At 65.4% G+C, this 115,343-nt stretch carries 97 protein-coding genes, 1 tRNA gene and 3 rRNA genes (2 of these 101 cut by a window edge); 72 read left to right on the forward strand and 29 right to left on the reverse strand.

From position 1 onward, the window contains the following. On the reverse strand, positions 1–336 hold the 5' portion of the coding sequence (locus ACSQ1X_RS07550) for a DUF1844 domain-containing protein (RefSeq protein ID WP_055798310.1). 63 nt of this gene lie to the left of the window's left edge; only the first 336 of its 399 coding nucleotides appear in the window; it begins with the start codon at positions 334–336; its stop codon lies beyond the left edge, outside the window. 288 nt (positions 337–624) lie between these two features. Between ACSQ1X_RS07550 and infC the strand changes: the two genes are divergently transcribed. The 4 genes from infC (at position 625) to ACSQ1X_RS07570 (ending at position 3,650) form a co-directional block, all read left to right on the forward strand. Next, on the forward strand, positions 625–1,818 hold the full coding sequence (infC, locus tag ACSQ1X_RS07555; RefSeq protein WP_436059290.1) for a translation initiation factor IF-3: 1,194 nt from the start codon (positions 625–627) through the stop codon (positions 1,816–1,818). A 116-nt stretch (positions 1,819–1,934) separates the two neighbouring features. After that, entirely contained in the window at positions 1,935–2,129 is a 195-nt protein-coding gene (gene rpmI, locus ACSQ1X_RS07560) for a 50S ribosomal protein L35 (protein WP_009358635.1), read from the forward strand. Between the two features lie 118 nt (positions 2,130–2,247). After that, a complete protein-coding gene (gene rplT, locus ACSQ1X_RS07565) occupies positions 2,248–2,706 on the forward strand; it encodes a 50S ribosomal protein L20 (RefSeq protein ID WP_028271928.1) in 459 nt (152 codons plus the stop codon). Between the two features lie 47 nt (positions 2,707–2,753). Next, positions 2,754–3,650: a TrmH family RNA methyltransferase gene (locus ACSQ1X_RS07570; protein WP_055798305.1), complete on the forward strand. Its 897-nt coding sequence runs from the start codon at positions 2,754–2,756 to the stop codon at positions 3,648–3,650. Between the two features lie 90 nt (positions 3,651–3,740). On the opposite strand, the gene ACSQ1X_RS07575 is transcribed toward ACSQ1X_RS07570, so the two are convergent. After that, entirely contained in the window at positions 3,741–4,007 is a 267-nt protein-coding gene (locus ACSQ1X_RS07575) for a GlsB/YeaQ/YmgE family stress response membrane protein (protein ID WP_043480193.1), read from the reverse strand. A gap of 230 nt (positions 4,008–4,237) precedes the next feature. Between ACSQ1X_RS07575 and ACSQ1X_RS07580 the strand changes: the two genes are divergently transcribed. Beyond that, positions 4,238–5,155: a cation diffusion facilitator family transporter gene (locus ACSQ1X_RS07580; protein ID WP_436057219.1), complete on the forward strand. Its 918-nt coding sequence runs from the start codon at positions 4,238–4,240 to the stop codon at positions 5,153–5,155. A 62-nt stretch (positions 5,156–5,217) separates the two neighbouring features. Here ACSQ1X_RS07580 and ACSQ1X_RS07585 read toward each other — a convergent pair whose 3' ends face one another. Next, complete coding sequence (locus tag ACSQ1X_RS07585; protein WP_436057220.1) at positions 5,218–6,429, reverse strand: MFS transporter; 1,212 nt, start codon at positions 6,427–6,429, stop codon at positions 5,218–5,220. A gap of 179 nt (positions 6,430–6,608) precedes the next feature. On the opposite strand from ACSQ1X_RS07585, the gene ACSQ1X_RS07590 reads away from it, so the two are divergent. From ACSQ1X_RS07590 to ACSQ1X_RS07605, 4 genes are all read left to right on the forward strand, one after another. Next, positions 6,609–7,061: a (deoxy)nucleoside triphosphate pyrophosphohydrolase gene (locus tag ACSQ1X_RS07590; RefSeq protein WP_055798293.1), complete on the forward strand. Its 453-nt coding sequence runs from the start codon at positions 6,609–6,611 to the stop codon at positions 7,059–7,061. Between the two features lie 159 nt (positions 7,062–7,220). Next, the gene (locus tag ACSQ1X_RS07595; protein ID WP_436057221.1) at positions 7,221–8,201 is read left to right on the forward strand and encodes a methionine ABC transporter ATP-binding protein; all 981 of its coding nucleotides are present in this window, start codon (positions 7,221–7,223) and stop codon (positions 8,199–8,201) included. After that, on the forward strand, positions 8,198–8,899 hold the full coding sequence (locus ACSQ1X_RS07600; RefSeq protein ID WP_436057222.1) for a methionine ABC transporter permease: 702 nt from the start codon (positions 8,198–8,200) through the stop codon (positions 8,897–8,899). Before ACSQ1X_RS07595 ends, ACSQ1X_RS07600 begins: the two co-directional genes overlap by 4 nt. Positions 8,900–8,985: 86 nt before the next feature. After that, positions 8,986–9,789, forward strand: coding sequence for a MetQ/NlpA family ABC transporter substrate-binding protein (locus tag ACSQ1X_RS07605; RefSeq protein WP_055798284.1), 804 nt, complete (start codon positions 8,986–8,988; stop codon positions 9,787–9,789). A 120-nt stretch (positions 9,790–9,909) separates the two neighbouring features. Here the strand turns inward: ACSQ1X_RS07605 and ACSQ1X_RS07610 are convergent, their stop codons facing one another. Further along, a complete protein-coding gene (locus ACSQ1X_RS07610) occupies positions 9,910–11,043 on the reverse strand; it encodes an Rv2578c family radical SAM protein (protein ID WP_436057223.1) in 1,134 nt (377 codons plus the stop codon). A 78-nt stretch (positions 11,044–11,121) separates the two neighbouring features. Here ACSQ1X_RS07610 and pcp point away from each other — a divergent pair, with 78 nt between their 5' ends. Then, positions 11,122–11,772, forward strand: coding sequence for a pyroglutamyl-peptidase I (gene pcp / locus ACSQ1X_RS07615; protein WP_436057224.1), 651 nt, complete (start codon positions 11,122–11,124; stop codon positions 11,770–11,772). Between the two features lie 63 nt (positions 11,773–11,835). Here pcp and ACSQ1X_RS07620 read toward each other — a convergent pair whose 3' ends face one another. Continuing rightward, positions 11,836–12,480 (reverse strand): SIMPL domain-containing protein, encoded by a 645-nt coding sequence (locus ACSQ1X_RS07620; RefSeq protein ID WP_436057225.1) that lies wholly within the window; start codon positions 12,478–12,480, stop codon positions 11,836–11,838. Between the two features lies 1 nt (position 12,481). Next, positions 12,482–13,042 carry an eCIS core domain-containing protein gene (locus tag ACSQ1X_RS07625; protein WP_436057226.1) on the reverse strand — a complete coding sequence of 187 codons (561 nt, stop codon included), beginning with the start codon at positions 13,040–13,042 and terminating at the stop codon, positions 12,482–12,484. 277 nt (positions 13,043–13,319) lie between these two features. Between ACSQ1X_RS07625 and pheS the strand changes: the two genes are divergently transcribed. Genes pheS through ACSQ1X_RS07640 form a run of 3 tightly spaced genes read left to right on the forward strand, consistent with a single transcriptional unit; the run spans position 13,320 to position 17,648 of the window. After that, entirely contained in the window at positions 13,320–14,381 is a 1,062-nt protein-coding gene (gene pheS / locus ACSQ1X_RS07630; protein WP_028271917.1) for a phenylalanine--tRNA ligase subunit alpha, read from the forward strand. Positions 14,382–14,383: 2 nt separating this feature from the next. Further along, on the forward strand, positions 14,384–16,927 hold the full coding sequence (pheT, locus tag ACSQ1X_RS07635; RefSeq protein WP_436057227.1) for a phenylalanine--tRNA ligase subunit beta: 2,544 nt from the start codon (positions 14,384–14,386) through the stop codon (positions 16,925–16,927). 40 nt (positions 16,928–16,967) lie between these two features. After that, on the forward strand, positions 16,968–17,648 hold the full coding sequence (locus ACSQ1X_RS07640; protein ID WP_436057228.1) for a 4'-phosphopantetheinyl transferase family protein: 681 nt from the start codon (positions 16,968–16,970) through the stop codon (positions 17,646–17,648). A gap of 10 nt (positions 17,649–17,658) precedes the next feature. Here ACSQ1X_RS07640 and ACSQ1X_RS07645 read toward each other — a convergent pair whose 3' ends face one another. From ACSQ1X_RS07645 to ACSQ1X_RS07660, 4 genes are all read right to left on the reverse strand, one after another. Continuing rightward, the gene (locus tag ACSQ1X_RS07645; protein WP_436057229.1) at positions 17,659–19,026 is read right to left on the reverse strand and encodes a M1 family metallopeptidase; all 1,368 of its coding nucleotides are present in this window, start codon (positions 19,024–19,026) and stop codon (positions 17,659–17,661) included. A gap of 51 nt (positions 19,027–19,077) precedes the next feature. Beyond that, positions 19,078–23,016 (reverse strand): Pls/PosA family non-ribosomal peptide synthetase, encoded by a 3,939-nt coding sequence (locus ACSQ1X_RS07650; RefSeq protein ID WP_436059291.1) that lies wholly within the window; start codon positions 23,014–23,016, stop codon positions 19,078–19,080. Positions 23,017–23,160: 144 nt separating this feature from the next. Beyond that, positions 23,161–24,126 (reverse strand): quinone oxidoreductase family protein, encoded by a 966-nt coding sequence (locus ACSQ1X_RS07655; protein ID WP_055798267.1) that lies wholly within the window; start codon positions 24,124–24,126, stop codon positions 23,161–23,163. Positions 24,127–24,274: 148 nt separating this feature from the next. Further along, a complete protein-coding gene (locus ACSQ1X_RS07660) occupies positions 24,275–25,363 on the reverse strand; it encodes a fatty acid desaturase family protein (protein WP_028271911.1) in 1,089 nt (362 codons plus the stop codon). 202 nt (positions 25,364–25,565) lie between these two features. Here ACSQ1X_RS07660 and argC point away from each other — a divergent pair, with 202 nt between their 5' ends. The 10 genes from argC to ACSQ1X_RS07710 all read left to right on the forward strand — a co-directional run bounded on the left by argC (position 25,566) and on the right by ACSQ1X_RS07710 (position 35,699). Then, complete coding sequence (argC, locus tag ACSQ1X_RS07665) at positions 25,566–26,597, forward strand: N-acetyl-gamma-glutamyl-phosphate reductase (protein WP_436057230.1); 1,032 nt, start codon at positions 25,566–25,568, stop codon at positions 26,595–26,597. After that, positions 26,594–27,760 (forward strand): bifunctional glutamate N-acetyltransferase/amino-acid acetyltransferase ArgJ, encoded by a 1,167-nt coding sequence (gene argJ, locus ACSQ1X_RS07670; RefSeq protein ID WP_436057231.1) that lies wholly within the window; start codon positions 26,594–26,596, stop codon positions 27,758–27,760. Before argC ends, argJ begins: the two co-directional genes overlap by 4 nt. 35 nt (positions 27,761–27,795) lie before the next feature. Then, complete coding sequence (gene argB / locus ACSQ1X_RS07675) at positions 27,796–28,728, forward strand: acetylglutamate kinase (RefSeq protein WP_055798258.1); 933 nt, start codon at positions 27,796–27,798, stop codon at positions 28,726–28,728. Continuing rightward, the gene (locus ACSQ1X_RS07680; RefSeq protein WP_436057232.1) at positions 28,725–30,005 is read left to right on the forward strand and encodes an acetylornithine transaminase; all 1,281 of its coding nucleotides are present in this window, start codon (positions 28,725–28,727) and stop codon (positions 30,003–30,005) included. The genes argB and ACSQ1X_RS07680 overlap by 4 nt, the downstream gene beginning before the upstream one ends. After that, complete coding sequence (argF, locus tag ACSQ1X_RS07685) at positions 30,002–31,009, forward strand: ornithine carbamoyltransferase (protein ID WP_055798252.1); 1,008 nt, start codon at positions 30,002–30,004, stop codon at positions 31,007–31,009. The genes ACSQ1X_RS07680 and argF overlap by 4 nt, the downstream gene beginning before the upstream one ends. Then, a complete protein-coding gene (locus tag ACSQ1X_RS07690) occupies positions 31,009–31,569 on the forward strand; it encodes an arginine repressor (RefSeq protein WP_055798249.1) in 561 nt (186 codons plus the stop codon). Before argF ends, ACSQ1X_RS07690 begins: the two co-directional genes overlap by 1 nt. Positions 31,570–31,581: 12 nt before the next feature. Continuing rightward, positions 31,582–32,787, forward strand: coding sequence for an argininosuccinate synthase (locus ACSQ1X_RS07695; RefSeq protein ID WP_028271904.1), 1,206 nt, complete (start codon positions 31,582–31,584; stop codon positions 32,785–32,787). Positions 32,788–32,792: 5 nt separating this feature from the next. Further along, positions 32,793–34,232, forward strand: coding sequence for an argininosuccinate lyase (gene argH / locus ACSQ1X_RS07700; protein WP_436057233.1), 1,440 nt, complete (start codon positions 32,793–32,795; stop codon positions 34,230–34,232). A 128-nt stretch (positions 34,233–34,360) separates the two neighbouring features. Next, a complete protein-coding gene (locus tag ACSQ1X_RS07705) occupies positions 34,361–34,930 on the forward strand; it encodes a pyridoxamine 5'-phosphate oxidase family protein (RefSeq protein WP_436057234.1) in 570 nt (189 codons plus the stop codon). 31 nt (positions 34,931–34,961) lie between these two features. After that, positions 34,962–35,699 (forward strand): maleylpyruvate isomerase family mycothiol-dependent enzyme, encoded by a 738-nt coding sequence (locus tag ACSQ1X_RS07710; protein WP_436057235.1) that lies wholly within the window; start codon positions 34,962–34,964, stop codon positions 35,697–35,699. A 79-nt stretch (positions 35,700–35,778) separates the two neighbouring features. Here ACSQ1X_RS07710 and ACSQ1X_RS07715 read toward each other — a convergent pair whose 3' ends face one another. Together ACSQ1X_RS07715 and ACSQ1X_RS07720 are read right to left on the reverse strand one after the other, a co-directional pair. Further along, a complete protein-coding gene (locus ACSQ1X_RS07715) occupies positions 35,779–36,273 on the reverse strand; it encodes a methylated-DNA--[protein]-cysteine S-methyltransferase (RefSeq protein WP_436057236.1) in 495 nt (164 codons plus the stop codon). Positions 36,274–36,335: 62 nt separating this feature from the next. Beyond that, the gene (locus ACSQ1X_RS07720) at positions 36,336–37,922 is read right to left on the reverse strand and encodes a DNA-3-methyladenine glycosylase 2 family protein (RefSeq protein ID WP_436057237.1); all 1,587 of its coding nucleotides are present in this window, start codon (positions 37,920–37,922) and stop codon (positions 36,336–36,338) included. A 95-nt stretch (positions 37,923–38,017) separates the two neighbouring features. On the opposite strand from ACSQ1X_RS07720, the gene ACSQ1X_RS07725 reads away from it, so the two are divergent. The 7 genes from ACSQ1X_RS07725 to rrf all read left to right on the forward strand — a co-directional run bounded on the left by ACSQ1X_RS07725 (position 38,018) and on the right by rrf (position 49,173). Beyond that, positions 38,018–38,695, forward strand: coding sequence for a DNA-3-methyladenine glycosylase (locus ACSQ1X_RS07725; RefSeq protein ID WP_436057238.1), 678 nt, complete (start codon positions 38,018–38,020; stop codon positions 38,693–38,695). A gap of 31 nt (positions 38,696–38,726) precedes the next feature. After that, entirely contained in the window at positions 38,727–39,284 is a 558-nt protein-coding gene (locus tag ACSQ1X_RS07730) for an adenine phosphoribosyltransferase (RefSeq protein WP_436057239.1), read from the forward strand. Between the two features lie 152 nt (positions 39,285–39,436). After that, a complete protein-coding gene (locus ACSQ1X_RS07735) occupies positions 39,437–41,665 on the forward strand; it encodes a HelD family protein (RefSeq protein WP_436057240.1) in 2,229 nt (742 codons plus the stop codon). A 154-nt stretch (positions 41,666–41,819) separates the two neighbouring features. After that, positions 41,820–43,133 carry a tyrosine--tRNA ligase gene (tyrS, locus tag ACSQ1X_RS07740; protein ID WP_436057241.1) on the forward strand — a complete coding sequence of 438 codons (1,314 nt, stop codon included), beginning with the start codon at positions 41,820–41,822 and terminating at the stop codon, positions 43,131–43,133. A gap of 513 nt (positions 43,134–43,646) precedes the next feature. Further along, positions 43,647–45,172, forward strand: a 16S ribosomal RNA gene (locus ACSQ1X_RS07745). A 537-nt stretch (positions 45,173–45,709) separates the two neighbouring features. Then, positions 45,710–48,835 (forward strand): 23S ribosomal RNA (locus ACSQ1X_RS07750). 221 nt (positions 48,836–49,056) lie between these two features. Next, positions 49,057–49,173, forward strand: a 5S ribosomal RNA gene (rrf, locus tag ACSQ1X_RS07755). The 16S, 23S and 5S rRNA genes sit together here, the layout of an rRNA operon. Positions 49,174–49,802: 629 nt before the next feature. Here rrf and ACSQ1X_RS07760 read toward each other — a convergent pair. Next, entirely contained in the window at positions 49,803–50,828 is a 1,026-nt protein-coding gene (locus ACSQ1X_RS07760; protein ID WP_436057242.1) for a hypothetical protein, read from the reverse strand. Between the two features lie 39 nt (positions 50,829–50,867). Here ACSQ1X_RS07760 and ACSQ1X_RS07765 point away from each other — a divergent pair, with 39 nt between their 5' ends. The 10 genes from ACSQ1X_RS07765 (at position 50,868) to ACSQ1X_RS07810 (ending at position 60,679) form a co-directional block, all read left to right on the forward strand. Then, positions 50,868–51,674, forward strand: coding sequence for a hypothetical protein (locus ACSQ1X_RS07765; RefSeq protein WP_436057243.1), 807 nt, complete (start codon positions 50,868–50,870; stop codon positions 51,672–51,674). Between the two features lie 6 nt (positions 51,675–51,680). After that, positions 51,681–52,673: an HAD-IIA family hydrolase gene (locus ACSQ1X_RS07770; RefSeq protein WP_436057244.1), complete on the forward strand. Its 993-nt coding sequence runs from the start codon at positions 51,681–51,683 to the stop codon at positions 52,671–52,673. Positions 52,674–52,695: 22 nt separating this feature from the next. After that, positions 52,696–52,896: a hypothetical protein gene (locus ACSQ1X_RS07775; RefSeq protein ID WP_055800251.1), complete on the forward strand. Its 201-nt coding sequence runs from the start codon at positions 52,696–52,698 to the stop codon at positions 52,894–52,896. Positions 52,897–52,898: 2 nt separating this feature from the next. Continuing rightward, entirely contained in the window at positions 52,899–53,711 is an 813-nt protein-coding gene (locus tag ACSQ1X_RS07780; RefSeq protein ID WP_436057245.1) for a TlyA family RNA methyltransferase, read from the forward strand. Positions 53,712–53,724: 13 nt separating this feature from the next. Continuing rightward, a complete protein-coding gene (locus tag ACSQ1X_RS07785) occupies positions 53,725–54,747 on the forward strand; it encodes an NAD kinase (protein WP_055800244.1) in 1,023 nt (340 codons plus the stop codon). Between the two features lie 3 nt (positions 54,748–54,750). After that, positions 54,751–56,490: a DNA repair protein RecN gene (recN, locus tag ACSQ1X_RS07790; RefSeq protein WP_436057246.1), complete on the forward strand. Its 1,740-nt coding sequence runs from the start codon at positions 54,751–54,753 to the stop codon at positions 56,488–56,490. Between the two features lie 145 nt (positions 56,491–56,635). Then, a complete protein-coding gene (locus ACSQ1X_RS07795; RefSeq protein WP_055800237.1) occupies positions 56,636–58,444 on the forward strand; it encodes a CTP synthase in 1,809 nt (602 codons plus the stop codon). Positions 58,445–58,471: 27 nt separating this feature from the next. Beyond that, positions 58,472–59,134: an NUDIX domain-containing protein gene (locus ACSQ1X_RS07800; protein ID WP_055800232.1), complete on the forward strand. Its 663-nt coding sequence runs from the start codon at positions 58,472–58,474 to the stop codon at positions 59,132–59,134. Continuing rightward, positions 59,134–60,156, forward strand: coding sequence for a site-specific tyrosine recombinase XerD (xerD, locus tag ACSQ1X_RS07805; protein ID WP_055800230.1), 1,023 nt, complete (start codon positions 59,134–59,136; stop codon positions 60,154–60,156). Before ACSQ1X_RS07800 ends, xerD begins: the two co-directional genes overlap by 1 nt. Positions 60,157–60,187: 31 nt before the next feature. Beyond that, complete coding sequence (locus tag ACSQ1X_RS07810; protein WP_055800227.1) at positions 60,188–60,679, forward strand: 8-oxo-dGTP diphosphatase; 492 nt, start codon at positions 60,188–60,190, stop codon at positions 60,677–60,679. A gap of 88 nt (positions 60,680–60,767) precedes the next feature. Here the strand turns inward: ACSQ1X_RS07810 and ACSQ1X_RS07815 are convergent, their stop codons facing one another. From ACSQ1X_RS07815 to ACSQ1X_RS07830, 4 genes are all read right to left on the reverse strand, one after another. After that, positions 60,768–61,907 (reverse strand): bifunctional 2-methylcitrate synthase/citrate synthase, encoded by a 1,140-nt coding sequence (locus ACSQ1X_RS07815; RefSeq protein ID WP_055800224.1) that lies wholly within the window; start codon positions 61,905–61,907, stop codon positions 60,768–60,770. A 65-nt stretch (positions 61,908–61,972) separates the two neighbouring features. Further along, positions 61,973–62,878 carry a methylisocitrate lyase gene (prpB, locus tag ACSQ1X_RS07820; RefSeq protein ID WP_436057247.1) on the reverse strand — a complete coding sequence of 302 codons (906 nt, stop codon included), beginning with the start codon at positions 62,876–62,878 and terminating at the stop codon, positions 61,973–61,975. Continuing rightward, entirely contained in the window at positions 62,878–64,398 is a 1,521-nt protein-coding gene (locus ACSQ1X_RS07825) for an MmgE/PrpD family protein (RefSeq protein WP_436057248.1), read from the reverse strand. The genes prpB and ACSQ1X_RS07825 overlap by 1 nt, the downstream gene beginning before the upstream one ends. Before the next feature lie 10 nt (positions 64,399–64,408). After that, positions 64,409–65,050 carry a GntR family transcriptional regulator gene (locus ACSQ1X_RS07830; RefSeq protein ID WP_055800214.1) on the reverse strand — a complete coding sequence of 214 codons (642 nt, stop codon included), beginning with the start codon at positions 65,048–65,050 and terminating at the stop codon, positions 64,409–64,411. A 175-nt stretch (positions 65,051–65,225) separates the two neighbouring features. Between ACSQ1X_RS07830 and ACSQ1X_RS07835 the strand changes: the two genes are divergently transcribed. Next, positions 65,226–67,124 (forward strand): AMP-binding protein, encoded by a 1,899-nt coding sequence (locus ACSQ1X_RS07835; protein WP_436057249.1) that lies wholly within the window; start codon positions 65,226–65,228, stop codon positions 67,122–67,124. A 3-nt stretch (positions 67,125–67,127) separates the two neighbouring features. Here the strand turns inward: ACSQ1X_RS07835 and ACSQ1X_RS07840 are convergent, their stop codons facing one another. Together ACSQ1X_RS07840 and ACSQ1X_RS07845 are read right to left on the reverse strand one after the other, a co-directional pair. Beyond that, a complete protein-coding gene (locus ACSQ1X_RS07840) occupies positions 67,128–67,838 on the reverse strand; it encodes a response regulator (RefSeq protein ID WP_055800212.1) in 711 nt (236 codons plus the stop codon). After that, a complete protein-coding gene (locus tag ACSQ1X_RS07845) occupies positions 67,835–69,466 on the reverse strand; it encodes a sensor histidine kinase (protein ID WP_436057250.1) in 1,632 nt (543 codons plus the stop codon). Before ACSQ1X_RS07845 ends, ACSQ1X_RS07840 begins: the two co-directional genes overlap by 4 nt. Positions 69,467–69,606: 140 nt before the next feature. Here ACSQ1X_RS07845 and ACSQ1X_RS07850 point away from each other — a divergent pair, with 140 nt between their 5' ends. The 10 genes from ACSQ1X_RS07850 (at position 69,607) to ACSQ1X_RS07895 (ending at position 79,301) form a co-directional block, all read left to right on the forward strand. After that, on the forward strand, positions 69,607–70,944 hold the full coding sequence (locus ACSQ1X_RS07850) for a cation:dicarboxylate symporter family transporter (RefSeq protein WP_436057251.1): 1,338 nt from the start codon (positions 69,607–69,609) through the stop codon (positions 70,942–70,944). A gap of 246 nt (positions 70,945–71,190) precedes the next feature. Next, positions 71,191–72,090, forward strand: coding sequence for a ParA family protein (locus ACSQ1X_RS07855; protein ID WP_043480364.1), 900 nt, complete (start codon positions 71,191–71,193; stop codon positions 72,088–72,090). Positions 72,091–72,098: 8 nt separating this feature from the next. Next, a complete protein-coding gene (locus tag ACSQ1X_RS07860; RefSeq protein ID WP_436057252.1) occupies positions 72,099–72,950 on the forward strand; it encodes a segregation and condensation protein A in 852 nt (283 codons plus the stop codon). Positions 72,951–72,997: 47 nt separating this feature from the next. Next, positions 72,998–73,630: an SMC-Scp complex subunit ScpB gene (gene scpB, locus ACSQ1X_RS07865; protein WP_436059292.1), complete on the forward strand. Its 633-nt coding sequence runs from the start codon at positions 72,998–73,000 to the stop codon at positions 73,628–73,630. A 109-nt stretch (positions 73,631–73,739) separates the two neighbouring features. Then, the gene (locus tag ACSQ1X_RS07870) at positions 73,740–74,939 is read left to right on the forward strand and encodes a pseudouridine synthase (RefSeq protein ID WP_055800197.1); all 1,200 of its coding nucleotides are present in this window, start codon (positions 73,740–73,742) and stop codon (positions 74,937–74,939) included. A 3-nt stretch (positions 74,940–74,942) separates the two neighbouring features. Then, positions 74,943–76,052, forward strand: a complete 1,110-nt coding sequence (locus ACSQ1X_RS07875) for a prephenate dehydrogenase (protein WP_436057253.1) — start codon at positions 74,943–74,945, stop codon at positions 76,050–76,052. Continuing rightward, positions 76,052–76,765 (forward strand): (d)CMP kinase, encoded by a 714-nt coding sequence (cmk, locus tag ACSQ1X_RS07880; RefSeq protein WP_028271702.1) that lies wholly within the window; start codon positions 76,052–76,054, stop codon positions 76,763–76,765. The genes ACSQ1X_RS07875 and cmk overlap by 1 nt, the downstream gene beginning before the upstream one ends. Before the next feature lie 64 nt (positions 76,766–76,829). After that, positions 76,830–77,513: a lysophospholipid acyltransferase family protein gene (locus ACSQ1X_RS07885; protein ID WP_436059293.1), complete on the forward strand. Its 684-nt coding sequence runs from the start codon at positions 76,830–76,832 to the stop codon at positions 77,511–77,513. A gap of 10 nt (positions 77,514–77,523) precedes the next feature. After that, positions 77,524–79,074, forward strand: a complete 1,551-nt coding sequence (der, locus tag ACSQ1X_RS07890) for a ribosome biogenesis GTPase Der (protein WP_305940480.1) — start codon at positions 77,524–77,526, stop codon at positions 79,072–79,074. Positions 79,075–79,224: 150 nt separating this feature from the next. Next, positions 79,225–79,301, forward strand: a tRNA-Pro gene (locus ACSQ1X_RS07895). Positions 79,302–79,400: 99 nt separating this feature from the next. On the opposite strand, the gene ACSQ1X_RS07900 is transcribed toward ACSQ1X_RS07895, so the two are convergent. Continuing rightward, positions 79,401–80,285, reverse strand: coding sequence for an Fpg/Nei family DNA glycosylase (locus ACSQ1X_RS07900; RefSeq protein WP_436057254.1), 885 nt, complete (start codon positions 80,283–80,285; stop codon positions 79,401–79,403). Between the two features lie 147 nt (positions 80,286–80,432). Between ACSQ1X_RS07900 and gcvH the strand changes: the two genes are divergently transcribed. The 5 genes from gcvH to ACSQ1X_RS07925 all read left to right on the forward strand — a co-directional run bounded on the left by gcvH (position 80,433) and on the right by ACSQ1X_RS07925 (position 83,511). Beyond that, complete coding sequence (gcvH, locus tag ACSQ1X_RS07905) at positions 80,433–80,819, forward strand: glycine cleavage system protein GcvH (RefSeq protein ID WP_436057255.1); 387 nt, start codon at positions 80,433–80,435, stop codon at positions 80,817–80,819. A gap of 135 nt (positions 80,820–80,954) precedes the next feature. Further along, on the forward strand, positions 80,955–81,431 hold the full coding sequence (locus ACSQ1X_RS07910) for an FHA domain-containing protein (RefSeq protein ID WP_055800185.1): 477 nt from the start codon (positions 80,955–80,957) through the stop codon (positions 81,429–81,431). Positions 81,432–81,454: 23 nt separating this feature from the next. Continuing rightward, entirely contained in the window at positions 81,455–82,171 is a 717-nt protein-coding gene (gene ftsR, locus ACSQ1X_RS07915; protein ID WP_055800262.1) for a transcriptional regulator FtsR, read from the forward strand. Next, a complete protein-coding gene (locus ACSQ1X_RS07920; RefSeq protein ID WP_043480385.1) occupies positions 82,171–82,674 on the forward strand; it encodes a bifunctional nuclease family protein in 504 nt (167 codons plus the stop codon). The genes ftsR and ACSQ1X_RS07920 overlap by 1 nt, the downstream gene beginning before the upstream one ends. 240 nt (positions 82,675–82,914) lie before the next feature. Continuing rightward, a complete protein-coding gene (locus ACSQ1X_RS07925) occupies positions 82,915–83,511 on the forward strand; it encodes a MerR family transcriptional regulator (RefSeq protein WP_028271710.1) in 597 nt (198 codons plus the stop codon). Between the two features lie 130 nt (positions 83,512–83,641). Here the strand turns inward: ACSQ1X_RS07925 and ACSQ1X_RS07930 are convergent, their stop codons facing one another. Beyond that, positions 83,642–84,478 (reverse strand): ParA family protein, encoded by an 837-nt coding sequence (locus tag ACSQ1X_RS07930; protein ID WP_436057256.1) that lies wholly within the window; start codon positions 84,476–84,478, stop codon positions 83,642–83,644. A gap of 307 nt (positions 84,479–84,785) precedes the next feature. Between ACSQ1X_RS07930 and ACSQ1X_RS07935 the strand changes: the two genes are divergently transcribed. Then, positions 84,786–88,181, forward strand: coding sequence for a pyruvate carboxylase (locus ACSQ1X_RS07935; RefSeq protein ID WP_436057257.1), 3,396 nt, complete (start codon positions 84,786–84,788; stop codon positions 88,179–88,181). Between the two features lie 73 nt (positions 88,182–88,254). Here ACSQ1X_RS07935 and ACSQ1X_RS07940 read toward each other — a convergent pair whose 3' ends face one another. Then, positions 88,255–90,093, reverse strand: coding sequence for an AMP-dependent synthetase/ligase (locus ACSQ1X_RS07940; RefSeq protein ID WP_436057258.1), 1,839 nt, complete (start codon positions 90,091–90,093; stop codon positions 88,255–88,257). Between the two features lie 213 nt (positions 90,094–90,306). On the opposite strand from ACSQ1X_RS07940, the gene ACSQ1X_RS07945 reads away from it, so the two are divergent. Continuing rightward, a complete protein-coding gene (locus ACSQ1X_RS07945) occupies positions 90,307–91,398 on the forward strand; it encodes an ROK family glucokinase (RefSeq protein WP_436057259.1) in 1,092 nt (363 codons plus the stop codon). 30 nt (positions 91,399–91,428) lie between these two features. Here the strand turns inward: ACSQ1X_RS07945 and ACSQ1X_RS07950 are convergent, their stop codons facing one another. Genes ACSQ1X_RS07950 through ACSQ1X_RS07960 form a run of 3 tightly spaced genes read right to left on the reverse strand, consistent with a single transcriptional unit; the run spans position 91,429 to position 93,562 of the window. Then, positions 91,429–91,983, reverse strand: coding sequence for a hypothetical protein (locus ACSQ1X_RS07950; RefSeq protein WP_436057260.1), 555 nt, complete (start codon positions 91,981–91,983; stop codon positions 91,429–91,431). Then, positions 91,980–92,777: an alpha/beta hydrolase gene (locus ACSQ1X_RS07955; RefSeq protein ID WP_436057261.1), complete on the reverse strand. Its 798-nt coding sequence runs from the start codon at positions 92,775–92,777 to the stop codon at positions 91,980–91,982. Before ACSQ1X_RS07955 ends, ACSQ1X_RS07950 begins: the two co-directional genes overlap by 4 nt. Beyond that, positions 92,774–93,562 (reverse strand): alpha/beta hydrolase, encoded by a 789-nt coding sequence (locus tag ACSQ1X_RS07960; protein ID WP_436057262.1) that lies wholly within the window; start codon positions 93,560–93,562, stop codon positions 92,774–92,776. The genes ACSQ1X_RS07955 and ACSQ1X_RS07960 overlap by 4 nt, the downstream gene beginning before the upstream one ends. 111 nt (positions 93,563–93,673) lie before the next feature. Between ACSQ1X_RS07960 and ACSQ1X_RS07965 the strand changes: the two genes are divergently transcribed. Next, a complete protein-coding gene (locus ACSQ1X_RS07965) occupies positions 93,674–94,453 on the forward strand; it encodes a lysophospholipid acyltransferase family protein (RefSeq protein ID WP_436057263.1) in 780 nt (259 codons plus the stop codon). Positions 94,454–94,531: 78 nt separating this feature from the next. Next, positions 94,532–95,926 (forward strand): class II 3-deoxy-7-phosphoheptulonate synthase, encoded by a 1,395-nt coding sequence (locus tag ACSQ1X_RS07970; protein ID WP_436057264.1) that lies wholly within the window; start codon positions 94,532–94,534, stop codon positions 95,924–95,926. Positions 95,927–96,021: 95 nt separating this feature from the next. On the opposite strand, the gene ACSQ1X_RS07975 is transcribed toward ACSQ1X_RS07970, so the two are convergent. Together ACSQ1X_RS07975 and ACSQ1X_RS07980 are read right to left on the reverse strand one after the other, a co-directional pair. Next, positions 96,022–98,157, reverse strand: a complete 2,136-nt coding sequence (locus ACSQ1X_RS07975; protein ID WP_436057265.1) for a protein kinase domain-containing protein — start codon at positions 98,155–98,157, stop codon at positions 96,022–96,024. Between the two features lie 103 nt (positions 98,158–98,260). Beyond that, complete coding sequence (locus tag ACSQ1X_RS07980; RefSeq protein WP_436057266.1) at positions 98,261–99,607, reverse strand: LysM peptidoglycan-binding domain-containing protein; 1,347 nt, start codon at positions 99,605–99,607, stop codon at positions 98,261–98,263. A gap of 243 nt (positions 99,608–99,850) precedes the next feature. Here ACSQ1X_RS07980 and ACSQ1X_RS07985 point away from each other — a divergent pair, with 243 nt between their 5' ends. Next, complete coding sequence (locus ACSQ1X_RS07985; RefSeq protein WP_055800152.1) at positions 99,851–100,204, forward strand: Rv2175c family DNA-binding protein; 354 nt, start codon at positions 99,851–99,853, stop codon at positions 100,202–100,204. Positions 100,205–100,259: 55 nt separating this feature from the next. Here ACSQ1X_RS07985 and ACSQ1X_RS07990 read toward each other — a convergent pair whose 3' ends face one another. Then, positions 100,260–101,354 carry a polyprenyl synthetase family protein gene (locus ACSQ1X_RS07990; RefSeq protein WP_436057267.1) on the reverse strand — a complete coding sequence of 365 codons (1,095 nt, stop codon included), beginning with the start codon at positions 101,352–101,354 and terminating at the stop codon, positions 100,260–100,262. Beyond that, positions 101,351–101,881: a hypothetical protein gene (locus ACSQ1X_RS07995; protein ID WP_436057268.1), complete on the reverse strand. Its 531-nt coding sequence runs from the start codon at positions 101,879–101,881 to the stop codon at positions 101,351–101,353. The genes ACSQ1X_RS07990 and ACSQ1X_RS07995 overlap by 4 nt, the downstream gene beginning before the upstream one ends. Before the next feature lie 140 nt (positions 101,882–102,021). Here ACSQ1X_RS07995 and dinB point away from each other — a divergent pair, with 140 nt between their 5' ends. The 11 genes from dinB to ftsW form a co-directional block, all read left to right on the forward strand. Continuing rightward, positions 102,022–103,182, forward strand: a complete 1,161-nt coding sequence (gene dinB, locus ACSQ1X_RS08000; protein ID WP_156372340.1) for a DNA polymerase IV — start codon at positions 102,022–102,024, stop codon at positions 103,180–103,182. Positions 103,183–103,441: 259 nt separating this feature from the next. Then, positions 103,442–103,816, forward strand: coding sequence for a DUF3040 domain-containing protein (locus ACSQ1X_RS08005; RefSeq protein WP_436057269.1), 375 nt, complete (start codon positions 103,442–103,444; stop codon positions 103,814–103,816). 359 nt (positions 103,817–104,175) lie between these two features. Beyond that, a complete protein-coding gene (mraZ, locus tag ACSQ1X_RS08010; protein WP_028271726.1) occupies positions 104,176–104,604 on the forward strand; it encodes a division/cell wall cluster transcriptional repressor MraZ in 429 nt (142 codons plus the stop codon). Between the two features lie 188 nt (positions 104,605–104,792). After that, complete coding sequence (gene rsmH / locus ACSQ1X_RS08015) at positions 104,793–105,791, forward strand: 16S rRNA (cytosine(1402)-N(4))-methyltransferase RsmH (RefSeq protein WP_436057270.1); 999 nt, start codon at positions 104,793–104,795, stop codon at positions 105,789–105,791. Further along, the gene (locus ACSQ1X_RS08020; protein ID WP_436057271.1) at positions 105,788–106,474 is read left to right on the forward strand and encodes a hypothetical protein; all 687 of its coding nucleotides are present in this window, start codon (positions 105,788–105,790) and stop codon (positions 106,472–106,474) included. The genes rsmH and ACSQ1X_RS08020 overlap by 4 nt, the downstream gene beginning before the upstream one ends. A gap of 39 nt (positions 106,475–106,513) precedes the next feature. Beyond that, positions 106,514–108,316, forward strand: a complete 1,803-nt coding sequence (locus ACSQ1X_RS08025; protein ID WP_055800124.1) for a peptidoglycan D,D-transpeptidase FtsI family protein — start codon at positions 106,514–106,516, stop codon at positions 108,314–108,316. A 77-nt stretch (positions 108,317–108,393) separates the two neighbouring features. Further along, positions 108,394–110,046, forward strand: coding sequence for a UDP-N-acetylmuramoyl-L-alanyl-D-glutamate--2,6-diaminopimelate ligase (locus tag ACSQ1X_RS08030; RefSeq protein WP_436057272.1), 1,653 nt, complete (start codon positions 108,394–108,396; stop codon positions 110,044–110,046). A 6-nt stretch (positions 110,047–110,052) separates the two neighbouring features. Next, a complete protein-coding gene (locus tag ACSQ1X_RS08035; protein ID WP_436057273.1) occupies positions 110,053–111,528 on the forward strand; it encodes a UDP-N-acetylmuramoyl-tripeptide--D-alanyl-D-alanine ligase in 1,476 nt (491 codons plus the stop codon). Further along, on the forward strand, positions 111,525–112,634 hold the full coding sequence (gene mraY, locus ACSQ1X_RS08040) for a phospho-N-acetylmuramoyl-pentapeptide-transferase (RefSeq protein ID WP_055800114.1): 1,110 nt from the start codon (positions 111,525–111,527) through the stop codon (positions 112,632–112,634). Before ACSQ1X_RS08035 ends, mraY begins: the two co-directional genes overlap by 4 nt. Further along, positions 112,616–114,217 (forward strand): UDP-N-acetylmuramoyl-L-alanine--D-glutamate ligase, encoded by a 1,602-nt coding sequence (gene murD, locus ACSQ1X_RS08045; RefSeq protein ID WP_436057274.1) that lies wholly within the window; start codon positions 112,616–112,618, stop codon positions 114,215–114,217. The genes mraY and murD overlap by 19 nt, the downstream gene beginning before the upstream one ends. A gap of 2 nt (positions 114,218–114,219) precedes the next feature. Then, on the forward strand, positions 114,220–115,343 hold the 5' portion of the coding sequence (ftsW, locus tag ACSQ1X_RS08050) for a putative lipid II flippase FtsW (protein WP_436057275.1). 259 nt of this gene lie beyond the right edge of the window; 1,124 of the gene's 1,383 nt are visible here — the first part of the coding sequence; it begins with the start codon at positions 114,220–114,222; the stop codon falls past the right edge of the window.

Raw genomic sequence — 115,343 nt, forward strand, 5'->3', positions numbered from 1 at the left:
CTCTTCGCGGAAGGCCAGCTGCAGGGAGCGCAGTCCGTCGCGCAACGGACCGGCGTGCTGGGAACCAATTTCCGGCGCGGCAGCAGTCACGAGTCCGGCCAGCGCGGTGATCAGCTTGCGGGCCTCGTCCAGGTCCTTGAGCTCCTCGGCATTGTCCTCGGCGGCAAGGCCGAGCTTGACGGCCGACGCGCTCATCAGGTGCACAGCGGCGGTGGTGATGACCTCGATGGCGGGAACCTCGGAGATGTCCCGGATCTGCTGCGAGACCTGCTCCTGGCCGTCCCGCTGACCGGAGGCGGGCTCGAAAACGTGTGAATTACTGTCTGAAGTGCTCATACTGGTAAGCTTGTCACAGACCGACTGAATGTCGTTATTTTGCTATGTGAAACTCGTAACTGCCAATGTGCAGTTTTTGGGGTTCCTTCGGTAGGATTGACTTTCAGTTTGCAAGCGGAGTTCTCTCCCACCCGCGTCAGCCGTTTTCCCGGAAGCAATTTCCCGCGGAAGCAAGGTTGCCGGGTACCTGGTCGGGCGGTCCACAGCAGCGTCAGTTGCGTGGAACGCGTACAGCCTCCCCGGAGGCGGTGTACATCCGATCTTCGAGGCCTTCGATTGCTCCGGCAATTGGGGGCCTTCTCTATTTGCCGGTGGAGTACTCATCTCAACCACAGGAGTTCTAACATTAGCGAGCCAAGAATCAATGAGCGTATCCGCGTCCCCGAGGTGCGGCTGGTCGGCCCTGCAGGTGAACAGGTAGGAATCGTCCGTATTGAGGATGCCCTGCGTTTGGCTGCCGAGTCCGACCTTGATCTCGTTGAAGTTGCACCGCAGGCCAAGCCTCCGGTGTGCAAGCTGATGGACTTCGGCAAGTACAAGTACGAAGCCGCCGTCAAGGCACGCGAGGCCCGGAAGAACCAGACCAACACGGTTCTGAAGGAAATCCGTTTCCGGCTGAAGATCGACACCCACGACTACGAGACCAAGCGCGGCCACGCCCTCCGCTTCCTCGGCGCCGGGGACAAGGTCAAGGCCATGATCCAGTTCCGCGGCCGCGAGCAGCAGCGTCCGGAAATGGGCATCCGCCTGCTCCAGCGCTTCGCCGACGATGTCGCCGAAGTTGGCGTTGTCGAGTCCAGCCCCCGCATCGACGGCCGCAACATGGTCATGGTTGTTGGTCCGCTGAAGAACAAGGCTGAGGCCAAGGCTGAGGCTCGCCGTGCGACGCAGCGCGCAGAGGCCAAGGCCCAGAACGAAGCCAAGGCCACCGGCCGGGTGGACGTCAGCCGCGACCAGCCCGCCATGACGCAGTCCCTTGCGGACCTGCTTCCTGAGGGTTTTGCCGTAACGACTGAAGAAGCAGCACCCGAGGCGAGCACTGAGGCTGCGGCTTCAACCAGCGCCGAGGCACCTGCAGAAACGGTTGCGGCCCCGGAAGCCGAAGCGCCGGTCAAGGAAGAGCCGAAGCAGGAAGTTCCGGCTGAGGAAGCTCCGAAGCAGGCAGCGCCCGTCAAGGAAGCACCCAAGCAGGAAGCTCCGAAGCAGGCGGCGCCCGTCAAGGAAGCCCCGAAGCAGGAAGCACCGAAGCAGGAAGCACCGAAGCGCGAAGCCCCCAGGGCAGCGGCAGCACCGCGTCCTGCGGTAAGCAGGCCCGCTGTGGCCAAGGCACCGGTTGCACCGAAGCCCGCAGAGGCTGCCCCTGTGGCGCCGAAGCCGGCCGGCGTACCTGCGCCGCCGCCCAAGCCGGTAGCACGGCCTGCGGCACCCAAGCCTGCAGCACGGCCTGCTGCTCCCAAACCGGGCAGCAAGAAGACTAACTAGTTCAAAGCTGTGCGAAGCATCGCCCGAGCACAGCAAGCAACCAGCACGCCGCCCGCAGGGGTGGCTGCACGAAAGACTGCAGACTTGTCTGCGGATACGTAAGGAGATCGGTTCCCATGCCGAAGATGAAGACCCACAGTGGTGCTAAGAAGCGCTTCAAGCTGACCGGCAGCGGCAAGCTGCGCCGCCAGCAGGCCAACCGCCGCCACTACCTCGAGCACAAATCCTCCAGGCTGACCCGTCGCCTCGCCGGCGACAAGATCGTCTTCAAGGGCGACGCCAAGGTCATCCGGAAGATGCTCGGCATCTAAGTTCCAAGTTCTCTGACTGTTGCCACCTGGCAGCGGTCAACTACCAAAAAGGCTTCTCAGGCCAGCCGGTTGTTCCGGCAGTAGATGCTTGGGATCAGATTTTCGAAGGAGTACGCACGTGGCACGTGTGAAGAGGGCGGTCAACGCCCACAAGAAGCGCCGGGTTATCCTTGAGCGCGCAAAGGGCTACCGTGGACAGCGTTCACGCCTGTACCGCAAGGCCAAAGAGCAGCTGCTGCACTCGTTTGTGTACAGCTACGGCGACCGCAAAAAGAAGAAGGGCGACTTCCGCCGCCTGTGGATCCAGCGTATCAACGCTGCATCCCGCGCCAACGGCCTGACCTACAACCGTCTGATCCAGGGCCTGAAGGCCGCTGAGGTCGAGGTTGACCGCCGTATGCTGGCCGAACTTGCTGTTTCTGACGCCAACGCCTTTGCTGCGCTGGTACAGATCGCCAAGGACTCGCTGCCTGCTGACACTTCCGCGCCGGCCGTCTCGGACGATGCCGCCCCGAAGGCAAAGGCACCCAAGGCGAAGGCTGCAAAGAAGCCGGCCGCCGAAAAGGCTGCCAAGTAGCATTCCTCCGTTCAAGGACCGGTGGCAATAGCCACTAAAGTTCTTATATGAACGAAACCGGGCGCCCGCAAGACTTTCCACTCTCCAACCCCCGAGCTGATCGGGTGCGGGATGTGGCAAAGCTTGCAGGGCGCCCGGCCCGTTTAAAGCGCGGGCAGTTCCTGGCCGAGGGCCCGCAGGCTGTCCGGGAGGCCCTGGTGCTCCACCAGAAGAGGACTGCCGCGGGGGAGCCTGGTGTGGTCCAGGAAGTGTTCGCGAGCGAGAGCTGCCTGGACCGCTATCCCGAGTTTGATGAACTTGCCGAGGGCGTCAACGCACGGCTCGCTACCGACGAGGTACTTGCCGCGATGGCGGATACCGTCAATCCCCAGGGCATCATCGCCGTCTGCGCCTTTGTGGATGTGGACCTTAACGCAGTGCTCGACGCCGGTCCCCGGCTGATCGCCGTTCTGTGCCAGGTGCGGGACCCCGGAAATGCGGGCACAGTACTGCGGGCAGCCGATGCCGCCGGCGCCGACGCCGTAGTCCTGACAGCCTCCAGCGTGGACATTTACAACCCCAAGGCTGTCCGCTCCACCGCTGGCTCACTGTTCCACCTCCCCGTGGTGCTGGGAACGGACCTCGCCGACCTGGCCACCGCCTGCCGCGAACGCGGCATCGGCATCCTGGCCGCCGACGGATACGGCCAGCTGGACCTTGACCAGCTCCAGGACGAAAACGCGGCCCGACGGCTGGGCGCCTCCGGCACCGCCTCCGCGTACGAGCTCGAACGTCCCACCGCCTGGTTGTTCGGCAACGAAGCCCAGGGACTGTCCGAGGCTGAACTCGCGCTGGCGGACCACCGTGTGGCCGTCCCGGTCTACGGGGCCGCGGAAAGCCTCAACGTCGGCACCGCGGCCACGGTGTGCCTTTACGCAAGTGCGCGTTCGCAGAAGCGGGCCTGAACGAAAAAGCGGGGCCCGCCTTCCGGTGGGCCCCGCCGTCGTAATCTTCACTTTCAGGCACCTGCGTGCCCTCAGCGGTGGTGGGTGAAATTATGTGGTCTTGCTGCGGCCGGTGATGAATCCGTAGATGCCGGCTACTACGAGGCCGCCGACGATGGCGAGAAGCCAGGAACCGAGGTTCCAGAATTCCATTTTGCCGCCGCCGAACAACAGGTCGCCGATCCAGCCGCCGACAATGGCGCCGACAACACCAAGCACGAGGCTGGTGACCCAGCCGCCGCCGACCTTACCAGGCATGATTGCCTTGACGATTGCTCCTACAATGAGTCCGAGAATGATCCAGCCAAGAAAGCCCATGTCTCCTCCTACATAATCGTCGGAACTCACTACGGGTCCCGATTATGTTCAAGCTAACACAGGTGTGTTTCCTTGTCAGCAGGCTTAGTTTCAATGTTTTTGGTGTCATCCGCTGTGACCCGTGGTGTGTCCGGGAGCGGCGGGCAGGTAGCGTATTCCTTGCGGGCATCAGCATTGCGCGGTGATCGCACCTGCAATTTTCCGGCAATTCCTGAAGAGGTGAAGCTCACTTGGCTGCAAATGGCGGTACCAAGGCGATCGTCGCGGCTCTGGCTGCAAACCTGACCATCGCTGTACTGAAGTTCGTCGCTTTCATCCTGACGCTGTCGTCGTCCATGCTGGCCGAAGCCATCCACTCCGTCGCCGACTCCGGCAACCAGATCCTCCTGCTGGTGGGCGGCAAGCGCGCCAAGCGTGCCGCAAGCCCCGAGCACCCCTTTGGCTACGGACGCGAGCGCTACATCTATGCGTTCATCGTGTCGATTGTGCTGTTCAGTGTGGGCGGCCTGTTTGCACTGTACGAGGCGTGGGGGAAGATTCAGCACCCGCATGCCATCGAGGGCGACTTCTGGTGGGTTCCGCTGGCCGTGCTGATCGGGGCGATCATCGCCGAGTCCTTCTCGTTCCGGACGGCAATCATTGAGTCAAACCACATCCGCGGCAAGCAGAGCTGGGTGCACTTCGTCCGCAACGCCAAACAGCCGGAGCTCCCCGTCATCCTGTTGGAGGACCTGGGTGCGCTGCTGGGCCTGGTGTTCGCGCTGTTCGGTGTGGGCCTGACGCTGATTACCGGCGACGGCATCTGGGACGCCCTGGGAACCGCGATGATCGGTTTCCTGCTGGTTGCCATCGCCATCGTTCTTGCCCTGGAAACCAAGTCGCTGCTGCTCGGGGAATCGGCCACCAAGGCGGACGTCGCCAGGATCAGCACCGCGCTGGAGGCCGACGGAACCAGGATCATCCACCTGAAGACCCTTCACCTGGGTCCGGAAGAACTGTTGGTGGCGGCCAAGATCAGCGTCGGCGCCGCCGCCACCGGCGCGGAGATCGCCACGGTGATCGACGACGCCGAAAGCCGGATCCGCGAAGCCGTGCCCATCGCGCGGGTCATCTACCTTGAACCCGACGTGGAGCGTGTTCACGTCTGATACGCGCTGCGGGGTTTGAACGCCCGCACGGGGCCGCTGGACCGAAACCTGCCTGGGGCAGGCTAGGAGACCAGCGGCCTTTTGCGTTCCAGCAGGCCGCTGATTACGGCAACGCCAAGTCCCAGAACCGCCAGCACGGCGCCGACGAGTGCCGGTGCGACATAGCCCCAGCCCCAGGCGATGACCAGGCCGCCGAGGAAGGCGCCGAGCGCGTTGGCAACGTTCAGGGCTGCGTGGTTCAGCGAGGATGCCAGCGACGGGGCGTCGGGGGAGGCATCGAGCAGCCGGGTCTGCAGGGCGGGCACCAGCAGTGAGCCGGCACCGCCCACCACAAACACCATCACAAAAGCGGACCACGGCCAGTGGACGGCCACGGCATACACCACCAGGGCGACGGCGATTCCGGGCAGGACCCAATAGATGGTGCCCATCACTGACTTGTCCGCGATGCGGCCGCCCACGATGTTGCCGGCGACCATGCCCAGTCCGTAGAGGGCCACCACCAGGGGGAGGAACGACGCCGGGATTCCCGCCACGGACGTCATGGTGTGCGCGATGTAGGTGTACGTGGCGAAGAACCCGCCGAAACCCACAATGCCGATGAGGATGGCGAGCCACACCTGGAGCCGCTTCAGGGCGCCAAGTTCCCGCCGGATGCTGGCGTCCGGGTGCGCTTCCTGGAACGGGACGAACTTCCAGAGCATGGCAAGGGTAACCAGCCCGATCACACCGACGAGCACAAACAGCAGGCGCCAGCCGAACGCCTGGCCGAGCCAGGTGGCGAATGGAACCCCGACGACGTTTGAGATGGTCAATCCGGCCATCACCATGGAAATCGCCCATCCCCGCTTCGTCGGCGCAACCAGTGAAGCGGCAATGACGGCCGCCACGCCGAAGAAAGCTCCGTGAGGCAGGCCGGCCGCGAACCGGGACACGAGCATGGTGCCGTAGTCCGGAGCGATAAACGAGGTGAGATTGGCGAGGCTGAAGAACAGCATGAGGCCCAGTGCGAGGTGTTTGCGGGGAAGCTTGGCACCGACGGCTGCCAGGAGCGGCGCTCCGATCACGACGCCGAGCGCGTAGGCCGAGATGAGGTGGCCGGCCTCGGGAGTGCCGATGTTCAGGCCCTGTTCCACCTCCTTGAGCAGCCCCATCATGGTGAATTCAGTGACGCCGATACCGAAACCACCCATCGCGAGGGACACGATGGCCAAGGCGAGGTGGCGGGTTCCGGCCTTCGGCTTGGCGGGGCTGAGGGTGGGCGTGGAGGTCATTGGCCTGCTTTTCGAAAGGTCTGGTTCATGGGGGATTTAGTCAGCACGAAGCATAAAATCTGATTACTGCAACGATGGGGGAGGGGGCCGTATTCCGGGTCGCCGTATTTGGGTGACTGCCGTTCGGGGACGACGCCGGCGGAACCTGCCACCACCATTGTCCCCCATAGACTGTTGCGGTGACTGGACTGATCAATGTTGTTGGCGGAGCTGTTGTGGATTCCCTGAGCGCCCCGGCCCGGCTCCTGGTGGCACGCCGGACGGCGCCTCCCCAGTTCGCCGGGATGTGGGAGTTCCCGGGCGGCAAGGTGGAGCCGCTCGAAGCTGCCGAAGACGCCCTGCACCGCGAGCTCCGGGAAGAACTGGGCATCGGCGTCCGGCTGGGCGCTGAGCTGCTGGCGGAATCCGCTGCGGGCTGGCCGCTCAACTCCAAAGCCGCCATGCGCGTCTGGTTTGCCGAGATCGCGGACGGCGAGCCCCGCCCGCTTGAAGACCACGACGAACTGCGCTGGATCAGCCTGGCGGAAAGTGACGAAGCTCTCACCCTCCCTTGGATCCCGGCGGATTTCCCGATTGTCCGGGCCCTGCTGGCCGCGGTTGCCGGTTCAGAGCGGCTTCCGCTGGATTCGTGAAATTATCCGAGTGCTGAAACCCGTTTCGGCGGAATAAATTCGGATTGGGCGCGTTCTATGGCTTCTTGGCAGAATTCTTAGGTTGGGTGCGGACGTTGTCCGCACCCGCTTTTGCGGACAATCGTTCCGCGAGGATTTTGAGCCATCACAGGGAGCCCCATGATTTCCGTAGAACGGGTGTCGAAGAGCTACGGCTCCGGTGAGACGGCGGTCCGTGCGCTCGACGACGTTTCGCTGACAGTCGGGCGCGGTGAGATCTTCGGCGTCGTCGGCCAAAGCGGTGCCGGCAAGAGCACCCTGATCCGCACCATCAATTCGCTGGAGCGCCCGGATTCCGGATCTGTCGTGGTGGACGGCCGCGACGTCACCTGCCTGACCGGTGCCGGGCTGCGCACCGCGCGGCACAACATCGGCATGATCTTCCAGCATTTCAACTTGCTCAGCAGCCGGACCGTGCAGGCCAACGTGGAGCTGTCCCTCGAAATTACCGGAGTGGGGCGCGCCGCGCGGCGGTCACAGGCTTTGGAAATACTCGAGCGGGTGGGACTCCACGGCAAAGCGGCCGCGTATCCGGCACAGCTGTCCGGCGGCCAAAAGCAGCGGGTCGGGATTGCCCGCGCGCTGGCATCCAAGCCATCCGTTCTGCTCAGCGACGAGGCAACTTCCGCGCTGGACCCCGAAACCACCACCCAGATCCTGGACCTCATCCGGCAGCTCAGCAAGGACATGGGCCTCACGGTCCTGCTCATCACGCACGAAATGGACGTGGTCAAGCGCATCTGCGACGCGGCCGCCGTCATGAGCGAGGGCAGGGTCCTGGAACAGGGGCCCGTGGAGCAGTTGCTGACCACCGAGAAGTCCTTGCTGGGTCACGCGCTCTTCCCGCTCGGCGACATACCGGAAACGGACAACACCATCATCGAAATCACCTTCACCGGAGCCACCTCCGACAGTCCGGTCATTGCGCGGCTCGCCCGCCGGCACGGCATCGACGTCGGGATCCTCGGCGCGGCCGTGGAAACCATCCATGGCCGGCAGACCGGCCGCACCCGGCTGGAACTTCCGGGCGAAGCATCGGCGGTTGCCGCTGCAGTGGCCGACCTTCGCACCCAGGGACTCTTTGTGGAGGTCATTAAATGATCGACCGCGACGACCCGTACTTCTGGCGGGACCTGTTCGAGACGATACTCAAGGGCACAGGCGAGACGTTCTACACGGTTGGCTTCAGCCTGCTGTTCACGGTGGTGTTCGGCCTGGCCGCCGGTGTCCTCCTCGTGACCACCGAGCCCGGAGGGCTCCTCGCCAAGCCGTTCGGCAGCAGGACCCTCGGCACGGTCATCAACCGCCTGCTGGACGTGGCAGTAAACATTGGCCGGTCCGTCCCGTTCATCATCCTGATGATCCTACTGATTCCCTTCACCCGACTGCTGGTGGGCTCCTTCATCGGCGCAACAGCCGCCATCGTGCCGCTGACCATCGCCGGCATCCCCTTCTTCGCTCGCCTCGTGGAGATCGGCATCCGCGAAGTTCCCCGGGGGCTGATCGAAGCCGCCGAATCGTTGGGTGCCACCCGGTGGACCATCCTGACCAGGGTGATGGTGGCCGAGGCCGTTCCTGCCCTGGCGCTCGGGCTGTCCACCACTGTCGTCGGACTGATCGGATACTCCGCCATGGTGGGCGCCGTCGGCGGCGGCGGACTGGGCGACGTTGCCTTCCGCTACGGCTATCAGCGTTACAGCCCCGAGTACATGTTCGGTGTAGTGATCCTGCTGATCCTGCTGGTACAGGTCTTCCAGTCCCTCGGCAACTTCGCCGCACGCCGCCTGTCGCACCGATAGCGGCTCTTCACCCGGCGGTAAGAACCGCGCCGGTGCTCCCTCATGCTTCATTTCCCCCACATGATCCATTCCGCGAAAGAGTTCCAATGTTCCGATCACACGTCCTGAAAGCCGCCGCAACCGGAGTAGCCGCAATCCTCGCTCTGTCTGCCTGCGGCGCCGGCAGCTCTGCCGGATCCGCCGAAACCATCAAAGTGGGTGCCCTGGCGGTGCCGGCCGGCGACATGCTCAAGCACGTCCAGCGTGAACTCGCCCCCAAGGAAGGCCTCACGGTGGAGTACAAGGAGTTCAGCGACTACAACACGCCGAACCCCGCTGTAAGCGACGGCGACATTGACGCCAACCTGTTCCAGAATTCGACCTTCCTGGAAACCTACAACAAGGCTTCCGGCAAGAACCTCGTGAGTGTCGGCAAGGTCTATCTGCCCCCGATGGCCCTTTACTCCAACGACATCGCCAGCCTGGATGCCCTTCCCGACGGCGCTTCGGTGGCGATCCCCAACGACCCCACCAACGAGTCCCGCGCCCTCAAACTGCTGGCGTCGAAGGGGCTCATTGAAGTCACCGAAAACCCGATCACGCTCAAGGACGTCAAGGCGAACCCGAAAAACCTGGAGTTCACGGAGATCGAGAACGCCAGCCTTCCGCAGGCTCTCAATGACAAGGACGCCGCGATCGTTACGCTGGCCTTCGCCTTGCCCGCCGGGCTGAGCGCCGACAAGCAGTTGCTCGTGGAGGGCAAGGACAGTGCGTACTACAACGTCCTGGCGGTCAAGGCTGAAATGAAGGACGACCCGCGCGTGCAGAAGCTGTTCAAGATCCTGACCTCGCAGGAGATGAAGGACTTCATCAACACGAAGTTCAAGGGCCTGGTCATCCCGGCAAGCTAACCGCCAGCCATTCCGGCCACGCAACCCGTCCTGGACACTCAGGAAAGCACTCCGGCTCCGGCCCTGCCCATGGCAGGACCGGAGCCGGAAGCGTTTAGCCCGCAGGGTTGGAGTGCACGGTCAGAACAGCGTGGGCTGCGCGGATCCCACAACGGAATTCGCGCCCGGGCCGGTACGGGCTTCGGGCATGCTGCCGGCCGGATACTGTGCTTCTTCGTCCCTGGCGTCCTGGGCCAGGTCGCGGTGGCTGAAGCCGTGCGAACCGGAAAAGCCGTGCCGGGCCTTGAAGTAGCGGATCCGTCCTGCGAGCCATTCGCGGTATTCCTTGGATGCATAGGACCCTGTGCCGTACAGCCTGCGGTAGCGGCCCGCCAGTTCGGGGTGTCGGGCCGCGATCCATTGCATGAACCACTCACGCGTACCCGGCTTCAGGTAAAGGGCGCCGGCCGTAACACCGGTAGCGCCTGCCGCGGCGAGTGAACCAAAGAGTGAGTCCAGGGCGTCGTCGCTGTCGGAAAGCCACGGCAGGATGGGCATCGCCATGACGCCGCACGGCAAGCCGGCTTCACGCAGCCTCGAGACCAGCTTGAGCCGCGCCCTGGGTCCCGGCGTGCCGGGCTCGACTGCCTCGGACAGCTGCTCGTCCGTCATGGCCAGCGAAATCCCGATCCCGACCGGCACCTGTGCGGCGGCGTGCTTCAGCAGCGGGATGTCCCTGGCCAGCAGGGTCCCCTTGGTGAGGATGGACAGCGGCGTTCCTGAATCGGCAAGCGCGCGGATGATTCCGGGCATCAGCTGATAGCGGCCCTCGGCGCGCTGGTATGGATCCGTGTTGGTGCCCAGGGCCACGTGGTGATGACCCCAGGAAGGCTTGGCAAGTTCCTTCCGCAGGACGTCGGCAGCGTTGATCTTAACCACCACCTGGCTGTCAAAATCCAGGCCGGCATCAAAGTCCAGATAGGTGTGGCTCTTGCGGGCAAAACAATAGACGCAGGCATGGCTGCAGCCGCGATAGGGATTAACGGTCCATTCAAAGGGCATGCGGGAACCGGCCGCCACTTTGTTGAGCACCGATTTAGCGGTGACCTCATGGAATGTGACCCCGGCAAATTCGGGGGTTGAGACGGAACGCACGAGCCCGGCCAGCGGCAGCAACGCGTCAACGGCTGGGGCGGCTGCTGTCGCGTTGCTTGCGCTGTTGTCTGCGTTGTTGCCCGCAGGCGCCGGCCGGAGTGCTTGTGCGTCCCATCTCATGGTTACTATTCGAAGGTATGTTCGAATATAAGTCAAGGCCCGGGCCACCCGTGCGGGTGGTCTTGCTACGCTGGGCCCATGATTCTCCTGACCGGGTTCGAACCGTTCGGCGGCGAAACCACCAACCCGTCCTGGACCGCCGCAGCGGCCGCTTCGGAAATCCTGAAGGCGGAGGGCCACGCCGTCGCTGCCCTGGAACTCCCGTGCGTGTTCGGGCAATCCGTCACGGTGCTGGAGGATGCCCTGCGGCGCCATAGCCCTGATCTTGTTGTCTGCGTCGGCCAGGCCGGCGGACGGCCTCGGATCTCCCTGGAGCGCGTCGCCATCAACTGCGACGACGCCCGCATCCCGGACAATGCCGGAAACCGCCCCGTGGACGAGGAAGTGGTCCCCGGCGGCCCGGCAGCCTATTTCAGCTCACTGCCCGTGAAGGCTGCGCTGGGGGCACTTCGAACCGCCGGGATCCCGGCCGAGGTTTCCCAAAGCGCCGGCACCTACGTCTGCAACCATATTTTTTACGCCCTGATGCACTCGCTGAACGCCGGAACCGGTGCCTCCGCAACGCGGGGCGGCTTCGTTCATGTCCCGTATGAGACCGGGCAGGTTCCCAAAGGCAGCGGTACTCCGTCGCTGCCCTCAGCCGTGATGGCGGAGGCGCTCGCCGTCGTCGTCCGTACCGCCCTGGCCACGACGGCGGACCTCAAGCTGTCCGCAGGCACAGTCCACTAACCGGCACAGTCCACTAACCCGGCACAGTCCGCTAACCTGCAGCTGCGCTCGCCGGCCGCGGCGCTAGCTGCGGTCGCGAAGCTCCCAGACGACGCCCACTGTCGCCGACACGCTCGACTGCCCGGCCTCGATCCCTACGGAGTCTGTGGCCATGGCGCGCTGCATCTTCGCCACCGGAATCGGAGCCGACGCCGCGGGCTGCTGGGTGACGGAAACAACCGGTCCGAGTTCGGTTCCGGCCAGCGAGGCAAACTGTGTGGCGGTGGCGAGGGCATCCTGCCAGGCGGCTTCGCGGGCATGCGCCGTGACTGCGGCCGGATCTGCGAACCCGAGCTCCAGTCCGTTCAGCCGGACATCGTTGCCGCCCGCGGCCACGGCCGCTGAGATGACGTCCGAGGAACCGGGAACATCGCGGAGCCGCACCGCCAGGACGCTTGATGCAACGTACCCCGTCACCGTCTGGCCCTGGCCCTCTTTCCACACCACGTCCGCCCGGACGTTGAGGCCCGAGGTGCTGATGTCCGCGTCCGGGACGCCGTGCTCACGCAGGACCGCCGAAATCGCGGCCGAGGCCCTGCCTGCTGCCGCATACGCAGCGCCCACGTCCTCCTGGCGGCACTCCACGCCGATGGAGACGGTCAGTAGGTCCGGCACAGCTTCGGCAGTTCCGGAGCCGGTTACTGTGACGGTCCTGGCGATGTCGGTCATCTCAAGCCTCAATTCCATCGGGAGCGGCGTTGCCCTTGCGGCGTTTGCCTGGTCTGCCTTTGCCTAACGAGCGGTTGCCCAACGTACGGTTGCCCAACGGGCGGTGAACCGCCCGGCGGCCGTCCGTTTTGGTGTCCGCTGCATTGCCCGCTTCGCGGACGTGCCGGTCCATGTAACCGCCGGCCTCCAGCCCGGCGAGGCGTTCAAAGACGTTGGCGGACCCCGGGTTGCCCGTCCGCAGCTGCGACCACCCGGCCGCGATGAAATACAGCGGCAGGAACGGCAGGCCCAGGCACCAGGCGTACTGGCTGCTGTGCCGCTCCTCGTGGCCCAGCAGAAGCTTGTTGGACAGCGCCTCCGGCGCCTCCGCCCGGAACAGCACCACGTTGCCCACCGTGAACGCCTGGGCGAAGGGGAGCCGCCACCGGTAGCCCGTGGCGATCAGCAGGCCGCCCGGACCGGGGCGCACAGCCGTCCCGGCGCACCTGGCCAGCAACAGGCCCAGGAGAGTCGTTGCATTCAGCACGTTGGCGATCTGCCGAAGCCGCTGTCCGGAGGTCATGAGGCCATGGTAGCGGGAGGCGGTAATCCCCGTCCCTCCTACCACCCGCCTGCGGGGGCGTCACGTCCGTGCTCTGGCGCGTTCAGGGTTGCGCCTTCAACTAGACTGGGGGAGAGTGCCCGCCGGACGAATACCGGCGAGCCCTGCCCTTTGTCACTTCACGCGGCCCCTGAAGGGCCGTGCGGAACGACAAGCCAGTGACGGACACGCTGCCGGTGGACCCGAATGCAGCTGGACAGCTCGCTGGCGAGACCCGACTCGTAGCTAAGAACAGTAGATGACTGAAACTTTGCCGGGCGCCGCCATCCCGAACCCTCTGGATGAAGCCGCCATTACTGCCGCCGTAGACCACGCCGTTGCCGCCATTGCCGCTGCCTCCACCCTTGACGAGCTCAAGGCCGTGAGGCTGGCGCACACGGGCGAGAAGGCACCGCTGAGCCTTGCCAACCGCGAAATCGGCGGCCTGGCAAAGGACCAGAAGGCCGCCGCCGGAAAGCTCATGGGTGCCTCCCGCGGACGCGTCAACAAGGCGCTCGCGGACCGTACAGCCGAGCTCGAAGCTGAAAACGACGCACGGATCCTCGTCGAAGAGACCGTCGACGTCACGGCCGCTCCGCGCCGCCGCCGAGCCGGTGCGCGCCACCCGCTCTCCACGCTGCAGGACCGTGTGGCGGACATCTTCGTGGGCATGGGCTGGGAGATTGCCGAAGGCCCCGAGGTCGAATCCGAGTGGTTCAACTTTGATGCCTTGAACTTCAAGCCGGACCACCCTGCCCGCGAAATGCAGGACACCTTCTTTGTGGAGCCCCCCGAGGCCCACCTGCTGATGCGCACGCACACCTCGCCGGTGCAGGTCCGCTCCATGCTGGAGCGCGAAGTGCCCATCTACGTGCTGTGCCCGGGCAAGGTGTTCCGCACCGATGAACTCGACGCCACACACACACCCGTGTTCCACCAGTTCGAGGGCCTGGCCATCGACAAGAAGCTGAGCATGGCGGATCTCCGCGGCACGCTGGAGCACTTTGCCCGGCAGATGTTCGGCGACGAGGCCCAGATCCGCCTCCGCCCCAACTACTTCCCGTTCACCGAGCCGTCCGCGGAACTGGACATCTGGCACCCGGGCGCCAAGGGCGGTCCGCGCTGGATCGAGTGGGGCGGCTGCGGCATGGTCAACCCCAACGTCCTCCGGGCCGCCGGAATCGATCCGGACGTCTATTCAGGTTTTGCCTTCGGCATGGGCATCGAGCGCACCCTCATGTTCCGCAACGAGGTGGGCGACATGCGCGACATGATCGAAGGCGATGTACGTTTCAGCGAGCACTTCGGGATGGAGATCTAACAGTGCGTATCCCACTTTCCTGGCTGCGTGAGTTCGCGCAGGTACCGGCCGGAGCAACGGCCGAAGACGTCATGGCAGAACTGGTCAAGGTCGGTTTTGAAGAAGAAGCGGTCCACCGCCCCACGGACGCGCTCCGCGGTCCCGTGGTGGTGGGCCAGGTCCTGAGCCTGGTCAAGGAACCGCAGACCAACGGCAAAACCATCAACTGGTGCCAGGTCCGCGTGGTCCCCGAGGGCCAGGAGCAGACCCTCACCGGCCAGGGCATCGACCCCTCCGGTGTCCAGGGCATCATCTGCGGCGCCCACAACTTCGTGGAAGGTGACAAGGTCGTCGTCACCCTTCCCGGCGCCGTGCTGCCCGGAGACTTCCACATCTCAGCGCGGAAGACCTACGGCCACCTGTCCGCCGGCATGATCGCCTCCGTCCGCGAGCTGGGCATCGGCGAGGACCACGACGGCATCCTGGTGCTGTCCCGCATCGGCCTGGACCCGGAAATCGGGACCGACGCCATGGAACTCCTGGGCCTCTACGACCAGGCCGCCGAGATCAACGTGACCCCGGACCGCGGCTACGCGTTCTCCATCCGCGGCGTCGCCCGCGAATACGCCCACGCCACCGGCACCTCCTTCACGGACCCGGCGTCAAAGGTGCAGGCACCGGCTGAACTGGCCGGCGGCTACGGCGTCAAGCTCAACGACGACGCTCCCATCTACGGCAAGCCGGGCTGCGACCGCTTCGTGGCCCGCACCGTCCGCGGCGTCGATGCCACCAGGCCGACGCCCCCGTGGATGGTCTCGCGCCTGAGGCTGGCGGGCATCCGCTCCATCTCGCTGCCGGTGGACATCTCCAACTACGTCATGCTGGAACTCGGCCAGCCCACGCACTGCTATGACCTGGACAAGCTGTCCGGCGACATCGTGGTCCGGCGCGCCGTGGCGGGGGAGAAGATCACCACCCTGGACGACAAGGAGCGCAAGCTCGACGTCGAGGACCTCCTCATCACCGACAGTTCCGGAGCGATCGGCATCGCCGGCGTTATGGGCGGCGCTGCCACCGAGGTCAGCGATTCGACGTCGAACGTCCTGGTTGAGGCGGCGCACTTTGACGAGGTGTCCATTGGCCGTTCCCGCCGCCGGCACAAGCTGCCCTCCGAAGCGTCCAAGCGTTTCGAACGCGGCGTCGACTGGCAGGTTGCCGGCATCGCCGCGCAGCGCGTGGTTGACCTCCTGGTGGAGCTGGCCGGCGGCACTGCCGACGACGCCGGCACCGATGTCGGCACGGCGCCTGACGCCGTCACCATTGAACTGCCGGCGGCTTTCGCGGCAGCGCGGATCGGCATCGATTTCACCGAAGAGCAGATCGTCACCTCGCTCGAGGACCTCGGCGCTGCCGTGGTGAAGAACGACGCCGGCTGGACGGTCACTGCCCCGAGCTGGCGGAACGACCTCGAAACCAAAGAGGACCTCTCCGAGGAAATCGCCCGGCTGGTGGGCTACGACCAGATCCCCGCGACGCTCCCCGTGGCACCCCCGGGACGCGGCCTGACGCGCGTACAGCAGCAGCGCCGCCGCCTGGTCCAGGCCCTGGCCGATGCCGGCCTCACCGAGGTGCTGGCCTACCCGTTCGTGTCCAAGGCCGCCAATGACACCTTTGGCGTGGCCGAGCAGGGTGCAGAGCGCAAGGCCGTGAAGCTGGCCAACCCGATCAGCGAGGAACAGGGCTACCTGCGGACGTCCATCCTTCCCGGCCTGATCGAGGTGGCCAAGCGCAACCACTCGCGCGGCTTCCGCGACCTGGCCGTCTTCGAAGCCGGATTGGTGTTCCTGCCGGGTGACACGGTGGGCACGCCGTCCATCCCGCCGCTCGGCGTCAAGCCCTCCGATGAGGTGCTGGATGCCCTGTACGACGGCGTCCCGGACCAGCCGCTGCATATCGCAGCGGTCCTGACGGGCCACGACTCGCCCGCTGCCGCCGCCCACACGCCGCGGGCCTGGGACTGGGCCGACGCCGTGGACATTGCCCGCCTCGCCGGAGATGTCCTCGGCGTCGAAATCGTGGTCAGCCAGGGTCACCACCAGGCCTACCACCCGGGACGCACAGCCCAACTCTCGCTGCGCTCCGGTGACGTTGTGGGCTACGCCGGCGAACTGCACCCCAAGCTGCTGGCCGCGCACGACATGCCGGCACGTTCGGTTGCGCTCGAGTTCAACGCCGACGCATTGTTCGAAGCGGCAGCCGACGTCATCGTCGCGAAGCACATTTCCGGCTTCCCGGTGGCCACCCAGGACGTTGCCCTGGTGGTTCCGAAAGAGATCCCGGCTGACGACGTCCTGGCCGCCCTCCGCGAGGGTGCCGGCGAGCTGCTGGAAGACGTGGCACTCTTTGACGTGTACGCAGGAAAGGGCATCGAGGACGGCAAGAAGTCGCTGGCCTTCGGCCTCCGCTTCCGTGCCGCGGACCGGACGCTCACGGCGGACGAAGCATCAGCCGCCCGGGAAAGCGCCGTTGCCGTGGCAGCCGAGCGCTTCGGGGCCGTTCAGCGCTAGAACCGCTCAGCGTTCAAGGCTAAGACCGGAAGGGCGGGCCATGGCATCACACCTCGTTGTGCGTGCCTGCCCGCCCTTTCGCGTCCCCGGGCAGCACACAGCACCGCCGGCAGCCGAGCTGGAACGCGATGCCCTGCGGTTCCTGGACCCGCCCGAGCTGGAGCGTGCCCGCGCCATGATGCCCGTGCCACGGCAGGACTTCCTCGCGGCCCGGGTGGCCCAGCGACGGTTCGCCGCGGAACTGCTGGGCGTGCGTGCCCAGGATCTGACCGTCCGTTACAGTTGCCCGCGGTGCGGCAGCGGTCCCGGCGTCACCCACGGGAGGCCCGGCTACGAACTGGACGGAGCGCCGGCGCCCCTGCTGCTGAGCCTGTCCCGGGCTGCCGGCTGGACCCTGCTGGCGGCCGTGGCGGAGCCCGGGCCGGGGCAGCGGCTGGGCGTTGACGCCGAGGATCCGCGGCGGTTGGACTTTGACGGCTTCGATGCCGTGGCGCTGACCCCGGCGGAGCACCGGTCCCTGGCCCCGCTGCAAGGGAGCGCCCTGCTGAGTGAGCGGGCCCGGCTGTGGGCGCGCAAGGAGGCTTTCCTGAAGATGACCGGGGAGGGCCTGGGACGGCCGCCGGAGACTCTTGACGTGCTCGACCGGGCAGATGTCCGGGACCTGGCCTCCGCCGAGTCGGGGCTGCCGGACGGGCTGGCGGCCGCCGTCGCCCTCGGATGAAGTGGCGGCCCTACCGCACAGGCAGGGCAGGCAGCGGCTCTTCGAACAGCCAGGGGTGGAGCAGGGTTTCTGAATCGATTCCGGCCACACGGTCCGCGGTCTGGATGAACCCGGCGGTGGAGACGGATCCGTGGCGGTTGCTTGCTGCCCAGTCATGCAGCAGCGCAAAGAAGGCGAGGTCGCCGCACCGGATCCGGAGCGCGTGCAGTGCGAGGGCGCCGCGCTTGTACACCCGGTCATCGAACATCAGCTCGGGTCCGGGGTCACCGACCGTGAGGTCCTGGCTCCCGGCGTCGAGCTTCCGCCAGGCGGCCGCGGCGCGGTCCGCAACGCTCATGACTCCGGCCGCCTCGGACCAGATCCACTCCGCGTAGCATGCGAACCCTTCGTGCAGCCAGATGTCCCGCCAGGACGCGACGGTCAGGGAATTGCCGAACCACTGGTGGGACAGTTCGTGGGCGATCAGCCGCTGCGCGTTCCAGTCCGGGGTGAGATGGTTGGGGCCCACGATGGACAGTGTCTGGGCTTCGAGCGGAATTTCGAGCTCGTCCTCTGCCACCACCACCGTGTACTCCTGGAAGGGGTAGGGGCCGAAGCTGTTGACGAAGGTGCGCATCATCTCCGGCTGGCGTGCCAGTCCCCGGCGGGCGGCGTCGGCCAGGGCGGCGGGCACTGCCACATGCTGGGGGACGCTGCCCGGAACCGACGTCGTATCCAGGGTCAGGAGGTCATACCGGCCGATCTGCACAGTGGCGAGGTATGTGGCCATCGGTTCGGCCTGCTCGTAGGTCCAGGTTTCACGGCTGGAGCCTGATTTTCGGGAAATCAGCAGGCCGTTGCAGACTGCCCGGTAATTGGCGTCCGTGGTGACGGCGACCCTGTAGCTGGCCTTGTGCTGCGGATGGTCGTTGCAGGGAAACCAGGAGGCGGCGCCGTTGGGCTGGCCCGCCACCAGCACTCCGTCGGTGAGTTCCTCCCAGCCCACTTCACCCCAGAGTCCGCGCCGTGGAGAAGGATTTCCTTCATACCGGATGTCGAGGGTGAAGCGGTCGCCCGGGAGCAGGGCCGCGTCGGGAACGATCACCAGTTGCTCGGCCCGCTGGCTGAACCTGCGCACGCGTTTGCCGTTCAGCGACACCTTGACGGCGCGCAGCCCTGCGAGGTCCAGGACAACGGCCGACGCCGCCCGGTCCGCCTCCGCGTGCAGGACGGCGCGGCCGCTCAGCCGGTTGCTGGCCAGCTTGTAGTCCAGGTCCAGCTCGTACCGCGTGACCCGGTAGGCGTTCGTGCCGTGCCCGGGGATGTAGGGATCAGGGGAGCCGGAGGGCTCGTCCGGCCGGCGTGTGCCGCCGTGGCCGGCTGGTGCTGCAAAACTCATGAACTGGCCTTCGTATTGCGGATGATCGGAGCCGGGTTGGCCGTGCTGGAGCTACTTGAGCCGCCGTGCCGGCACTGCCGGGCCCGCCCAGGGGCTGACCGGATTGCCCATCCAATACGTCGCTGCCGGAACTGTTTCCCCGCGCATGACCAAGGATGCCGGGCCCACCGTGCCGCCCTTCGCGATGCGTGCCCGCGGGAGGATGACGCCATGTGGTCCCATGGTGGCTCCGTCTTCGAGCGTAACAGTGTCAATGCTCATGATCCGGTCGTGGAAAAGGTGGGTCTGGACGACGCACCCGCGGTTGACCGTTGAACTTTCGCCCAGCGTGACAAGGTCCGCTTCCGGCAGCCAGTAGCTTTCGCACCACGTGCCGCGGCCGATCTTCGCGCCGAGTCCGCGCAGCCACCACACGAGGGCCGGAGTACCCGAGGCCGAGCGGGCGAACCACGGTGCGCTCACCATTTCGATGAAGGTGTCCACCACTTCGTTCCGCCAAATGAAGGAACTCCACAAGGCATGCTCGCCGGGCTTGATCCTGCCCACCAGCAGCCACTTGGCGGCCACCGCGCTGGCAGCGGCTGTGGCACCTGCGATGAGGACCACGATGCCGCCCAGAAGCGCCGCGATACCGTAGCCCCACGCCGAAGCGAGCCCGTCGAACGCGAGCATGACACCGGCGGCCAGGCCGACGGTGAGCACGACGGGAATGAACCGGCAGAGCTCCCATAGGGCGCGTGCCAGCTTCAGCCGCAGCGGCGGCTGGAAAGTCAGGGTGTTGTCGGTGGCGATGGCCGTGCGGCGCAGCCGGACCGGGGGGCTGCCCAGCCAGGAGGTGCCTGATTTGGCTTTGGCAGGAGTGGCGGACAGGACGGCCACCAGCGAGTTCTTGGGCACGCTTCGTCCCGCACCCGTCATCCCGGAGTTGCCCAGGAAGGAGCGTTTTCCGATCTTGGCGGGGGCAATCCTCATCCAGCCGCCGCCCAGTTCGTAGGAGGCCACCATGGTGTCGTCCGCGAGGAAGGCGCCTTCGCCGACGGTTGTCATTTTGGGGAGCAGGAGGACGGTGGAGGCCTCCACGTTCTTGCCCACCTTGGCTCCCAGCAGGCGGAGCCAGACCGGGGTGAAAAGGCTGGCGTAGATGGGAAACAGGACATCCCGGGCAAGGTCCAGGACGCGTTCAGTAGCCCAGACCTGCCAGCCGATCCGGCTCCGCACCCTGTAGTAGCCTTCCTTGAGTCCGACGCCCAGCAGGCGGGTGGTGGCAAGGATCAGCAGGAGGTTGGTGGCGAACCAGATGAGCGCCGCCAGTGGCAGCGAGGCAAGGACCAGGGGGAGGGCGGCCACCAGCGATTCGCTGCCGCGGATGAACAGGAACACCACGAATGCCCCGGCGGCAGCGGACAGGTAGGGGATAGTGGCCAGCACGGCTGAGGCTGCAGCGAACGCCGCGAACCATAGCCGTCCGATCAGCGCATGCGACGGGGGCGTGTCCGGCCATGCCTGTTTGGCCTTGCCGATCCGTTCGGCGGGGGATCCGGACACCAGTTGCCCGGCCTTGACCTTTCCGAGGACCGCCGATCCCGGCTCGACCTGCGCCCCGGCGCCGATACTGGCTCCGGGCATGAGCGTGCTGCGGGCGCCCACAGTCGCGCCCGCTCCAACGTGCACCTGGCCGATGTGGACTGTATCACCGTCGATCCACCAGCCGGAGAGGTCCACTTCCGGCTCGATGTTGCTGCCGCGCCCCAGCGACAGCATGCCGGTGACCGGCGGCAGCGAGTGCAGCTGGACATCATTGCCGATCTTCGCTCCGAGGGCCTTCGCATAGTAGGGCACCCAGGGGGCACTTGCCAGGCTGATGGCGCCGGACAGATCCTGGATCTGCTCCGCCAGCCACAGCCGCAGGTGTACCTTGCCGGACCTGGGGTAGGTCCCCGGAACCACGCGCCGGAGCAGGGTCCTGGCGGCCAGGACCGAGAGGGCCATCCGCCCGGCCGGGCTCACGAACACCAGCCACGACGCTGCCACCCACCACCAGGAAACAACCGGGGCCGCCGTGAAGCCGGCAAAGGCCGCCAGGAGGTTGTTGGCCACCATCACGTAAGTCAGCCAGCGCATGCCCACCAGGATGTGCAACGGGACACCCAACAGCGTCTGGAAGACCTGCGATTTCAGTGCCGTGGGGCGGACGTTCCGTTCCGGCGCCGGCCCGGCGGCCCCCTCGGGCAAGGACTGCCGGGCGGCATCGATGAGCGCGCCCACCCGGGGTGTTGCGTAAATGTCGGCCACCGTGACGGTGGGGTAGCGGACGCGGAGGGCGGACACGAGCTGTGCAGCGGCCAGGGATCCTCCGCCGTGGGCAAAGAAGTCCGCATCCAGGCTCGACGCCGGGGTTCCCAGCACGCTGCCCCACTGCTCCACGATCCAGCGGGCGTCGTCCGGCAGGTTCAGCGGGGCGTTGTCCGCGTCGGCCGCCCCGGCTCCTGCCAACGGCCAGGGAAGGGAGTGGCGGTCAACTTTTCCGCTTGTCTTGGTGGGCAGGGACTCAACCACGGTCAGGAGGGGGATGAGCGCCGCCGGAAGGCTGGTCCCAAGCCGTTCACGGGCGGCGGCGAGGTCGATTTCCGCGGTGCCGGCAGGCGCAAGGTAACCGACGAGGATCTGGTTCCCGGCCGCCGTCGTGCGGACCGCCGCCGCTGCGCCGGCAACGTCAGGCAGTGCCTGCAGCGCGGCGTCGATCTCGCCGAGTTCGATGCGCCGGCCGCCGAGTTTCACCTGTTCATCCGCGCGCCCCATGAACACCAGGCCGGCCGCTTCATAGCGGACGAGGTCTCCGGACCGGTACGCCCGGGCCCAGCCGAGGGACGGCATCGGCGCGTACTTTTCCGCGTCCTTGGCGGCGTCGAGGTACCGGGCCAGCCCCACGCCGCCGATGATGAGCTCGCCCACTTCGCCCTCTGCCACCGGAACGCCGCCGGAATCAACCACGGCAAGGTCCCAGCCGTCCAGCGGCAGGCCGATCCGGACGGGCCCCGTGCCCAGCGGCGCCGCGCAGGCCACCACGGTGGCTTCGGTCGGTCCGTAGGTGTTCCACACTTCCCGGCCGTCGACGGCGAGCCGCTCAGCGAGTTCAGGAGGGCAGGCCTCGCCGCCGAAAATCAGCAGCCGCACGTTCTCCAGAGCTTCGGCCGGCCACAGTGCGGCGAGGGTGGGCACCGTGGACACCACGGTGATGCCGTGGCTGATCAGCCACGGGCCGAGGTCCATTCCGGTCCGGACCAGCGACCGGGGGGCGGGGACGAGGCAGGCTCCGTAGCGCCAGGCCAGCCACATCTCTTCGCAGGAAGCGTCGAACGCCACGGATAGTCCGGCCAGGACCCGGTCGTGGGGGCCGATGGGTTCGTCCTGCAGGAAGATCCGGGCCTCAGCGTCCACGAACGCAGCCGAAGACCTGTGCTGAACCGCGACACCCTTGGGCGTACCTGTGGAGCCGGACGTGAAGATCACCCATGAGTCGTCGTCGGCCTGCGGCTTCCGCGGATCCGGGAACGGCCGGGGACGCTTGGTGTCCGCGACGATCTCGCCGTCCGCCCGGAGGATGGCGGCGACCCGGGCCTCGCTGAACACCAGCTTGGCGCGCTCATCGGGGTCGTCGGCATCCACGGGAACGTACGCCGCCCCGATCAGCAGGATGGCCAGGATCGACACGTAGAGCCGGTTGGTGCCGGAGGGAATCCGGACGCCGATCTTGTCACCGGCGCCGAGGCCCGCGAGATGGAGCTCACGCGCAGTGGCCCTGACTTCCGCCATCAGCTGGACGTAACTCAGGCGCCGGCGGCCGTCGTCCAGGGCCGAGGCCTCCGGATACGTGCGGGCGGTGGCCTCGAGGATGTCGATCAGCGTCCGCTCGGGCGGCGCCGCGGCGCCGCCCGGCAACTGCGGCAGATACACGTTCCGGACGCCGGGACGTGCTGCGCGTCCTTCCAGGGGGCCGGTCTCTGGCGCCGGCGCTGTTCCGGGAACTTGCGGTAGGTCAGTCACAGGGTGATTCTTGCCGCACAAGATGAACAGAAGGTGTCGCAGTTCGCCGGAGGTTCACGTCCTGTTTACCGGGCCAGGAGACTGGCCGGATCAAGGGACGAGGATGATCTTGCCGGTGGTCCGGCGCTGTTCCAGGTCGTCGTGTGCCCGGGCAGCGTGGGCCAGGTCATAGCGGCCGCCGATCCGGACCTTGAGGCTCCCGTCTGCGGCCGCCGCGAAGATCTCGTCGGAGCGCCAGCGGCGTTCCTGGGCGTTGCGGAGGAAGTGGTTGATGGTGGGCCGGGTCAGGTACAGGGAGCCGCCGGCGTTAAGCCGCTGCGGATCGAACGGCGGAACGGGGCCAGAGGCGGCACCGAAAAGAACCAGGGTGCCGCGGACGCGCAGCGCGGAGAGGGAGCCGTCGAACGTGTCCTTTCCGACGCCGTCGTACACCGCATCCGCTCCGGTGCCGTCGGTCAGCTCCCGGACTTTGGCGGAGAAGCCGTCGTAGGGGATGACATGATCGGCACCGGCTTCCCGGGTGAGCTTCGCCTTGTCGTCGGTGGAGACGGTGGTGATGACGCGGGCACCCTTCGCCTTGAGCAGTTGAATGGCCAGCAGGCCCACGCCGCCGGCTCCGGCATGGAGCAGGATGGTGTGGCCGGGTTCCACCCGGAACGAGGAATTGACCAGGTAGTGCGCGGTAATCCCCTGGAGCGGAAGGGCGGCAGCGGTGAAATCGTCCACGCCGCGGGGGACCGGCAGCGCCTTGTCCTCGTCCACCAGGATGTAGCCGGCGTAGCAGTTGGCGCCTTCGGCGGTGGCCACGCGGTCGCCGGGGGAGAACACGGTGACGCCGTCGCCGATTTCCTCCACGGTGCCGGCTGCCTCGGAACCCGGGGTAAACGGATAGGCCACTTTGTACGTGCCGCTGCGCTTGTAGGTGTCAATGAAGTTCACGCCGGTGGCGGACACCTTGACCAGCAGCTGGCGGGGACCCGGTACCGGACGCTCCACCTCGGCCAGTTCCAGGACGTCGGGCCCGCCCGCCTGGCGGGCCACAATTGCGTGCATCATGTGTCTCCTTCCCTGGGCTGGGATTTCCAGGCCCGGATACAGGAACCATCCTAGGGACACGGCCGCCAACGACGAAGTGACGGCCGGTAACCGGCCGTCACTTCGGGTCAAACGTGGATCAGGGGCTTGCCCGGTAGGGGAGGCGCCCCTAGTAGCGGCGGGTGACCGTGGCCATGGGGCACTCGAAGTGCCGCCCGGCGGAGAGGCCCACGTCGTTGAGGTAGCGGACGATGATGCCGTAGGACTGCAGCAGGGTGGTCTCCGTGTAGGGGACCTGGTGCTTGGCGCAGAACTCGCGGACGATCACGGCGGCCTTGTCCAGCTGCGGGCGGGCCATGTCCGGGAAGAGGTGGTGTTCTGCCTGGCGGTTGAGTCCGCCCATCAGGATGTCCATGAAGCGGCCGCCGGAGATGTTCCTGGAGGTCAGGACCTGGCGGCTGAAGAAGTCCACGCGGCTGTCCGCCGGCAGGACCGGCATGCCCTTGTGGTTCGGGGCGAAGGAAGCGCCCATGTAAAAACCGAAGACGGCGAGCTGGACGCCGATGAAGGCCAAAGCCATGCCCCAGGGCAGGAACGTGAACGTGAGGACCGGCAGCAGGCTCAGCCGCGCCAGGAGGATCGGGAGTTCAACCCAGCGGTGCGTGACCTTTGCTCGGCGGAAGACGAACTTGACCGAATCGATCTGCAGGCCGAGGCCCACCAGGAACAGCAGCGGGAAGAAGAACCAGCCCTGCTTCCGCGTAAGAAAAGCGAACCGTCCCTTGCGGTCGGCAACCGCTTCGGTGTGGAACGCGATGGGCCCGGGCGCGATGTCGGGATCCTTGGAAATGACGTTCGGGTGGTTGTGGTGGGCGCCGTGCTTCTGCTCCCACCAGGAGTAGCTCATGCCGGCGACGGACGTGGCCAGCAGCCTGGCAGCCCAGTCGTTGGCGCGGCGGGAGGCGAATATCTGGCGGTGTCCGGCCTCGTGGGCCAGGAAGCTCAGCTGGGTGCAGAGGATGCCGATGGCGGCAGCGATGAGGAGCTGGAACCAGCTGTCACCGATGAGTGCGAAGCCGAACCAGGCGGCCGTCATCAGGAGCACCAGGACGGAGAACACCGTGATGTAGAAGCCGACGCGACGCTCGAGCAGGCCGGCGGCCTTGACGGTCTTGAGGAGCTCGGAATAGCTCAGGACAACCTGGTTGGGCTGCCGGACACGCGTCTGCGGGCGCTCCGAAGTAGTGGTGGGGGTCATGGACTCGGGGCCTCGTAACTGTTACGGGCAACGCTGCAGCCGACATTCGGACCGCGCGGTCAGGATCACCCTTCTCCAAGCATACGCTCACGTTCGTAACGCCAGCGTGAACGAGTGCGGGGACACCCCATGAATGAGCGCAGGTGCGAGCGCATGCATAAATATCGGGTTCTATGCATAGTCTTGCTGTATAGTCGTTTCCATGACTATTTCTGTTGCCGTTTCCGGTGCCAGCGGTTACGCCGGCGGTGAGGTGCTTCGCCTTCTGGCCGGGCACCCCGACGTCACCATCGGCGCCATCACAGCACACAGCAACGCCGGTTCCAGACTAGGCGAATTGCAGCCGCATCTCCATGGTCTGGCCAGCCGCATCCTTGAAGACACCACGGTGGAGAACCTCTCAGGCCACGACGTGGTGTTCCTGGCGCTCCCGCATGGGGCATCTGCTGAGATCGCGGCCCAGTTGCCCGACGGCACAGTGGTGATCGACGCCGGTGCCGACCACCGCCTGGAAGATCCCGCAGCCTGGGAAAAATTCTACGGCTCCGCGCACGCCGGCACCTGGCCCTACGGACTCCCCGAGCTGCCCGGCCAGCGGGAAAAGCTCAAGGGAGCCAAACGGATCGCCGTACCGGGCTGCTACCCGACGTCGTCCCTGCTGGCCCTTACGCCCGGCTTCGCCGCGGGTCTTCTCCAGCCCGACGACGTCGTGATCGTCTCTGCCTCAGGCACCTCTGGCGCCGGGAAAGCCGCCAAAGTGAATCTCATCGGCTCCGAGGTCATGGGCTCGATGAGCCCCTACGGCGTGGGCGGCGGCCACCGGCACACCCCCGAGATTGAACAGGGGCTGGGCAACGCCGCGGGGGAAGCTGTGACGGTCTCCTTCACGCCCACCCTCGCGCCGATGAGCCGCGGCATCCTCACCACGGCAACGGCCCGGGTGAAGCCCGGCGTCACGGCGGCAGAGCTGCGCACTGCCTGGGAAGAGGCGTACGACGACGAGCCGTTCGTGCACCTGCTCCCCGAGGGCCAGTGGCCTGCCACCAAGTCCGTGCAGGGCTCCAACCACGCCGTGATGCAGCTTGCTTATGACGCGCACACCGGCCGCGTCATTGTCACCTGCGCCATCGACAACCTGACCAAGGGGACGGCCGGCGGCGCCGTGCAGTCCATGAATATCGCGCTTGGCCTGGCGGAAACCGCCGGCCTCAACCTGCAGGGAGTTGCCCCGTGACCGTTACCGCCCCCAAGGGATTCCGCGCCGCCGGCGTCAAAGCCGGCCTGAAGGCATCCGGGAATCCAGACCTGGCCCTGGTAGTCAACGACGGCCCGTCCAAAGCCGCAGCGGCGGTGTTCACGTCCAACCGCGTGGCCGCAGCACCGGTGCACTGGTCACGCGAGGTGGTGAAGGACGGCCGCGTCGACGCCGTCATCCTCAACTCCGGCGGCGCCAACGCGTGCACCGGCCCGCAGGGCTTCCAGAACACCCACACCACGGCCGAAAAGACAGCTGAAGCCCTGGGCCTCTCGGCCACGGACATCTTCGTCTGCTCCACGGGCCTGATCGGCGAGCAGCTGCCCATGGACAAAATCATCCCGGGCATCAGCGCAGCCAACGCCGCCCTCAGCGCTGACGGCGGCCCGGCCGCGGCCACGGCCATCATGACCACCGATTCCGTGTCCAAGGAAGCCGTCTTCACCGGCAAGGACGCAGAAGGCAACGAGTACACCATCGGCGCCATGGCCAAGGGCGCCGGCATGCTGGCTCCCGGGCTGGCCACCATGCTGGTGGTCATCACCACCGACGCGGAAGTCCAGCCGGAAATGCTCGACGTCGTGCTCCGCGACGCCACCCGGGTGACCTTTGACCGGGCGGACTCGGACGGCTGCATGTCCACCAACGACACCGTGGTGCTGCTTGCCTCGGGCGCCTCGGCTGCCGTCCCCTCGGCCAAGGACTTCGGTGCCGGGCTGACCCAGGTTTGCGCCGAACTGGCCCGCAAGCTGATCGGCGACGCCGAGGGCGCCAGCCATGACATCGCGATCCGCACGTTCAACGCGGCCAGCGAGAGGGACGCCGAGATCGTGAGCCGGGCCGTGGCCCGCTCCAACCTCTTCAAGACGGCCATCTTCGGCAAGGACCCGAACTGGGGCCGCGTGCTGTCCGCCGTGGGCACCACCGACGCCGCCTTCGAGCCGGACCAGCTGAACGTGTCCATGAACGGCGTTCAGATCTGCCGGAACGGCAGCATCGGCGAGGACCGCAGCCTGGTGGACCTGGAACCGCGGGAGGTCCTCGTTGAAATCGACCTGCAGGCCGGCGACGCCGAAGCCACGATCTGGACCAACGACCTCACGCACGACTACGTCCACGAAAACAGCGCCTACTCCAGCTAGGCCAAGCACCGACCTTCCGGGGAGACAGCAGCAGCATGAACACCCAGACACGCGAGACGACGTCCATGAGTGATGCCCAGGACAAGGCCGGCACGTTGATCGAGGCCCTGCCCTGGATCCAGCGCTTTGCCGGCACCACCATGGTGATCAAGTACGGCGGCAACGCCATGGTCAACGAGGAACTCCGCCGGGCGTTCGCCGAGGATGTGGTGTTCCTGCACCACGTGGGCATCCACCCCGTGGTGGTGCACGGGGGCGGCCCGCAGATCAACTCCATGCTCAGCCGGCTCGGCATCGAGTCCGAGTTCAAGGGCGGGCTGCGCGTCACCACCCCCGAGGCCATGGACGTGGTCCGTATGGTCCTGACCGGCCAGGTGGGCCGCGAACTTGTGGGCCTGATCAACTCCCACGGCCCGTACGCTGTGGGCATGTCCGGTGAAGACGGCGGCCTGCTGCGCGCCGTCCGCACCGGAACCGTCGTGGACGGCGAGGAGGTGGACCTGGGCCTGGTCGGGGAAGTCGTGGGCGTCAACCCGGAGGGCATTGTGGACATTCTCGCTGCCGGCCGGATCCCCGTGATCTCTACCGTGGCACCGGAGATCGCCGACGACGGTTCCACCACCGGACAGGTGCTCAACGTCAACGCGGACACCGCGGCGGCCGCCGTCGCGTCTGCCCTGGGCGCCTCCAAGCTGGTCATCCTGACCGACGTCGAGGGCCTCTATGCGAATTGGCCGGACAAGTCGTCCCTCATTTCGTCCCTGACGGCGTCGGAGCTGCGCGAGATGCTGCCGAGGCTTGAATCCGGCATGATCCCCAAGATGGCCGCCTGCCTGAAGGCGGTTGACGACGGCGTGGAACGCGCCCACATCGTTGACGGCCGGCTGCCGCACTCCATGCTGCTGGAAACATTCACCACCGCGGGCATCGGCACGCAGGTGGTCCCGGACGAGGAAACGAACGCATGAGCCAGGTTGAAAAGTCCCCCGTAGTCGAGCTCGTAGAAACAAAGGGCCACCCGACCGGTGCCGAGTGGCTGAACCGGTATTCCTCGTCCCTCATGGGCGTTTTCGGCACGCCGCAGCGTGTCCTGGTCCGCGGCGCCGGCTGCCTGGTCTGGGACGCCGACGGCAAGGAGTACCTGGACCTGCTGGGCGGCATCGCGGTGAATGCGATGGGCCACGCCCACCCGTTCGTGACGTCGGTGATCTCCAGCCAGTTGGCCACCCTGGGCCACGTCTCCAACTTCTTCACCAGCCCCACGCAGATCGCCCTGGCCGAGAAGCTGCTCGAACTGGCCAAGGCGCCGGCGGGGTCCAAAGTGTTCTTCGCCAACTCCGGTACGGAGGCGGTGGAGGCTGCCTTCAAGCTGGCCCGCCGCAACTCCGGCGCGGAGGCGCGGCCCGGCCCCGGCAGCGCCGTCACGCGGCGGACCAAGATCATCGCGCTCGAAGGTGCCTTCCACGGCCGCACAATGGGTGCTTTGGCATTGACCGCCAAGGCTGCCTACCGCGCGCCGTTCGAACCTCTTCCCGGCGGTGTTGTCCACATCCCGTTCGGGGATATTGACGCCCTGCTCGGGGAAATCGACGAAACCACGGCGGCTGTCTTCCTCGAACCGATCCAGGGCGAAGCAGGCGTCCGGCCGCTGCCCGCCGGCTACCTGCAGGCAGCACGCGAGGCCACGACTAAGGCCGGCGCGCTCCTGATCCTCGACGAGGTGCAGACCGGTATCGGGCGCACGGGAAAATGGCTGGCCAGCGAAGACGCCGGGATCGTCCCGGACGCCGTCACCCTGGCCAAGGGACTGGGCGGCGGCTTCCCGATCGGGGCGCTGGTCACCTTCGGCCCTGAAGCGTCCTCGCTCCTAACAGCCGGGCAGCACGGCACCACCTTCGGCGGGAATCCGGTGGCAACGGCGGCCGCACTGGCCACCCTGCACGCGATTGAAAGCCAGCGGGTCCTGGACAACGTCCGCACCGTGGGTGAACGCCTCCGCTCGAAGCTCGCCGACGTCGACGGCGTCACGGAAGTGCGGGGCGAAGGCCTCCTGATCGGCTTTGACCTGGACGCGGACATCGCCGCCGCTGTGGTGACCGCCGGACTGGACGCCGGGTTCATCGTCAACAGCCCGGGTCCGCGAACCATCCGCCTTGCCCCGCCGCTGATCCTGACTGCCGATCAGGCCGACAGCTTCATCCAGGCCCTGCCCACGCTCCTCCAGACCGCAAAGGATGCCCAGTGACCAGCTCCGCAACCACCCGTCACTTCCTCAAGGACACCGACCTCACCCCGGCCGAACAGGCCGAGGTCCTGGATCTCGCGGTCCGCATGAAGGCTGCGCCCTACAGCGTCCAGCCCTTTGCCGCCGAAGGCAGCGGACGCAAGACTGTCGCCGTCATCTTCGATAAGACGTCCACCCGCACCCGGGTGTCCTTCGCCACCGGCGTGGCCGACATGGGCGGAAACGCCCTCATCATCAACCCGGGTGAGGCGCAGATCGGCCACAAGGAATCAGTGGAGGACACCGCCAAGGTCCTCGAGCGCATGGTCTCCACCATCGTCTGGCGCACCGGTGCGCACTCCGGGCTGGTGGCCATGGCCGAGAACTCCAAAGTCCCCGTCATCAACGCCCTGTGCGACGACTACCACCCTTGCCAGCTCCTCGCCGACCTCCTGGCCGTCAAAGAACACAAGGGCGAGCTCAAGGGCCTCACCATGAGCTACCTCGGTGACTCCGCCAACAATATGGCCAACTCCTACCTGCTGGCCGGCGTGACCGCAGGGATGCACGTACGCATTGCAGGCCCGGACGGCTACCTGCCGGCCGCAGACATCGTCGCTGCCGCGGAGGAGCGGGCTGCGGAAACGGGCGGTTCGGTGCTGATCACCACGGACGCCGCGGAAGCCCTCAAGGGTGCCGACGTCGTTGCCACCGACACCTGGGTGTCCATGGGCCAGGAGGCCGAGAAGGAAGCCCGGCTCCAGCTGTTCCGCGACTATTCCGTGGATGAAGCGGCGATGCAGCTCGCGGCGCCGGACGCCGTCGTGCTTCACTGCCTGCCGGCATACCGGGGCTATGAGATCTCCGCGGGGGTCATCGACGGTCCGCAGTCGATCGTCTGGGATGAGGCGGAAAACCGCCTGCACGCCCAGAAGGCGCTAATGGCCTGGCTCATGCACCGGTCGGGGCTGGCCTTCGTCGAGGGTCTGTCGCCCGTTGAAGGAACCGGGGAGAGCACGTTCTAGTGTCCACCAACCCGTCGGTACCGGGCGCGAGCCCGGCCACCAAAACGGCCAGGCTGGCGCGGATCACCGCGATCCTGACCGGTGAGTCCGTCCGTTCGCAGGCGGAGCTTGCCGCGCTGCTAGCGGACGACGGCGTCCAGGTCACCCAGGCCACGCTGTCCCGCGACCTTGTGGAACTCGGCGCAGTCCGGGTCCGCGGCAAGGACGGCGTGCTGGTGTACGCCGTTCCGGGGGAGGGCGGGGAGCGTGCGGCCAAGGCCGGCGTCACCCAGGAGATCCTGGATGCCAGGCTCGCCCGCCTGTGCGGCGAACTGCTGGTGACGGCGGAGGCCTCGGCCAATATCGTGGTGCTGAGGACCCCGCCGGGGGCAGCGAACTTCCTGGCCCTGGCGATCGACCACTCGGTGATGCCGTCCATCCTGGGGACCATTGCCGGCGACGACACCGTGCTGCTGGTCACCCGGGACCCGCTGGGCGGCGCCGAAGTGGCCGCCCGCTTCCTGCAGTTTGCCGAAGAAGCCGGCCATAAGCTTGAAGACAACCAAGAACCAAACAACTAAGGAGCATTTGAAGTGACTGAGCGTATTGTGCTGGCCTACTCCGGTGGCCTGGATACTTCCGTAGCGATCGGCTGGATCGGTGAAGCGACCGGTGCCGAGGTGATCGCCGTCGCCGTCGACGTCGGACAGGGCGGCGAGTCGCTGGAGACCATCCGCCAGCGTGCCCTGGGCTGCGGCGCCGTCGAGGCTTACGTGGCCGACGCCAGCGACGAGTTCGCCAACGAGTACTGCATGCCCACGCTGAAGGCCAACGCCCTCTACCAGGGCCACTACCCGCTGGTTTCCGCGATCTCCCGCCCGGTGATCGTCAAGCACCTGGTCAAGGCCGCCCGCGAATTCGGCGCCACCACCGTGGCCCACGGCTGCACGGGCAAGGGCAATGACCAGGTCCGCTTCGAAGTAGGCATCCAGACCCTCGGCCCGGACCTGAAGTGCATCGCCCCGGTCCGCGACCTCGCCCTGACCCGCGACAAGGCCATCGCCTTCGCCGAGGAAAAGGGATTGCCGATCGAGACCACCAAGAAGAACCCGTACTCGATCGACCAGAACGTCTGGGGCCGCGCCGTCGAAACCGGCTACCTCGAAGACATCTGGAACGCCCCCACCAAGGACATCTACGACTACACCGCCACCCCGGAGTTCCCGCCGGCACCGGATGAAGTCACCATCTCCTTCGAAGCCGGCGTTCCGGTAGCGATCGACGGCGTCAAGGTCACCCCGCTGCAGGCCATCAAGGAACTTAACCGCCGCGCCGGCGCGCAGGGCGTGGGCCGGATCGACGTCGTCGAGGACCGCCTCGTCGGCATCAAGTCCCGCGAGATCTACGAGGCCCCCGGAGCCATGGCGCTGATCACCGCGCACAAGCACCTTGAGGACATCACGGTGGAGCGCGAGCAGGCCCGCTTCAAGGCCACGGTGGGCCAGCGCTGGGCAGAACTGGTCTACGACGGCCAGTGGTTCTCCCCGCTCAAGCGCTCCCTCGACGCCTTCATCGAAGACACCCAGAAGTACGTCTCCGGTGACATCCGCATGACCCTGCACGGCGGCCAGGCGATCGTCAACGGACGCCGCTCCGAGACCTCGCTGTACGACTTCGACCTCGCCACCTACGACACGGGCGACACCTTCGACCAGTCGATGGCACGCGGCTTCATCGAACTGTGGGGCATGTCCGCCAAGGTTGCCTCCGGCCGCGACATCCGCGTCGCAGGAAAGTAGCCCCTGTGGCTGAGCCCGTCGACACCAAGAAGTCCGAAGCCACCAACACGGGTGCGCTGTGGGGCGGCCGGTTCGCCGGCGGCCCCGCCGACGCCCTCGCGGCGCTGAGCAAGTCCACGCACTTTGACTGGCGGCTGGCCCGCTACGACATCGCCGGGTCCAAGGCGCACGCCCGCGTGCTGCACAAGGCCGGCCTGCTGGACGACGCCGAACTCGCGGGCATGCTCGACGCCCTGACCCGGCTGGACGACGACGTCGCCTCCGGCGACTACCTGCCGGCGGACTCCGATGAGGACGTGCACGGTTCGCTGGAACGCGGACTCATCGAGCGTGCCGGCACCCGGCTGGGCGGCAAGCTCCGCGCAGGCCGGTCCCGCAACGACCAGGTGGCAACCCTCGGACGGATGTTCCTGCGCGACCACGCGCGGATCATCGCCCGCGGCGTGCTCGCCACGATTGATGCCCTCGTCGGCCAGGCCAAGGAGCACCGCGGCGTGGCCATGCCCGGCCGCACGCACCTCCAGCACGCCCAGCCGGTCCTGCTCAGCCACCACCTGCTGGCGCACGCCTGGGCGCTGCTGCGTGACGTGCAGCGGCTGGCGGACTGGGACAAGCGCGCAGGGGTTTCGCCGTACGGTTCGGGGGCCCTCGCGGGCTCCTCGCTGGGCCTGGATCCGGAGGCCGTGGCGGCGGACCTGGGCTTCTTCTCAGCCACGCACAACTCGATCGACGGCACCGCCTCGCGCGACGTCTTCGCCGAGTTCGCCTGGGTCACCGCGATGATCGGAGTGGACCTGTCCCGCGTGTCGGAGGAAGTGATTCTGTGGGCTACGAAGGAGTTCTCCTTCGTCACCCTGCACGATTCCTACTCCACCGGCTCCTCGATCATGCCGCAGAAAAAGAACCCGGACGTTGCCGAGCTCGCCCGCGGCAAGGCCGGCCGGCTGATCGGCAACCTGACCGGGCTGCTGGCCACCCTGAAGGGCCTGCCGCTCGCGTACAACCGCGACCTGCAGGAGGACAAGGAGCCGGTCTTCGACGCCGCCGACACCCTGGAGCTGCTGCTCCCGGCAGTCTCCGGCATGATCGCGACGCTGAAGTTCAACACGGAGCGGATGGAGTCCCTGGCACCCCAGGGCTTTGCGCTGGCCACGGACATTGCCGAATGGCTGGTCCGCCAGGGTGTTCCGTTCCGCGAGGCGCACGAGCTCTCCGGAGCGGCGGTGAAGCAGGCCGAAAGCCGGGACGTTGAGCTGTGGGACCTGACGGACGAGGAATACGCCGCCATCTCGGAGCACCTGACGCCGGAGGTCCGTACTGTCCTGTCCACCGAAGGCTCGCTCAACAGCCGCAACTCCCAGGGCGGAACGGCGCCGGCCGCCGTCGAACGCCAGTTGCTCGCCCTCGAGGGCGAGCTCGCCGGCGTGCGGGAATACGCCGGGTAGCAGTCAGACGCTCTCTCACTTGTTGCAACTATTTGGCCGGCGCTCTCTCACTTTCCTTGAGAAAGTGAGAGAGCGTTGCCAATATTCATGCACTAACTGAGAGAGCGTTCTGCGCTTAAGGTGGCTGCATGAGCGAATCCTTCCGCCGGTCCCTCCGCGCCCTGCCCGACTTCCCCGACGACCTGCCGGATTTTGACCCCGAGGCTGCACCGGAGGACCCGGCCGAGCTGTTCCGGCACTGGCTTGCGGAGGCGCTTGCGGCCGGGGAACCCCAGCCGCATGCGTGCAGCCTGGCCACCGTGGGAGCCGATGCCCAGCCGTCGTCCCGGATGCTGATCCTGAAAGACATTGACGACGACGGCTGGCACATCGCGACGTCCCGCACCTCGCGCAAAGGCCAGGAACTCGCGGCGACACCGAAGGCTGCGCTGAATTTCTACTGGCCGCTGCAGGGCCGGCAGGTCCGCGTGGCCGGCGGCGTCGTGGAGCTGTCCGCCGAGGCGTCGGCGGCAGACTGGGCCGCCAGGCCTGCGGCGGACGGCAGCAGCAATCCGGACTGGCAGCTCTATGCCGTCCAGCCGCTCGAGATTGAGTTCTGGCAGGCCCGGCACGACCGCCGCCACGTCCGCCACCGCTACGGAGCCGGTCCGATCGGTCCAGCCCCGGACAGCCCCGGTCAGGGTACCGGCCTGCGTTAAGGACGATTAACTGTCCGCTACGATGGCGGGTATGACCGCAATCACAACGGAAGCGCTGCTCGCCGAACTCCACAAAGCCGCCGACGTCGTTGCCTCCCAGGCCGGCAAACTCGCCGAAGAAGACGTCCCGGCATCCTCACTGCTGCCGGGCTGGACGCGGGGCCACGTGCTCGCCCACCTGGCCGGTATTTCGAACGCGATGGCCCGTCAACTGGAATTCGCCGCGCGCGGCGAAACCGTGGAACTATACGACGGCGGCCAAGAGGGCCGCACCAAGGCCATCGAAATGGCAGCCGGCCACACCCTGGCGGAACACCGGGCCGATCTGGACTCTGCGCTGGAGCGCGCCATGCGGGCCTTCGATTCCCTGGACGCAGGTGGCTGGCAGGTTCCGATTTCCTACCGCGGGGGTGTGGTGCAGGACGGCGGGTTCGCGCTCTGGCGGGAACTCGTGATCCATGCCTCGGACCTCAAGACCGGCCTCGGCCCGGAAACCTGGAGCCGGCCCTTCTGCGAGCACCTGTTCGATTTCCTGGCAGCCCGGGTGCCGGACGGGCAGCGGTTCGTGCTGCAGCCACTCGGCCTTCCGCCCGTGACCGTCGGCACCGGAAACCGGTCCACCGTCATCAACGGAATGCTGACGGACATCGCCGCCTGGCTCGCGGGGCGCGAACCTTCCCTCGGCAGCCTGCGGGCGTCTGCTGCAGCCGACGGCGTGGATCTTCCGGAGTTGCTGCCCTGGCCCTCGGGAGTTCCGAGCACCAGGTAGGTCCGATCAGCAATTGAACGGGCCGGCAAGCAGGGCGCCCGGCAGGTAATCCGGCCGGTCGCCGCCCTGAGGGTTCCCGTCAGCCCTTTTCGCGTCCCAGCAGGCTTTGCTTGACGGCGAGTCCCCACCTGAATCCGCCCAGGGTTCCGTCTGTACGCACCACGCGGTGGCATGGCACGAACAGGGCCGCCGCGTTGAACGCGCAGGCACTCGCCGCAGCCCGGACGGCCCGCGGGTTTCCGGACAGCTCCGCGTATTCGGTGTAGGTGACCGGCCGTCCCGGGCTCACCGTGCGGAGGACATCCCAGGCATGGCTGCGGAAAGGCCCCGATTTCTGCAGTACGGGCACCCGCATGGCCGGTGCCGGATCGCCGGCGTAGAAAGCCGTAACGGCGTCGGAGATTTCGCCCAGGTCCAGGACAGGGACGAATTCATCCGGCAGCAGTTCGGGATGGATCTGCCCGGTCAGCTGCGCAGTCTCGGCAGTCCAGCCGGACGCCAGGACGGCACCATCGCGGGCAATGATCGTGAACGGACCGTCCGGAGTGGACATGGTCAGAAGTTCGGCTTTCATTTCTTCACTTTCCTGGGTTAAAACTACGGGGCTGAGAAATCGGAGGGGTTAACTCTTTAGGGTTAAATCGGCGGTACGGCGGACAGCGCCGGCGCCTGCCGCGTCTGCCTGGGCTTCGGGCTTATGGCGGCCGCCCGCCAGAGGTGCATGGTGGCATATGAACGCCAGGGGCTCACTTCGGTGAAGTCCGGCGTGGGCTTGCCGGGCGGCCGGCCGTCTTCCAGGCAGCCGGCGGACTCCCGGGAGCCGGCGGCCGCCGGGTTGCCGGCTCTGAGGGCGAGGATACCGTTGCGGACGGCCGCGTCATTGGCCAGGAACACGTCGGGCGCTCCGATTACGCGCATGGCGACGTATCCCACGGTCCACGGACCCACACCGGGCAGGGGGAGGAGCTTCGATTGCAGCCCGGCGAGGTCGTCTCCATAGCCGAAGTCGAGGTCCCCGGCGGCCATGGCACTGGCGGCGGACCGAACGGAGTCGATCCGCCGCCGGGGTCCACGCAACAGGCCAAAACCCGGGTCGGCGATCTGGGCCGCCGTGGGGAAGAGCCGGTGCAGCCCATCCGCCGGCACCAGGCTCTCGCTCCCGCAGGCGGACAGTTGGGTGAGTGCGGTCCGGGCGGCAGCGACGGTGATCTGCTGGCCGATCATGGCCCGGATCAGCAATTCCTGCGGATCCACAGCCCCGGGCATCCGCATGCCCGGGAAGGCTTTGACAGCCGGTGCCAGCCGCGGATCTGCTGCCAGTGCGCCGTCGATGGCCACCGGGTCGGCGTCGAGATCCAGGAGCCGACGGACCCGGCTCAGCAGTGACGGCAGGTCCCGGAGATCCACCGCACCGATGGTGAGGACCAAGGGCCGCCCCGGGGCGCCGGCGTCGTACGTTATGCCAAAGCGGGCGTCAGCGTGCGGGAGCCGCAAGGTCCTGGCGTAAGACGTTGCGGTGCCGGCCTCGATCCCGGGAATGACCCGGACCGCGAGGAAATCGAAGACGCCCGGATCGAACGGTTCACGGTAGGGGAGGTTCAGCGTCAGCGCCGTGGTCGCGGCCGGCGCCCGGTGGTGACTGGCAGTCCCCCGAACTGCGCTGCCCCGGACTGCCGTGCCCCGGAGCGCCGTCGGCGTCATGGCGAAGACCTCGCCGATGGTTTCATTGAACTGGCGGACGCTGCTGAACCCCGCTGCGAACGCCACGTCGGCCAGCTTCATCTGCGTGGACACCAGAAGCGTCCGGGCGGTCTGGGCCCTGCCGGCCCGCGCCAGCGATAGGGGACCGGCGCCCAGTTCGTGGCTAAGGATCCGGTTGAGCTGCCGCGACGAGTAGCCGAGCCGCGAGGCGAGCCCTTCCACGCCGTCGCGGTTGATCACGCCGTCGTTGATGAGCCGCATGGCCCGCCCCGCAATATCGGAACGGATGTTCCATGCCGGCGTGCCCGGAACGGCCTCCGGCAGGCACCGCTTGCAGGCCCGGTACCCCGCGTCGTGGGCCGCAGCGGAGGTTTCGTAGAACGTAACGTTCTCCGCCTTCGGCGTCCTGGCCGGGCATGAGGGGCGGCAATAGATGCCGGTTGTCCGGACAGCGGTGTAGAACTGCCCGTCGAAACGGGTGTCGCGGGCGTCGATTGCCCGGTAGCGCTGCCAGAAGTCCATGGCTCCATCCTGTCAGGTCCCCGCAGCGGGGGCTAGCGGAAATCGGACACGGCCGTGGGGACCCTGATGCGGCTGCGCTTTGTTAAAGTCAGTGCATGAGCAGCAGCCCGCCGCGCCCCGGACACGAACACTTCGTGCGGCAAGTGCTGTCCGGTGACGCCCGGCACGTGGCGCCCCTGGTGCTTGGCGCCGTCCTGACGCATGACAGCCCGGAGGGTGCCGTTTCCGTACGGATCACCGAGGTGGAGGCTTATCTGGGCCCCCGTGACTCCCCGCACCCGGACCCCGGTTCCCACACCTTCCGCGGACAGACCGGACGCAACACACCCATGTTCGGCCCCGCCGGGCACCTTTATGTCTACTTCACCTACGGCATGCACTATTGCGCCAACATTGTTTGCGGACCGCCCGGAACGGCGTCGGCCCTGCTGCTGCGGGGCGGGGAAATAGTGGGCGGCGAGGACCTTGCCCGGGCCAGGCGCCCGACGTCGAAATCCTCCAAAGACCTGGCCAGCGGGCCCGCCCGGCTCGCCACGGCACTGGGGCTGACGACGGCGGACAGCGGGCGGGACGCCCTCGGCGAGCCGTTCAGGCTGGAGCTGCCCGTGGCACGGGCACGTGAGATCAACACCGGGCCGCGCGTGGGTGTTTCGGGTGCGGGCGGCAGCCATGCGTATCCGTGGCGGTTCTGGCTGACCGGGGATCCCACGGTCTCGCGCTACAAGGCTGCGAAGGCCCGCCCGGACCGCCCTGTGGCCGCGCGCGGATCGTGAAGAATGGCGTCCACAGGCATAGGGTGGATGCGTGAATCTAAGCGAGCCGGGCCAAGCCAGACGAAACGTTCCCGTGGACCAGCTGATCAACAGCCTCTGCGCGACGGTGCCGGACTATCCCAAACCCGGAATCATCTTCAAGGACCTGACCCCGGTCTTCGCCAACGGTGCTGCCCTCCACGCCGTCGTGGACGCACTCGTGGAGCCCTTTAAGGGCCAGTTCGACGCCGTCGCCGGAGTGGAAGCACGTGGCTTCCTCCTGGCCGCCGCTGCCGCCTACGCCACCAACACCGGTGTGATTACCGTGCGCAAGGCCGGAAAGCTCCCTCGCAAGGTGATCTCGGAGGACTACGCGCTGGAGTACGGCAGCGCAACGCTGGAACTGCACACCACTGACCTCCCGGCCGGAAGCCGGGTGTTGATTCTCGACGACGTCCTTGCCACCGGCGGTACGCTCGGCGCCGCCACGCGGCTTTTTGAGCGCTGCGGAGTGCATGTTGCCGGGGTGGGCGTGGTCATGGAACTCGGCGAGCTTCGTGGCCGTTCCGCCCTGAGCGGCCACCGCGTCCGCTCGCTCATCCGGATCTAGCGTGGGCCCGCGGAGGCCGTTGAACCGGCGTTGGCGTGGACCCGGTGACCGAAGCGGGAAGCGGAAAACCGGGGAACTGAAATGTTTCAGGCGCGTTCAACAAAATGGTTGTAGAATGGACGGTCTGTCTTTTGCGATAGGGGAAAGTCTCGATGCTCGACGCTGATTTGGCCCATGAACGGGACTATGTTGCGGGACTGTATGCCCGCCTTGATGAGTTGCGCGAGGAAAAGCGCACTCAGCTAGCCCAGGTCCGCCGTGCCGGAGCCGTGGGAACAATGCAGAACGTTTCCGAACGGGACGCGTTCGCGGCCCTTTATGAGGACCGCCTGGCGCAGTTGGACGCCGTGGACGACCGGCTGGTTTTTGGCCGCCTTGACCTGGACTCGGGGGAGGCGCAGTACATCGGCCGCATCGGCCTGACGACTGATGACCTCCAGCGGCTCATGGTTGACTGGCGCGCGCCCGAAGCCGGGCACTTCTACCAGGCCACTGCCTTCGACCGCCAGGGCGTGCGCCGCCGCCGCCACCTGATTCTGCAGGGCCGCGAGGTCAAGGCCATTGAAGACGACGTCCTGGACGCCGACATGCTGGCCGACAACGAATCCCTGCAGGGGGAGGGCGCACTGCTGGCCGCCCTGAACTCCAAGCGCACCGGACGCATGTCCGACATCGTGGGCACCATCCAGTCGGAACAGGACCGGATCATCCGCTCCTCCATCGCCGGCGCCGTCGTCGTCCAGGGCGGACCCGGAACAGGCAAGACCGCCGTCGCCCTGCACCGTGCCGCGTACCTCCTGTACACGCACCGCGACCGGCTCAAGACTGCCGGTGTGCTTCTCGTGGGCCCGTCGTCGTCGTTCATGAAGTACATTGAGCGCGTCCTGCCGTCACTCGGCGAGACGGGTGTGGTCATGGCGAGCGTCGGGCGGCTCATGCCGGGCATCAATGCCGTACCGGAGCAGGAAGCGGATGTCGCGGCCGTCAAGGGACGGCTGGACATGGCCGAGGTCGTGGCCAACGCCGTGTCCAACAGGCAGCGCATTCCGGCCGAGAACCGGATCCTTGAGGTGGACGGCCGCAAGCTGGTCCTGACCCCGCGCCAGGTGCGGCGGGCACGGGAGAAGGCCCGCGCCACCCACAAGCCGCACAACGAGGCGCGCCTGACGTTCGTGAAGATCCTGCTCCGCGAGCTGACCGAACAGATGACCGAGCTCGTCGAGGCCGGCAGCATCGGCAATAACGCCGACCGCTCGTACCTCGCCGAGGACGTCCGCACTGCCCGCGATGTCCGGATCGCGCTGAACCTTTGCTGGATGCCGATGACGCCGGAGAAGCTCATCTCCGAGCTGTTCAGCAAGCCGGCCATCCTTGAAGCCTGCACGCCCCAGCTGACCGACGCTGAGCGCGCGCTGCTGGCCCGCCCGGCCGACAGTCCCTGGACCGAGGCCGATGTTCCGCTGCTGGACGAAGCGGCTGAACTTCTGGGCGAGCTTGATCCCGCAGCGGGCCGGGGCCTGGCCCAGCAGGAGCACGACCGCGCCCGGGACATCGCCAACGCGAAGCAGACGCTGGTGAACATGGAAACCGCCGGTGTGGACGTGCTGATGACGGCCGAGGAACTCGTGGACCAGAACCAGGAGCGGGAAGCGCGGCTCACCGCGGCCGAACGGGCTACCACTGACCGCACGTGGGCATTCGGGCACATTGTTGTAGACGAGGCCCAGGAACTGTCGCCGATGCAGTGGCGCCTGCTCGTCCGGCGCTGCCCGCTGAAGTCGTTCACGATTGTCGGCGACATCGCCCAGACCAGTTCCGTGGCCGGGGCCAAGTCCTGGCAGAGCGCGCTGGAGCCGATGTTCGGCGACCGCTGGCAGCTTGAGGAACTCACCGTCAACTACCGCACGCCGTCCCAGATCGCGGAGGCTGCAGCCCGGATGGCCACTGCCGCCGGACTGGTGATTTCCGCTCCTAAAGCGGTCCGGGAGGGACGCTGGTCGCCGATCATTGACCGCGTGGATGACGGGTCAGTGGTCAGCCGGCTCGTTGAGGTCCTGCCGGATGAGCTGGACGCGCTCGACGGCGGCCTGCTTGCGGTGATTGCCGACGGCGAGCTCCTCCCGCAAGCCACCTCCGCGCTGCGGGCTGCCTACGGCCGCCGCGTCGGTACCGGCGCCGGCAGCTACGAGCAGGACATCGTCGTCATCAGCCCGCGCGAGGCCAAGGGCCTGGAGTTCGACGGTGTGGTGGTGCTCGAGCCGTCCATGATGCTCAACCATGAGCACGGACGGGTGGGGGACCTCTACGTTGCCATGACCCGGCCCACCCAGCGACTGCGGCTCATCTCCGCCGCTCCGGTACCGGCAGGCATCGAACGCTGATCCTGGCTGGTGCCTTGTGGTTACTCGCGAGAACACGGCTGGCGGGAGGTCCGGATAGTTCCGGCCTCCCGACGGTCCCGCGGCACTGTCATGCAACGCGCATTTGGCTCCCGCGCAGCGCTCCGGACCGGGCAATCCTGCTAACTTAGATCACGTGTCCCAACTAAATGATCTCGAGTCCCAGCAGAACGATCCGACCTTTGCCAACATCTGGCAAGAGCTCAACTGGCGCGGCCTGGTCCACGTGTCCACTGATGAAGTGGAACTGGAAAAGCTGCTCGCCGGGGACCCGATCACCTATTACTGCGGATTCGATCCCACCGCGCCCAGCCTGCACCTGGGCAACCTCGTGCAGTTGCTCCTCATGCGCCGCATCCAGCTCGCCGGCCACAGGCCGCTGGGCCTGGTCGGCGGATCGACAGGCCTGATCGGTGACCCGCGCCCGACGGCGGAACGCACCCTGAACACCAAGGACACCGTTTCCGAATGGGTCGGGTACCTTCAGGCACAGGTCCGCCGCTTCCTCAGCTTTGAAGGCGAAAACGCGGCCAGGATGGTTAACAACCTGGACTGGACCGCGCCCCTGAGCGCCATCGACTTCCTGCGCGAGATCGGAAAGCACTTCCGGGTCGGCACCATGCTCCGCAAGGACGCCGTTGCCTCCCGCCTGAGCTCGGATGAAGGCATCAGCTACACCGAATTCAGCTACCAGATCCTGCAGGGCATGGATTACCTCCAGCTCTTCCGTGACTACGGTTGCGTGCTGGAGACCGGCGGCTCTGACCAGTGGGGCAACCTCACCAGCGGCACCGAACTCATCCGCAAGGTTGAGGGCAAGCACGTGCACGCACTTGGCACGCCGCTCATCACCAATTCGGACGGCACCAAGTTCGGCAAGAGCGAAGGCAATGCCATCTGGCTCGATCCGGAGATGTGCAGCCCGTACGCGTTCTACCAGTTCTGGCTGAACACGGCCGACGCCGACGTTGCCGCGCGGCTGAAGGTGTTCACCTTCCTGACGCGCGCCGAGATCGAAGCCCTGGAAGTTTCCATTGCCGAGCGTCCCTTTGCCCGTGAAGGCCAGCGCCGGCTTGCGTTTGAAGTGACCTCCCTGGTCCATGGGGTTGAGGCAACGGAAAAGGTCATCGCTGCTTCCGCGGCGCTTTTCGGCGGCGGGGACCTTGCGGCGCTGGACGAACGGACCCTGACGGCTGCCACCGCCGAGCTGCCTTCGGCCCGTGTTGCAGCTGACGGCCTTGGCATCGTGGATCTGCTCGTGGCCTCCGGGCTCTCGGACAGCAAATCGGCCGCCCGCCGGACCGTGGGTGAAGGCGGCGCCTATGTCAACAACACCAAGGTCACCGATCCTGAGGCAGTCATTGCGGGCAGTGAACTTCTGCACGGGCGCTACCTGCTCCTGCGCCGCGGGAAGAAGAACCTGGCAACTGTGGAAGTGGCTGCTTCCTAGGGCTGACAGTTACCACGACGTCATGTGCACGCTCCTTTCCGGCCGATTTGCGAGGCCGGGGAGGAGCGTGTATTGTTTTCTGAGTCGCCGCCGCTGAGTGGTGACAGACCCCCTACAAATGAAAAGCAATTCTTCATGCGCAAGTCGCAGAAATGAAAAATTGCTTCATATTTTGCTGGGCGGGTTCACTCCACCAAGTGAACTTCGGAAGAATAGCCGGATTTGCAAAGTGGAAATGAATGAAATAAGCTAGAAACATCGCAGCGAAGAAATGATAACAAAGAATTCATCGGAATTCAAATATTTGTTTGAAAAGTATTCGAATGTGCCTGTTGTTTGAGAACTCAATAGTGTGCCAAGTTTGTTGATACCAATTTATTTATATGGATTGGTTGAATTGACTGGATCCGCCACCCCGTGGTGTGGTCTGGTTTTTACAGCTGGTTTCAAATTTTGCAGCTTTTTTCTTCCGTTTTCCCGGGGGTTTTGAGTTGTGTTCGTTTTTGTTTTACTTCAACGGAGAGTTTGATCCTGGCTCAGGATGAACGCTGGCGGCGTGCTTAACACATGCAAGTCGAACGATGACCTCCAGCTTGCTGGGGTGATTAGTGGCGAACGGGTGAGTAACACGTGAGTAACCTGCCCTTAACTCTGGGATAAGCCTGGGAAACTGGGTCTAATACCGGATATGACTCCTCATCGCATGGTGGGGGGTGGAAAGCTTTTTGTGGTTTTGGATGGACTCGCGGCCTATCAGCTTGTTGGTGAGGTAATGGCTCACCAAGGCGACGACGGGTAGCCGGCCTGAGAGGGTGACCGGCCACACTGGGACTGAGACACGGCCCAGACTCCTACGGGAGGCAGCAGTGGGGAATATTGCACAATGGGCGAAAGCCTGATGCAGCGACGCCGCGTGAGGGATGACGGCCTTCGGGTTGTAAACCTCTTTCAGTAGGGAAGAAGCGAAAGTGACGGTACCTGCAGAAGAAGCGCCGGCTAACTACGTGCCAGCAGCCGCGGTAATACGTAGGGCGCAAGCGTTATCCGGAATTATTGGGCGTAAAGAGCTCGTAGGCGGTTTGTCGCGTCTGCCGTGAAAGTCCGGGGCTCAACTCCGGATCTGCGGTGGGTACGGGCAGACTAGAGTGATGTAGGGGAGACTGGAATTCCTGGTGTAGCGGTGAAATGCGCAGATATCAGGAGGAACACCGATGGCGAAGGCAGGTCTCTGGGCATTAACTGACGCTGAGGAGCGAAAGCATGGGGAGCGAACAGGATTAGATACCCTGGTAGTCCATGCCGTAAACGTTGGGCACTAGGTGTGGGGGACATTCCACGTTTTCCGCGCCGTAGCTAACGCATTAAGTGCCCCGCCTGGGGAGTACGGCCGCAAGGCTAAAACTCAAAGGAATTGACGGGGGCCCGCACAAGCGGCGGAGCATGCGGATTAATTCGATGCAACGCGAAGAACCTTACCAAGGCTTGACATGGGCCGGACCGGGCTGGAAACAGTCCTTCCCCTTTGGGGCCGGTTCACAGGTGGTGCATGGTTGTCGTCAGCTCGTGTCGTGAGATGTTGGGTTAAGTCCCGCAACGAGCGCAACCCTCGTTCCATGTTGCCAGCGCGTAATGGCGGGGACTCATGGGAGACTGCCGGGGTCAACTCGGAGGAAGGTGGGGACGACGTCAAATCATCATGCCCCTTATGTCTTGGGCTTCACGCATGCTACAATGGCCGGTACAAAGGGTTGCGATACTGTGAGGTGGAGCTAATCCCAAAAAGCCGGTCTCAGTTCGGATTGGGGTCTGCAACTCGACCCCATGAAGTCGGAGTCGCTAGTAATCGCAGATCAGCAACGCTGCGGTGAATACGTTCCCGGGCCTTGTACACACCGCCCGTCAAGTCACGAAAGTTGGTAACACCCGAAGCCGGTGGCCTAACCCCTTGTGGGAGGGAGCTGTCGAAGGTGGGACTGGCGATTGGGACTAAGTCGTAACAAGGTAGCCGTACCGGAAGGTGCGGCTGGATCACCTCCTTTCTAAGGAGCACCTACAGCCACCGTGCCCCGTGTATGCGGGTGTGGCGGGGTTGTCAGGAGTATATGCCCGTTGCGCAGACGAAAGTTCTGCGGCGGGTGCTCACGGGTGGAATATCAACAAATAGCGGCCGCCGGTTTTTTCCCTGCGCCTAGTACGGACCCTTGCTGTGAGTAATTGCGGCGGGTGTGTCCTGGAACGGTGCGGGGATGGGAGTGGTGGTTTAGTGTTTGGCACACTGTTGGGTCCTGAGGCAACAGGGCCGGGTGCTGCGGCTTTTTGGCTGTGGTGGTTCGGTACTTGTTTGTTTCTGGTTTCCTGGCTGCATCGATCGCATGGTTGCTTTGTCCTTTTTGTGGGGGCGGGTGTGTGTGGGGTGTGTGGTACGGGGTTGTTGTTTGAGAACTACATAGTGGACGCGAGCATCTTTTATAAGAAGCAATTTCCAAGAATATGAACCTGGATCTGTTGTGCTGTCTTTCGGGATGGTGCAGTGGTTTCTGTGGTTCTCTCGAAAATTAGTTTTTTTGATCTTTTGTGGTCAAGTTTTTAAGAGCACACGGTGGATGCCTTGGCATTAGGAGCCGAAGAAGGACGTAGGAATCTGCGATAAGCCTGGGGGAGTCGATAACCGGACTGTGATCCCAGGGTGTCCGAATGGGGAAACCCCGCCAGGGGCGCGAGCTGCCTGGTGACCCGCATCTGAACACATAGGGTGCGTGGAGGGAACGCGGGGAAGTGAAACATCTCAGTACCCGCAGGAAGAGAAAACAATAGTGATTCCGTTAGTAGTGGCGAGCGAACGCGGATCAGGCTAAACCGTTCCATGTGTGATAGCCGGCGGGCGTTGCATGGTCGGGGTTGCGGGACTTCCCGTGCTGGTTCTGCCGGACCAGCGAGGTGTGATGTGCAGGCATAGGTGAACGGTCTTGAAAGGCCGGCCAGAGAGGGTGTGAGCCCCGTAACCGTAATGTTGTGTACCGCCTGGGAAGTATCCCAAGTAGCACGGGGCCCGAGAAATCCCGTGCGAATCTGTCAGGACCACCTGATAAGCCTAAATACTCCCTAATGACCGATAGCGGACCAGTACCGTGAGGGAAAGGTGAAAAGTACCCCGGGAGGGGAGTGAAACAGTACCTGAAACCGTGTGCTTACAATCCGTCGGAGCCAGTCTGATTCTGGTGACGGCGTGCCTTTTGAAGAATGAGCCTGCGAGTTAGTGTTACGTCGCGAGGTTAACCCGTGTGGGGCAGCCGTAGCGAAAGCGAGTCTGAATAGGGCGTTGCAGTGGCGTGATCTAGACCCGAAGCGAAGTGATCTACCCATGGCCAGGTTGAAGCGACGGTAAGACGTCGTGGAGGACCGAACCCACTTCAGTTGAAAATGGAGGGGATGAGCTGTGGGTAGGGGTGAAAGGCCAATCAAACTTCGTGATAGCTGGTTCTCCCCGAAATGCATTTAGGTGCAGCGTTGCGTGTTTCTTACCGGAGGTAGAGCTACTGGATGGCTAATGGGCCCTACAAGGTTACTGACGTCAGCCAAACTCCGAATGCCGGTAAGTGAGAGCGCAGCAGTGAGACTGTGGGGGATAAGCTTCATAGTCGAGAGGGAAACAGCCCAGACCACCAACTAAGGCCCCTAAGCGTGTGCTAAGTGGGAAAGGATGTGGAGTTGCGAAGACAACCAGGAGGTTGGCTTAGAAGCAGCCATCCTTAAAAGAGTGCGTAATAGCTCACTGGTCAAGTGATTCCGCGCCGACAATGTAGCGGGGCTCAAGTACACCGCCGAAGTTGTGGCATTCACATTTTATCCAAGCCTTTGTGGTTCAGGAGTGTGGATGGGTAGGGGAGCGTCGTGTGGGCAGTGAAGTCGCGGTGTAAACCAGCGGTGGAGCCTACACGAGTGAGAATGCAGGCATGAGTAGCGAAAGACGGGTGAGAAACCCGTCCGCCGAATGATCAAGGGTTCCAGGGTCAAGCTAATCTGCCCTGGGTAAGTCGGGACCTAAGGCGAGGCCGACAGGCGTAGTCGATGGACAACGGGTTGATATTCCCGTACCGGCGAAAAACCGCCCATGCTGAACAGGGGATACTAACTGCCCGAAGCCTGCCCGATCGCCCTTGTGGTGTGAGGGTTTTGGTGGAGCGCGGGACCTGATCCTGGGAGGTAAGCGTATTAACAGGTGTGACGCAGGAAGGTAGCCGAGCCGGGCGATGGTTGTCCCGGTCCAAGGATGTAGGGCGAACGGTAGGCAAATCCGCCGTTCATGATGCCTGAGACCTGACGGGACCCCCGTATGGGGGGATTCGGTGATCCTATGCTGCCTAGAAAAGCATCGACGCGAGGTTTTAGCCGCCCGTACCCCAAACCGACACAGGTGATCAGGTAGAGAATACTAAGGCGATCGAGAGAATTATGGTTAAGGAACTCGGCAAAATGCCCCCGTAACTTCGGGAGAAGGGGGGCCCCAACCTTGAACACCACTTGCTGGTGGGAGGGGATCGGGGCCGCAGAGACCAGGGGGAAGCGACTGTTTACTAAAAACACAGGTCCGTGCGAAGTCGCAAGACGATGTATACGGACTGACTCCTGCCCGGTGCTGGAAGGTTAAGAGGACCGGTTAGCCGCAAGGCGAAGCTGAGAATTTAAGCCCCAGTAAACGGCGGTGGTAACTATAACCATCCTAAGGTAGCGAAATTCCTTGTCGGGTAAGTTCCGACCTGCACGAATGGAGTAACGACTTCCCCGCTGTCTCAACCATAAACTCGGCGAAATTGCAGTACGAGTAAAGATGCTCGTTACGCGCAGCAGGACGGAAAGACCCCGAGACCTTTACTATAGTTTGGTATTGGTGTTCGGAGTGGCTTGTGTAGGATAGGTGGGAGACGTTGAAGCCCGGACGCCAGTTCGGGTGGAGTCATCGTTGAAATACCACTCTGGTCACTTTGGACATCTAACTTCGGCCCGTAATCCGGGTCAGGGACAGTGCCTGATGGGTAGTTTAACTGGGGCGGTTGCCTCCTAAAAAGTAACGGAGGCGCCCAAAGGTTCCCTCAGCCTGGTTGGCAATCAGGTGTCGAGTGTAAGTGCACAAGGGAGCTTGACTGTGAGAGAGACATCTCGAGCAGGGACGAAAGTCGGGACTAGTGATCCGGCGGTACATTGTGGAATGGCCGTCGCTCAACGGATAAAAGGTACCTCGGGGATAACAGGCTGATCTTGCCCAAGAGTCCATATCGACGGCATGGTTTGGCACCTCGATGTCGGCTCGTCGCATCCTGGGGCTGGAGTAGGTCCCAAGGGTTGGGCTGTTCGCCCATTAAAGCGGTACGCGAGCTGGGTTTAGAACGTCGTGAGACAGTTCGGTCCCTATCCGCTGCGCGCGCAGGAAATTTGAGAAGGGCTGTCCTTAGTACGAGAGGACCGGGACGGACGAACCTCTGGTGTGTCAGTTGTACTGCCAAGTGCACCGCTGATTAGCTACGTTCGGATGGGATAACCGCTGAAAGCATCTAAGCGGGAAGCTCGCTTCGAGATGAGATTTCCATACACCTTGTGTGTGAGAGGCCCCCAGCCAGACCACTGGGTTGATAGGCCGGATGTGGAAGCGAGGACTAACGACTCGTGAAGCTGACCGGTACTAATAGGCCGATAACTTACACCACACACCATTGGTGAACCCGTTTCAAAAGGGGTTCACACCAAACAATGGTACGAAGATAACAAGACTGCTTGCGTCCACTATGTGGTTCCCAACCAACAAACCCGTTGCGTTCAGGAATCAACAATAAAATAACAACACCACAACTGCCTTAACCGGCAGAACACATGTTGTAACCACAGATTTCCCGCCCCGGACCACACGTCCAGGGCGCGGAGCAAGGGTTACGGCGGTCATAGCGTGGGGGAAACGCCCGGTCCCATTCCGAACCCGGAAGCTAAGACCCACAGCGCCGATGGTACTGCACCCGGGAGGGTGTGGGAGAGTAGGTCACCGCCGGAACACCATTCAGGTCGAGAGCCCCAACCACACGGTTGGGGCTCTCCCGCATTTAAACCACCCCTAACACCACACCCCCTCGCGGGTCATGGCCCCTTTCGCAGGACCCTCCCGCCACCGGCAAAACCGGCCAGGCACCCACGCCAGCCACCGCCGTCGAACCTCCCCCCAAAGTGCGAGAGCATCCATGACTTTCCCGCGGGAAGTGCGAGAGCGACGGGGAAAAACCCGCCGGAAGTGAGAGAGCGTCCATAGGGGAGGAACGTCCGCTGCTCAGGGATTGCCCCGGAACGAAGCGGACTGGAAGCCCGGCCGTGCCCAAACGCTGAGTTGGGTTCGACGTCCTTGTGAGGCTTGCCACGGGAGCGGCCCATGGGGCTGCGGCAGTTAGTTCGTGAGCGGTGACTCGCCTAGAATTGCATGAGATGTACGGACTTCGAAGCGCTTCATTTCGGGTTGCGTAGGATAACGAAACACGGATAAGAGCGGCTGCGATTGCGCCAGTGGTCGGCTCATAACAGGAGGAATCCAACATGGCTGAGCACAACGGCGGAAATCGAAGCGGAAAAGACCGCGGCAGTTCTGGAGGCGGCCGGCCCTCCGGCGGTGGCCCCTTCCGACCATCGAACAACTCAGGCGGCGATCCCCGCGGATTCCGCGCCAGGGATGACCGCGGTGAGCGTCCGTCCCGCGAAAGTGGGGGAGAGCGCCGCAGCTTTGGCGCCGCTGGTGGCGATCGTGACCGGAAGCCCTTCGGTGAGCGTCCGTCCCGTGAAGGTGGCGGAGAGCGTCGCAGCTTTGGTGGTGGCGATCGTGACCGGAAGCCGTTCGGCGCCGGTGGCGATCGTGACCGTAAGCCCTTCGGTGACCGTCCGTCCCGTGAAGGCGGCGGGGAGCGCCGCAGCTTTGGCGCCGGTGGTGGCGATCGTGATCGTAAGCCGTTTGGCGCCGGTGGTGGCGATCGTGATCGTAAGCCGTTTGGTGAGCGTCCGTCCCGCGAAAGTGGGGGAGAGCGTCGCAGCTTTGGTGGTGGCGATCGTGATCGTAAGCCGTTTGGCGCCGCTGGTGGCGATCGTGACCGTAAGCCCTTCGGTGATCGTCAGTCCCGTGAAGGCGGCGGGGAGCGTCGCAGCTTTGGCGCCGCCGGTGGCGATCGTGACCGGAAGCCTTTCGGCGCCGGTGGCGATCGGGACCGTAAGCCCTTCGGTGACCGTCCGTCCCGTGAAGGCGGCGGGGAGCGTCGCAGCTTTGGTGGTGGCGATCGTGACCGTAAGCCGTTTGGTGACCGTCCGCGCCGTGAGGGTGAGGGCGAACGCCGCAGCTTTGGTGGCGGCGACAACCGCAAGCCTTTCGGCGACCGCCAGGAACGTGCTCCCAGGAGCTTTGACCGCGGCGAATCGGGCCCCCGAGACTTCGGACGCGACCGCCCCGAGGACCGTCCCGCACGCGTACCCAACGCCCGCGACCTGCGCAGCGCCAACCGCCCGGACCGTGAGCGTTCTCCCCAGATCGATGAAGATGTCACGGGCCAGGAGCTGGACCGCGCCACGAAGCACGAGATCAAGACCCTCGAACCCAAGAGCGCTGAGTGGGTCGCACGCCACCTGGTGATGGCGGGCCGCCTCATTGACGAAGAACCGGAACTTGCCTTCCAGCATGCTCTGGCTGCCAGCCGCCGCGGTGGACGCCTGTCCGCAGTGCGCGAGGCAGTTGGCCTGACCGCCTACGCTGCAGGCCACTACGGCGAAGCACTGCGTGAGTTCCGCACCTACCGCCGGATCAGTGGATCCAACGTGCACCTGCCCGTGATGGCCGACTGCGAACGCGGCCTGGGACGTCCGGACCGCGCCCTTGACGTGGCGCGCTCGGAGGAAGCCAACGACCTCGACGCGCCCGGCAAGGTTGAACTGGCCATCGTGGCTGCCGGCGCCCGCACCGACCTCGGCCAGCTGGATGCGGCCGTTGCCGAACTGGAAATCGCCCAGTTGGATATCAACCGCGCCTTCTCCTACAGCCCCCGACTGTTCCGTGCTTACGCTGATGCTCTCGCGGCAGTGGGCCGCACGGAGGAATCCGCAAAGTGGCAGCGCCAGGCCGTTGTCGCCGAGAACGCCCTCGGCCTTGGCGAGGATGAGGAACCTGACATCATCGACCTCGGCTGGGACGAGGAAGAAGAAGCCCGGGAAGAGGAAGCTCGGCGCCGCCTGCTTGCCCAGCAGCAGGCTGACAGCGCTCCGGCCGCAGCGCCCGGCGTCCGCGACGAGAGCCAGTCGGCCGTCGTCGAGGCTGCTGCCTCGGACGCTGCCGCATCAGACGCAGCTGCCTTGGACGAAGGCTCCGATGACGCCGAAGGCGATTACTTCGAATCCGACGACGCCGAGTCCGACCAGGACTCCGTCGAGGCGGACGAACTCGAAGACGGTACCAGCGAAGACGGCACCTCCGAGGACGCCTACGATGCCGGGGATGCCGATACCGCAAACTCGGACCGCGAAAGGGAATAACAGCGCATGAGCGGTGCTTCATTGATCTCCAGGTTCGACGCCCTCCTGTCGGACCTTGACGGAGTCGTCTACGCCGGTCCCCACGCCATCCCGGGCGCCGTCGAGGCCCTGCGGCAACTGGCAGGAATCGACGTCGGACTTGGCTACGTCACCAACAACGCATCCCGGACGCCCGCGCAGGTGGCAGCCCACTTGCGCGAGCTTGGCGCTCCCGCCGAAGACGAGCAGGTGGTCAGTTCCTCGCAGGCGGCCGGCGAGCTGCTGGCCGGACTCCTGCCGGCGGGCGCGCGTGTCCTGGTGACAGGGAGCCCGGCACTGGCGCATGAGGTGGAGCTCGTGGGACTGACCCCGGTCCACAGTGCAAAGGACAATCCGGTAGCCGTGGTCCAGGGATTCAATCCCGAGATCGGCTGGAGGGACCTCGCTGAGGCCTCATACGTTATCGCCGGCGGCGCCCTCTGGGTTGCCACCAACACGGACATGTCCATCCCGCAGGCCCGGGGCATCGCTCCCGGCAACGGAACCCTGGTGGCTGCCGTTGCGGCGGCCACCGGACAGCGGCCCCTGGTGGCCGGAAAGCCCGAGGCGCCCCTGTTCCGCACCGCCGCCAAGCGGCTCACCTCCGACCGTCCGCTCGTCGTCGGCGACCGGCTGGACACCGACATCCTCGGCGGAAACAACGCCGGCTTCGCCACGGTGGCGGTGCTCACCGGCGTCGATACCCGGGAATCGATCCTCGCCGCCCGCACGGCCGAGCGGCCGGACTACCTCATCAATGACCTCAGCGATCTGTACCGCCCGTACCCCGTTGTGGAAGAGCACGACGGCGGCACGTTCCGTTGCGGTGCAGCCTCCGCCGTGGTGCGGGGAGAATCAGTCCACATCAGCGGGCTTCCCGGTGACCTGGACTCGTGGCGTGCGGCCTGCTCGGCGTGGTGGTCGGCAAATCCGCAGGAAGACGCTCCGCTGGCACCGGCCATCGAATGGCTGACGCACTAAGACGACTCACTAGACTGGGAACATGACCGAGCTGAACAACATTCCGGACGCCGGCAGTGGCGTGAGCCCGGTCGGAGACTCTGCGGTCGACGAGGTCCTTGACCGCCTGGCCGACATTCAGGGCCTGCCTGTTGCCGGGCATGCCGAGGCCTACTCCGCACTCCACGACGCACTGCTGGATGCGCTGAACGACGACGACCCTTCGGCTGAGGGTGACGCCTGAGGATGGCAAGGCTTGATCAAATGCTCGTCGCCCGCGGGCTGGCGAGGTCCCGTACCCATGCCGCGCGCCTGATTGCCGAAGGCAAAGTCAGCTCAGGCGGCAGTGTTCTCGCCAAAGCCTCCGTCCAGGTGGACGACCTCACGCCCCTGGACGTTGCCGATGACGGGCAGGACACGTATGTCAGCCGTGCCGGCCACAAACTGGCCGGGGCCCTGGACGCATTCCCGGACGTCACAGCGGAAGGAAAGCGCTGCCTGGACGCCGGAGCCTCCACCGGCGGCTTCACTGAGGTCCTGCTGAGGCGCGGCGCGGACCACGTGGTGGCGGTCGACGTCGGACACGGCCAGCTGGTTGCCCAGCTCAGGAACGACCCCCGCGTGTCCGTGCACGAAGGCCTCAACGTGCGCTACATGACGCCTGACGCGATCGGCGGCCCTGCGGCGCTGACTGTCGCTGACCTGTCGTTCATCTCGCTGACCCTGGTCCTGGTGCCGCTGGCGGCATGCACGCACCCCGGCGGTGACCTGGTCCTGATGGTCAAGCCGCAGTTCGAGATCGGCAAGGACCGGCTGGGCCGCACCGGCGTAGTGAATTCCGAACGTGAACGCCGGATGGCGGTGGAAAAAGTCGCCAATGCAGCGCTGGACGCCGGGCTCGAGCTGCGCGGCCTCGCAGCAAGCCCGCTGCCCGGCCAGGACGGAAACGTCGAATACTTCCTGTGGATAAAGCGCAGGATCACCTCAGACTTGCCTAAGATCGAAGAGCGGGACGCAGCCCTTGCTGCGTTGCTCGGAACAATCTGGCCGAACCACTAGAAAGCGGAACCCGATGAGCAGGCGTGTACTGGTCCTTGCCCACACCGGCCGCGAGGAATCACTGAAGGCTGCCTGGGAGGCGTGCATCCAGCTGCACGCCTCAGGCATTGTTCCCGTGATGCAAAAATCCGAACTCGAAGACATGGAAGGTTTTTTCGGCCGGCTCGATGATCCCGTCGAGATCCTCCACGACCACATCCAGCTCGCCGACGTCGAGCTTGTCATGGTCCTGGGCGGTGACGGCACCATCCTCCGTGCCGCCGAGCTGGTCCGGGAAGTGGACGTGCCGCTGCTCGGCGTCAACCTGGGCCATGTGGGCTTCCTCGCCGAGAGCGAGCGGGCCGACCTTGCCCAGACCGTGGAATGGATCGCCAGCCGCGACTACACGGTGGAAGAGCGGATGACCATCGACGTCCAGGTCTGGGTCCGCGGACAGAAGATCTGGCACACGTGGGCGCTGAACGAGGCCGCGATCGAGAAGGGCAACCGGGAACGGATGCTTGAGGTGGTCACGGAGGTGGATGAGCGTCCTCTGACTTCGTTCGGCTGTGACGGTGTGGTGATGGCAACGCCCACCGGCTCAACGGCCTATGCCTTCTCCGCCGGCGGTCCGGTGGTGTGGCCCGAAGTGGAAGCCCTGGTGATCGTTCCCATCAGCGCCCACGCGCTGTTCGCCAAGCCGCTGGTGGTCTCACCCCGGTCCAGGCTGGCCGTAGAGGTCCTGAACCGGACCGATGCCCAGGGTGTGCTCTGGTGTGACGGCCGCCGTTCCGTGGACCTGCCGCCGGGCGCACGCGTGGAAGTGACGCGCTCGGCCACGCCGGTGCGGCTCGCGCGGACGCACCAGACACCCTTCTCGGCGAGGCTGGTCCGGAAGTTCCAGCTTCCCATTCACGGCTGGCGCGGGCCCATGCCCCAGTCCGAGTCCATCCACACCGGGCCCGTGCCCATCATCCGTACCCCCAGGCCCATGGCGCCGCCCGCGGGTCCCCGGCACACCGGGACGTCCGAGACTGATCCGACGACTGCGAAGTGAATCATGCTTGAAGAACTGAGAATCCGCGACCTCGGCGTCATCACCGACGCAACCCTCCCGCTTGGCCCTGGCCTCAGCGTGGTGACCGGCGAGACCGGCGCCGGCAAGACCATGGTGGTCACCGCCGTCGGCCTCCTCCTGGGTGCCCGCTCGGATGCGGGCGCGGTCCGCAGCGGCGCGAAGAGCGCCTCGGCGGAGGCCGTCCTGAAGCTGGACGCCGGCCATGCCGCCGTGCACCGCGCCCGGGAAGCCGGCGCTGACGTTGAAGAGTTCGACGGCGGCGCCGAACTGATCCTTGCCCGTCGCCTGGGGGCGGACGGACGCAGCCGTGCCTACCTTGGCGGGCGCGCCGCCCCCGTGGGGGTCCTCGCGGAGATCGGCGAAAGCCTGGTGGTGGTCCATGGCCAGTCAGACCAGATCAGGCTTAAGGGGGCAGTTGCCCAGCGCGGTGCCTTGGACAAATTTGCCGGCGACACCCTGGCGGGCCCGCTGGGGACATACCAGTCGCTGTACAGCCACTGGAAGGCCAGCCAGGCGGAGCTGGACACTCTGCGCGGTGCCGCACGGGACAGGCTCCGCGAAGCGGAATCGCTGCAGATAGCCCTGGCAGAGATCGATGACGTGGATCCGCAGCCGGGGGAGGACGAGTCACTCAAGGCTGAGGCCGTGAAACTGGCCAACGTGGAAGAACTCAGGATTGCGGCTAATACCGCGCACCAGGCGCTCATCGCGGAGGACTACGGCGACGAGGGCGACGCCACCACCCTGGTGGACGCGGCGAAACGGACCCTGGAACACGTGGCCGAACACGATGCCGAACTCGGAGCGGCAGCCGCGCGCCTGGCGGAGGTCGGTTTCCTGCTGAACGACATCGCCACGGAACTGGCGAGCTACCAGGCCGGGCTGGATTCCGAGGGGCCGGAGCGGCTTGCTGAAATCGAGGACCGGAGGGCCGCCCTGGCCAAGCTGGTCCGCAAGTATGCCCCCAGCATCGACGAGGTCCTGGTCTGGGCGGAGAACGCGCGTGTCCGGTTCGACGAACTGCAGGACGACTCCACCCGGATCGAGGCGCTGGACGCGGAGGTCACCCGGACCGAGGCTGAGCTCAAAAAAGAGGCTGCGGCCATCAGCAAGATCCGCGGCAAGGCAGCCAAGGACCTCTCGGCACGGGTCAGCGCCGAACTGAAGGCCCTGGCCATGGCCGACGCGACCCTGGTGATCACCATCGAGCCCGCCGCCCAGCTGATGCCGTACGGCGCGGACGAGATCTCGTTCCTGCTCCAGCCCCACTCCGGTGCGCCGGCGCGGCCGCTGGGCAAGGGCGCCTCCGGAGGCGAGCTTTCCCGCGTGATGCTTGCCATTGAGGTGGTGCTGGCTGCCGTGGATCCGGTGCCCACTTTTGTGTTCGACGAAGTGGATGCCGGCGTGGGCGGGCGGGCCGCCGTCGAGATCGGCCGCCGGCTGGCCATGCTGGCACAGCATGTGCAGGTCCTGGTGGTCACGCACCTGCCCCAGGTCGCCGCGTTCGCAGACCAGCACATCACCGTCACCAAAACATCGGTCAGAGGGGCCGACGGCGGCACCGCCACCGGGTTCACCTCGAGCGACGTGCGGCTGCTCGATGGCCCCGAAAGGGTCAAGGAGCTGGCCCGGATGCTTGCCGGCCAGGAGGATTCCGAGACGGCCCAGGCCCACGCCCAGGAGCTTCTGGACGACGCCAAGCTGCTGCCGCAGCGGGCCTGAGAATACTGCGAGACTGGTCACATCCGCCGGACCGGTCCGGCACCCGGAAGCCGCCGTCCCCTGACCAGGCTTGATCAGGAGGGGACAGCGGGGGAGACTGAAGCATTTGGGGAATCCGATTTTCGACCCGTGGAAGGCTCAATTGATGATAGGCTCGAATTCCGTGGTGCAGCGATCAAATTCCCGTGTAAATTCCCGGTTCCCGGGCTCGTCCAAGACGACCAAACACATCTTCGTCACCGGCGGTGTGGCGTCCTCGCTAGGCAAGGGACTGACGGCTTCGAGCCTCGGCCACCTGCTGCGGGCACGCGGTTTGTCTGTAACAATGCAGAAGCTCGATCCCTACCTGAATGTGGATCCGGGCACGATGAACCCCTTCCAGCACGGCGAAGTCTTCGTGACTGACGACGGCGCCGAGACTGACCTGGACGTCGGCCACTACGAGCGCTTCCTCGATGAAAACCTTGAGGGGTCCGCCAACGTCACGACCGGCCAGGTCTACTCCACGGTTATCGCCAAGGAACGCCGCGGCGAGTACCTCGGCGACACCGTCCAGGTCATCCCGCACATCACCGATGAGATCAAGCGCCGGATGCGGCTTCCTGCCGAAGGCAAGAACGCTCCGGACGTCATCATCACGGAGATCGGCGGAACCGTAGGCGACATCGAGTCGCAGCCCTTCCTCGAGTCCGCCCGCCAGGTCCGCCAGGACATCGGCCGCGGCAATGTCTTCTTCCTGCACGTGTCCCTGGTCCCGTACATTGGACCGTCCCAGGAACTGAAGACCAAGCCGACGCAGCACTCCGTTGCCGCGCTGCGCTCCATCGGCATTCAGCCCGAGGCGATCGTGATCCGTTCGGATCGCGAAGTCCCGCAGGCCATGCGCGACAAGATCGGCCGCATGTGCGACGTCGACATCGATGCCGTGATCGGCTGCCCGGACGCCCCGAGCATCTACGACATTCCCAAGACCCTGCACTCCCAGGGCCTGGACTCCTACATCGTCCGTGCACTGGACCTGCCGTTCAAGGATGTTGACTGGACCAGCTGGGACAAGCTGCTCGAAGCGGTCCACAATCCCAAGCACGAGGTGGAAATCGCCCTGGTGGGCAAGTACATCGACCTGCCGGACGCCTACCTCTCCGTCACCGAGGCCCTACGCGCCGGCGGTTTCGCCAACGACACCAAGGTGAAGATCCGCTGGGTCCCCTCGGACGAATGCGAAACGCACGAAGGCGCCGTCAACTCCTTGGACGGCGTGGACGCCATCTGCGTGCCCGGGGGCTTCGGCATCCGCGGCCTCGAAGGCAAACTGGGCGCTCTGAAGTACGCCCGCGAAACCAAGCTGCCGGTCCTGGGCCTGTGCCTGGGTCTCCAGTGCATGGTCATCGAGTACGCCCGGAACGTGGTGGGCCTCGAGGGCGCATCGTCCAGCGAATTCGAGCCGGACTCCAAGTACCCGGTTATCGCCACCATGGAAGAGCAGCTGGACATCGTCGACGGCAAGGGCGACCTTGGCGGCACCATGCGCCTTGGCCTCTACGAAGCCAGGCTGGACGAAGGCTCCGTAATCGCCGAGACCTACGGCACCACCAAGGTCAGCGAACGGCACCGCCACCGCTACGAGGTCAACAACAAGTACCGCGACCAGATTGCGTCGAAGGGGCTCGTGTTCTCCGGCACGTCCCCGGACGGCAAGCTGGTGGAGTACGTGGAGCTTCCCCGCGACGTCCACCCGTACTACGTGGCCACGCAGGCGCACCCGGAGCTGAGCTCCCGCCCCACCCGGCCGCATCCTTTGTTCGCGGGCCTGGTCAAGGCAGCGCTGGATCACCAGAAGGGCGGGGACCTGCTTCCCTCCGCTAACGGCGCGGAAACGAAGACCGCGGAAGTAACCGGTGCGGAAGCACCGGCTGAGGCCGGCGGCTCCGCCCGCAAGGTCTCGGCCAAGTAGTCACCAACTAAATCAAAGGACGGCGCGATGCCCGGTATGCCTGAAACCCCCAATGCTGCACGGCAGGTTTCGGATGCGCCGAGCCCGCGCCGTCTTTTGTCGTCCCGGAAGGTGTATGAAGGCCGCATCTGGGACGTTGTCAGCGACAGCTTCCAGCTCAGCGAAAACGGCGACGAGCTGGTCCGCGATTACATCGACCATCCGGGCGCGGTGGCAGTCCTGCCTATGAACGAGGCCGGTGAAGTGCTGCTGATGAAGCAGTACCGGCATCCCGTGGGCATGGACCTGTGGGAGATCCCGGCCGGCCTGCTGGACATTGAGGGTGAGGACTTCGTCGTAGGCGCCGCTCGGGAGCTTGCCGAGGAAGCGGACCTGGTAGCCGGGACATGGAATGTGCTGGCAGACTTTTTCAACTCGCCCGGATCCTCCAGCGAGGCCATCCGCATCTACCTTGCCCGGGACCTGAGCGATGTGCCCGATCATGAACTCCATGTCCGCACCGATGAGGAAGCGGAGATCGAGCTGCACTGGACGCCGCTGGAGGACGCAGTGGCGGCAGTCCTGGAGGGCCGGCTGCACAACCCGTCCGCCGTCGTCGGAATTCTTGCCGCAGCGGCGGCCCGCGCAGAAGGCTTCGAACATCTGCGTCCGGGGAACGCACCCTGGCCCGCCCATCCCAGCCAGCGTTGATGGGCAGCACCGTCACTCCCGCGCCGGAACGTGCCGGTGCTGAACAGGCACAATCGGCGTCCGGCGCGGAAACGGCTGTTCGGCCGCGCAACGCCATAGACCGGGCAGTGGGCGACTACCTCCAGCACATGGGCGTGGAGCGGGGGCTGGCAGCGAACACGCTGTCCGCCTACCGCCGCGACCTGTCCCGTTACGCCAACTACCTCGCGGCGTGCGGTCCGGACCGCCCAGGCGAGGTCACCCGCCGGCACGTCACCGGCTTCGTGCAGGCATTGTCCGACGGTTCCGACGGCGGGACGGCCCTCGGTGTCAGGTCTGCGGCGCGGACGGTCGTGGCGGTCCGCGGGCTCCATAAGTTCTGGGCCCTGGAGGGAATCACGACGGCGGATCCCGCCAGCGACGTCCACCCGCCAATGCCGGGTAAGCGCCTGCCCAGGGCGATCAGCGTCGATGAGGTCACCAGGATCCTGGAAGCGGCCGGCACGGACACGGCAACAGGCCTGAGGGACCGGGCCCTGCTGGAATTCCTCTACTCCACCGGCGCCCGCATCAGCGAGGCGGTGGGCCTGGATGTGGACGACATCTCGCTGCAACCGGAGCTGGACGGCCCGGCGATAGTCCGGCTGTTCGGCAAGGGGTCCAAGGAACGTCTGGTGCCTTTGGGGTCGTACGGTGCACGCGCCCTTGACGCGTACCTTGTGCGGGGGCGGCCTTTGCTTGCAGCCAAAGGCAAGGGCACGCCGGCGCTTTTCCTGAACGCCCGCGGCGGCCGGATCAGCAGGCAGAGCGCCTGGACCATCCTCAAGGCAGCGGCGGACAAAGCCAACATCACCAAGGACGTCTCGCCGCACACCCTGCGCCATTCCTTTGCCACACACCTCCTGGAAGGCGGCGCGGACGTCCGGGTGGTCCAGGAACTCCTGGGCCACGCCTCGGTCACCACCACGCAGGTCTACACGCTGGTCACAGCCGATACCTTGCGGGAGATCTACGCCGCCGCCCACCCGCGGGCGCTGGGCTGAACTCTCAAGTCAACACAGCTAGTCTGGGTCCATGACGTCGACCCCCGTAACACTCTGCTTCCTGCTCCGGGACCGGCCCGACGGGGGAACGGATGTCCTCCTCGGCCTCAAAAAGACCGGCTTTGGCATTGGCAAGATCGTGGGGCTGGGCGGTCATGTGGAACCGGGGGAGAGCCACGCCGAGGCGGCATGCCGGGAAGTGCAGGAAGAGTCCGGCGTAGTAGTGCTCGAGCGGGACCTGCGCCCTGCCGGCGTCGTGGAGTTTGTCTTCCCCCACCGCCCGGAATGGAACATGCACACCACCTTGTTTACCACCCGCCGGTGGCACGGCGAACCGGCGGAAAGTCCGGAGATCGAGCCCGAATGGTTTGATGCGCTGTCGTTGCCGGTGGACCGCATGTGGCAGGACGCGGACCACTGGCTGCCGCCGGTGCTGGGAGGCGGGACGGTGGACATAGTGGTCACCCTCAACGCCGACAATGAAACCGTGGCGTCGTCAGTGAGCGTCCTGCGGAATTTGTAAGCAGGACCCACGACGGCGGCCGGTCACCTGTGAAAGGTGACCGGCCGCCGTCGTGCGCTCCCAAACCCGGGCATGAGGACCTGAGGGCCTACGAAAGGTGCCGCTCTTCCACGCCGTTGTACTCGCTCAACGGACGGATCAGGGAGTTCGACTCCAGCTGTTCCATGATGTGCGCGGTCCAGCCGGTGATACGGCTGGCAACGAACAGGGGAGTGAACGTGGCGGTGTCGAAGCCCATGAGGTGATAGGTGGGGCCCGTGGGGTAGTCGAGGTTGGGCTTGATCCCCTTGGCCTCGTCCATGGCGCTCTCCAGCCCGTTATAGAGACCCAGGAGCTCCGGCCGGCCGTAGTGGGCAATCATCTTGTCCAGCGCGGCCTTCATGGTGGGGACACGGGAGTCGCCGTGCTTGTAGACGCGGTGGCCGAAACCCATGACCTTCTTCTTCTGTGCCAGGGCATCCTCCATCCAGGCCTTGGCCCGGGCGGCGGCGTCCTCCAGGGATTCCTCGGAACGGATGCCGATCTCATCGAAGGTGTGCATGACAGCTTCATTGGCGCCGCCATGGAGTGCACCCTTGAGTGCACCGATGGCCCCGGTCACGGCCGAATGAAGGTCCGACAGCGTGGACGTGATCACGCGGGCAGTGAAGGTGGACGCGTTGAAGGAGTGCTCCGCGTACAGAATCATGGACACATTGAACGCGTCCACGACCTCCGGCACCTGCTCTTCGCCGAAGGTCATCCAGAGGAAGTTGGCGTCGTATCCCAGGTCGTCACGGGGCTCCACCAGCTCCAGGCCATGGCGGCGGCGCTGATCGTAAGCCACCACGGCCGGCATGGCGGCGAACAGGTCGATGGCCTTGTGCATGTTCGCTTCGCGCGAGGAATCCTCGGCGAGCTCATGCCGGGCTCCCATCACGGACGCTGCCGTCCGGCAGACGTCCATCGGGTGGGACGTGATGGGCAGCGCGTCGATCACCTGCTTGACCACCGGATCCAGTGCGCGGCCGGCCTTTTCCTTGGCCGTGAACTCGGCCAGCTGCTCCGGCGTGGGCAGTTCACCGTTCCAGAGCAGGTAGGCCACTTCCTCGAAGCTGCACTTGGCGGCGAGTTCCTGGACCGGGTAGCCGCGGTACAGCAGCGAGTTGGTGTCGGGGTTGACCTTGGACACCGCGGTGTAGTCCACCACGACGCCGGCGAGGCCCTTTTTTATCTCGTTTTCAGCCATGCTGAAACTCCTTCGTTCCTTATGCTGTGTGCCGGCCGGAGCCGGAAGTCCGGATGAATAGGGGGTCAGTTGGTGCCGGGAATCCTGAAGTTGAAGACCCCGGTGTCAAAGCGGTTGTAGGCCTCGTAGTCCACCAGGTCATACAGCCGCGCACGGGTCAGCATGCTCTCTACCTGTGCCTCCTGGGTGCCGTCGGACTTGATCGATTCCAGAGTACGCTCAGCTGCCCCCATGGCACTACGGAGCAGGGTGACCGGGTAGATGACCATGTTCACCCCGACCTCCTGCAGCTGCTGCACGGTGAACAGCTCGCTCTGGCCGAACTCGGTCATGTTGGCGAGGATGGGCACGTCCACGGCGTCGCGGATGGCCTGGAACTCGCTGAGGTCCTTCATGGCTTCCGGGAAGATGGCGTCCGCCCCGGCCTCGACGAGGGCCTTGGCCCGCTCCTGTGCCGCTTCCAGACCGTCGGTGGCACGGATGTCCGTCCGGGCCATGATCAGGAAGTTGGGATCCCGGCGGGCGTCGGCGGCGGCGCGGATGCGTTTGGTGGCGGTGTCCAGGTCCACCACGTTCTTGCCGTCCAGGTGGCCGCACCTCTTGGGGTTGAACTGGTCCTCGATGTGCAGCCCCGCCAGCCCGGCATTTTCGATTTCCTGGACGCTGCGGGCCACGTTCATGGGTTCGCCGAAGCCGGTGTCCGCGTCCACGATGGAGGGCAGGTCGGTCATCCGGGCGATCTGTCCGGCCCGCGTCGCCACTTCGGTGAGCGTGGTCAGGCCGATGTCCGGCAGGCCAAGGTCGTTCGCCAGCACAGCGCCGGAAATGTAGACGCCGGCGAAGCCCTTCTCCTCGATCAGCCGCGCCGAGAGCGGATTGAACGCGCCCGGGAACTGCTGGATGGTCCCGGATGCCAGGAGCTCGCGGAACCGGATCCGTTTCTGCTCCGGCGTGACCTTCGAGTACAGCATCAGAAGAGTCCCTTCGGAGCGGCGGCGAGGTCGATCACGCCGTCGGCTGCCTTGATGTTGAGCTGGTCCAGCTCTCCGGCGGCCAGTTCCGGGAGCCGGGACGCGGCGGCAAGGAAGCGTTCGATCTCCTCTTCGGCGACCACACCGGCAGCGAGGGTCCGGAACTTGTTCACGTACTGCTCCCGGGCGAACGGCCGCGCTCCGAGCGGGTGGGCGTCGGCCACAGCGATTTCGTCGTTGATGACCGTGCCGTCGTTCAGGGTGATCTCCACCGATCCGCCGAAGGCCTTCTCCGCGATGTCGAGGGAATGGTAGCGGCGGGTCCATTCCGGGTCCTCCACCGTGGTGACCTTGTGCCACAGCTCCACTGTGTCCGGGCGCGCCGCCCGCTCCGGGGCGTAGGAGTCCACGTGGTGCCACGCGCCATCCTGCAAAGCGACTGTGAAGATGTACGGGATGGAGTGGTCCAGGGTTTCACGGCTGGCCGTGGGGCTGTACTTCTGCGGGTCGTTGGCGCCCGAGCCGATCACGTAATGGGTGTGGTGGCTGGTCTTGATCAGCACCGACTTCACGTTGGCCGGGTCGGTGGTTTCCGGGTGCGCCTTGTTCAGTTTCCGGGCAAGGTCGATCCAGGCCTGGGCCTGGTACTCGGCGGAGTGTTCCTTGGTGTAGGTGTCCAGGATGGCGCGCTTGGCCTCGCCGGGCGTCGGCAACGGCACCATGTAGGAGGCATCAGGGCCGTCCAGCATCCAGGCGATGACGCCGTCTTCGCCCTCATAGATCGGGACCGGCGACGTCTGGCCCCGCATGGAGCGGTCCGCGGCCTCGACGGCCATTTTCCCGGCGAACGCAGGCGCGTGCGCCTTCCAGGTGGAAATCTCGCCCTTGCGCGACTGGCGGGTGGCGGTGGTGGTGTGCAGTGCCTGGCCGACGGACTGGAAGATGGTTTCGACGTCGAGGCCGAGCAGGGTGCCGATGCCGGCGGCGGCGGACGGGCCGAGGTGGGCCACGTGGTCGATCTTGTGCTTATGCAGGCAGATGGCCTTGACCAGGTTCACCTGGATCTCGTAGCCGGTGGCGATGCCGCGGATCAGGTCCTGTCCGCTGCAGCCGACGTGCTGGGCGACGGCAAGGATCGGCGGGATGTTGTCGCCCGGGTGGGAGTAGTCCGCGGCCAGGAAGGTGTCGTGGTAGTCGAGTTCACGGACCGCGACGCCGTTGGCCCAGGCGGCCCATTCGGGGGACACGCGCTCGTCGATGCCGAAGACCTTGGATCCCTTGCCGCCGGTGGTGGGTCCGTGGCTCAGGGCCTGGGCGCGGGCCGCAACGATGGGGGCGCGGTTCAAGGAGGCGATGGCCACCGAAGCGTTGTCGATCACGCGGTTGATGACCATGTCGGTGACGTCGTCGGTGACGGCGACGGGATCGGTGGCAACTTTGGCGATCTTGTAGGCGAGCTGGTCCTCGCGGGGCAGGTTTTCCTCGCTCTTGTAAACGCGGACGTGGTGTTCCTTGACCATGGTGCTCCTTCTAGTGAGGTGTATGCGTGACTTTGACGTGGGACAGGCTTCGGTGCAGATGCACGGTGGTGGCAGCCTCGGCAAGCCGGGGGTTGCCGGCGGCGATCGCCTCGGCAATGGCGGCGTGCTCGGCGGCGGCAGCGGTGAGCCGCTGGGCGTCGTCCGCGGCCAGGCGGCGGACCCGGACCAGGTGCACGCGCAGGCTGCGCATGGCCTGGGCAAGGTAGGAGTTGGAAATCGCGGCGTCGATGGCCGCGTCGAGCCGGCCCGCGAGCTCGTAGTACGCGTGGAGGCCTGGCCCGCCGCCGTTGATCAGCTCCGGGGCCTGGAGCAGCTCAGTCCGGAGCTGCTCGAAGGTTGCGGGATCCCCGCGCTCGGCGGCCAGCGCAGCCGCCTTGCCTTCGAGGGTTTCGCGCAGTTCGAACAGCTCGTCGATGTCCTCGAGCGAAATATCGGTGACGACGACGCCGCGGCTGCCCGCCGTCGTCGTCAGTCCCTCCGCGGTGAGCCGGCTCAGGGCCTCCCGGAGGGGGGTGCGTGAGATGCCGAGCCGCTCTGACTGCTCAACCTCCGCCAATACCGTCCCTGGCAGGAGGCGCCATTCGATGATGTCGTCGCGCAGTGCCGCATAGGCCCTATCGCTGGCGCGCATCCTTGCCTCCTTCGTTGGTTGACGCTCTTCAGTGTATACATAGGCAGCGTTTTTGCCCAGCAATTGCCCTTGATCTTCGAAACTACTTCAAGTTTGTATACATAGACCCTTGTGCGCGCTTCGCTGGCCGGACTAGCATGGCTCGCATCACAATGTCGTGGACGGGATGCATTTCATGGTTACCAAGAGGTATCAGGACAGCTACGCACAGAGCCTGGAGAACCCCGAAGACTTCTGGCTGGATGCCGCCGGGAAGATTTCCTGGTCGGTGCCGCCGCGCCGTGCCCTGGATTCCAGCCGGGCACCGCTCTACAGCTGGTTTCCGGACGGCGTGCTCAACACGTCCTACAACGCCCTCGATCGCCATGTGGAGGCCGGACGGGGCGGCCAGGATGCGCTCATTTACGATTCCGCGATGCTCGGGATCCAGCGGCGTTTCAGCTATGCCGAACTCACGGAGCTTGTGGCACGTTTTGCCGGCGTCCTCCGGGGCCGCGGGGTAGGCAAGGGGGACAGGGTTGTGATCTACATGCCGATGATCCCCGAAGCCGCCATCGCCATGCTGGCGACCGCGCGGCTGGGCGCTGTCCATTCGGTGGTCTTCGGCGGCTTTGCGCCCAAGGAACTGGCAGCCCGCATCCGGGACGCCGCTCCGGCAGTGGTGGTCACGGCATCCGGCGGCATTGAGCCCTCGCGCCGGATCGAATACCTCCCTGCGGTCGAGGAGGCCCTCCGCCTGGCCGGAACTCCGACGCTGCCGGTGATCGTCACGGCACGGGATGGCTTCGTCTCCTCAGCCTCGGACCATGGCTGGCTGGACTGGGAAACCGAGATGGCCGCCGCCGAACCGGCAGCTCCGGTGGACGTCAAAGCCACGGACCCGCTCTACATCCTCTACACCTCGGGAACCACCGGCACACCCAAGGGAGTGGTGCGGGACAACGGCGGCCACGCGGTGGCACTCAGCTGGACGCTGGAAAGCATCTATGACATCAGCCCGGGGGACGTCATGTGGACCGCTTCGGACGTCGGCTGGGTGGTGGGGCACTCGTACATCGTCTACGGGCCGCTGCTGGCCGGCGCCACCACCGTCCTCTACGAGGGCAAACCCGTGGGGACTCCTGACGCGGGTGCCTCTTGGCGCGTGATCCGGGACCACAAGGTCAATGTCCTGTTCACCGCCCCCACCGCGCTGCGCGCCATCCGGAAGGCGGACCCTGACGCGAAGCTGCTGCGGGACTACGACATCTCCAGCCTGCGGACGCTATTCGCCGCCGGGGAGCGGCTAGACACCGATACCTTCCACTGGGCCTCGAAGTCCCTGAACGTCCCGGTGGTGGACCACTGGTGGCAGACAGAAACGGGCTGGGCCATTTGCGCGAACCCGCGGGGACTGGAAGAACTCCCGATCAAGGCAGGATCGCCGAGCGTCCCGATGCCGGGCTTCAAACTCAACATAGTGGACGGCCTGGGGGAGGATGTCGAACCCGGGACCGAAGGCAACATCGTGCTCGGGCTCCCGCTTCCGCCCGGCACGCTGACCACGCTCTGGGGCGACGACGACCGCTACATCTCCTCCTACCTCCAGGCGTTCGATGGCTATTATGCAACCGGTGACTCCGGCTACCGGGACGAGGACGGCTACGTGTTCGTGATGGGCCGCACCGACGACATCATCAACGTTGCCGGCCACCGGCTGTCCACCGGCGCGATGGAGCAGGTCATCGGCCAGCACCCCGCGGTTGCAGAGTGCGCCGTGATCGGCCTGGCGGACCCGCTGAAGGGCCAGCGTCCCAGCGGTTACGTGGTGCTGAAATCGGGCGTGGAGGTGGCGGAGGACGTCCTGGTCAAGGACCTGATCGCGCTGGTCCGCCGCGATATCGGGGCCGTTGCGGACTTCAAGCACGTGGCCGTGGTGGATGCGCTGCCCAAGACCCGCTCCGGCAAGATCCTCCGCAAGACCATGCGGCAGATTGCCGACGGCGAAGAGTACGTCGTGCCGTCCACCATTGAGGACGCCGGGGTGATCGACCAGCTGATCGGAACGCTTCGCCCCACGACGCCCCGGAACTAGCAGTCAGCTCCGGTTCCAGCGGTACTCGTTCTCCGGCCTGCCCGGTGCGCCGTAGCGGGCTGTCCGGGAGACGGTACCGGCGTCCGCAAGGTACTCGAGGTAGCGCCGGGCAGTCACCCGCGACATCCCGAGCGCATCCATGACCTCCGTGGCCGAGACCGCCTCCGCCTGCTGCTTCATGAACTCCTGCACCGCGTCCAGGGTCGACGTCGACAGGCCCTTGGGTAGCGGCAGTTCGCTCGGCGCCCGCAGGCTCGCAAACGCCTGGTCCACGTCGCTCTGTGATGCTGCGGACCTGGTCCCGCCCGAGCCGGCGGCGAGCTGCTCGCGAAACTGCCGGTAACTGGCCAGCTTGTCCGCGAAAGTGGCGTAGGTGAAGGGCTTGATGAGGTACTGGACAACGCCGATGGACACGGCACTGCGCACGATGTTGAGCTCACGCACGGCAGTGATCGCGATGATGTCCGGGAGCAGTCCGGAGGCCCGCATCCGCCGGGCAATGTCCAGGCCGTGCAGATCCGGAAGGTTCATGTCCAGCAGGACGAGTTCAATCGGGTTGCCTGCCGCGGCGAATTCCGCCAGCAGGCGCAGCGCAGACTGGCCGTCCGGGGCCGTGCCTGCCAACGAAAAGCCGTTGAGTCGACCTACGTAGGCGCCGTGCGCTGCCGCGGCTACCGGCTCGTCCTCGACGACGAGGACGCGGATGTCGCTCATGTTGTCTCCTTGGTGGTGCCCGCTGCAGGGAGGAATATGTGGAAATGCGCCCCGCGGGGATTCGTAATGGCCATCGTGCCGCCCAACCGGTGGACGGCCTGCCGGACCAGGGCCAGGCCCAGACCCCGGCCGTACTTGCCGGGGGCCTTAGTGCTGAAACCGTGCCGGAACACATCATCCACGGCATCGGGGTCGATTCCGCGGCCGGAGTCCTCCACTGTAATCTCAACGCCCCGGACTCCCGACTCCACTGACAGCTCGACCCACTTCGGTGCCGGGGCATCGGCCGCCGCGTCGATGGCGTTGTCCAGCAGGTTGCCAAGAATGGTCACCAGGTCCTGGACGGCCACACCGGCCGTCCCCGCTGAGCTGTTCGCCTGCAGGCCCAGTTCAACACCGCGTTCGTGCGCCTCGGCGGCCTTGCCCATGAGGAGTGCGCTCAGCACCGGCTCTTCCATGGCACCCACCATCTCATCGGTGAGCTGCTGGCTGAGCTCCAGGTCCTTGGTGGCAAAATCCAGGGCCTCGTCGGACCGGCCCAGTTCCATCAGCGACACGATGGTGTGCAGGCGGTTGGCGTGCTCGTGGGTCTGGGCCCGCAGGGCGTCCGAAAGCGTGCGCATGGTTTCCAGTTCGCTGCCCAGGGACTCGATCTCCGTGCGGTCGCGGATGGTTGCCACGGTCCCGAAGACCGCCGGGCGCTGCCGGCCGGCCGATGATGCAGGTCCCACCGCCGGACCCTGGTTGATCACCAGCACGCGGGGACCGGCCAGATGGATTTCATCCTGAATTGTCCGGCCGGATTCGAACAGGTCTTTCAAACTGGGTGCCAGGGGGAGATCGCTGAGCAGGACGGCGTCGGCAGGATCGCCCCCGGAAGGCCGCGGGGCAAGCCCCAGGAGCTCCGCGGCCTGGTCGTTGTACATTACCACCCGCCCCTTGGGGTCGATCAGGATGACTCCTTCGCGGACGGAGTGCAGCACGGACTCGTAGTAGGCGAACAGCTGGGCGAGCTGCTCGGGTCCCCAGCCCCGGGTGACATTGCGCAGGTACCGGCCCAGCAGCCAGGACGCCACTGAGCCGCCCACCAGGAGGGCGAAGGCGATGGCCAGCAGGGCCGGCAGGCGCCCTGAGATGGCAACATCCACCGTCCGCACTGTGACGCCTGCGGCCACAAGGGCCCTGACGTTCCCCGACTGGTCCTTGACGGGGGCAATCGTCCGCACCGAGGGCCCCAGCGTGCCAGCCGTGATTTCGGTGAACACCTGCCCGTTCAAGGCGGCATCTATGGATCCGATATACGGTTTGCCGAGTTCCTCGCTGCGCGGGTGGGTCCAGCGGGTCCGGTCCGGGGCCATGATCGTGATGAAATCCGCGTCTGCATCGTCCATGACGTCCAGGGCGTAGGGCTGCAGCATTGCGGACGGGTCGGCCGACCGGGCTGCCTGCAGGACCAGGGGATTGTCCGCGATGGCCGTGGCAATGCCGGACATCCGCCGTCCGGCTTCGTCGTATGCGTGGTCCCGGGCGTCGATGAAGGTGGCTGTCCCGACTGTTGCGGTCAGCGCGAGCATGAACAGCAGATGCGCCACGAACAGCCGGCGCGCAATGCTCCACTTGTGCCTCATTCCAACCTTCCACGACCAATATGAACGCAACGGTGAGCCAGGTCACGCGATGCCCAATGATGGATATCACACCGGACGGACGTGTAGAGCCCAGAGACTGTGCCGCAACGTCTTCCAGATTATCCATAAGGAGACACATCATGGCTTCTCAACGAGGAGAGTCAGCCGCGCCTGTCAAGGCAAAGCGCAAAGGACTCGACAAGTCGCACTACCTCTACATTGCCGTTATCGTCGCCGTGATCCTCGGCGCAGTGATCGGGCTCCTGTTCCCGGAGGTCGGCAAATCACTCAAGCCGCTGGGCGACGGATTCATCAAGCTGATCAAGATGATGATCGCTCCGGTGATCTTCTGCACCATCGTCCTGGGCATCGGCTCCATCGCGAAGGCTGCCACCGTCGGCAAGGTCGGCGGCCTGGCGCTGGGCTACTTCATCGTGATGTCCACCTTCGCGCTGGCCATCGGCCTCGTGGTGGGCAACCTCATCCACCCCGGTGAGGGCCTGAAGCTGACGCCGTACGATCCCACCAAGAAGGCCGCCACCGACAGCACGGTTGACTTCCTGCTGGGAATCATCCCGGGAGACATTCCGGTGCTGCCCACCCTGCTGGCAGCGATCCTTGTGGGCTTCGCCCTGCAGAAGATGGGCCCCCAGGGTGCCCCGATCCTCAAGGCCATCGGCCACGGCCAGGCACTGGTATTCCGCATCCTCATCATGGTCATGTGGCTGGCGCCCGTGGGTGCCTTCGGCGCCATCGCCGCCGTCGTCGGTGCCACCGGCTTCCAGGCAATCGTCAGCATGTTCACCCTGATGCTCGCCTTCTACATCACCTGTGCCCTGTTCATCGTGATCATCCTCGGCGGCCTGCTGCAGGTTGTGGCCGGCGTCAACATCTTCCGGCTCATGAAGTACCTTGCCCGCGAATACCTGTTGATCTTCTCCACGTCGTCTTCCGAAGCAGCCCTGCCTCGCCTCATTGCCAAGATGGAACACCTGGGTGTCTCCAAGCCGGTTGTCGGCGTCACCGTACCCACGGGCTACTCCTTCAACCTTGACGGCACGGCCATCTACCTGACCATGGCGTCCCTCTTCGTGGCCAACGCCATGGGCACCCCGCTGGACCTTGGCGCCCAGGTCTCCCTGCTGGTCTTCATGATCATCGCTTCCAAGGGCGCTGCCGGCGTCACCGGCGCCGGCCTTGCCACCCTGGCTGCAGGCCTGCAGGCCCACAAGCCCGAACTGCTTGGCGGCGTCGGCATGATCGTCGGCATCGACCGCTTTATGTCCGAGGCCCGCGCCCTGACCAACTTCACGGGCAACGCCGTTGCCACGGTCCTGATCGGCACCTGGGTCAAGGAGATCGACGGCGGCCAGGTGGAGCGTGTCCTGTCCGGTGAAGAGCCCTTCGACGAGCAGACCATGATCGCCGGTCACCACACCGAGCAGGAAGCTCCGGCTCCCGTTCCCGCCCGAGCCTGAAGCACCGGCCCGGACCAACACCCCTGGCAACAAAGGAACCGCCCGTGAAGGATCATCCTGCACGGGCGGTTTTGTGTGCCGCCGGCATCAACCTTCGACCTTTACCAGAAGGTAAAGGCTCAGGCAAGAGCGCGTGTCAAGTTCCGTTGAATCACGGATGCGGCGCTGTAACCTTGGTGGGAAGAACCATAGGCGCTGAACTTTCAGCGGCAGGACATCAACGTCATCGAAAGTGTGGATAGATACGTGAGCAGCGAGCAGGGTTCAGCAACTCTGGAAGGCACCGAACTCGATCTGGAAGACGCCGTCATGGGTCCTACCGGGCGCCCCTACCGCGAATTTCCCGAGCCTGCGCCGCTGTCGTCCCACGGCCCCGCGCGTGTGATCGCCATGGTGAACCAGAAGGGCGGCGTCGGCAAAACGACCTCCACCATTAATCTGGCCGCCGCGCTCGCCGAATACGGCCGCCGTGTCCTGCTGGTCGATTTCGATCCCCAGGGCGCACTGTCCGCGGGCCTCGGAACCAATCCGCATGAACTGGACCTGACGGTCTACAACGTCCTGATGGACCGCAAGGTGGACATCCGGGACGCCATCCAGCACACCGGCGTCGAGAATGTTGACCTGCTGCCGGCGAACATCGACCTCTCCGCCGCGGAAGTGCAGCTCGTCAATGAAGTTGCACGCGAACAGGTGCTGGACCGGGCCCTGAAGAAGGTTGAGGACGAATACGATGTCGTCCTGATTGACTGCCAGCCCTCGCTGGGCCTGCTGACCGTCAACGCCCTCACGGCGGCCCACGGTGTCATCATTCCGCTGATCTGCGAGTTCTTTGCACTCCGGGCTGTGGCCCTGCTGGTGGAAACCATCGACAAGGTCCAGGACCGGCTGAACCCCAGGCTCCAGGTGGACGGGGTGCTGGCCACTATGTACGACGCCCGCACGCTGCACAGCCGCGAGGTCATCAGCAGGCTTGTGGAAGCGTTCGGAGACAAAGTCTTCGAGACCGTTATCAAGCGCTCCATCAAGTTTGCCGACGCCACGGTGGCCGCGGAACCCATCACCAGCTACGCGGCCAACCACATCGGTGCCGACGCTTACCGCCGCCTGGCCAAGGAGCTGATTTCGCGCGGCGGCGCGCCCTAGCCAAGGCCGTGGCACTGGCAGTCACCCCGCAAGCGGAGGCACCGAAAAAAGCCGGCTTCGAAGTGCGGCTCGCCAACTTCACCGGGCCCTTTGACCTGCTGCTCGGCCTAATCAGCAAACATCAGCTGGACATCACCGAAGTGGCCCTGGCCACGGTGACTGATGAATTCATCAAATACATCAGGAACCTCCAACAGCTGGGCGAGGAGTGGGCGCTTGACGAGGCCAGCGAATTCCTGGTCATTGCCGCCACGCTCCTGGACCTCAAGGCCGCCCGGCTCCTGCCGGCGGGCGAGGTCGAGGACGACGAGGACGTCGCACTGCTCGAAGCGCGGGACTTGCTCTTCGCCCGCCTGCTCCAATACAAAGCCTTCAAACACGTGGCCGGACTGATCAACACCACCCTGGAGTTGGAGGCCCGCAGCTTCCCCCGGCAGGTTGCGTTGGAAGCACAGTTCGCGGCACTGTTGCCGGAACTCGTCTGGCGGCACACGCCCGGGCAGTTTGCCGCCCTGGCGGAGGCCGCGCTGGTGCCTAAGGAAACGCCGCCGAGCGAAGTCGGCCTGGCGCACCTGCACGGCAGCGCCGTCAGCGTCAAGGAACAGGCCGAAATCCTTGGACTCAAGCTTCAGGCGGGAAGGCCGTTGTCGTTCCGGGCCCTCACTGCCGACGCCGAATCAACACTGGTTGTGGTGGCGCGCTTCCTGGCGCTCCTGGAAATGTTCCGGGACAAGGTGGTCGCTTTCGACCAGATCCTTCCCCTGGGGGACCTGACGGTGCACTGGACGGCGGGCCCCGACGACTGGAGCAGCGAAAATCTGACCGAGGAATACAGCGAGCAATACGAGGAGGAGCCTTGAGCGACACGACGCCGGATCCGGCCGCCCAGGGGGAGGCGGACGCGGGAGTGGATGTCGCCGAACTCCCCGGCGGCGCACACGCCGCCATCGAGGCAGTGCTGATGGTCATCGACCAGCCGGCCACCGCCGTCGAGCTGGCCGCAGGACTCAACTTGACGGTGGACGCCGTCGAGCAGCTGCTCGCGGAACTTCAGCGTGAGTATAACGGCTATACTGTTAATGCCCCGGACTCGGACGTTGCCACTGCTATCAACACTGCTGGCCACAAATCCAGACCCCGGGGTTTTGAATTGCGGAATATCGCCGGAGGCTGGCGCATCTATTCCCGTGCGGATTTCGCCGACGTCGTAGGCGGGTTCGTGCTGGAAGGACAGACAGCCAGGCTGACGCAGGCGGCGCTGGAAACGCTCGCCGTCATCGCTTACCGCCAGCCCGTATCAAGGGCCAGGGTGTCTGCAATTCGAGGAGTTAATGTTGACTCTGTCGTGCGGACGCTGATGCAGCGGGGACTGATCGAAGACTCGGGGACCGATCCCGAATCCGGAGCCATCCTCTACCGTACGACGTCGTATTTCCTGGAACGCATGGGAATCGGCTCGGTGGCTGAGTTGCCGCAGCTTTCACCCCATCTTCCGGGGCTTGAAGGCATCGAAGAGTTCTACGACGCCGGAAGAATGTAGGCACATTTACGCCTGCGCACGAGTATCCACCAGGGCGGACTTAATCCGCCCGGCTGGCTAGTGTTGTCGGGAGACAACCATCGCCGGCCACCATAACGAAGGACGGGTCATGACACAGGCGGGACGCCAGGGTTCACCACGTAACAGTTCGGCACGCAACAGTGCCGGACAAAACAAATCCGGACGCAATCCGGTACAGGGCGGTGCCAGCCGCGCAGGCGGCGCCGCCGGCTACAAGGGAGGCGGCGACCGCCCCTTCAAGCGCCCCAAGCCTCGCGAAGAGGCCTTCATCGATCCGGACCTGCAGGGTCCGGCCGGCGCGCCGGCAGACCGCCCGGCGGCCGGTGACTGGAAGCAGGGCAAACCTGCCGCCCGGAAGCCCGGTTCTCGCAAGCCCGGCGCCGGCAAGGAGCCCGGCACGCCCGGCGCCCTCAAGCCCAAGCCGCGGTCCGCATCAGCCAAAACCTTCGGTACGCGCGCTTTCGGCGGCGAACGGTTCGGCCAGAACCTTGGCGCCGTCCGCAAGCCTTCGCGCAAGCGCGGACCCCGCGGCGATGTTCCGCAGTCCGAGATGCACGACGCCGACGGCATCCGCCTGCAGAAGGTCATGGCCTCCGCCGGCGTCGCTTCACGGCGTGTCTGCGAGGAAATGATCTCCGAAGGCCGCGTTGAAGTGGACGGCAAGGTTGTCACCGAGCTCGGCGTCCGCGTCGACCCGAAAACTGCTGTGATCCACGTTGACGGACTGCGCATCCAGCTGGATGAAAACATGGTCTACATGGTGTTCAACAAGCCCAAGGGCGTTGTGTCCACCATGGAGGATCCCGACGGTCGTCCGTGCATCAGCGACTTCGTCCGCAACACGCACGGCGAACGCCTCTTCCACGTGGGACGCCTCGACGTCGCCACCGAGGGGCTGCTGCTGCTGACGAACGACGGCGAACTCGCCAACCGTCTGACGCACCCGTCCTACGAGGTGCCCAAGACGTACCTGGTCCAGGTCCGCGGCCCGTTCCCGCAGGGAATCGGCGCGCAGCTCAAGGCCGGTGTTGAACTGGAGGACGGCTTCGCCTCGGTGGACTCGTTCAAGCTGGTGGACTCCACACCGGGCCACGTGCTGATCGAGGTAGTGCTGCACTCCGGCAAGAACCGCATCGTGCGCCGCCTCTTCGATGCTGTCGGCTTCCCGGTACTCCGGCTCGTCCGTGTCAAGGTGGGCCCCATCGGCCTGGGAGACCAGCGCCAGGGGAGCATCCGCAACCTCGGCAAGCAGGAAGTCGGCCACCTGCTGGCATCCGTAGGGCTGTAGCTTATGTCTGCCTTTCATACCCACGGCCGCGGGCACCTGAACGGCCCGGTAGTGGTTATCGGAACCGGACTGCTGGGAACCAGCATCGGCCTCGGACTGCGGGGGCGCGGCGTGTCCGTGTTCCTGTCCGACCCGTCGCCCACCAACCAGGCTGTCGCCGTCGATATCGGGGCAGGCCTTCCGTTGTCGCGCCTTGGCGACGAGCAGCCGGAACTCGTTGTGGTGGCCGTCCCCCCGGACGTCACTGCGGACGTGGTGGAAAGCTCACTGGCCGACTACCCTGCCGCGACGGTGGTGGACATCGCCAGCGTCAAGGCCGGAATCCTGGCCGACCTTCGGGGACGCGGCGTGGACCTCGCCCGTTACGTGGGAACACATCCCATGGCCGGGCGGGAAAAGTCAGGACCCGTAGCGGCCCGCGGTGAGCTTTTTACCTCCATGCCGTGGGTGGTCTGCCCCTCCGGGGAAACGTCGCCCGGTGCGCTGCAGGCCGCCCGCGCCCTGGCGACTGACCTGGGCGCCGTGGTCACACAGTTCGGCGTCGAGGAACATGACCAGGCCGTGGCGCTCGTGTCGCATCTTCCCCAGGTCATGTCCTCGCTGGTGGCCAGCCGGCTGCAGGGTACGCCCGTGCACGCGCTGTCCCTGGCCGGCAACGGCCTGCGCGACGTCACCCGGATCGCGGCCAGCGATCCCACGCTGTGGGTGCAGATCCTGGGCGCCAATGCGGGCCCGATGGTCGATATCCTGCACGGCGTGCGTGACGACCTGAACCGGCTGATCGGGACCCTCGAAGATCCGGCAGCTCCAGGCGCCCGCCTGGACCTGGCGCAGTTGATCAGCGAGGGCAACGCCGGGCAGTCCCGCATTCCGGGCAAGCACGGCGGACCCCCGCAGGCCTATTCCTGGCTGACCGTCCTGGTGGACGACAAACCGGGACAGATTGCCCGCCTCCTGACGGAGATCGGCGAAATCGGGGTCAACCTTGAAGACCTGCGGCTGGATCATTCCTCCGGGCAGAATGTGGGCATGGTGGAACTGTCGGTTTTGCCCAACAAACATGATCTGCTCATCGAAGCACTCAACGACCGTGGATGGCGGGTACTGCAGTAATGACACAGGAACTCATCGATACCGTGCCCATGCTTCGCCAGGGCAGGCCGCTGGTCGTTGCCATCGACGGTCCGTCCGGGTCCGGAAAATCCAGCGTCAGCAGGGAAGTGGCACGGCGCCTCCGCCTTGCCTACCTGGACACAGGAGCCATGTACCGTGCGCTGACCTGGTACTGCCTGGACCAGGGCATCGACCTGACCGACGCAGCGGCCATCGAGCAGGCCTCCGAGGACCTTCCGCTGGATGTCAGCACCACACCGAACGAGGAATACGTCCGGGTCGGTGGAACGGACGTCACCGAGGCGATCCGGGAACCGGCCATCTCCTCGGCCGTCAGTGCCATCGCCACCACCCTCGGTGCGCGGAAGGAACTTGTGCGCCGGCAGCGTGAGCTGATCGAGGTCCACCACCGGCGCATAGTGGTGGAAGGACGCGACATCACCACCGTCGTCGCTCCCGGCGCGGAAGTCCGCATGCTGCTGACCGCCAGCGAGGAAGCCAGGCTCCGACGCCGGGGCGTCCAGCTGGGCGGAACGCAGAGCGCAGAGCAGCTGGCCGCCCAGGTCACGCAGCGCGACGCCAAGGACTCGACCGTGGTCAACTTCACCACGGCTGCGGACGGTGTGGTCACCCTGGATTCTTCGGATCTGGACTTCGACGGCACCGTTGACGCGGCCCTGGGCATCGTCAACAAGGTGTTGAACCGTGACTGACGCCGGCGGCCGCATTTCCCGGCCCCTTCCGGCGGCCTGTCGCGAACTTCCGGGTGCGTGGACCATGGCCTGGAGCCGGCCCGTCGGCTGGTTCCTGGACCACGTCGTCTACCGGACCACAATCCACGGCCGGCAGAACGTTCCAACCGGAGGTCCCGTGATCTTCGCCGCGAACCACATCAGCTTCCTTGACGGGCCGGTGATGTTCGGCGCGTCACCGCGCCCCATGCACATCCTGGTCAAGAAGGAAATGTTCAAGGGCTTCCTGGGACGGGTGCTCACGGCCTCCGGCCAGCTGCCGGTTGACCGCTCCGGCGATCGCGCCGCCCTGCAGCTGGGCAAAAGAACGCTCGACGCCGGCCGGTGCGTCGGTATCCTCCCCGAAGGAACACGGGGGAGCGGCGAGGCCTCCGCCATTAACAACGGGGTCGCCTGGCTTGCGCTGAACTCCAGCGCGACGGTGGTCCCCGTTGCGATTCTGGGCACCAGGATCGCCGGCGAACATCTCGACGCCGTTCCGAGGCCCGGCAGGCGGCTGCACGTCAGCTTCGGCGAGGCCGTGGATATCGGGCGCAGGCCTGGCGAGACAGGGCGTGCTTCAATGGACAGGGCGGGAAATGAGATCCGCGCTGCCCTGGCACGGCATGTCCAGCAAACGGTACAACTCAGCGGGCAGCCTTTGCCCGGCGCGGATTCCCCGCAAGAACGTCATGAAGAAGTAGCCGGGACGCCGGCAGATCACCACTAAGGAAAGTGCAATGAGCGATACGACTCAAGCCTCCGGCAAATTTGGCGCCGGCGAAGACGAATACACGCCCACCGGCACGGACCAGGTGGCGGAGCATCTTGCTGCCCTGGACGATGACGAGGCAGAGCTTCGGGCCGCCTCCCTCCGGGCCGGCCTGGACGATTACGAACTGGACGAGGAAGACGCCGCCCTCCTGAGCGGCCACTACGACGACCAGGACTTCGACGGTCCGGTCAAGCTCGATCCGGTCCTCGCGATCATCGGCCGGCCCAACGTGGGCAAGTCCACCCTGGTGAACCGCATCCTCGGCCGCCGCGAAGCCGTGGTGGAAGACACCCCCGGCGTGACGCGTGACCGTGTGATGTACTCGGCCACCTGGAACGGCCGGAACTTCACGGTGGTCGACACCGGCGGCTGGGAGCACGATGCCCGCGGCATCCACGCACGCGTCGCCGAACAGGCCGAGATGGCAGTGGAACTCGCTGACGCCGTGCTGTTCGTCGTCGACTCCGCCGTCGGCGCCACCGCCACGGACGAAGCAGTCGTGAAGATGCTCCGGAAGTCCAAGAAGCCGGTCATCATGGTGGCCAACAAGGTGGATGACTTCGCCCAGGAAGCCGACTCGGCAACGCTCTGGGGCCTCGGCTTCGGCGAGCCGTACCCGGTCTCGGCGCTGCACGGCCGCGGTGTGGCCGACCTCCTTGACCACGTCATGGACACTCTGCCCGAGTACTCCACCATCGAAGGCCTGGAGCGCTCCGGCGGCCCGCGCCGCATCGCCCTCATCGGGCGCCCGAACGTTGGCAAGTCCTCGCTGCTGAACAAGCTGGCCGGTTCCGAGCGCGTTGTGGTGGACAACACCGCCGGCACCACCCGCGACCCGGTCGATGAGTTCATCGAACTCGGCGGCCGCACCTGGCGCTTCGTCGACACCGCCGGCATCCGCCGACGCCAGCACATGGCACAGGGCGCAGACTTCTACGCTTCGCTGCGCACGCAGAGCGCCCTCGAAAAGGCGGAGGTCGCCGTCGTGCTCCTCGCCGTGGACGAAGTGCTCAGCGAACAGGATGTCCGCATCCTGCAGCTGGCCATCGAATCCGGCCGCGCGCTGGTTCTCGCGTTCAACAAATGGGACCTGCTGGACGACGAGCGCCGCACCTACCTGGAGCGCGAAATCGAGCAGGACCTGGCGCACGTGGCCTGGGCGCCGCGCGTCAACATTTCCGCGCTGACCGGCTGGCACAAGGACCGGCTGGTTCCGGCGCTGGACACGGCACTGGAAAGCTGGGACAAGCGCATCCCCACCGGACGCCTGAACGCGTTCCTGGGCGAACTGGTGGCCGCGCACCCGCACCCGGTCCGCGGCGGCAAGCAACCCCGCATCCTCTTCGGCACCCAGGCCTCCAGCCGTCCGCCGAAATTTGTGCTGTTCACCACCGGGTTCCTGGACCCCGGATACCGCCGGTTCATCACCAGGCGCCTCCGCGAAACCTTCGGTTTCGAGGGAACACCTATTGAGGTCAACATGCGTGTCCGTGAAAAGCGCGGCAAGAAGCGTTAATTACGACACACCTCGCTTGTGACACCCGCAAAGTGTCACTTGCACCCTCCGGAATCGTGTAAGCTTTTGGAGGTGGTTCGGCCGGACTGCTGAGGTAAAAATCCCGGGGTAACCCAGGAGGACAACCGAGGCGGAGAACGGCGGAACTAACGGGCTGTAGCGCAGCTTGGTAGCGCACTTGACTGGGGGTCAAGGGGTCGCAGGTTCAAATCCTGTCAGCCCGACCAGCAAGAATAACCGCTCCGTTCCCGGGAAGTATCCCGGGAACGGGGCGGTTTTTCTTTGTGCCGGTTCCCACGGTATTTGTCTCAGGTTTTTGTCGGCCGCTATTTCAGGAAGCGTGACGTGCGCCGGTCCGCCAGGATCTTGCCGCCCGTCTGACAGGTAGCGCAGTACTGCAGCGCCCGGTCGGCAAATGACACTTCCCGGACGGTGTCCCCGCAGACGGGGCACTCCTGGCCGGTCCGGCCGTGGACGCGCATGGTGCTCCGCTTTGCGTCCTTCAGTTCGTTCGGCTGCTTGCCTACGGCCTCTGTGACTGCTGCGACCAGAACACTGTGGATGGAGTCGTAGAGCACACGGACGGCCTCCGGATCCAGGGACTTCGCGATGGCGAAGGGGGAGATCCGGGCTGCGTGCAGGATTTCGTCGCTGTAGGCATTGCCGATCCCGGCGATCACCCCTTGATTCCGTAACAGTCCCTTAATCTGCTGGGTGCTCGAGGCAAGAATTTCGGTGAAAACGTCGAGGCTGAACGAGGCGTCCAGCGGATCGGGGCCCAGGGTGGCGATGCCGGGAATCTCTTCCGGGTCCCTGACCACATAGACGGCGAGGCTCTTCTTTGTGCCTGCCTCGGTCAGGTCAATTCCGAGATGGGTTTCGCCGCCGCCGGCATCCGGCCTGACGAACTCCAGCCTCGCGGCGATATATCCCTTGCCCCGCGCCAGCACGGCGTTCGACGGCGATTCCGTGTACCGCAGCCAGCCGGCCTTGGCCAGGTGGAACGCAAGGAAGATCCCGTCCGTGGCCAGGATAATGAACTTTCCCCGGCGCTCGACGCCGGAGATGGTGCGGCCCTCCATCGCCGTATACGGCGGGTCTGCCGTCTTGAGGACTGCGAAGGACACCACCTGGATTTTTGTCAGCACGGCTCCACGAAGCCGGGCGCCCAGGAAAGCGCTCAGACCGGCCACTTCGGGAAGTTCTGGCATGTCACTACTGTGCCACAACGGTCCGACCCGGTACTCCCTGCGGTGGATGTTGGTATGCATATACTTTCAGCGGCGGCTTGTTCTGCAGACCTCCGTTGACATTGCTGATTGACCAACATTCCTGGTTGACCCGATGAAAGGCCCCTGATGAGCAATATTCCCGAAGACCTGTCCTACACTGCCGAACACGAGTGGGTGACCGCCCCCAACGCCGACGGCGTGGTGCGGGTGGGCATCACCGATTTTGCCCAGGACGCCCTGGGCGACGTTGTGTACGCGCAGATGCCCGAAGTCGGCACCAAGGTGACGGCAAACGAGGTCGTGGGCGAGGTTGAGTCAACCAAGAGCGTCAGCGACATCTACGCTCCGGTGAGCGGTGAAGTCGTCGCCAGGAACGAAGCGCTGGACACCGATTCGGCGCTCATTAACAGCGATCCGTACGGCGAGGGCTGGCTGATTGAGGTCAAGCTCGCAGAGGCCGACGCTGTGGAGTCCCTGCTCAGTGCATCGGACTACGAACAACAGGTAGGCTAAAGATAACCGGCTTGGAGGTCCGGCTGTTGAGGGATTGACAGCCGGACGACACGCCGTAGTACCGGATCTGCCAGGCTTTTCCGGAGGGCACGCGTTGTTTGCAGGGGGACATCTGCAACGGAAGAGGAGGACTCCATGGTTGGTCACGAAAATAGCCACAGCAGTGATGATTACGGCACGGGCGGAGTGAAGGCTTCGGAGACCACCTCGATCCACCTCACGCCAATCCGTGACGAGCCGACCATCGCGCGCAAGCTCGCTCCGGAGGAGCGGGTGGCCGTTGAAGCCCTTCCGTTCGGCTCGGCGCTCCTGGTGGCGCACAGCGGCCCCAACGCCGGCGCACGATTCCTGCTGGACTCCGACGTCACCACCGCCGGGAGGCACCCGGACGCGGACATCTTCCTGGACGACGTCACGGTATCCCGCCGCCACGTCGAATTCCGCCGGACAGCGCGAAGCTTCGAAGTCGTTGATACGGGCAGCCTCAATGGAACCTACGTCAACCATGACCGCGTGGACAGTGTGGAACTCAAATCCGGTAATGAAGTCCAGATCGGCAAGTTCCGTCTCACTTTCTACCTCAGCCCTGCCCGCGCAGCAGGCAACGTCTGATACCGGGGTAGTTGCCTGTGGCACTGGCACAACCGGAACGGCGCGGACCCCAGGTCCTGAACATCGGGGAAGTACTCGCGCAGCTGAGCGACGACTTTCCCGGCATGACTGCGTCCAAAATCAGGTTCCTTGAAGAAAAAGGCCTGATCAACCCGCAACGCACACCCGCCGGCTACCGGCAGTATGCGGACACGGATGTTGAGCGGCTCCGATTCGTGCTGGCACTCCAGCGCGACCAGTACCTTCCGCTGAAAGTCATCAAGGACTACCTCGACGCAATCGACCGCGGCGAACGCCCGGAGAACCTTCCGCCCGGCGTCACGGTGTCCCCGCGTATCGTCTCGGACGAGCTCGCCAGCGAGCTCCAAAACAAGGTTCGACGGCTGAGCGAGGATCAACTCCGGGCCGAGTCCGGCGCCAGCGTGTCGCTCCTGCGCTCCCTCCTCGAATTCGGCCTCATCGGCCACGTCCATGGCAAGTTCGATGAACACGCCCTGCAGGTGGCCCGCGCATGCGTCCAGCTGGAAAGCCACGGCCTCGAACCGCGCCACTTGCGGCCCTTCCAGGCCGCCGCGGAGCGGGAGTTCGGACTGGTGGAGCGGGCCGTCGCGCCGCTGACCTCCCGCAAGGACGCTGCATCCCACGCCCGTGCTGCCGAAGCAGCCCGGGAAATCAGTGATCTCTGCCTGACGCTGCACCGCGCCCTGGTGCAGGACCGTATATCGCGAATGGATATCTGATGATTGAAGTCGAGATCGTGGGTGTGAGGATCGAACTGCCGTCCAACCAGCCGCTGGTGCTGCTGCGCGAAATCCACGGCGAACGGCACGTGCCCATCTGGATTGGCACGCCGGAAGCCAGCGCCATTGCCTTGGCCCAGCAGGGTGTGGTGCCGCCGCGGCCCATGACGCACGACCTCCTGATCGACGTCGTCGAATCGCTGGGCCACTCCATCGTCAGCGTGAACATCGTCGCCGTCGAAGACAACATCTTCTACGGACAGCTGCAGTTTGAAAACGGCACCACCGTCAGCTCCAGGGCTTCGGACGCCCTTGCCCTGGCGCTGCGGGCCAAGTGCCGCATCTGGTGCGCCGACTCGGTGATGGACGAGGCCGGGGTCCGGATCACCGAGCACGATGAAGGTGAAGACACAGAGCCGGGTCCCACGGTGGACGAGGAGCGCGAACTGCGGCGCTTCCGGGAGTTCCTGGACGACGTGGAGCCGGAAGACTTCGACGGCTGAGATCACGTTAAGGTTAAAGTTGAGGATGAAACTTTCGACACGCCCCCGAAATGGGGCCAGCATCTTTGACCTTGGGGCGCGTCGGGCCTAACGTCGAAGTATCAAGTTCCCATTGCATACAACAGCCGCGCAAGTCACACTGGAATGTGCAGCCCCGGCTGAATTACACGGATGAATTTCAGATCTGTGTTCGCTGTTGCTGCGACTTCCCTAGGGGAGCATATGACGAGGAGGATCCACGTGAGTCCGAAAGGCGAAGCGGGCGAGCTAAAGCAGGCGTCAACGGCTGGCGTAGCGCTGCCTGCGAGCGGTGCTCAGGGCCTCCTCTTCACGGAGGACCTCCCCGTCCTGGACGAAGACGCGGGCTACCGCGGACCCACCGCCTGCAAGGCCGCGGGCATCACCTACCGCCAGCTCGACTACTGGGCCCGCACGGGCCTCGTTGAGCCTGCCGTGCGGGGAGCCGCCGGTTCCGGCTCGCAGCGGCTCTATGGCTTCCGCGACATCTTGGTGCTGAAAGTGGTCAAGCGGCTGCTGGACACCGGAGTATCACTGCAGCAGATCCGCTCCGCCGTGGAGCATCTGCGGGAACGCGGCGTTGAGGACCTCGCCCAGATCACCCTCATGAGCGACGGGGCGAGCGTTTACGAGTGCACGTCTGCGGATGAGGTCATTGACCTGGTGCAGGGCGGCCAGGGCGTCTTCGGGATCGCCGTCGGCCGGGTGTGGCGCGAAGTGGAAGGCAGCCTCGCGGCGCTTCCCAGCGAGCACGTCGTCGAGCAGTCCTTTCCGGACGACGAGCTCAGCAAGCGCCGGGCAGCCCGCAAGACCGGCTGAGACCGTACCCTAACCTTTAAAACCAAAAAGAATGGCCGCCTTCCCTCGGGAAAGCGGCCATTCTTGGTTTAGTTCTTTATGTGTTCAGTCAGTCCGTGTGCCGGCTGCGACGGCGTTCCGGGGTGAGCCGCTAGCGAAGGCTGCGTTCCCGGAGAGCTGCAGCCGAATCCACGCCGTTGGAGGCCAGGAGGTTGTCGAGAAGCGTGTTGAAGAGGCTGGCCGCATTTTTCGCGGAATCGCCAGGCCAGTGGTGCACGGAATGCGCCGCACCCTGGATCTGCTGCCAGTTTGCCTGCTCCGGAATGTGCGGGGTCAACAGCAGTTCACCGAACATCGACTGCATCTCGGCCAGCCGGAAGGCATGCTCGGACGAACCCGAGCGGACGCGGTTCGCAATGATGCCTGCGGGGGAGAGGTTCGGGGCGAACTCCTGGCGGAACAGCTGGATGGCGCGCATGGTGCGCTCCGTGCCGGCCACCGAGAACAGGCCCGGTTCGGCGACGAGAGCTACTTTGTCGCTGGCGGACCACGCCATCCGGGTCAGTCCGTTCAGCGACGGCGGGCAGTCAACCAGGATCAGCTGGTACTTGTCCGTGCCGGCCAGGACTGCCGAGAGCCTGCGCAGGTCGCGGCGGCCCAGGTCCGGGCGGTCGTAAATGCCCGTATATGCGGAGCCCACTGCGACGTCCAGGACGGCGGGCCGGGCTCCGTTATAGTTTTCCCGGGCCACCCAGCTGCTGGTGACCACGTTCTCCGAAAGGCGGGCGCGGCGGGGACTCTTGAGCATCCTGCCGATGTCCAGCTGGTCATCCGGCTGGACGCCCAGTGCCGTGCTGGCATCCGCATGCGGATCAAGGTCCACCACAAGGGTGGGGATGCCGGCGGCCAGGGCCGCAGATGCCAATCCGGTGGTGACGGAAGTTTTGCCGACCCCGCCTTTGAGGCTGCTGATGCTGACTACTTGCACTTGAAAAACCAATACCTAACGCCGGTTGCCGTGTTGGGGTAGTGCCGGCTCCGGCTCCCCGGAGCGGAGGGCGCGCGTAAGCGCCCCCGACTCATCATATGTTGCCGAGGTGTTGAATCCCGTTTCATCGGGCGGGTGTGCGGCGCATCCCACGTGCGTAAGGAGTGTCGTTGCCGGTTTGGCCTGCCTAAACCGGCCTGCATGACGGATAATTCTGTGATGGTCGACACAATGATTTGTGTTTGCCCGCGCCCGTCTTACACACTGTGACCACTTACCGATACACCCGCGATGATGCAGGAGAAGTATGTTTTCCAAGATTCTGGTGGCTAACCGCGGCGAAATCGCGATCCGCGCCTTCCGTGCCGGCTACGAGCTGGGTGCCAAGACTGTAGCTGTGTTCCCCAATGAGGACCGTAACTCCATCCACCGCCAGAAGGCTGATGAAGCGTACCTGATCGGCGAAGAGGGCCACCCCGTCCGGGCCTATCTCGATGTGGACGAAGTGGTTCGCGTGGCCAAGGAGGCCGGCGCCGACGCCATTTACCCCGGCTACGGCTTCCTTTCGGAGAACCCGCGCCTGGCCCGGGCGGCTAAAGAGGCCGGCATCACCTTTGTCGGCCCGCCGGCCGAGGTCCTTGAACTGGCAGGAAACAAGGTGGCTGCCCTCGAAGCCGCACGCGCCGCCGGTGTTCCCGTCCTCAAGTCGAGCCAGCCCTCCAAGGACCTGGATGAGCTGATCGCCGCCGCAGACGTCATCGGCTTCCCCATTTTCGCCAAGGCCGTGGCCGGCGGCGGAGGACGCGGGATGCGCCGCGTCGACACTCGTGAGGCTCTCCCGGAAGCGCTGCAGGCTGCCATGCGCGAGGCTGACGCCGCGTTCGGTGACCCCACCATGTTCCTCGAGCAGGCCGTTCTGCGCCCCCGCCACATCGAGGTGCAGATCCTGGCCGACGCCGAGGGTAACGTCATGCACCTCTTCGAACGCGATTGCTCCATCCAGCGCCGCCACCAGAAGGTCATCGAAATCGCGCCGGCCCCGAACCTGGATGAGGGCATCCGCCAGGCGCTCTACCGGGACGCCGTGAAGTTCGCCAAGGCACTGAACTACGTCAACGCCGGCACCGTGGAGTTCCTGGTTGACACCGTCGGCGAACGCGCAGGCCAGCACGTGTTCATCGAGATGAACCCCCGCATCCAGGTGGAGCACACGGTCACGGAGGAAGTCACCGATGTGGACCTGGTCCAGGCGCAGCTGCGCATCGCTTCGGGGGAGACGCTCGCCGACCTTGGCCTGTCGCAGGAAACCGTCCAGCTTAAGGGCGCCGCACTGCAGTGCCGCATCACCACCGAGGATCCGGCCAACGGCTTCAGGCCCGACGTCGGAAAAATCACCGGTTACCGTTCCGCCGGCGGTGCCGGCGTGCGGCTCGACGGCGGCACCGTCTACTCGGGTGCTGAAATCAGCCCGCACTTCGACTCCATGCTGGTCAAGCTGACCTGTCGCGGCCGCGACTACCCCGCCGCCGTCGCGCGTGCCCGGCGCGCCTTGGCGGAATTCCGCATCCGCGGAGTATCCACCAACATTTCCTTCCTGCAGGCCGTCCTGGACGATGCGGACTTCATCGCCGGCGATGTTGCCACCAACTTCATCGACCAGCGCCCGGAGCTGCTCAAGGCCCGTGTCTCGGCGGACCGCGGCACCAAGCTGCTGACCTGGCTGGCAGAGGTCACCGTGAACAAGCCCAACGGCGAACTCAAGGTCCACTCCGACCCGGCGGCCAAGCTGCCCGCAGTCGGGGACGCCCCTGCTCCCGAAGGTTCGCGCCAGCGGCTCCTCGAGCTGGGGCCCGAGGGCTTCGCCAAGGCCCTGCGCGAGCAGCAGGCCGTCGCCGTCACCGACACCACTTTCCGGGACGCCCACCAGTCGCTGTTGGCCACCCGGGTCCGCACCCGCGACCTCGTGGCGGCCGGCCCCGCCGTGTCCGCGCTGCTTCCCGAATTGCTTTCCGTGGAGGCCTGGGGCGGTGCCACGTACGACGTCGCCCTGCGGTTCCTCGGCGAGGATCCCTGGGACCGGCTTGCCGCGCTGCGCAAGGCATTGCCCAACATCTGCCTGCAGATGCTGCTCCGCGGCCGCAACACCGTCGGCTACACGCCCTACCCCGAGGAAGTCACCGAGGCATTCGTCAACGAGGCCGCAGCAACCGGCATCGACATCTTCCGCATCTTCGATGCCCTCAATGACGTCAACCAGATGGCTCCGGCCATCCGTGCTGTCCGGGCCACCGGCACCGCCGTCGCTGAAGTTGCCCTCTGCTACACCGGCGACATGCTCGATCCCGACGAAAAGCTCTACACGCTGGACTACTACCTGGAGCTGGCGCAGAAGATCGTCGACGCCGGCGCCCACATCCTGGCCATCAAGGACATGGCAGGGCTCTTGCGTCCCGCGGCTGCTGCGAAGCTCGTGGCTGCCCTGCGTGAACGCTTTGACCTTCCGGTCCACCTGCACACCCACGACACCGCAGGCGGCCAGCTGGCCACGCTCCTGGCGGCAGTGGACGCAGGAGTGGACGCAGTGGACGTCGCTTCGGCTTCCCTTGCCGGCACCACCAGCCAGCCTTCAGCCTCCGCCCTGGTTGCCGCGCTGGCCCATACCCCGCGCGACACAGGCCTGGGCCTGGCTAAGGTGAGCTCGCTGGAACCCTACTGGGAGGCAGTGCGGCGCGTGTACGCTCCGTTCGAGTCGGGCCTGCCGGGTCCCACCGGCCGTGTCTACCAGCACGAGATTCCGGGCGGACAGCTGTCCAACCTGCGGCAGCAGGCCATGGCCCTGGGCCTCGGCGAACGCTTCGAAGCCATCGAGGACATGTACACCGCGGCCGACCGCATCCTGGGCCGCCTTGTGAAGGTCACTCCATCCTCGAAGGTGGTGGGCGACCTGGCCCTGCACCTCGTCGGCCTCAATGCCGATCCCGCGGACTTCAACGAAAACCCGCAGAGCTACGACATCCCCGATTCCGTCATCGGGTTCCTGTCCGGCGAACTTGGCGATCCTCCCGGAGGCTGGCCGGAGCCGTTCCGCACCAAGGCGCTTCAGGGCCGCAGCATCAAGGTGCGCGATGCCGAGCTCAGCGCCGAGGACAGCGCCGCCCTGAAGAGTGATTCCAAGACCCGCCAGCAGACCCTCAACCGTCTGCTCTTCGAAGGCCCCACCAAGGACTACCTGAAGAGCGTGGAGACGTACGGCAACCTGTCCGTCCTGGACACCCGCGACTACCTCTTCGGGCTCCAGCGCGGAGCGGAGCACGAGATCGAACTCGAGAAGGGCGTCCGCCTGATCGCCTCCCTCGAAGCCGTGTCCGAGCCGGACGAGAAGGGCATGCGCACCGTCATGTGCACGCTCAACGGCCAGTCCAGGCCCGTGGTGGTCCGCGACCGTTCCGTGGTCAGCAACGTCAAGGCAGCTGAAAAAGCGGATGCCAGCCAGCCGGGCCACGTCGCCGCACCGTTCGCCGGAGCCGTGACGCTCACGGTCAAGGTGGGCGACGCCGTGAATGCCGGCGACACCGTGGCAACCATCGAGGCCATGAAGATGGAGGCCTCCATCACGACGCCGGTGGCGGGCACCGTTGGACGCCTCGCAGTCGGCGCCGTGGAACAGGTCCAGGGCGGAGACCTGCTGCTCGTCGTCGAGTAACCCGCGCACACACAAAAAAGGGGCCTCCCGCCGGGAGGCCCCTTTTTTGTGTCTCGGGTTTTGGTGTCTTGGGCTAGTGCTGTCCGGACGGCTCGGCGCGGGCCGGGCGCGGTGCGGCGTACATTTCCCCGATGACCGATTCGAAGTCCTTCATCACCTGGGCCCGCTTGACCTTCATCGATGGCGTCAGGTGGCCGGATGCCTCGGTGAAGTCGGACGGCACAATCCGGAACGACTTGATGGCTTCCGCCTGGGACACCGACTGGTTGGCGCGGGTGATGAGGTCCTGGACGGCCGCCTTGACCACGGGATGTTCCGCGGCTTCGGCGAGGGTGGTGGATGCCGGCAGCCCGTGCCGGTGCAGCCATCCCGGCAGTGCTTCCTCGTCGAGCGTCACCAGGGCGCCGATGAACGGCATGTTGTCGCCCACCACGAGCACCTGGGAAACGAGGGCGTCGGCCCTGATCTGGTCCTCCAGCAGGGCAGGGACGACGTTCTTTCCGCTGGCCGTCACGATGATTTCCTTCTTGCGGCCCGTGATGGTCAGGAAGCCGTCGGCATCCATTTGTCCGATGTCGCCGGTGCGGAACCAGCCGTCCACGAACGTGTCGGCCGCGAGGTCGTCGCGCTTGTAGTAGCCGCGCATCACGCAGACACCCTTGGCGAGGATCTCGCCGTCGTCGGCGATCTTCACCGCATTCCCCGGCAGGGGGGCGCCCACGGTGCCGATCCTGATCAGCGACGGGGTGTTGACCGTGATGGGCGCGGTGGTCTCGGTCAGGCCGTAGCCTTCGAGGATCTGCATGCCGATGCCCTGGAAGAAGTGACCCAGGCGTTCGCCCAGGGGGCCGCCGCCGGAGACGGCGTGGGCAACCTGGCCGCCCATTGCTGCGCGCAGTTTGCTGTAGACGAGTTTGTCGAAGAGTGCGTGGCGGAGCTTGAGGCCCAGGCCGATGGAACCGGCCTGCCGTGCCCTCGAGTAGGCGATTGCGGTGTCGGATGCCTTGTGGAAGATGGCGCCTTTGCCGCCGTCCTCGGCCTTCGTCAGTGCCGAGTTGTAGACCTTTTCGAACACCCGCGGCACGGCCAGGATGAACGTGGGCTTGTAGCTCTGCAGGTCCGGCAGGAGGTGCTTGATGTCCGGGGTGTGCGCGACGGTGACTCCGGCGGCCACGGCCAGGACGGAAATGAACCGGGCGAACACATGGGCCAGGGGGAGGAACATGATGGTCCGTGCCTGCTCGTGGACGATGCCGGACAGCGACGTGGCCAGTGCGTTTTCGGACAATTCCACGAAGTTGCCGTGTGTCAGTTCGCAGCCCTTAGGCCTGCCGGTGGTGCCGGAGGTGTAGATGATCGTTGCGACGTCGGCCAGCGACGCCAGGCTTCGGCGGGCTTCCAGGTCCTCGTCGCTGACGGCAGATCCTGCGGCGCGAAGTTCGTCCAGCCCGGCGCCCTCAAGCTGCCACACGTGGGCCAGCGAAGAGAGTCCTTCCGAGGTGGCTGCCTGCCGGATGATGTCCTCGTGGTGCGAGGACTCGCCAAACGCGGCGACGGCACCCGAGTCGCCCAGGTTCCAGGCAACCTGGCTGGGGGAAGACGTTTCGTAGATGGGAACCGAGATGCCGCCCGCGAACCAGATGGCGAAGTCCACCAGCGCCCACTCGTACCGGGTGCGGGACATGATGCCCACACGGTCGCCGGCCGCCACGCCGCTGGCCATGAGGCCCTTGGCGAGGGCACGGACGTCGGCGACGAAATCGGTGGCAGCGATGTCCTGCCATTGCCCGGCGGCATCGAGCCGCGAATACAGGGACGGGTTCGAGGCCTTGGCGGCCTGCCGCAGCACCAGGTCGGTAATGTTGGTTTCGGGGGGTACATTCACCAAGGGCGGAACACTGAATTCGCGCACGATAGCTCCTTTGTTATCCATAGACCCGCAGGGGTACTGCTAACACTAGTACGCCCGTTGCGGAGGTGTGTCCTGTTTCACCTACTGGCGAGTAACTTTACGGTCAAGGGCCTGAAACCCGCCAATCTGCCCGCCGGGAGGCATGTCCGGAACTGTTTCACTCAGTGGCCGGCCACGCAGTAAAACACCGCCCGGGCAATAGAATGGGGAACCATGCACACACCAACGCCTGGCGACCCGCCCAGACCCTATCGACGGACGGCCTCCTGGCGGCGCAGGAAGCCCTCCGGGCAGGACGCGCTGGCCGCAAGCCAGGGATTTCGTGAGCACCTCCGGCTGGGGCGCAAGGGACTGGCGATCGGCGTGGACATCGGCGGCACCAAGGTTGCCGCCGGCGTAGTTGATGCCGACGGCAGGATACTCAGCCAGGCCAGGCGCTCGACGCCCGGGAACGACCCCCGGGCAGTGGAACAGGTGATCGTGGAACTGGTCGAGGAGCTAAGCCGCGGCCACCGCATTTGGTCGGTGGGAATCGGCGCCGCCGGCTGGATGGACCTCGACGGCGGGACAGTGCTGTTCAGCCCCCACCTGGCCTGGCGCAACGAACCGCTGCGGGACAACCTCCAGCGCCTGCTGCGCCGGCCGGTCCTGCTGACCAACGACGCCGATGCCGCGGCCTGGGCCGAATGGCGTTTTGGTGCCGGGCAGGGACAAAACAGGCTCGTCTGCATCACCCTCGGCACCGGGATCGGCGGGGCCATGGTGATGGACGGCCGGGTGGAACGCGGACGCTTCGGCGTTGCCGGCGAATTCGGCCACCAGATCATCATGCCCGGCGGCCACCGGTGCGAGTGCGGAAACCGCGGTTGCTGGGAGCAGTACGCCTCCGGAAATGCCCTGGGCCGCGAAGCCCGCGAGCTGGCTGCCGCCAATTCACCCGTAGCGCAGGAACTACTCAAGGCCGTGGACGGAGAGGTTGACCGGATCACCGGAGTCATCGTGACGGAGCTGGCCAAGGCGGGCGACCCTACGTCCAGGGAACTCCTGGAAGACGTCGGGGAGTGGCTGGGACTGGGGCTCGCCAACCTGGCTGCCGCGCTTGACCCCGGGAAGTTCGTGATCGGCGGAGGCCTCTGCGATGCCGGCGAGCTGCTGGTGGCGCCTGCACGCAAGGCCTTTGCCCGGAACCTGACCGGGCGCGGGTTCCGGCCGGCAGCGGAAATCGCACTGGCCGCGCTGGGACCCAACGCCGGGCTGATCGGCGCCGCGGACCTGTCACGGGTCAGCAGCAGGATGCACGGCTAACCGGGAAATCGGCAGGCTAAGCCTGAGGCACTAAACCCGGGCGCCGTCGTCGTGCTCATCCTTTTCCTGCGGCAGCTGCATGATCAGGTAGATCACTGAGACGACGAATGCGGCAACGATTCCCAAAATGGCCATCAGCGGCGCGGACCGCCAGAACATGGCGGCCAGCACCAGGGCGACGGGACCGCCCACGGCACCCAACCAGGCGAGCATGGTCAGGGGATCCGTGCCGGCCAGGCTCGGCGGTTCCTCCGGTACGAACGGTTCGTCGTCGTCGGCGTCGTAATCCCGCGGCCTGCCGGTTGCGTCCGTGTCAGCTGTACCGGCGTGGTCCGCCCCCGGGTGCGGTTGGCTGACGGCGGCCTGGCGTTCGGACGCCGAGGGCTCCGTCGGTGCGGCGCCGGACAGCCCCAGCGGATCGAAGTCGCGGAAGGGCCGCCTGGCTGGTTGGTTGCCCTCCCCGGCATCAACGGTGCTGTCAGCAGCCGCAGTGTCGCTGCCCTCGAGCCGGGCCACCAGGTCGAGCCATACGGCGTCGTCCTGGTTCGCGCTCTGGTCAGAGGAATTGGAGTCGGATCGGGTCATCGGCCATGTCCTTCACGGCTAGCGGGGGACGAGTCCACGTCTCCCGGAACCACGGCGCGGATAAAGTCCGCGGTCCCGCTGAAAATCTCTTCGGCATCGTTGTCCAGTGTGGCCACGTGGTAGCTGTTGCCCAGGGCGCTCAGCTGAAGCGTGGCATGGGTGAGGCCGCGGCGCAGCGCCACGATGCTCGAATCCGACACGACGTGGTCCACCGTGGAACGGAACACCCGAACCGGTGCAGTGATGCGGGGCAGCAGCCGCCGTGTGTCCTTGAACAGCTTGTTCAGTTCGTGGGCAGCCGCCACCGGTGTCCGCGGGTAGGCGCCCTCGTCCGTGTCCGGCTTGAGGATGTCGTTCGCGATGGCGGGCGTGCTTTTCATGACCAGCTTCAGGACGCCGGCCAGCGGCGCCCGGGGATCGTCAATGACCAGGCCGGGATTGACCACGATGGCACCCGCCACCGGACGCTGCGCCGCCACTCTCAGGGCGAGTGCCCCTCCCATGGACAGGCCCGCCGTGAACACGTGGTCGCATTCGGCCTCAAGCTCCAGGTAGGCGGAGTCGTAGGCGGAATACCACTGCTGCCAGCGGGTCCTGGCAAGCTCCTGCCAGCTGGTCCCGTGCCCCGGCAGAAGCGGCATCCTCACGGCAAAGCCGGCGTCGGCCAGGGACTGGGCCCAAGCCCGCACACCATGCGGGCTTCCGGTGAAGCCGTGGGAAACGGCAACGCCGATCGAGGGGCCGTCTCCGGTAAAGGGGGAGCTCAGGGGGCTGTGGTCGGCGGCGATGCTCATGATGTCTCCGAGGGTACGTGGTGCTGCGCGTGCTCATGGAAGAAAGCGGACGAATTCTGGAAAATCACGGGGGCGTCGTTGTCCAGGGTGGCCACGTGGCCGCTATGGGGCAGAGGGACCACGCGAAGCGTGGCCGATCCCAGCCGCCGCCGGATCAGCTCAAGGGACGATGGCGGCACGACGTCGTCGGTGTCCGATTTGAAAACCAGGACCGGCGCCGTCACCCGGGGCAGTCCGCGGCGGGCAGCGGCAAACAGCTTTTTCAGTTGGTGGACGGCGGCCAGCGGCGTCTGCGAATAGTCGCCGTCTTCGGTGGTGGCCGCGGTGGGGTTGGCCTCCACAATCGGCAGTGTGGTCCGTTGGAAGTACTTCAGGATGCCGATAATCCGGACTCTACGGTCGTAGAAGCTGAGCCCGGGATTGACCACGGCCACGCCGGCAACGCGATGACGGGACGCCGTGCGCAGGGCGACGGCGCCGCCCATGGACAGCCCGGCGACGTAGCAGGTGTCGGTCCGGCCGGCGAGCTCAAGGTAGGCGGCTTCGAAGGCGCCGGCCCAGTCCCGCCAGCCCGAGCGGGCCAGCTCGCGCCAGTCAGTCCCGTGGCCGGGCAGGAGCGGGACGGAGACGGCGAACCCCTGCTCGGCCAGGTGCAGGGCCCACGGCATGACGCTGAGGGGACTTCCCGTGAAGCCGTGGCAGATGGCGACGCCGATCCGGGCATTGCTTCCGTGGCCGGGGTAGCTGAAAGCGGCAGGCACAGTCGGTTTGCTGCTTTCTCTCATGTGCCCATCGTGTCACCATTCACCACAAATCTCACTAGAGTAGGGTTGCATTGAAGTCCTGGCCGGGCCCGACGAAGGGGCGGCGAGACGCCTTCCGGAGAGGTACACCACGTGTTTTATTGGTTCATGAAGACGTTCGTCCTGGGGCCGGTGCTGAAGCTCCTGTTCCGGCCCTGGGTCAAGGGGCTGGACAACGTCCCGGCCGAAGGCGCAGCCATCCTGGCTTCCAACCATCTGTCGTTTTCCGACTCCATCTTTATGCCGCTGATGGTTCCGCGTCCCGTGGTGTTCCTGGCGAAGTCGGAATACTTCACCGGTACGGGCCTCAAGGGCAGGCTGACTGCACTCTTCTTCCGGCTGACCAACCAGCTGCCCATGGACCGTTCGGGCGGAGCGGCGTCGGCAGCTTCGCTCAACGCCGGAATGGACGTCCTCTCGCACGGTTCGTTACTGGGTATTTATCCCGAGGGAACCCGCAGCCCGGATTCACGGCTGTACCGCGGCAAAGTCGGTGTGGCAAAACTTGCCCTGCAGGCCAGGGTTCCCGTGATTCCCGTCGCCATGATCGGCACGGACAAGGTCCAGCCGATCGGTAAGCGGATGCCGAACATCAGGCGCATCGGCATGATCTTCGGCGAACCACTGGACTTCAGCCGCTATTACGGCATGGAGGAGGACCGCCTGATCCAGCGTTCCGTGACCGACGAAATCATGTACGAACTCATGCGCCTGTCCGGGCAGGAGTATGTGGACGAATACGCGGCAGTGGTCAAACTGCGGCTGGCGGGAAAACCTGCGGACGGCACTAACGGCACTAACGGCACTGACGGCACTGACGGCTCAAACGGCTCCGGCGGCGGCACCGGTCCCGCGGAACCCGACAAAGCGTGACGCCGGTTCTGTGACGGCGGATCGGGTCGAATGACGGTTGCGGTGCGGAAACCCCGATCCGGGAACTAGTCTTGTAGTGTGACTGAGCTATCTGCAAAACCTGCCTCCCTGCTGACCAGTACCGCCCAGAGCGGCGCCGCCAACTATCCGGGACTGGACCACTGGCGGGACCTGCCGGTTTCCCAGCAGCCCAGCTGGCAAAACAAAGAGGTCTTTGACGCATCCGTGAAGGAACTTTCCGTCCTTCCGCCGCTCGTCTTCGCGGGCGAAGTGGACATCCTCCGCGAACGACTGGCCGCTGCCGCGCAGGGCAAGGCGTTCCTGCTCCAGGGCGGGGACTGCGCCGAAACATTCGAGGCCGCCACGGCGGACAAGATCAGCGCAAGGGTCAAAACCATCCTGCAGATGGCGGTCGTCCTCACCTATGGCGCGGCCATGCCCGTCATCAAAATGGGCCGGATGGCCGGACAGTTCGCCAAGCCGCGATCCTCCAACGATGAAACGCGCGACGGCGTCACCCTCCCGGCGTACCGGGGCGACATTGTCAACGGCTACGATTTCACGCCGGAATCCCGGGGCCACGATGCCGGCCGGATGCTGAAGGCCTACCACACGTCGGCTTCCACGCTGAACCTCATCCGGGCATTCACGCAGGGCGGCTTCGCTGACCTGCGCCTGGTCCACCACTGGAACAAGGGCTTCACAGAGAACCCGGCCCACGCCCGCTACGAGTCGCTGGCACGCGACATTGACCGGGCCATCAAGTTCATGGCTTCCTGCGGCGCGGACTTCGAGGCCCTGAAACGGGTCGAATTCTTCGCGAGCCACGAGGCGCTGCTGCTCGACTACGAGCGCGCACTGACCCGCATCGATTCCCGCACCGGACTTCCGTACGACACGTCCGCCCATTTCCTCTGGATCGGCGAACGCACCCGCGAACTGGACCACGCCCACGTCGATTTCCTGTCCCGGGTCCGCAACCCGATCGGCGTCAAGCTGGGGCCCAAGACCTCCGGCGACGACGCCCTGCGGCTCATCGACAAGCTGGATCCGGACCGCGAACCCGGCAGGCTGACCTTCATCACCCGGATGGGCGCTGGCAACATCCGCGAGAAGCTGCCCGCCATCGTTGAGAAGGTCACGGCGTCCGGCGCGCAGGTCCTCTGGGTCACCGATCCCATGCACGGGAACACGGTCACGTCGCCCAACGGCTACAAGACGAGGAACTTCGACGACGTCATCGACGAAGTGCGCGGCTTCTTCGAAGTCCACCACTCGCTGGGCACCATTCCGGGCGGCCTGCACGTTGAGATGACCGGTGACGACGTCGCGGAGTGCCTCGGCGGTGCCGACCCGATCGACCAGGAAGCTTTCCTGGACCGCTACGAATCGGTCTGCGACCCGCGCCTGAACCACATGCAGTCCCTGGAGATGGCCTTCCTCGTCGCAGGAGCCCTTTCCAAGCGCCCCTGACCCCGGTTCGACGCGCTGATCCGCTGCGATGATTGACCACAAAGCTCCGCCCGGCTGGAACCAGCCGGGCGGAGCTTTTTTGCGTAGGGTTCCGGTCAGACGACGGTGAGGGTGACGAGTGAACCTTCGGGCACCTGCGTGTCCACCGGATCCTGGTCGCGTACCGTTCCAAAGAAGCCGCCCAGGATGTTGTTTACCCGGACCTCGAAGCCGAGCTTTTCCAGCGCCTTGCGGGCATCATTGGCTTGCTTGCCGATGTAGCTCGGCACATCCACGAGTTTGGGTCCCTTGGACACCGTAAGGGTGACGGTGTCGCCCCGGGTCAGGGTGCCGGAGGACGGGTCCTGGGCCACGACGGCGCCCTTGGGGACCTTCTTGTCGTTGACTGTTCCGGGGGAGATTACGGCCTTTAGCCCCGCGGCTTCGAGCGCCTTGACCGCTGCGCCCTGTTCCTGCCCGCGCACGTCCGGAACGGGAATGGGCTCCGGCCCCTTCGAGACAGTGAGGCTGACGGGTGTGCCGCGTCGGGCGGGGGTTCCCGCCGCCGGATCCTGGGCGAGGACCGTTCCCGCCGGCTCGGTCTCGCTGTAGGTCTCCGTGACAGTGCCCAAGGCCATCTCGGCCCCGTTGAGTTGGGTCTTAGCTTCATCCAATGACTTGCCGCTCATTCCGGGCAGCGGAAAGAGTTGGGGGCCTTTGGACACGAAAAGCGACACCAACTGGAACTTGCGGATTTCCCGCCCTGCCTCAGGTTCGGTGCCGACGACGAGCCCGGCCCGGATATCGTCGTCGAAAACATCCTTCGTGGTGGACTGGAATCCAGCAGTGCCAAGCAGCTGCTGGGCCTCGGCCACGGTCTTGTTCGATACCCGCGGAATGGTTCCGGGGGAGCCGGGTCCCATGCCGAAGAACCAGCCGGCGCCCGTTGCGAGCAATGCAGCGATGACCAGGATGATGATCCAGAGGACGCCGCGACGCCGCGGGTTACCTTCGCGAAGGGACCGGACCGGAGTTGACGCCGCCTTCGACTGTGCCTTGGCGGCATCGCGGTCCTGCTTGCGCTGCGCCCGCTTACTCAGGGGAGCGGCGCCGTCCGGTCCGTCCCCGTCTGCCTCCCCGAAGTCGGATTCCGCGTCCGGCGGGGCCGCCAGCGCGCCGAACTGGCCCGTGCGCCCGGGCGAAGCCGACAGTACCGTGGTGGGATTGCTTTGGCGGGTGATGATTTCCGTTGGATGCTGCCCGGCGGACAGGACCTCCGTGTGGTCCTGGCGCTCCGTGGGCCGGACCGCGGCGGGTCGACCGGAGGGCGGGTAGGCGGGAGGGCGCAGCCCGGCCGGAGAATGGGCGACGGCGGCGATCGCCGCCGGCGGCTGGAGATCCAGTTCCGCGTCGGTCAGGTTGGTCCGGATGTGCCTGAGCTCCGACAGCAGCGCATTGCCGTCCACCGGACGCTGTTCAGGGTCGCGTGCCGTGCACCACTGCACCAGCTCGTCCACTTCGGCAGCCAGCCCCGGCACGGCAGCCGAGGGGGCCTGGACGGAGGAGTTCACGTGCTGATAGGCCACCTGGATGGGGACTTCGCCGTCGAACGGCTGCTTGCCGGTGATCATTTCGTACAGCATGATGCCCACCGAGTAGATGTCGCTGCGGGCGTCCGCCTGCCTGCCGAGCACGAGCTCCGGGGACAGGTAGGCCACAGTGCCGATCAGCGCGCCGGTGCTCGTTGACGTGGTGACGGCCCGGGCCAGTCCGAAGTCGCCCAACTTGATTCGGCCGTCATCGGCGATCAGGACGTTTTCGGGCTTGATGTCCCGGTGGATCAGCCCTGCGGCGTGCGCCGCTCCCAGGCCTTCCACTACGGGGTCGATCAACGCCAGGGCTAGCCGCGGAGACAATGCACCCTTCTCCTTGATGACGTCCCGGAGAGTGTGGCCCTTGATGTACTCCATGACCAGGTAGGCCGTGTGGCCGTCGCTGCCCTGGTCCAGGACGCCCACCACATGGGCGTGGGACAGCTTGGCCGCGGCTTTTGCCTCCCGGCCCAGCCTGTCCAGGAAGTTTCCGTCATTGACGAGGTGCGGATGGAGGACCTTGAGTGCGACGTCGCGCTCCAGACGCTGGTCCGTGGCCAGGTAGACGGTGGACATTCCGCCGCGCGCCACCCTGGACTGAACCCGGTAACGGTTATCCACCAGGGTTCCAACGAGGGAGTCCGACACTTTTTCCTGCACCCTACGATCCTAAGTGCTACACGGAAACGGGCCCGAATCGACATGCAATCCGGACCCGTATCGTTACCCTCGCGGCACTTGCCTTTGCGGTGCCGTTATGGTTCTAGCTGAAGTTCTTCTGGTGCGCCTTGATGGCTGCAACGTAGGCCTTGGTGTCGTCGAACATGCCGTTCTTGCTGACGGAGTACTGGCCCTGGTAGTAGCCGGCGATGGCGTGGTCCAGGTCCTTGCTCGTGCGGATCAGCTGGCGGATGATGGCTACGCCTGCCGTTGCGTTGTCATAGGGATCGAGCAGGTTCAGCTTGCGGCCCACAAGGTCGGAGGCCCATTCGCCCGACGTCGGGATGACCTGCATCGTGCCGATGGCGTTGGCCGGCGAGACCGCGCGCTGGTTGAAGCCGGACTCCTGGTAGGCGAAGGCGAGGGCAAGGGAGGGATCCACCCCCATCCGACGTGCCGTATCAGCGACGATCGACTTCATCTGTTCCCGGGTGGGAACGGGAGAGGCGTTGAGCAGGGCCTTGTTCTGGTTGGCGGACGACACCACGGCGTCGGGGTAGGTAAAACCGAGGAATGAGCTCGGCACCAGGGGAGTGACGCTCGCAGCCGGCTGGATGGAGGCGCCGGGGATGACCAGCTTGTTGCCCGGGTAGATAACGCTGGACATGGTCAGCTTGTTCGCCGACAGGATGTCTGAGAGCTTGACGCCGTGCTTTGCGGCGATGGCGGACAACGTGTCGCCGGACTTCACCGTGTAGGAGCCGGAGCTGGGGGCGGGAGCCGGAGCAGGCGCCGGCGTGGCCGCGGGGGCCGGAGCCGGGGCGGAGGACTGGCCGCCGCCGATCTTGATCTGCTGGCCCGGGTAAATGATGGAATTCATGTTGAGGCCGTTCCAGCTCAACACCTCGGACAGCTTCACGCCGTGGCGTGCGGCGATGGCTCCCAGGGTGTCACCGGACTTTACGGTGTAGACACTGCCGCCGGAAGTGGCGGGCGCTGGAGCCTCGGGCTTCGCCGCGGGGGCGGAAGGGGCCGGCGCGGACCCGGTCAGTTTGATCTTCTGTCCCGGGTAAATGATGGTGTTGGGCTGCAGGTTGTTCAGCTTCAGGATGGCATTCGTATCGAGGCCGTAGCGGCCGGCAATGCCGCTGATGGTGTCACCACGCGCAATGGTGTACTCGGCCGGAGCGGAAGGCTGGGCGGGCCGAAGGGAAGCGGGAATGGACGTGGAGACCGATGCCGCCGGAATGAGGCCCGACTTGAGCGCGGCTTCCTGGGCCTGCATGGCGGCCGCCAGGGTGGCAGGAACAGCCCGCGGACGAGATTCCGCCGCCGCCGGCTGGGCGATGGCGAGCGAGGACAGGACGACGGCCGGGAGAGCGGCCGTGGTCGCCGCAATCATAGGCAGGCTCGGCCTGGGGTGTTGCTTTGGCGATCGGGGCGTCGTCATGGGAATGATCCTCTTCTCAGCGGCGAATGCTGTCGGTCAGGCCGTTGTTACGAATGGTACTAGTGTTACTAAAGTTAGCGTTGATGCAAATGTGATCTATGTGAATCTCTCACGAATTGCCGATTAGCACAAGAAATGTATGGCATCTCTTATATGCCTTTTTTCGGAGTGTCGATTTACGCCATCGGCCCGCCTCATTGGGCTGACTAGGCGCAACAGTGCACCGCGTGGCAATCTTGATCCGTGAGTACTGTAGAAAGCCTTGTAGGCGAATGGCTGCCCCTGCCCGACGTTGCAGAAATGATGAACGTTTCCATTACTAAGGTCCACGGTTTGCTGGACGAAAAAGCACTGGTGGCGCTGAGGGTCGGTGAACGTCGCATCAGGTCGGTGCCCGCCGGCTTTATGCAGGACGGCCATCCGGTCGAGAGCCTTAAGGGGACCATCGTGGTCCTGTCGGATGCAGGGTATTCCGACGAGGAACTCATCACGTGGCTTTTCACGCCGGATGAATCACTGCGGGGCCGCCCTATTGACGCATTGCGTGAAGGCCGGAAGACGGAGATCCGCCGCAGGGCACAGTCCCTCGCCTGGTAGTCCTCACCCGGTAGCACTGCCCGGTTATTCCACGCGCGGTGGCCGCGCCCCCAAGTCAGGAGGCGCGGCTGACGGTTGCCTCGGCGAGTTTCCGCAGGGCCGTCTTTGGCAGGTCTTCCAGTGGGAGCATGTCCAGTTCATTAAAGGCGGCGCGGCCGAATTCCTCAATCAGGACTTCGGTGGCCTGGAGCGCACCGCAGTCCACGATGATGCGGCGTATCTCCTCCACATCATCGTCGGACAGGTCCGGGCTTCCGAGCTTTGCGTCGAGGAAGCGGGATTCCTCCGGCGACGCCTGGTCGAGGGCGAAGGCAACCAGGACCGTCCTCTTGCCCTCCCTGAGGTCATCGCCCGCCGGCTTCCCGGTGGTCACGGGATCGCCGAACACTCCCAGCACGTCGTCCCGGAGCTGGAAGGCTTCGCCCAGCGGCAGCGCGAACGCTGAGTAGCCGCGGAGCAGTTCATCGGAAGCGCCGGCCAGGGCGCCGCCGAGCGCGAGCGGGTGCTCCGTGGAATACTTCGCCGACTTGAACCGGATTATTGACTGGGCCCGGCTGACCGCGCCGGCCCGGTCGCGCATGGGACCTGCGACTTCTTCCAGGATGTCCAGGTACTGCCCGGCCATCACTTCGGCCCTCATCAGGTTGAAGATCAGCCGGGCCTGGCTGCCCGATGCTGCCGCCTGGCCGATGTCCGTGAACGTTTCCTCGCTGAACGAGAGGCACAGGTCGCCGGTCAGGATGGCTGCGGCATGGCCGAAGCGCTCGCTGTCCAGGGCCCAGCCCTGGTCTTCATGCAGCTGGCTGAAGCGGCGGTGGACGCTGGGTCCTCCGCGCCGAGTATCCGAGCGGTCGATGATGTCGTCGTGAATCAGCGCCGCTGCCTGGAAGAGCTCCAGTGCCGATCCGGCAGTGACCACCTCGGTGGCAGCCGCATCCCCGCCTGCGCCGCGCCACCCCCAGTAGCACATCAGCGCACGCAGCCGCTTGCCGCCGGTGACCAGGTTGGAAATGGATCCCATCAGCGGGTCGATGTCCTGGGAAATGGCGGACATCACGGACTGGCGGGTCGCCAGGAAATCATTGAGCTTGCCGGCGACAGCGGCTACGTAGGCCGTCTGCTCCAGGCGCAGCTGCTCCGCGACCGTCACTTCGCGGACTCGGCTGCGACGTTGGCGCCGATGGTGAACGTGGAGATCCCGCCGGTTTCCACCACGGCGATGTTCACGGTTTCGTTGTCACCGCGGAGGAAATCCTTGGACGCGACCGCGCCCACGTTCTCGCCGGGCACTGCTTTGAAGCCCTGGGCTTCCAGCTCTTTGGTGTAGAAAGCCACGACGGCGGCAGCCGGCGAGGTGATGTTTCCCACCAATGCCGCTGTTGCCGGAGTGGTCGTCTTGTCGAAGCTGCTGGAGACGACCTTTGCCCCGGGCATCACGGGCAGCAGTTTCTCGGGGAAGCCGGCCACCAGCGCGCCGACGGCGGCGGTGGTTCCGGGCGAGGCTGTGGGGCTCGCGGGGGCCGTGGTGGATGCCTGTCCGGTGACGGAAGCTGAAGCGCTGGCAGTCCCGGTGGCCGTAGCGCCGGGATTGGCCGGGGTGCACGCCGCCAGGGCCAGCACCGCGCCGGCCACAATCACGGCGCAGCCCGCAGGCTTGAGCTTTCCAATTACCTTCACAGGGACATTCCTCCTGGTGTTGACGCCGGATGCAGCCTCCAGTTTAGTCAGTACCACGGCATAGGATTGAAGACGTGGGGCCGGAACAGGATAAACAGCAGCTCGAAGCGACCCTCCGGGAGCTCCGGCGAAGCAGCATCATGCATGTGGACATGGACGCTTTTTTCGTCTCCGTTGAGCTCCGGACCCGGCCGGAACTTCGCGGCAAACCCGTGATAGTGGGTTACCCGGCGGAGCGGTCGGTGGTGCTGTCAGCGTCCTATGAGGCCCGGAAATTCGGGGTCAAGTCCGCGATGCCCATGGCAATGGCGGCGCGCATGTGCCCCTCGGCAGTCATTATCGAGCCACGGCACAAGCTCTACTACGAGGTGTCCGCCCAGCTCATGGCCATCTTCGGGTCGATCACGGAGCTGGTGGAGCCGCTGAGCGTCGACGAGGCCTTCCTTGACGTCGGCGGAGCAATCCGGAGGCTGGGGAGTCCGCGCGAGATCGGCGGGATTATCCGTCGGCGCGTGCATGAGGAACTCGGCATCACGGCGTCCGTCGGCATTGCGGCCAGCAAATTTGTGGCCAAGATAGCCTCTACCCGCTGTAAGCCGGACGGGCTCCTGCTGATCGGGCCGGATGAAACGGTTGCGTACCTGCACAGCCTTCCGGTCAACGCACTGTGGGGCGTCGGGGCGAAGACGGGCGAGGTGCTGGCCCGCATGGGAATCCGGACCGTGGCCGATGTCGCTGCAACGCCGCCGTCAGCACTAAAGAAGCTGCTTGGGGTGTCAGGGGAGCACGTCTACCGGCTGTCGTGGGGGATTGATCCCCGTCCCGTAACTCCGGTCCGACTCGAGAAGAGCATCGGCGCCGAGGAAACGTTCGCCGTGGATACAGCCGACGACGCCCTCCTGCACCGTGAACTGCTGCGCCTGTCGCACCGGACCGCCGAGCGGCTCCGAAGCACGGGGATGGTGGCGAGGACCATCTCCCTTAAGCTGCGCTACACCGATTTCTCCACCATCACGCGCAGCCGGACAGTGCACGCTCCGGTCGACAGTGCCCAGCTGATCTACGCGGTGGCCGTTCAGCTCCTTGAATCGCTCGGTCCGCGGGCCATGACGGTACGCCTCGTCGGTGTCAGGGCTGAGCAGCTTGAAGATGCTGCCCAGACTTCGCTGCAGCTGAGCTTTGACCGCCGCGACGACAACTGGCGGGCCGCGGAACAGGCCCTGGACAAGGTGGCGGCTAAGTTCGGCTCGAAATCGGTGCTTCCAGCCCGCCTGATGGACCCGCACACGCCCGGAGGGTGACCCGTCCCGCCGCGCCGGGAGTGTCTTTCAGAACAGGGCGCAACAAACTATCCTTAGATATACATAGATTTCGAACGTCTGGACATACCTAAGAAGTAAGCCCTGGACAGCCTGCTGAATAGGTCCGCCGTGCGAATGCGTGGAACCCGGCCTTTCGTTGTACGGTGGCCGGGAACCTCCTGCGCACGCCGGACGTTAGTGGATTGACAACACGGGGGCCAGAGCAGGTCCCGACGTTGGCCGACTTAAGGAGGTCGTGATGCCGCTCTCGGAGCACGAACAGAAGTTGCTCGAGCAGTTGGAGAAGCAGCTGCACGAGGACGATCCGAAGTTTGCCAATTCAATGGGATCGGATCCGGGCCGTAACTGGTCCACGCGCCACATCGTGATCGGCGTGCTGGCCACACTGGCCGGCGTCCTCCTCCTGCTGGTGGGCGTATCACTTCAGAGCATTTTTGTTGGTGTCCTCGGATTCATCGTGATGGGAGCCGGAGTCTATTTCGCAACGATGCGCAGTTCCGCCGCCGGCAAAGCGAAATCGACCGGTGGCAAGAAAGCCGGCAAGGGGCGCAGTTCGTTCATGAGCGGCCTTGAAGAACGCTGGGACGAACGACGCCGGGGCGAGCAGCAGTAGCTCGACCGCGACAGCGTAAGCTAACGCTCCACTTCGCACCACCTGCCCCTGGCAGACCTGCAAAAGACCCGCCCCGGCGGGTCTTTTGCATTTAACGGCCGGCAATCGTGGGCGCGAAGCCGTCCTGTCCGTACCGTCCGCCGTCGTACGGTCCCTCGCGGCCCTTTAGACGCCGTTATCCCTCCACTTTCCACCACCCGCCCGAAACCCCGGATTTGCGGGATTGGATTTGTCCAAACCCGGGACGAATCTTCCGTGTCGCGTTGACTGTGGAGCGATGTGGAGTAAAGTGGAGCAGGTAAGAGGGTAGTGGCAGCACAGGGGACGTGCAGCTCCTGACGACAGACAGGCGGGTGGCCATGTTTCTTGGCACTCACTCGCCGCGTTTGGACGAAAAGGGGCGGATCATCCTCCCAGCGAAGTTCCGTGAGGAACTTGCCAGCGGACTGGTTCTCACAAGGGGCCAGGAGCGCTGCATCTACGTCTTCAGTGAGCGGGAATTCGAACGGATTCACGAGCAAATGCGGGAGGCGCCCATCTCCTCCAAGCAGACTCGTGACTACATCCGGGTTTTCCTCTCTGGAGCCTCGGACGAGGTACCTGACAAGCAGGGGCGCGTGACTATTCCTCCCGCACTCCGGGCATATGCAGGTCTTGGCAGGGAGCTCGCCGTTATCGGCGCCGGTTCCCGAGCGGAGATCTGGGATGCCCAGGCCTGGAATGAGTACCTGGCAGAGAAGGAAACCTCCTTCTCTGAAACCGACGACGCCATCCCGGGAATCTTCTGAGGCCCGGAAGCGACGACGGCAGCGTTTCTTGAACGAGATCTCCAGCCGCCCATCCGAACGTTGTCCTGGCTCACTTCCCCGGAGCCAGGCGGACGTTGGGTTAGGCGCGGATGGGGATCTGGCTTAAGAAGCGCACCGAGGACCAGCCAGGCCCACCCAGGCAAACAGCGGCACGAAAGGACGAAGGTATGAGCGATCCCAACCAGCCAAAACCCACGTCCGAACGCCATGTACCGGTCCTCAAGGACCGGTGCATCAATTTGTTGGCCCCTGGCATCGAGGCGGCCCGCCACCGGGGCGAGACGCCGGTGGTCATCGACGCAACCCTGGGAATGGGCGGTCACTCCGAAGCCCTGCTCCAGCGGTTTCCGGACCTTCACCTCATCGGAATCGACCGCGACGAAGAAGCGCTGGCCCTGGCCGGCGAGCGACTGAAGCCCTTCGAAAACCGCACCGATCTGGTCCATGCCGTCTACGACGAAATCCCGGACGTCCTCCGGGACCTTGGCGTCGAGGAAGTCCACGGCGTCCTGATGGACCTTGGCGTATCCTCCCTGCAGCTGGATGAGCGCGATCGCGGTTTTGCCTATTCTTTTGATGCGCCCCTGGATATGCGCATGGACACGAGCCGGGGCCAGACTGCCGCGGACGTCGTGAACAACTATAGCGAAGAGGACCTGGTCCGGATCATCCGCAAATGGGGTGAGGAAAAGTTCGCCGGCCGGATCGCCAACCGCATCGTGGCCGCGCGTGCAGCCAAGCCGTTCGCCACCACAGGGGAACTCGTTGACACCATCCGTGCGGTGGTTCCGGCAGGGGCAGCGAAGACCGGCGGCCACCCGGCCAAACGGACCTTCCAGGCACTGCGGATCGAAGTCAACGAGGAACTCGACGTCCTGGAACGTGCGGTGCCTGCCGCTGTGGACGCCCTCGCGATGGGGGGCCGCGTTGTGGTCATGTCCTACCACTCGCTGGAGGACAAAATCGTCAAGAAGGTCTTCCAGACCGGATCCAAGTCCTCCGCGCCGCTGGGGTTCCCGGTGGAACTGGAAGAACACAAGCCCGAACTCAAAACCCTGACTAAGGGCACCGAAGTGCCCACCGCCGATGAAATCGCCGAGAACCCACGCGCAGCGTCCGCGCGGCTGCGCGCAGTTGAACGAATCAGAGCCAGGAGGGCCGCATGAGCACCGCCGCTGCCAAGAACTTCCCAGTCGTGTCCGGCACGGCGGCCCGAGCCCTCACGGGACTTAAGCCCTCCGGCGGATCCGAGCGGAAGCTGCGGACCCCGCTCTCCGTGGTCCGCTCGACACCGCGCAAGCGCAGGGCCCCTTTTGTGGTGCTGTGCTTCGCACTGCTGGCTGTCGCGCTCATGGCGGTCCTGGTGCTGAACATCTCCGTTTCCACAGCGCAGTACCAGCTGGTGCAACTCAGGAGCGACCAGACCACGCTGACGAAGCAGAACCAGGACCTGACACAGCAGGTCCAGAATTTCGATGCTCCCCAGAACCTGGCTGCCAAGGCCACGGAACTGGGAATGGTGGCTTCCGCCGGCAAGGGGCAGATCGACCTTTCCACTCTTACCGTCAGCGGCAGCCCTAAACCAGCTGTTAAGGGTGACAAGCCCGGTTCCATCCTTGCAGCGCCGGCAGTCGCCGGGCAGCTGACGGTGGTTCCGCCAGCCACCACCAAGGAGCCGCTGGCCGTCCGCAAGCCGGCGGACGCCGCAGCTCCGGCTGCGGCACAGGCCGCACAGGCCGCAGCGGCTGCCCAGGCTGCCGCGAAGCCGCCCGCCGCCGCGAAGCCCGCGGCTGATCTCCACGGAGGATCCGTTCCGGCACCAAAGCAGAAGACGCCGGGCAGTAACTGACAGGACTGACCACCAGTAAGCAAGCAGCAAGGACTCACCGTGGCGCAGAGCACCGGCAAGAAGACAATCGCAAAAGTGCCGAACGCCACCAGGAGGCTCCGCCTCGGCTTGGGCATGATGCTTGCGCTGCTGCTGGTGGTCGGCGGCAAACTGTTTATGGTCCAGGGACTGGACATCGGCGGAATGGCTGAGGCCGCCTTGAACAACCGCCTCACCCCGATCGAGCTCCCCGCCGAACGCGGCAGCATCCTGGACGCGAACGGAACCGTCCTCGCCAACAGCGTCATCCGCTACAACGTGGTGGTGGACCAGCGCGTCAACACGAAGACAGAGTCCTTCAAGCGCCTGGACACAGTCGGCGACAAGGAAGAGCTCGTTACCGTTTCCAGGGACAAGGGCATCGAGGAGCTGGCCGCCGTGCTGGGGCAGGATCCAGCGGACGTCAAAGAGGCCCTGACGGGGGAGAAGCCCTATTACATCGTGGCGAAGGATCTCAAGCCCGATATGGAGGACCGGATCTCCCAGCTCCAGATCCCGGGAATAGTCACCGTCGGCACTAGCAAGCGCGTTTACCCGAACGGCTCTGTTGCCGGCGGGATCGTCGGATTCCTGCAGGACGGAACAACCGGCCAGGCGGGGCTGGAGCAGACCCAGGACGAAGTCCTCAAGGGGACTCCCGGCAAGCGGCTTTTCGAAATCGGCGCCGATGGCCTGCGCATCCCTGTCGGCGTGGATGAACTGACGCCCGCCGTCGACGGCAAGGACATCCGGCTCACGCTCAATTCCGACCTCCAGTATTTTGCCCAGCAGGCAATCCAGAACCAGTCGGACAAGCTGAGCGCCGAGTGGGGCGTCATCATCGTCCAGGACATCAAGACCGGCAATATCATCGCCATGGCAGACACCAACGCACCGGATCCCAACGACCCCGGCAAGGTGGCCGCCACGGACCGCGGTGTACGGTCGGTGACTGCCGCCTACGAACCGGGCTCCGTAGAGAAGATGATTACGGCCGCCGCCGTCATCGAGGAGGGCAAGTCGAGCCCGCTGGACAAGTTCACCATCCCGTCGTCCTATGTGGTGGACGGTCAGGTCTTCACCGACTCGTTCGATCACGGGACCGAGGAACGGACCTTGGCCGGGATCCTGGGCTGGTCGATGAATACCGGAACGGTGATGGCGGGCCAGCGGCTTACCAAGGAACAGCGCCACGACTGGCTGCAGAAGTTCGGCATCGGCGAAGCCCCCGACATCGGGATTCCTGCCGAAGCGACCGGCATCCTCACTCCTGCTGACCAGTGGGACGGCCGGCAGGAGTACACCGTCCTGTTCGGGCAGGGCGTTTCGCAGTCCACGCTTCAGACCGTGCGGGCCTACCAGTCGATAGCCAACAACGGCGTAATGCTCCAGCCCCGCCTGATCGACAGCTACATCAGCCCGGACGGAACTGAGGAAAAGGTCCCGGCGAAGGAGAGCCGGCAGATCGTGTCCAAGGAAACCGCACAGCAGGTCCGGGACATCCTGGAGAGCGCCGTGACCGAGGGGCAGATCAAGGAAGCAGCAATCGACGGCTACCGCGTCGGCGCTAAAACCGGGACATCCCAGTCGCCGTGTGACGACGGCAAGTCGGGATACTGCGGCTACACCGCTTCCATGGTGGGGATGGCGCCGATGGACGATCCGCGGTTTATTGTTGAAGTTGTCCTGCAGCGCCCCAAAGGCAGCATCTACGGAATCACCAACGGTCCGGTGTTCCGCTCGGTGATGAGTCAGGTGCTGCGGACGTACAACGTTCCGCCCTCAACAGGCGAGCCTGCCAGGCTGCCCCAATACGTCAAGTAGCACGTCCACAACATCGTACGCATCAGGGGATCTTCCCCTACGCCCGGTGTGATCCACTAGCGCCAACGGAGATCCACTTGTCAGAGCACCATGCCCCAGACAGTACCGACGCAACGAGAGGCGCGGTTCCCGGTTCCGGGTTCCGGCCGTCCGCCGTTGCCGCGGTTCCGCTGGGTATCATCGGCGAGTCCGTCGGCGTCGTCGTTCCCGGGGCATCCAGCGCCATTCCGGTCACCGGGATCTCCCTGAACTCCAGGTCCGTGCAGCCGGGTGACCTCTACGTTGCCCTCCCCGGCGCCGCCCGGCACGGGGCGGACTTCGTGTCGCAGGCCGTCACGGCGGGCGCTGTTGCGGTTGTCACGGACGACGACGGCGCCAGGCTCCTTGCGCTGTCCGCTGACACTCCCGTGCCGGTCCTCGTGGTTGACAAGCCTCGAAGCGCGGTGGGCGGGCTGGCGGCACTGATCTACCAGAGCCGGCCTGTAGGCGGCGCTGTGCCCGCACTGTTCGGCGTCACCGGCACCAACGGCAAGACCACCACGACCTATTTCATCAACGCCCTGCTGCAGGCCCTGGGCCGCAAGACCGGGCTGATCGGCACCATCGAGATCCTGGCCGGCGGTGAGCCCATTCCCAGCCTGCTGACGACACCGGAGTCCACCGACATCCACGCACTGCTGGCCCTGATGCGGGAGCGTGGCCTGGACGCCGCCTCCATGGAGGTTTCCTCGCACGCCGTGTCGTTCCACCGCGTGGACGGTGTGCAGTTCGACGTCGCCGGGTTCACCAACCTGACCCAGGACCATCTGGACCTGCACGGCACCATGGACGAATATTTCCAGACCAAAGCGGAGCTCTTTACGCGCCCCCGCGCCAAGCAGGCGGTAGTCACCGTGGACGACGATTGGGGCCGCCGCCTTGCTGCCGGTGCCGGTATTCCGGTCACCACCCTGGCAACAGCCCAGGGCATCGATCCCGCAGCATCCGGTGCTGACTGGGCTGTCACGGCCACCGCGCCCCGGGGCCTGGGAACGCAGTTCCGGCTACGGCACCGTGACGGCACGGAACTCCGCGTTCACACGGGGCTTCCGGGCAGCTTCAATGTTTCCAACGCCGCCCTCGCAACCGTCATGGTACTGGCTAGCGGAGTCGACCCTGAGACGCTGCAGTCAGCCCTCGACTCGGCCGATCCGTTCACCGTGGCCGTCCCCGGGCGCATGCAGCTCGTCTGCACCGCCCCGGCCGCCGTCGTCGACTTTGCCCACAACCCGGACGCCCTGCAGCGGGCCCTGGAAGCAGTGCGCTCACCCGAACCCGGCTCGAAGGTGATTGTGGTCTTCGGAGCCACAGGGCAGCGCGACCAAGGCAAACGGCCGGCCATGGGTGCCATCGCCGCCCGGCTGGCGGATGTGGTGATTATCAGCGACGACGACCCCCATGACGAGGACGCCGCGGCCATCCGCGCGGACGTCCTGGCGGGCGCGCACGAGGCCAAGGAAACCGCCGGCCTTGGCTGCACCATCCTGGAGTCATTTCCGCGCGACACGGCAATCAGGCAGGCTGTGGAGATGGCGCAGGCGAAGGACACGATCCTGGTGGCCGGCCGCGGCCATGAAGTGTGGCAGGAAGTCAAAGGCGTCAATCTGGCGCTCGACGACAGGGTGGAGCTCCGCGAGGCCTTGACAGCCCGCGGATTCACCGTTCTGAATGACGAGCGGATAGAGTCCTAGACCGAGATGATTGCATTTACTGCGGCGGAAATTGCCGAAATTACAGACGGCCGCCTTGCCGCCGATCCGACCATCACGCCCACGACAGTGGTCACGGATTCCCGGGAAGCCACAGAGGGGTCCCTCTACGTGGCGAAGCCCGGCGAGACTGCTGACGGCCACGACTTCATCGGCGCGGCCTTCGGGCGCGGCGCTGTCCTTGCCCTGGTGGAACGGGACGCTGCCGATCACTCCGGCAGTCCCCACCCCTCCATTGTGGTGGAAGACGCGGTCCTCGCCATGGGCGCTCTGGCCGCCGAATCCGTGCGCCGGATCCGGGCCCGACGCGAGGCCGAGGGTTCGGAGTTCACGGTTATCGGCATCACCGGTTCGGCCGGGAAAACCACCACCAAGGACCTCCTTGCCGGAATCCTTTCCGCGGAAGGCAATACTGTCTCGCCCCAAGGCTCCTACAACGGCGAAGTGGGAGTTCCGCTGACGGTATTCAAAGCCGGCTTCGGAACCCGTTACCTCGTGATCGAAATGGGCGCCACCGGGGTGGGACACATCCGCTACCTCGCAGACATGGTCCAGCCCGAGATCGGGGTGGTCCTGGGCATCGGTACCGCCCATGCCGGGGAGTTCGGCGGCGTGGACAACATCGCCGTTGCCAAGGGCGAACTCGTAGAAGCCCTCCCTGACAGCGGGACGGCCGTGCTCAACCTCGATGACGGCCGCGTCGCAGCCATGACAAGCAGGACCAAAGCGAACGTCCTGGGGTTCTCCGCGCAGGCCGCAGATGACGTCCCGGCCGCCGGACTGCGCGCCGTCCACGTCGAGACGAATGCGGCAGGCAATCCCGAGTTCGAGCTTCTCTTCCCAGGCGACGCCGCGGGGCACCAGGTCCGCAGCCGGCTGATCGGGGCGCACCATGTGACCAACCTCCTGGCGGCAGCCGGCGCGGCCTATGCCGCCGGCATCCCGGCGGAACGGATCACGGCATCCCTCAGCGCACAGACCGCCGCCAGCCGCTGGCGGATGGAACGCACCGAGCGGGCTGACGGCGTAACCATCATCAACGATGCCTACAACGCCAACCCTGAATCGATGCGGGCCGCGCTGCGGACGCTGGCGGACCTGGGCCGCGGACGCCGCACCTGGGCCGTCCTGGGCGCCATGCTGGAACTGGGCGACGAGTCCATTCGGGAGCACATGGCAGTGGGCACGCAGGTGGTGCGGCTCAACATTTCCCGCCTGGTGGTAGTTGGCCGCGAGGCGCGTTCGCTCTATGTCTCCGCCGTGAACGAAGGCTCATGGGGGGACGAATGCGTATTCGCTGAGTCCGTCGACGAAGCCTACGATCTGCTCCAACGGGAACTGGAACCCGGCGATCTGGTCCTCTTCAAGTCTTCCAACAGCGTGGGACTGAGGCATTTGGGGGATCGGATAGCATTACCCCCACAAGTCCGAGCAACCGCCAATGAAGGGAGCGAGTCGCTGTGATTGCACTGCTGATCGGCGCTGGCCTGGCCCTGCTGTTTGCATTGGTGGGAACCCCTCTGTTCATCCGTCTGCTGGTACGGAAGAGCTACGGCCAGTTCATCCGCGACGACGGACCTACCTCCCATCACACGAAACGCGGCACGCCGACCATGGGCGGTACCGTAGTGGTCTTCGCTGTCCTGCTGAGCTACGCGCTGACCCACCTCATTATGTGGATGCTGAATCCGCGGTCAGCCGGACCGTCGGCCTCTGCGCTCCTGCTGCTGTTCCTGATGGTGGGAATGGGCCTCGTAGGCTTCCTGGACGACTTCATCAAAATTTCCAAGCAGCGAAGCCTTGGCCTGGACGCAAAAGCCAAACTGGTGCTGCAGGGCGCCGTCGGCATCATTTTCGCCGTCCTGGCCTTGAATTTTCCCAATGCGGACGGCGTCACTCCGGCATCCACGCAGATCTCGCTGGTGCGGGACATCCCCTGGCTGAACCTTGCATTCGGCGGCACCGTCCTGGGCGCCATCCTGTTCGTTCTGTGGTCCAACCTGATCGTCACGGCGGCGACCAATGGCGTGAACCTCACGGACGGTCTGGACGGACTGGCTGCCGGGGCGTCGGTCATGGTGTTCGGCGCGTACACGCTGATGGGAATCTGGCAGAGCAACCAGGCCTGCGGCTCGCCGCGGCAGGCCGGCGGCGGCTGCTATTCGGTCCGGGACCCGCTGGACCTGGCACTCCTTGCCGCAATCCTCAGCGCTGCCCTGGTTGGCTTCCTGTGGTGGAACACGTCTCCGGCGAAGATCTTCATGGGCGACACCGGCTCGCTGGCCATCGGCGGCGCCGTTGCCGGTTTCGCCATCCTGTCCCGGACCGAACTGCTGCTCGCCTTCATCGGCGGACTCTTCGTCCTGATCACCCTTTCGGTGATCATCCAGGTGGGCTACTTCAAGATCACCAAGGGCAAGCGTTTCTTCAAAATGGCCCCGCTCCAGCACCACTTTGAACTCAAGGGCTGGGCGGAAGTCACCGTGGTGGTTCGGTTCTGGATCCTCGGCGGCCTCTTCGTCGCCGCAGGCCTTGGCATCTTCTACGCAGAATGGGTGGTCCTGCTGTGAGCAGTCCTATACCTTCGCCGCTGGCAACGTCTCCCCGGCTCGAGAACCTCGTGAGCTGGGACTCCGACTGGTCCGGCCTCCGGGTGGTCGTGACGGGCATCGGTGTATCCGGATTCGCTGCCGCCGACACCCTGATCGAACTCGGTGCCCGCGTGGTGGTAGTGGACGCGGCCACGAGCCCGAAGGCCCGCGCCCAGGCGGACACCCTGAAAATCGTCGGCGCCGTGGATGTCCTCCTCGGCGAGGATGCCGTGCACACCATGCCGAAGATCGACGGCCAGAAGCCGGACCTGATCGTGACCTCACCGGGATGGCGGCCGGACCAGGCCCTCCTCGCGTTGGCTGCCCGGACCCACATCCCGGTCTGGGGCGATGTGGAACTCGCCTGGCGGGTGCGTGAGCGGAAGGGCCGCAAGACCGCAGACTGGCTGACCATCACCGGAACGAACGGGAAGACCACAACCGTGGGCCTGACCGAATCCATGCTGCAGGCCGCCGGGCTCAAGGCCATCGCGGTCGGGAACGTCGGCACGCCCATCCTGGACGCCCTGCGGGATCCGGTGGAGTACGACGTCCTTGCGGTCGAACTGTCGAGTTTCCAGCTGCACTGGAGCCACTCCGTCTCTCCGGTGGCAAGTGTCTGCCTCAACGTCGCCGAGGACCACGTGGACTGGCACGGGTCCTACGCTTCGTACCTGGCCGACAAGGCCAAGGTCTACGAGCAGACCCAAAAGGCCTGCATCTACAACGCCGAACAGATCGAAACCGAGCGGATGGTGGATGACGCGGACGTCGTGGAAGGCTGCCGCGCCGTCGGATTCACCACGCTGACGCCGGCCATCAGCATGCTCGGCGTGGTCGAGGGCCTCCTGGTGGACCGCGCCTTCATCGCCGAGCGCAAGGACAGCGCCGCCGAGCTTGCCGCCATGGCGGACCTCGGTCCGGTGGCACCGCGCCACATGGTGGCCAACGCCCTGGCAGCGGCAGCGCTGGTCCGGGCGTACGGTGTGGAACCACAGGCCGTGCGGCAGGGACTGAAGAACTACATTCCGGGAGAGCACCGGATCCAGCTCGTTGCCCGCCACAACGATGTGCTGTGGATCAACGACTCGAAAGCAACCAACCCGCACGCAGCGGCGGCGTCCCTGTCCGCGTTCAGCAACGTCATCTGGATTGCCGGCGGCCTCTCCAAGGGTGTGAGCTACGACGAGCTGGTCAAGGAACAGGCGGGCCGCCTGAAGGCCGTCGTCCTGATCGGAGCTGACACTGCCCCGCTCTCGGACGCCCTCAAGCGACACGCACCGGATGTCCCCGTGATCGGGCGCAGCAAGGGCGACACTGAAAATGTGCAGTCTGCCGAAACGGACGACGCCGGCACGGTGCCCTCGCCGATCTACGGGGAAACTGTAATGGCCCAGGCCGTAGCCGCGGCAGCGCAGCTGGCCTCTCCGGGGGACACTGTGCTGATGGCCCCGGCGGCTGCTTCCATGGATCAGTTCTCTTCCTACGCTCACCGTGGCGATGCCTTCATTGAAGCTGTCCGCGGGCTCGTGGAAGGGCAGGCTCAGACCGGCGAGGAGTAACAATGGTCAGCACGCCCACCCGTGCCCCGGCTGCCAAGCAGCGGGGTGCCACCCGGCTTCCCCCGGCTACGCGGACAGGCAAGGCCGCCGGGACCCGGCCGCCGTCACCCCAGGCCCCGGCCCGCGGGACTGCACGGGCAGGCCATGTGCCTCCGCTGGCCAGGCTCCGCGGCTGGTACCGAAGCTTCTGGGCGAAGCTGGAAGGAACCGGAAAGTCACGCAACGGTTCCACCTACTACCTCATCCTGGGTTCCACCCTCGCGCTTACGGCCATCGGCATCATGATGGTTCTGTCCGCGTCCAGCGTCGAGGCCATTGCCGCGGGGGAGTCGCCGTACACGGCAGCACTCAAACAGGGCATGTTCGCCGCCATCGGGGTGTTCCTGATGTTTGTGCTCTCGCGGGTTAATGTCGTCTGGCTTAAGCGCCTCGCCTGGCCGGGGATCGCCGGCGCCTATGTGCTCCTCGTCCTGGTCTTGCTCATCGGTACCAGCACCAACGGCAACCAGAACTGGATTGAATTCGGCGGCATCACCTTCCAGCCGTCAGAAGCGGCCAAACTGGCCCTCGCACTCTGGATGGCCACGGTGCTGGCCGTCAAGGCCAAACTGCTCCACCGCTGGCAGCATGTGGTGGTCCCGGTCCTTCCCGTTGCCGCCGGCATCATCGGCCTCGTCCTGGCCGGAAATGACCTCGGCACCGGCATGATCATCATGATGATCATGGCCGCCGCCCTGTTCTTCGCCGGGGTCCCGCTCTACATGTTCGGCATAGCAGCTTTGATTGCCGTGGCGGGTGCCGGGTTCATGGCTGTGACAAGCTCAAACCGGATGTGCCGGATTACCTCGTGGTGGACCGGAAACTCCTGTGGCGAAGGCATCGACGCCAACTACCAGTCAACCAACGGCCTGTACGGACTGGCCTCCGGGGGGTGGCTCGGGGTCGGCCTGGGGCAAAGCCGGCAGAAGTACAGCTGGATCCCGGAAGCCCATAACGACTTCATCTTCGCGATCATCGGCGAGGAACTCGGCCTGGTGGGCACCGTCGTCGTACTCATCCTCTTTGCCATCCTCGGTGCCGCGATCTACCGCGTCGTGGTGGCGCAGGAGGACCTCTTCCACCGTGT

It is taken from the genome of Arthrobacter sp. LjRoot78 (genome assembly GCF_964254335.1).
In the GTDB taxonomy this organism is placed as follows: domain Bacteria; phylum Actinomycetota; class Actinomycetes; order Actinomycetales; family Micrococcaceae; genus Arthrobacter.

Coding starts and splice junctions, on each gene's coding strand:
- rpmI (WP_009358635.1), top strand. CDS start 1,935: ATGCCGAAGATGAAGACCCACAGTGGTGCTAAGAAGCGCTTCAAGCTG.
- ACSQ1X_RS07570 (WP_055798305.1), top strand. CDS start 2,754: ATGAACGAAACCGGGCGCCCGCAAGACTTTCCACTCTCCAACCCCCGA.
- ACSQ1X_RS07575 (WP_043480193.1), bottom strand. CDS start 4,007: ATGGGCTTTCTTGGCTGGATCATTCTCGGACTCATTGTAGGAGCAATC.
- ACSQ1X_RS07585 (WP_436057220.1), bottom strand. CDS start 6,429: ATGACCTCCACGCCCACCCTCAGCCCCGCCAAGCCGAAGGCCGGAACC.
- ACSQ1X_RS07595 (WP_436057221.1), top strand. CDS start 7,221: ATGATTTCCGTAGAACGGGTGTCGAAGAGCTACGGCTCCGGTGAGACG.
- ACSQ1X_RS07600 (WP_436057222.1), top strand. CDS start 8,198: ATGATCGACCGCGACGACCCGTACTTCTGGCGGGACCTGTTCGAGACG.
- ACSQ1X_RS07605 (WP_055798284.1), top strand. CDS start 8,986: ATGTTCCGATCACACGTCCTGAAAGCCGCCGCAACCGGAGTAGCCGCA.
- ACSQ1X_RS07610 (WP_436057223.1), bottom strand. CDS start 11,043: ATGAGATGGGACGCACAAGCACTCCGGCCGGCGCCTGCGGGCAACAAC.
- pcp (WP_436057224.1), top strand. CDS start 11,122: ATGATTCTCCTGACCGGGTTCGAACCGTTCGGCGGCGAAACCACCAAC.
- ACSQ1X_RS07620 (WP_436057225.1), bottom strand. CDS start 12,480: ATGACCGACATCGCCAGGACCGTCACAGTAACCGGCTCCGGAACTGCC.
- ACSQ1X_RS07625 (WP_436057226.1), bottom strand. CDS start 13,042: ATGACCTCCGGACAGCGGCTTCGGCAGATCGCCAACGTGCTGAATGCA.
- pheS (WP_028271917.1), top strand. CDS start 13,320: ATGACTGAAACTTTGCCGGGCGCCGCCATCCCGAACCCTCTGGATGAA.
- ACSQ1X_RS07640 (WP_436057228.1), top strand. CDS start 16,968: ATGGCATCACACCTCGTTGTGCGTGCCTGCCCGCCCTTTCGCGTCCCC.
- ACSQ1X_RS07645 (WP_436057229.1), bottom strand. CDS start 19,026: ATGAGTTTTGCAGCACCAGCCGGCCACGGCGGCACACGCCGGCCGGAC.
- ACSQ1X_RS07655 (WP_055798267.1), bottom strand. CDS start 24,126: ATGATGCACGCAATTGTGGCCCGCCAGGCGGGCGGGCCCGACGTCCTG.
- ACSQ1X_RS07660 (WP_028271911.1), bottom strand. CDS start 25,363: ATGACCCCCACCACTACTTCGGAGCGCCCGCAGACGCGTGTCCGGCAG.
- argC (WP_436057230.1), top strand. CDS start 25,566: ATGACTATTTCTGTTGCCGTTTCCGGTGCCAGCGGTTACGCCGGCGGT.
- argB (WP_055798258.1), top strand. CDS start 27,796: ATGAACACCCAGACACGCGAGACGACGTCCATGAGTGATGCCCAGGAC.
- ACSQ1X_RS07680 (WP_436057232.1), top strand. CDS start 28,725: ATGAGCCAGGTTGAAAAGTCCCCCGTAGTCGAGCTCGTAGAAACAAAG.
- ACSQ1X_RS07705 (WP_436057234.1), top strand. CDS start 34,361: ATGAGCGAATCCTTCCGCCGGTCCCTCCGCGCCCTGCCCGACTTCCCC.
- ACSQ1X_RS07710 (WP_436057235.1), top strand. CDS start 34,962: ATGACCGCAATCACAACGGAAGCGCTGCTCGCCGAACTCCACAAAGCC.
- ACSQ1X_RS07715 (WP_436057236.1), bottom strand. CDS start 36,273: ATGAAAGCCGAACTTCTGACCATGTCCACTCCGGACGGTCCGTTCACG.
- ACSQ1X_RS07720 (WP_436057237.1), bottom strand. CDS start 37,922: ATGGACTTCTGGCAGCGCTACCGGGCAATCGACGCCCGCGACACCCGT.
- ACSQ1X_RS07725 (WP_436057238.1), top strand. CDS start 38,018: ATGAGCAGCAGCCCGCCGCGCCCCGGACACGAACACTTCGTGCGGCAA.
- ACSQ1X_RS07735 (WP_436057240.1), top strand. CDS start 39,437: ATGCTCGACGCTGATTTGGCCCATGAACGGGACTATGTTGCGGGACTG.
- ACSQ1X_RS07760 (WP_436057242.1), bottom strand. CDS start 50,828: ATGCTGGAAGGCAAGTTCCGGTTCTTCGTCAATGAGGCGGCCCGCCAT.
- ACSQ1X_RS07770 (WP_436057244.1), top strand. CDS start 51,681: ATGAGCGGTGCTTCATTGATCTCCAGGTTCGACGCCCTCCTGTCGGAC.
- ACSQ1X_RS07775 (WP_055800251.1), top strand. CDS start 52,696: ATGACCGAGCTGAACAACATTCCGGACGCCGGCAGTGGCGTGAGCCCG.
- ACSQ1X_RS07780 (WP_436057245.1), top strand. CDS start 52,899: ATGGCAAGGCTTGATCAAATGCTCGTCGCCCGCGGGCTGGCGAGGTCC.
- ACSQ1X_RS07785 (WP_055800244.1), top strand. CDS start 53,725: ATGAGCAGGCGTGTACTGGTCCTTGCCCACACCGGCCGCGAGGAATCA.
- recN (WP_436057246.1), top strand. CDS start 54,751: ATGCTTGAAGAACTGAGAATCCGCGACCTCGGCGTCATCACCGACGCA.
- ACSQ1X_RS07795 (WP_055800237.1), top strand. CDS start 56,636: ATGATAGGCTCGAATTCCGTGGTGCAGCGATCAAATTCCCGTGTAAAT.
- ACSQ1X_RS07800 (WP_055800232.1), top strand. CDS start 58,472: ATGCCCGGTATGCCTGAAACCCCCAATGCTGCACGGCAGGTTTCGGAT.
- xerD (WP_055800230.1), top strand. CDS start 59,134: ATGGGCAGCACCGTCACTCCCGCGCCGGAACGTGCCGGTGCTGAACAG.
- ACSQ1X_RS07810 (WP_055800227.1), top strand. CDS start 60,188: ATGACGTCGACCCCCGTAACACTCTGCTTCCTGCTCCGGGACCGGCCC.
- ACSQ1X_RS07815 (WP_055800224.1), bottom strand. CDS start 61,907: ATGGCTGAAAACGAGATAAAAAAGGGCCTCGCCGGCGTCGTGGTGGAC.
- prpB (WP_436057247.1), bottom strand. CDS start 62,878: ATGCTGTACTCGAAGGTCACGCCGGAGCAGAAACGGATCCGGTTCCGC.
- ACSQ1X_RS07825 (WP_436057248.1), bottom strand. CDS start 64,398: ATGGTCAAGGAACACCACGTCCGCGTTTACAAGAGCGAGGAAAACCTG.
- ACSQ1X_RS07830 (WP_055800214.1), bottom strand. CDS start 65,050: ATGCGCGCCAGCGATAGGGCCTATGCGGCACTGCGCGACGACATCATC.
- ACSQ1X_RS07835 (WP_436057249.1), top strand. CDS start 65,226: ATGGTTACCAAGAGGTATCAGGACAGCTACGCACAGAGCCTGGAGAAC.
- ACSQ1X_RS07840 (WP_055800212.1), bottom strand. CDS start 67,838: ATGAGCGACATCCGCGTCCTCGTCGTCGAGGACGAGCCGGTAGCCGCG.
- ACSQ1X_RS07845 (WP_436057250.1), bottom strand. CDS start 69,466: ATGAGGCACAAGTGGAGCATTGCGCGCCGGCTGTTCGTGGCGCATCTG.
- ACSQ1X_RS07850 (WP_436057251.1), top strand. CDS start 69,607: ATGGCTTCTCAACGAGGAGAGTCAGCCGCGCCTGTCAAGGCAAAGCGC.
- ACSQ1X_RS07870 (WP_055800197.1), top strand. CDS start 73,740: ATGACACAGGCGGGACGCCAGGGTTCACCACGTAACAGTTCGGCACGC.
- ACSQ1X_RS07875 (WP_436057253.1), top strand. CDS start 74,943: ATGTCTGCCTTTCATACCCACGGCCGCGGGCACCTGAACGGCCCGGTA.
- cmk (WP_028271702.1), top strand. CDS start 76,052: ATGACACAGGAACTCATCGATACCGTGCCCATGCTTCGCCAGGGCAGG.
- ACSQ1X_RS07885 (WP_436059293.1), top strand. CDS start 76,830: ATGGCCTGGAGCCGGCCCGTCGGCTGGTTCCTGGACCACGTCGTCTAC.
- der (WP_305940480.1), top strand. CDS start 77,524: ATGAGCGATACGACTCAAGCCTCCGGCAAATTTGGCGCCGGCGAAGAC.
- ACSQ1X_RS07900 (WP_436057254.1), bottom strand. CDS start 80,285: ATGCCAGAACTTCCCGAAGTGGCCGGTCTGAGCGCTTTCCTGGGCGCC.
- gcvH (WP_436057255.1), top strand. CDS start 80,433: ATGAGCAATATTCCCGAAGACCTGTCCTACACTGCCGAACACGAGTGG.
- ACSQ1X_RS07910 (WP_055800185.1), top strand. CDS start 80,955: ATGGTTGGTCACGAAAATAGCCACAGCAGTGATGATTACGGCACGGGC.
- ACSQ1X_RS07920 (WP_043480385.1), top strand. CDS start 82,171: ATGATTGAAGTCGAGATCGTGGGTGTGAGGATCGAACTGCCGTCCAAC.
- ACSQ1X_RS07935 (WP_436057257.1), top strand. CDS start 84,786: ATGTTTTCCAAGATTCTGGTGGCTAACCGCGGCGAAATCGCGATCCGC.
- ACSQ1X_RS07945 (WP_436057259.1), top strand. CDS start 90,307: ATGCACACACCAACGCCTGGCGACCCGCCCAGACCCTATCGACGGACG.
- ACSQ1X_RS07950 (WP_436057260.1), bottom strand. CDS start 91,983: ATGACCCGATCCGACTCCAATTCCTCTGACCAGAGCGCGAACCAGGAC.
- ACSQ1X_RS07955 (WP_436057261.1), bottom strand. CDS start 92,777: ATGAGCATCGCCGCCGACCACAGCCCCCTGAGCTCCCCCTTTACCGGA.
- ACSQ1X_RS07960 (WP_436057262.1), bottom strand. CDS start 93,562: ATGAGAGAAAGCAGCAAACCGACTGTGCCTGCCGCTTTCAGCTACCCC.
- ACSQ1X_RS07980 (WP_436057266.1), bottom strand. CDS start 99,607: ATGACGACGCCCCGATCGCCAAAGCAACACCCCAGGCCGAGCCTGCCT.
- dinB (WP_156372340.1), top strand. CDS start 102,022: ATGCATGTGGACATGGACGCTTTTTTCGTCTCCGTTGAGCTCCGGACC.
- ACSQ1X_RS08005 (WP_436057269.1), top strand. CDS start 103,442: ATGCCGCTCTCGGAGCACGAACAGAAGTTGCTCGAGCAGTTGGAGAAG.
- mraZ (WP_028271726.1), top strand. CDS start 104,176: ATGTTTCTTGGCACTCACTCGCCGCGTTTGGACGAAAAGGGGCGGATC.
- rsmH (WP_436057270.1), top strand. CDS start 104,793: ATGAGCGATCCCAACCAGCCAAAACCCACGTCCGAACGCCATGTACCG.
- ACSQ1X_RS08020 (WP_436057271.1), top strand. CDS start 105,788: ATGAGCACCGCCGCTGCCAAGAACTTCCCAGTCGTGTCCGGCACGGCG.
- ACSQ1X_RS08035 (WP_436057273.1), top strand. CDS start 110,053: ATGATTGCATTTACTGCGGCGGAAATTGCCGAAATTACAGACGGCCGC.
- murD (WP_436057274.1), top strand. CDS start 112,616: ATGGGTGGTCCTGCTGTGAGCAGTCCTATACCTTCGCCGCTGGCAACG.